Genomic DNA, 115,343 nt, shown 5'->3' with positions numbered 1-115,343 from the left:
GATGCGGGCCTGGAGAAGCAGGAAAACACCGTCTTTCGCAAGCTCAACCGTTTTGATTTTCAAAAGTACGTGGATGCCTATTGGAAAGAAAACCCCGAGGTGTTCATCTGTGGACCAGAAGCACTCATGAATCTTTCGGTAGAGTCCTTAACCATCCTTGGCCTGTCTGCAGACCAGATCAAAATGGAGGCCTTCTCGGGGATGCCAGGCATTGAAAGCCGGGATGACAAACCAGAGGCCTATACGCAGGTGGAGATCAAAGATTTCAATGGTGAGCCGATTACTTTTATGGCTGAGAGCAACCAGTCGGTATTGAAGTCGGCCCTGGATGCCGGGATCCGACTGCCACATTCCTGCAAAGAATCCATGTGTGGAGCTTGTAAGGTGAGGTTGGTATTCGGCCAACTGAATATGAAAACAAACTACGCCCTGCCGGATGATGAGGTGGAGCAGGGGTATGTATTGCTGTGTTCTGGCTTTCCCCAATCCGAAAAGCTAGTGCTACAGTATGGATGAAATGATGCAACCCAAAGCGGTAAAAGTGTAATATAAGCGCGCGCCGATGGCGCGAACTTTGAATCAAGTTTAAAACAATCAAAATAAAAGAACGATGAGTACATTAAAATTCAAAACCACGATCAAGTGCAGTGGCTGCCTTGCGAATGTGACTCCTCATTTGGATGCTGCCGAAGGCATAGCTAAGTGGGAGGTAGATATCTTGAATCCGAACAAAATCCTGACCGTAGAGACAGCCGGTGCTTCTGAATCGGAGGTGATCGCTGTGGTAGAAAAGGCAGGTTACACGGCGGAGAAGGTGAGCTAACCAGGAAAGCGAATCTCTCAATGAACGCATCTGATCGGTGCCAAAAAACCTTCACACGAAATGTGTGGAGGTTTTTTTCGTGAGGGGGCTAAAAACATCATTAGCAAAGATCTCCGAGTTGACCTGAGCGCTGATCATTGAGTTCTGTGAGGCCATAACCATCGATTGGGTAAATCCTAACCACCTTTTTTTATTTCATGGCCATGTTTTTGGAAAACTATAACCATCTTTTGAGAAAAGATGGCCGTCTTTTTTGGAAAGATGGCCGTCTTTTTTGGATTCGTGGATAGGACAAGGTTTTGGAGGGAGACCTAGCCATTGGTGGTTATAGTGATTATGTTAAATTCGGTACTGAAATCCGATTTATTCCAGTTAAATAAAGTTCACGTTTTGTGAACTATTCTAGCGTCATACTCGTAAATTTACATGCAGGTTCATCTGATCAAAGAGAAGACAATACTTGATTTTACAGAAAAGTATGCTGGCAGTAAAGCCACATTTGACCAGTGGCTTCGTAAATTAAGTTGGGCAGATTGGGGCGAACCTGGAGATATTAAAGCCACTTATAACTCAGCAGATCTGTTAGGTCAGGGAACAAACAGAGTGGTGTTTAACATTGGAGGAAACAACTACCGATTAATCGGTCAATATTCGTTTGGTAAGAGAATGGCCCACTTATTTGTTTGTTGGATTGGAACTCATGCCGAGTACGATAAGATCTGTAAGAAAAACGAGCAGTACACAATTAGCATCTTTTGATATGGATACTTTGAAGTATAAAATCATAAAAAACAGAGAGCAATACAATGAGTATTGTGAAGTACTTCAGCAATTGGTTTTCGATCCAAGTGGATCTGAGGAGTCAGAAGATGAAATAGAATTACTCACCCTGCTCATCAGAAAGTATGATGAAGAGACTAGCAGCCTGAAGCATTTAGAGCCCGTGCCGCTTTTGATTTCACTCATGGAGGAGCATAGTTTGAAAGCAAAGAATTTAGCGGATTTGCTGGGTGTGTCAAAAGGACTGATTTCGGATATTTTGAATTACAAGAAAGGCCTATCTAAAGAAGTGATCCGTAAGCTCTCTGAACATTTTAAAATGAAACAAGAGGCATTCAATCGTCCTTATGAACTTAAGATTACCTCATCTCCTAAAATGAGAGATGCTAAAGTGATGAATACCACCAAACAAATGCAAGAGGCTTAGTTGCTTGGCGGAATACTAGAAGCCTGAGTGACTCTTAGAGGTCGCTAATTCACCATCCATCTTTAATGCAATCTCCCCACAGGAATTCTGCTTGATCCTAAAACACAAAAAGCCCACCGTTTCGGTGAGCTTTTTTGAGTGGAGTCGGAGGGATTCGCTATTCCCATTGCTTAAGTAATAATGCTATTGTTTCAAGTTCTTGATTAGAATATTTACCATTTCTCTTACTCAGACCTTGATACTTTTGGATAAACTCTATTCTCTTCAATTTCCGAGGGTGATGAATAACCAACTCACCAACTATGGCCTTAAATTTTGAAAAGTAAGAGTACCTAAGTTCAAACTGATCGGCATATCCTTCTTTCTTCTTGGTAACAATAGTACCGTTTACATTAAGCTCATCATAGATAAACGCTTTGATAAGCTCCAGGATGACTCGTTCATTGTTGTGAAAGGTCATTACCGGGCTTGGGAGCTGATTTCTATGTATCCTATTCAATTGAATAGAACCATCAGCATCAAAAAATCCTGAGATATAACTCCAATTCATTCATCGAAATTAACAGGATTCAAGCAGTTTATCTATCCAGAATTTCTTCTGGGATCGGACTATGTCATCACCTGTTCCAGGTGTTGGGCGCTGTGGGCTCACCTTAGTGTCCCTAGTCTCTGAACCTTCTTCAGTCTTCCCTGAAGCTTGGCTGCAAATTACCATATATGACTTTTCATACGTAGGCTTCTTGCAATTCACCCAATTTTTAATCTACCATCCCTGGCAGATGGGTCCGAATCTTCAAACCCTCGTCCAGCAAAGGAAACAATAGACCCTCTACATGCTTAGTTATTCGTTTGATCTCGCAGGCCAGCCGGTGAATAACAACCTACCGAACCTGCCAGCCACTGGAGTTTCGCATGGGCTTAGTAGCCTCACCCACACTAGTCCTAAAGTTCGACACCCCTTATTCCAGCCTAAAGGACAGAGACTTGGAGGGATGTGGCAGGGGGAGGCTTTGGCCTCAACCCTGGTAAATCATCACATTTAAGTAATGATTAAGCTGCCATGGCGTAATTAGATTCGCCAAATGTGTTTTGGAACTATTGATCAAGGCGCTCATCCCATGCGCCTGCATGCAAGCGTATCATTTACACTCCCTGTCGATTCCGGTCGACCCCAAGTGTAAGCCCATTCTCTAACTGAATGGTCGGCAAAGATAGTAACATATTACTCCCCTCAAATGATTCCATTACAAGGATTTTTAGGAGAGAACCCCTATGGCCAGCACTGCCGATAGTCGGGATCGAGCAATATTTATGTGGGGTATCACTATATCTTTCGCAAAACCGAATTAATCAACTTTGAATTCGGAAAAGTAGGGACGTAAAGGCGGGCGGGGCATCCAAGGCAAGCGTGAATCATTTTGACTCCAAAAAGCTCCCCAAAAAAAGCATTAACCAGATGAGTCAAAATGATTTTTTGCGTTGGTGCCTTTTCTTTTGCTTCGTTTTCTTTGGGCAAGCAAAGAAAATGAAGGGTAAGTAGCCAATCAATTAGATTGAGATATATAAGGTTTTCAGATTGCTACCTCACCATCCATTTTTAATGCAATCTCCCCACAGTAATTCTACAGATCCAGTCGGGCTGTCCGCACCTGCCCTGGCACTGCCCACCATCCCGTCTAGTCAGCCAGCCGATTCATTCCATAGCCAATGGCTAGCTCGGCGCATTGCCCGTATTCAGCTGCATCGCGGAGAGCTTCTCTCCACCTTTGATCCCAAAGTCCAGCGTACGAATAGGGAATGGTATCGTGATGTCATTCTGATCAAACGCGCCTTTAATGGCTTTGATCGCCTTGCTCAGCATGATGAGATACCCCGGCTGATCCGGGTAATGTACCCAAAACTTCACCTCAAAGTTGATGGAGCTATCCCCGAAAGCCGTATAAGAAAAGATGAGGTCCTCCTTTCGTACCACACCTTCCAGGTTGCTGATGGTTTCTTTTACCAGGCGTTCTACCTTTTCCAGGTCATCACCATAGGATACGCCCACTGCCAGGTCTATCCGGCGCTCCCCCAGTATGGTGAAGTTCTCTATAGGACTCTGCAGCACATCTTTGTTGGGGATGTATACTTCCTGACCCTGAAAGGTCCTGATCACCGACACCCGCAGGTTCGTCCGACTGACGGCGCCCATGTAATCACCTATTTTCACGATATCCCCTATGCGGAAGGGTGTCCTGAAGGCGAGGATGATACCGGATACAAAGTTCGCGGCAATGTCCTGAAAGGCAAACCCGAGGGCCAGCCCCACCACCCCCACACCGGCCAGCAGCGAAGTGACGGCCTTGTCCAGCTGGAGTACGCCCAGAATGATGAAAATACCTGTACCCAGCACAATGTAGTAGACGATGGTACCAAAGAGGTTTTCCAGTGCCTGGTTTTCAGAGGACTTTCTGAAGAGCTTCAAAAACACCTTTTGAAAGGCTTTGGCACAGATCAAAAAGATGATGAAGAGCACCAGCGCCACAGCCATGTTGGGGAGCATGGACAGAAAGCCATCCATCCAGCTATCCACCTTCTCGGTGATGTGCTCCACAGGAGCCTTCATTTCAGATGTGATTTCCTGAGCCATCTTTTTGGTGGCTTGGGCGAGTGAGTCGGCTTGCATAGATTGTTTGTTGGTTTACCCTTTCAACAACCCATTTCTCGCAGTAGTGTTTAGAGGTGGTAAGATTACTTAGGCTCCTCCTTACTTCCCCTGTACATCTCGTACTTCTGAAACTTACACTCCAGTGGACCATTGAAGAGCACAATCTTCTTGGATGCCCTCAGTTTGATGTGCTTGAATGCCTCCATGTTGGAGCTCATCAGCCATGCATCAAATCCCGCAAAATTGTTTTTGAGCACATCACCTATGGATTTGTAAAAGTCGTTGGTGTTTTCTCGGCCTATCCGCTCCCCATAGGGCGGGTTGCTGATGATCATGCCATCGGGTGTTTTGGGTCGGTGATCCCGTACATCCTGTCGGGTTACCGTCACCGAGTCGCTGAGCTTAAACTTTCGCAGCGATTTGTTCACCATCAGTACCGCATCACCATCTATGTCTCCCCCCGTGATGTTCAGCTGCGCCTTACGGATGCCGGCTTTGGCTTCTGATACCACCTGGTTCCAAACGGTAGGGTGGAAGTTGCTCCAGTTTTTAAACCCGAAATCATGTCGGTTGATCTGTGGCGGAATGTTTTGGCCCATCATTGCGGCTTCTATCAGGATGGTGCCTGTGCCACACATGGGGTCGATCAGCGGTATAGATTTGTTCCACCCTGCCAGGTGGAGGAGGCCAGCGCCCAGCACCTCATTGAGGGGAGCCTCATGTCCCGGCTCACGGTAACCACGCCGGTTCAGGGTGTCCCCAGAGCTATCAAGTGAGATGGTAAACTGATCTTTGAACCCATACAGGTCAAACTGAATGTCCGGGGTTTTGATGTCCACGGAAGGCCGCTTACCTGTGCGGTTTCTAAACTGATCCACTATAGCATCTTTGGTCTTCAGTGCGGCATACTGAGAGTGTCTGAAGAACTCTGAAAACACGGTGTTGTCGATGGCAAAAGTCTGGTTGATGTTCAGGTATTTGGACCAGTCGTGCCGCATCACCTGGTCGTAGAGCTGCTGCTCTGTGCGGGCCGTGAAGTTATACACCGGTACCAGTACCTTCAGAGCGGTACGCAGGTTCAGGTTGGCACTGTAGAGAAAGTGCATGTCACCCTCGCAGGAGACGGATCGTTTCTGTACTTCCACATTTTGCCCGCCTATTTTCCTGACTTCTTCCGCCAGTATCTCCTCCAGCCCAAAAAGTGTTTTTATGTGTATTTTCATCAATTGCCCCTTTTATACCTAAAAATCCAGCTGCAATGATACGAACTCTTCACTGGAGTAAGCCGGAGTACACCAATGTTTAGTGGTCTTCCCAGGCCTTTACACCAGCTTTGACTTCCAGCGTCAGGTCATTTTCGCGTGGGGGTATCGGGCAGTTGTAGTTCGGGCTGTAGGCACAGCTCGGATTATAGGCTTTGTTAAAATCGATCACAAGGGTATTGCCCTCGGGAATTCTCAGGTCCATGTACCGGCCTCCGCCATAGGTCTCAAATCCATTGGTCTCATCCGTGAAGGGTGCAAACAGATAGTCTTTGTATTCTTCAGACTGCTGCAGTTGCAGGCTCTGGTAGAGCGGAAACTCAAATGGCTGGCCCATGAGCTCAAAGCGAGCAATGGCGTACTTCACAAATACCTTTTGCTGCTGCGAGCTGGTAGGGATGGTAAAGGGCTGCTGATTTTGCAGGATTTCCAGTGTGGCTTCTACGCGGTAGGCCTCATTGATGGGGTAAAACTCCAGCCCTTTGAATTTCTTGATTTCTTTGGCTGTCAATGGAGAGCTGTCAGGATCAGAAAACTCTTCATTGAGCTCTTTTTGCCACTGGCGGATCTCAGCTTCGTGGGTAGATTGGGCCAGGGTGGTGAGCCCATAGCCTAGGAAAAGCGCGCAGATCAGATATTTTACGTTCATGTACATTGCGTGTGAGAGCTATCTTTATTTCACTTATTTTTAGGTTCAAATTACATACTTTCTTATGAGTAAATCATTTTTTTTCTCTGCATTTGTCCTTTTAATTACCCTTTGCGCTGCTGCGCAGGGCGGGGTGAAATTCAGCGATCTGTCATGGGCTGAGGCACTGGATCAATCCAAAAAGTCCGGGAAACTGATCTTTCTGGAGGGGTATGCGGACTGGAGTCAGCCCTGTGCGATTCTCGAGAAGTACACTTTTACGGATAGGGAGGTTGGTGCTTTTTTCAATTTCAACTTCATCAATATCCGCATGGATATGGAGGATATAGCGGGTGCTGTGCTGGCCGAGGAGTATGAAGTGAGCTCGTTTCCGGTGTTGTTGTTTCTGGATGGCAATGGAGAGGTCGTGCATCGTGGATGCGGGGCTGTAGAGACTGATGAGTTGATGACCTTGGGCAGGGCCGCTCTTGGGGCTGGTAGCCTTTCCGAAATGGAGCAGCATTTTGAGGATGGGGAGCGTTCGTTAGATTTTTTGGTGGACTACTCGCTCATGCTGGCCGACGCCTGTCTAGATCGGACGAAACTGGTGGAGACGTTTTTTTCAGAGTTGCCCCATTCCAAATGGATGGAGGAGAGTGCCTGGGCCATGATCAACCTGAATGTGTCGGATCCTTACAGCGAGCCTTTTCAGTACCTGATAGCCTATCACGACATGTATGGGCTTAAGTATGGAAAAGATACCGTAGATCAGAAGATCCATGACGTCATGTTAGATCAGCTTATCGCCATCTATGAGGGTGAGGACCTCACATTGTTTGCCACGCAGGCACTACGGCAGCTGATGTCCGAAGTGGATTTTGATAAGAAAGGTGAGTTGCAATCGCTGGTGAACCTGAAGGCGGCTGACCTCAAAGCCAACTGGCCGGTGTATGCTGAGAATGCAGTAAAAGTAGTACAGGAGCAGCAAGTGGAGGATCCTGATCAGCTGAACGAGTTTGCCTGGAAATTTTATCTGTTTGTGGATGATGAGGCACACCTCAGCCAGGCCAAAAACTGGATGCGAGGTGTGGTGGATCGTTACCCGAGCGCCACCTATTACGATAGCTATGCATCCCTTCTTTTCAAATTAGGTGAGAAAAAGGAAGCTGTGAAATACAGCGAAAAAGCACTGCAAGCAGCGGAAATTGAACTGGAAGACCTTATGTATTACAAAAATCAGCTGAAGTTTTTTACAGAAGGGCAATAAACATTGCCTGCGTATCCTGTTGCTTCTTCTTTCAATAGGGAAGTCGTGAAAGACAATAGTGGATCAAAAAGTATTCTGCAATTGTTTTGAACTACTGAAGTGCTTTCACAAAGGTTATCGAAAATCCGACGCGAGTTATTTGCTGGGTTTAATGAATAGATACATGTTCAGAGCAGTCGATACGAAGTTCTTGATCCGAGAGCTTCTTTTGAAGCAGGTGACAATAATGATCCTCTTGTCGTGGCTCATGGTATTTACATGAAAGACACATCCTGTTGAGAGATATGATGCCAGCAGATTGCAGGTTCGAAATAAGATCCAGCAAACTCCTTAATAAGATGCTTTTTTTTTCTTCTGACAGACGCTCGATGGGTGAATGGAGCGGGTTAGCGAAGAAGGAAACCTTCTCGGCTACTTCTTTTCCATGTGTGGTAAGGTCAATGATGTAGCTACGTGCATCTGTTTCTGTCGTTTTTGAGATTAACTCTTTCTGCTCCAATGCTTTCACAGCGTCGCTGATTGTGGCTTTGGTGACGTTCAATTCGGAGGCGAGTTGTTTTCCCTTTCGCTTGTCTGGAGAATGAAACAAACAAAAAACCAGTATTTGCACCTGAATCGGCGTGAGTCCATGGGTTTTACTATCCTCCCATAGGAGAACTTTGAAAGCTTCTGATATGCGCTCTAATGATACAATGATCTTGCTTTCTACATTCTGCAGCTGATAGGTGGTGTCAAAAACGGAATTGGCCATACGAATGAAGTTAGGAGCCGTATGTAAACATAGGACTCCTAACTATTAAAGACAAAAAAATGATCAGCCTTTTACATCAGCCATGCTTGCGCCAAAGTTGATGTGTAAAACATGGCCATTTGGCGTCACCAATGCAGGGACGGATTTCACACCGATTTTTTCGGCATCACCGATTTTTGTTTTGTCTTCACCCAAATGGATTACTTCAACTTCTTTGGGATTAAGTAGGTTGAGGATGTCATGTTCTGCGCTGACACAAACGGGACATCCCGCATGATAAAAGATGGATTTACTCATTGCTTAAGAGATTTTAGAGTGTAGCGATATTGCTAGTGCTAATATAGTAAGGAATCCTAACTAATAAAAATTGAGACACAAAGTTCGTGGGATGCTTCAGTGTTTGAGAATGCCCAAATGCGATAGTGGTCGATTTTGTGATACAGGGGATTCTGTGAATCCAGTTATGTGCTTTAAGCGCTCTTGTGATTTTTGCTTTCTTCCATTTGAGAGGAGATAAAAGGAGTTTTAGGTGCCAGAAAATATCCTGTCAGGCTGGCAAACAGAATGGGGATGAAATAGGAAAATCCCGTGAGTGAGGCCAGAAGGATGGTCGTGCTCAGTGGTGTACGGGTGACGCACACATTGACGGCCGCCATGCAGCTGATCACTGTCAGGGAAATACTCACTCCGGGCATGAAGTGGTGGATGATGAGGCCAAGGGTGGCCCCCGTGAAGAAAAGCGGAATGATAAAGCCACCTCTCCATCCGGAGGTCACTGTGACTGAAATGGCGAGAATCTTAAATAGTAGGAGGAGTACTAAAAACGATAGTGTAAACTGGCCCTCCAGCAAGTGGTTTGTTTGCTCATGCCCAAAGTATCGGGTCAGAGGAAAATAGAATGCAATGGTCCCAAGAATGATCCCTCCGATGAGTGTTTTTACATAAATAGGGAAGGCTGTTTTTTGAAAGAGTACTTTCAACCCTTTGGTTAAAAAAATAAACCCCCAGCCCACGGCCGTGGCAAACAAGGCAAAGAACACTGCCAACGCAAAATCGAATTTGTCGGCTATTTCGTAGGCAGGGAGATCCCAAATGGGGCCGAGGCCCAGGTGAACCACAAAGGCAAAGATGACGTAGCTGAAACAGCTGGCCACAAAGGCGGGGATGATGGCCTGGTAGTGTTCCACCACATGTTTGTGATGGAGTATCTCCAGAGAAAAGAGACTGCCACCAAGTGGTGCTCCAAAGAGTGCTGTGAATCCTGAGGCCATACCAGCAATGCTGAGTGAGCGCAACTCTTCTCCTTTCAGGCGGAGCATTTTCCCCAGCCAAGATCCCGTGGACCCTGTCACCTGTACGAGGGGAGCCTCAGGCCCCAGACTTCCTCCAGATGCCACACACAGGAGTGACGAAAGAATCATGGAGGGGTTGTTTTTAGGGTCAAGTTTACCCTTATTGAATCGGATGTTATTGACAATCAGCTGGATTTCTCCCGGATCCCCGATGAAGTGGATGATGAGTCCTGCAAGTAGGCCTGCACCAGCCATCAGCGGAATGACCTGCCAACCCTGAAAGATGGATAGTTGATGTGTGAGAAACTCCAGGGTAATCCAGTATACACCGGCGATGAGCCCACCCACCAGGCCTAGAAATGCCCAGAGCAGGAACATCCGACTGAATACGAACGGATTAGTAGAGCTGGCACCTTCCAGTATGCTCGCTTTATTCAATAACTTTCTTTTTCCCTTTACTTCCACTTGGCCAATGATGAGTGAGTAATCTGTACTTCAGTATTTGAAGGCAAAAGTGAGAAAAATGAAGTGATTCAGCGGGTTTTGCGTGGAGAAATCTCGCCAGGCCGACCGAGCCTGATTTTATTCCCAAAAAGGGTCACTCGTGTTTTCTTCATAGGGCAGTTCCTGATGAAGGATTGCCGGGAGTTCAAGCTGGTGTTTGGAGATCTGTAGTTGAATCTCCTGAAAGAGCACCCGCTCCTCAAATCTGATGTGACTTTCGAGTTCTTCTTCTATCCGGCTCAGGTTCTTTTTGAACTCATGCTCATCCGTGAACAATCTTTTGAGTCTGCGATGCTCGGCTAGCGCTTTCTTTACTGAAGGATGATCCATACCCAAAATAGGGAAGAGGTGCTGTTCTTCCAGGGAGAAGTGGGGGCTGATGTGCTGTTGGAAATACCAGTCTGTATAGCGCTTGATCCGCTTCAGTTCTATCTGCTTGCGAAAACCCATTCTTATTTTCCAGCAAAGGAGCAGGCTGTGATGATGTTCGTGGCTGAGTGGCTGAAGAAACTTGTGTCTTTTTAAAGGCTTTGTAGATTGCATTTTGGGGTGTTTTAATTATGAAATTTAGTTGAGGCTGGCCTCCATCGCAATGGATTTCGGAAACAAAATATTGTTTTCCAGATGGATGTGAAGATGCAGGTCATCTTCAAATTCCTTGAGCATAGCGTACGTTACCTTGTAGATATTACAAGCATCAGCCGGAGGAGTGTATCCATTGCTTAGCTCGTGGATGGTTCTAAATCGGTTTCCTTCATTGTCGTGTTCGTGCATCATCATTTTTATTGGGTTTTTCACTGTTCCGAAATGAGGTGGAGTGATTTTTTCGCCGCTGTTTTTGGTCTTCATCATTTTTCGAACAAAAGGAAAAAGGATAAACTCTTCTTTTTTCATATGAACAGTAAGCTCTCCGGCTGAGGCATTGAAATGCCTGGTGATTTCAAAAAGCTCGTGATGATGTGCTCCATGTACCGCGCATAGTTTCTCCAGATATTGTTGTAAGATTGGAATGGTTTCATCCACATAGCGATGGTGTTTTTTTTCGATATAGTCTGCAAGAAGATCAATGGGCCAAGATTGATAATCGATGGCTCTTCCTGTGTGATTTTGTTTCACTTGCTCCAGTTCTTGAATCAAGTCCAGAGGATTGATGTTTTTTGAGGCACAAACATCAGACAATGACCGATGGCCATTGCAGCAAAAATCGATTCCATGTTTTTCGAAATGGCGGCAAAGTGATAATCTTCTGCAACTATTTCACCGATCGTTTTATTTATTGTGTTTTCCATGATTTTATGGGGTACTCTTAAAAAGTTTGATTCCGAAAATGAAGAGACATACAACCTTCACCACTTCCATTCCTACATAATAAAAATGTGTGTTGGATGCGCCAACTTCCTTACCATCGATGAGCATTTGTGCACGGATGTCCAGGGCTGGAAGTAGCCTGAAGGTTTGAGAAATAAGTAAGATCAAGACAATGAAATAAGGAGTGTTGATCTTTTGAAATAATTGGTCTTTTGACCAAAAAATGCTGATGATCACGCTTAAGGCAAAGACCCATTCTATTTTATTCAGTGCATCAAACACCAGCCGGCCTATGCTCAGCCCGATGACCAAAGTGACACCCTCAGCCTGAAATTTGAGCCATGCTTCCATAAAGCTGATAGCACACACAAAGCCGATCCAAAGAAAGACGGAGGCTACCGTGACGGGATGTTTTACGGTTGTACTCATGATGTTATGTTTTTATCGAGATCAGTCTTACGCGGTTCTGCCCAGTCATATATTTCGCTTTTGTCCCAAAGCGATGGAAAAAAGCTCCGCTGCTGATGCCGTGGATGGAGGTATTTTTTCCAATCAGAACCTCCTGTAGCTGGTTTGTTTTCTCCCCGGCTATCCAGGTAATGTTGGGCCGTGTCCAAATGTACAAGTGGCCATTTTACGTTGTACAAGTAGTCGAATGTTTTGAGCTTTTCTTCTATAGCAGGATTAGGGTTAGGGAGGTTTAAAAGTTGATCTTCCAATGTTTTTCCACGAACGTTTGTAGCCAGAGAAATGAGTTCTTTTTCGTATTTCTCTTCGAAATCAAGAAGGGTTGGCGTTTTTTTGCCGGTTTGATGATCGTGACCGGCTTCTTTCCAATATAAGTATTCAAAACATAGGGCTACTGAAGGAGAGGCCCCCAGATCGATGGTGATGTTTTTGCTCAGCAGATTGGTAATACGTGTGCAGTAGATTTCGATATATCTGAACTGAACACTCTGGAAGCCACTGGCAGGAGCCAACTCTTTACGGAAACGGTTGTACTCGTTGTGGTCCATGCCGTGTTTCATAATCGCAAATGACGAGATCAGTAATTCCGTGTACCGATTGATTCGATCAACTTTGATACCCATTGCATCTGTGGAAAATGGGTTTTCTACTAACTGTTGAAGTTCATGTAGGATCATCTTAAACACCAATTCAGTTACCTGATGATACATAATAAAAACCGCTTCATCGGGGAGATTGGTTTTGGGATTTTGAAGGGAAAGCAAGGCTTCCGTTTGAATATAGTCCCAATAGGAGGTAGTTGAATGGTCAGTGTGAGTCATAATAGCTAAGGAGCATGTATTGGATATTTGGCCGGGTTTTTATTTACGATAAGCGATTTTCAGTTGGAACATTTCTGCCATCTTGATTGACCGCCATTTGGCTTCTTCGGCCTTCTCTCCGCTGAAGTGCTCATCAATAGTTTCGTGAAAGAGGCTGAGCCATTGTGTGAAATGGGTTTTGTCTATAGGCAAATTGGCGTGAGGAGCAAACGGGCTACCCAGGTAAGTGTGCTCGCCCAGTAGTACGGTTTGCCAAAAGCGGTACATCTTATCCATGTGATGTGGCCAATTGTTGGCAATGCGCTCGTCGAAAATAGGCGCAAGGAGGGGGTCTGCCTTTACCTTTGCGTAGAAGTTATCCACGAGCAGTTTTATGTCTTCGAGTTGTAGTATTTCAGTTTTCATTAGAAGAACGATTTGTAAAATTCGGGTGTGGAATACATGATAAAGTAGAACAGCGCAAACCCAATGAAGCCAATAAGGAGCGCCCAAACCCATGCTGGTATGCCCTTGGGTGTTTCTGATCCTGCGACTACAAATTCATCTCCATGTTCGCTTCCATAGGCATTTACTGTGATGGCCACCTGATTATCCACCACTTCATTAGGTTTGAGTCCTACAACTACTATTTCAGGCCCGTTGCGCACCTCAAAGGGAATTTCTTTAATGCCTTCCACATTGCTTGATGATTTGGCTACAATTTTCAGGAGATGTGGGCCATCAGGTATTTTGGTAGTGTCGAGGCTGAATTTGACTGGAGGTTGGAATTGGGCAAAAGCCTTAGTTTCATCATCCAGGAATAGCTTGATGATTCGCTTACCTTCTTTTGGGTCGCTATCTTTTGTCTGAATGTGTTTTGTCATACCAGTGTTTCAGTATTAAGAGATGTATTTACCACAATATGTTTGATGTGCTCGGGCCGGTTTTCTTGAGGTTTGACTAGCAGTTTGATGCTGTAGAAAAGTGTCAGTGTCACGATGATGATCCCGATGATAATGATGAGGTAGTCCCAATCACTTTGCGGTCCAGTACCGTGGGTAATATTCTGTAGCGGCTTGGGTTGGTTTTGCTTACAAAGCTCGCAAGCGAATGCCTGACCAAATGACCCTGCAATGAAGAGCAAAAGCAATACGATGTGTTTTGTTTGAAATACAAGTTTCATTGATGTTACTGGTTTAGATTCATAACATACGCTCGAATTTGTTTTACCTGATCCACCGAAATGGCAGGAGCCTTATTGCCCCAGCTGGATCTTTCGTGATTGACAATGGCAGCTATTTCCTCATCACTGAGCATGTTGGCAAATCCGGGCATTTGTGCATACTCAGAACGAGCGTCATACCCCTGAAGAATGATGCGTACGAGTAAATCAGGATCTTTGTCATTTACCACCGGGCTACCAGCAAGAGGCGGAAAAGCACCAGCCAACCCTGTGCCTTCTGCCTGATGACATGCCGCGCAGGTGGCCATATAGAGCTGCTGCCCATCTGGTAATTCACTTTGCTGATCGAACGTTTCTGCGATTTTCTCCTTTTTAGCTGAAGGAATGAATGTGATAGGTTGTTCGCTCATGAGGCTGGCCTGCTTGAGCGATTGCAGATATGCTACCAGGTCGAGTGCTTCTTGTTTAGCGACTATTTCTACTCCTTTTTTTCTGTACTTGGCTGCTACGGGCACTACTTCATCGTTTTCTGAAACTTTGGTTTTTTCCTCGAATAGCCACGGATAAGAGGGCATGATGGAGGCTTGCACTACCAATCGAGGATTGTAGAGATGGAGCAGGTGCCAAGCCGCTCCTGGTTGTCGTTCTCCTATACTGGTGAGATCGGGTCCGGTACGTTCACTGCCCAGCAGAGAGGGCGATTGACGCCAGATATCCATGCGCTGTTTGCTGTAATAATAGTCTGATGGAATGGACGGACGGTTTCCCCAGGTTTTGTCCATGGAGATGTTCCGTACCTGTTGGGTATGGCAGCCGACACAGCCTTCTTTCACAAACACCCTTAATCCGTTTAACTCAGCTTCGGTCATGGGTTTCATGTCAGGAAGTGGCTGGGTATTTTCCTGCATTTGATAAGCGGGCAGTATGGCCACTCCCGTACTCAGAATGAGAAAGCCTAAGAATGAGAGGAGCACAAGGCTTTTATGATCTTTATGAAAATTAAACATGCGCTATGGATTCGGTTTGCTCTGATTTATTGTCTAAAATGCTTGCGTTGGCGCTCCTTTTTTATGTTTCACCATATAATAAAAATTGAAAGCGAAGAGGAGATGCGACAAAAACATAAGTGAGCCGCCAATGGCCCTGGATACCCAGTAAGATTTCATCATAATGATGGATTCTATGAATGGAATACCTTCCACCCAGCTCAGTCCTTTTAATGTGCCACCGGCCATGAGCGAGATCATGTAGGCGAAAAGACCTATGAAAGCCAGCCAAAAATGTGCACCGACCAAAAGCTGAGGGGGTTCATTGCCCGTGATGCGCGGCAAAATGGAGTAAATGCATGCCCACAGGATGAATGTGATAATGCCGTACATGGTCATGTGTGAATGAGCCACATTGAAATCTGTGAAATGCCAGATGTAATTAGTGAATCGAAAGGCTTGAAAACTGCCCTGTGTAGAGCCTACGAAATAGAACACTACACCAACCAAAAAGAAGGGGAGTACATAGCTTTTAGAAATTTGGTGCCAGCTTCCTTTCATTGTCATCAGGAAGTTGGTGGTGCCAGCCACTACCGGGATAAACATGCCAGCACTAAAAACAATGGCCACTGTTTGCAACCACCAGGGCAAAGGGCTGAACACAAAATGATGCGTACCAATCAGGGTGTAAAACAACATCTGAGTCCAAAAAGCAAGCACACCCAGCGAGTAAGAGTAGATGGGTTTGTTGAGTGCCGCCGGGAGGTAATAATAGGTGAGTCCTAGGGTAAATGTCATAAACCACATACCCACGCCCTGATGCATATAATATCCTTGAATGACCGTTTCGCCAAGCCCATTTTGAAAACTTGGAAAGTATCCGATCACAGCCAAAACGGTTGTCCAGATCATTGCTCCAAGTATGTACCAGTTTGAAACGTAGATATCACTGATTTTTCGGGAGGCGATGGTTTTATAAAAATTCCAAAAGTTGATGACCAATCCCAGCGCAAACAGCGACATAATGGGCCAGATATACTCTCTGTATTCACCACCACCATTATTGATGCCAGCCATCAGACTGAGGGAGCCTAGCAATACGGCCAGGTTGATGAGAGTGAATGCATACCAGCCCCACTTGTAGTTGTGGATGCGCACGTTGCTCGTGCGAGCCACGACATAATATCCAAGACCAAACATGGCAGAAGATGCCCAACCCCAGAATACGGCGTTGGTATGTACGGGGCGCAAGCGACCGAAACTCAGCCATGGAATTTGATCCATCTCTGGCCAAATGAATTTCATGCCAAGATATTGACCAACGAGTGTACCGAAGACCAACCAGAAAACCGCGGCTCCTAGATAGAAAACGATCAGTTTTTTGAGTTCTGAGGGAGTGTTTAATGACTCGCTCGCTCTCTTTTTTTCGTCAGCCAATGGACTACCGGGTTCATGAGTCACTTTTCTAATGAGCCCCTTCTCATCGGCGGCATGCGTGTCTCCGGCTAATTCATTGCCTTTGAGTTGGTAGGCAAAACCCTTCTTTCGTTTCTCTAAGAGAAGATCTACCTCATCGCCAGTCATGTTGATAAGTTCCTCATCGAGTGCCGCCTTAAGGCGCTTCTTTTTTACTTCACTAAGGTGGTCGATATAGCCATTTAAACGGAGGAGGACGATGGTGACACCCAAAATAAGGACAATGGCAACCAACACCAGCGTGCCAATGATTCCCGGGCTTGTTATCCAGTTGGTGGTGTTGATGGTGTCTGACTGTGCCATAAGGCATGCCGGACTAAGTGAGATCAATAGGGTTGCAGCTTTTTTCAACGTCATTGTATTCGATAAATAGACCTTTTTATCCTATATATTTTTATTTTTTATTTTTTTTTCGCTACCGTTTCAAAAACGTGCTTCCGGTTTCCAGCTCAGTGGCCAGTCCAAGGAGGTTCGTGCTTTCGAGCATTTCCCGCAGGTCAGCACGCACCTTGGCGAATTTGTCATGAACAGGGCAGGGTTTAGACTCGTCGCATTGTTTCATTCCAAGCCCGCAACCCTTGTAGATGGAGTCTCCATCTATGGCGTCCACTATCTGGCTTAGTTTCATGCTGTCCAGCTTTTGCTGGTCCATTTCAAATCCTCCGGTAGGACCCATCACAGACTGCATCAGTCCCTTACGAACCAGGTCCTGTAGTATTTTAGCGGTAAATGCCACAGGAGATTCTATCTCCGCAGCAATGCTCTTGAGGCTTGCCCGTTTTCCCTCAAGGGACTGTACCGCCACGTAGATCGTGGCCCGGATTCCGTATTCACATGCTTTTGAAAACATAGTCGTTGCAGGAGACAAATATAGATGTTTTTCTATATAGGACAATTTTATCCTAGTTAAATTTAAACTCATTGAATGGGTTGGGTTAGATGTTAGTTGAGGTTATCAAAATAGGAATACTTGGGAGCTGGAGGTCTGGCCGCAAAGATGATGTGCGTCATGAGTCCGAGAATGATCAGCAGGCCCACTTCCAGGCGTGTGGTTACATTGCTGGACGCCGCTATCCGGTGCGACTGATCAATCAATTTTTGACCCTCGTGAAGTTGAAGTATAGCCAATCCTTCCAGATCTTCGAGTATGATTTCGTACTGTGCCCTGAGTTCTGGATTGAGTAAGTTTCGATGTTCGGCGGAGCTGCTGTAAACGAACTGATTTTCAAACAGCTCGGCTTTCCCCAGGCTGCTCTTGAGCTTTTTCAGCTGAAAAGCTTCATCCATGGTGAGCTTCGTCTCTTCATAGTCGGCAATGAGGAGATTGATGGAGTCATTGATGTGAATCCGGCTCATCATGAGTCTGTCTTCATCTACGTTGAGGAGAATTTTTTTCTGGTAAATTTTCTTGGAGAGATTGAAAATGTGATTCTCAGCCATCAGTCGGTCGTCGTAGATGGTGGTCAGGGAATATTCCAGGTCCAATACGTGCCTTTTGTTCATGATGCTGATGACCAGTACCATGATGAATACTGAAACCATAGCCAGTCCTGCACTTTGTTGTTTGTTGAGGATGTTTTTCCACTTCATAATTTTATTGGATTTTGGTGTTTTCCGGTCCTTTTCTTAACCATTCCCTCAGTCGATCCTGATCGGAGGGCTCCAGGTATCTGAAGGTTTTTCGGTATTCTTTTCTAAATAGCCGTGAGTTGAAACTGAGTTTGCGCAAGAGGATTTTGAAATACTCGAGCATAGTCGTTTGATGTCGATTGCCCTTTTTGCGCGCATTGGATTTTACCTTTTGATCACCCATGTTTTACCTTTTATAGATTAAAATGACCCACAGCCTCGGGCTGATAGAGGACTTCAAGAATTTCGAAGTGGGCTTCTCGGCCCTTGATTTTCCATGAAACCCGATCACCTACCAGTTTGCCGAGCAGGGCGGTTCCGATTTCTGAGAATACAGAAACCCTACGTTCCATCGCATTCGAGTCTCTGGGGTAGGTGATGGTCAGATCTATCTGCCTGCCGGTATGCAACTCGCGCAAGAGAATTCTTGAGTTCATGGTGATGGCGTTCTCAGAAATGTAGCCGGGTTTGAGCATGTGGGCATGCATCAGTTCAGTATAGAGCTTTCTCACATTCTCTGAAGTCTCAGTGGTCAGTAGGGCAAGCTCCTTGAGGGCAAGTAACCGTTCGTAATCAATGATGGTTATCAGTCTTCTGTTCATATAGTGAGTATTTAATTACTGCTGGGGTATGCAGGAAGTGTGCCAGAATAAAAGCTCGATTGAAGGGACTGGGAGTGGGTTTTGATTTATAGTTGTGGGTAATTATTACTCTATGGGTAAAAATTACCCACTTGATGTGGAAATTTTACGAAAATGTTCGCAAGGTTTCAGGAGAGGAGTCGTAGCTTTGTTGATCAAGCTATGAAAGAGAACTCCACGGAATTTCAGCTCAGGGAGCGGGTCAAAGAATTGAATTGTCTTTATGAACTTTCCAAAATTGCATGGGAAGAAGAGAACGATTTGAAAGCCATTATCGCCAAATCTTTGGTGATTTTGCCTAAGGCCATGCAATACCCCGACCTGGCCGAAGTGAGCATGACGATTCATAAAAAGCAATACTCCACCCCTCATTTTTCCGATTGCAAATGGGACATCTCCACGCCGCTCACAGTAGGGGAAAGGAAGTATGGGACCATCAAAATTGGCTATCGGGAGTCGGGAGATATAGCGAGCAAGGCCTCTCCTTTCCTGCAGGAAGAAAGGAACCTTATCCGAATCGTCGGCCGGGAACTTTCGCTGTTTATCAGGCGTGCTTCTGTGGAGGAAGACAAGCAAAAGCTCAAAGCCCAGCTGCAACATGCAGAGCGGTTGGCGTTTGTGGGGGAACTTTCGGCGGGTATTGCTCATGAGCTCAACGAACCGCTTGGAAAGATCCTCGGATTTTCCCAACTACTCAAAAAGGGTGGGGAACTCAATTTTCAGCAAGAGGAGGACATAGAGCGCATTATCAAAGCATCCCTATACACACGTGAGATCATTAAAAAGCTCATGATTTTCTCCAGGCAGATGCCCCAGCAAATCGTGCCTGTCAACCTCAATACCATTGTTTCGAGCACACTGTATTTCATTGATGTTCGCTTTCAGAGCCAGGGTATCAATATTGTAGAGCGGCTGGATCCTAATCTTCCACTGATTCAGGCCGATTCGGTGCAGATGAGTCAGGTGCTCGTCAACCTGATTACCAATGCCATCCATGCGTTGCCGGAGGGTGGTCAGGTGACTGTGAGCACCCGACAAAAGGACAATGCCGTGATACTGGCTGTAAAGGATACGGGTACAGGGATGCCTCCATCTGTGCGAAAGAAAATTTTCGAACCCTTTTTTACCACCAAACCAGTAGGTCAGGGTACGGGTTTGGGATTGTCTGTGGTGCAGGGCATCATAGATTCTCATGACGGCAGTATTCAGGTGACCAGTACCAGGGGCAAAGGTTCAAAATTTGAGATCCGGCTGCCAATCAAACATGTCCAATCATGAAAACAAAAGACTCAGTTCCCCATGAAGTGTTGGTAGTTGATGACTCTTTCGAAACGGTGGAGTTAATCAAACGAAACCTTGAATCTGTAGGCTATCAGGTCTATACTGCCAATAACGTTCAGTCAGCGATAAAGCTCCTGGAGACCATCAATATCGACCTATTGATCACAGACCTGAAAATGCCTGGGGAAAATGGGCTGGCGCTGGTGCGGCATGTGTCGGAAAACTTCAAGTGGGTAGCCATTCTGGTGATCACGGGATTTCCGTCCATTCAGGGGGCGGTGGAGTCTATTAAGATCGGTGCTGAGGAGTACCTGGTGAAGTCGTTTACGGACGAAGAACTATTCAGAGCTGTCGAGAGCGCACTCAATAAGACCAATCGCCGGAAAAAGGAAGGGCAGAACCCCTCCATGCAAAACTTTGGCATTATCGGGGCATCCGATGGAATGATCGGGGTGTTTAATACCATAGCGAAAGCCCGAAGCACCAATGCCACGGTGTTGATACAGGGTGAAAGTGGCACAGGTAAGGAATTAGTAGCGCGGGCTTTGCACTATGGAGGTAGCGACTCTGCTACGCCCTTTGTGCCAGTGAACTGCGGAGGGATCCCCGATGCATTACTTGAGAGCGAGTTGTTTGGGTATGTCAAAGGGGCATTTACCGGAGCAAGTGAAACGCGGGCAGGTTTCTTCCAGACTGCTGATAAGGGGACGATCTTCCTGGATGAAATTAGCAATACGAGTTTGGCCATGCAGGCCAAGCTGCTGCGTGTACTTCAGGAAAAGGAGTTTTACATGGTAGGCTCTAAAAAGTCCCAGAAAGTGAATCTGAGGGTGGTGGCGGCTACCAATGTGGACCTGATGCAGTTGGTCAAGAAAGGCCTGTTTCGGGAAGATCTGTATTACAGGCTGAACATCATCTCCATTGATTTGCCTCCTTTGCGCGAGCGGGGCAACGATATCATTCAGCTGGTGGAGTTTTTTCTCGCCAAATACATACAGGAGCTGGATAAATCAGTCATGCGGTTTTCACCAAAAGCCATCAATGCGCTGAAGGAATACGCGTGGCCTGGCAACGTGAGGGAACTCCAAAATCTTGTTCATCGGCTCGTCATCCTGGCGGATGACACCACCATCGACATACCTGATTTGCCGGAGGCTTTCCGATTTTCAGCGTCTCAGTCAAAGGGACTGGACAGGAAACTCGAGGAGGTGATTCAGGAGTACATCGGTGATGTGCTGGCAGCCAATCAGAACAATATATCCCAGGCGGCTAAGGTGTTGGGCATTGACCGAAAAACGCTGCGTGAGCGGATCAAAAAAGCCTGACGGAAAAGCGGAAGGGGTTTATAGTGTGAGCTTCATGATGATGTCGGTTTGGGCATCGTCACCAAGCTGAAATACGTGGGTGCCAATCTCCTCAAAGCCCATTTTCTCATAAAAACTAAGCGCTTCAGGGTTTTTCTCCCATACTCCCAACCACAGATAGTCCAGTCCTTTTGCCTGTGCCTGTGCTTTGGCATGTTGGATCATTTTCCTGCCAACCCCTCTTCCTTTTTGGTCTGTGCTCACATAGATTCGTTCTATTTCTGCACTTTCGGGGTAGTCTGGTTCAGTCTGAGCTTCGGCGTAGTTGATTTTGTAATAACCAATCATCTCTTCATTCAGCTGGCATTTGTAGAATACCGAGTTTTGATTGAGGAGTTCATTTTTGAAGGACCTGGGATCAAAAGCCTCCTTGATGTAGTGCTGAATATTTTCTGTTGTATTTCGGTGGGCGTAGGTAAGAAGAAAATTCTCTTTGGCGAAGGCTAGTAACTCTTGATGATCTTCTTGTCCGGCTTTTACGATCTCCAGATGCATTGATTGAATTTTTTGAAAGCAAAAATAAGGAACATTTACACAGTGCCTGTCCGGTGCGGGAAATGAAAAGGACTAGTTTTGCCCAATGGGGCAATCACTTGCAGATTTTTTAGGGATGGATCAATCAACTTTTCAATGGGTATTATTGCCGCTGTTGATTTTCCTGTCCAGAATTATGGATGTGTCCATCAACACCATTCGGATCATCTTTATGCTTCAAAGCAAAAAGGCCATTTCCACCTTCCTGGGCTTTTTCGAATCGCTGATCTGGATTTTGGCGATCAGTCAGATTTTTCAGAATATCACCAGCTGGCCCACTTACCTGGCTTATGCTTCAGGGTTCGCATCCGGGATTTTTGTGGGGATGATCATTGAAGAAAAACTGGCCATTGGCAGAGTGGTGGTGCGGGTGATCACCAGACAGCCAGCCAAAGAGCTCATTGAGTATTTCCGGGAAAAGTAGTTCCGATTTTCGAGTGTGGATGCTACTTCAGAGGAAGGGGCGGTGAATATCATCTTCACGGTGATCAAAAGAGAAGCACTTCCGAAAACCATCAAAGTCATCAAAACTTATAACCCCAAGGCATTTTACACAGTGGAGGGTGTCAAAAAAGTGAGTGATGATGAAATACTGGATGAGCGCAGTTTCACCACCAGGCGCATATTCAGGCGCTAAAGATCACCACGAAACGGTCTCAAACCTCCCGATCAGAGTCTCTTTTTCATACAGTGCCTTAAACTGTTCGCAGAGCCGGTCATATTCTGCTTTGTTCTCAGCTATGTGGCCTTCGTATGAGGCTCTGGAGATCCATTTATCAGTAAGTATGTAATGCCCCGTTTCTATGTTTTTGGCCAGGTCCTGCCCCAGGAAGTCGTCGCACGGTTCAAAAAATTTGAACCAGGCTCCATTTTGAGCATACTCTTTTTCAAATTCGGCGGCCGTTTCCGGTTTGCATTCATAGCTCCAGATCAACTGATATATCTTCATGGGTAAAGGGTTTGTCTAAAGCTAATTTTTTTTTCAACCAACGTCAATTCCATTTGGATTTTTTGCAGGAGAAATGTTATTAAATCATTAGATCGTTTGCCATGCAATCCTACATTTCCTCCAAACGACCATCCGCATGTTTAGCGAAACGTCCGCGCTCACGCGGATGAACATGATCATTTTTGGGCCATGGCCATCCACCAAATTGCGTGCGCTGATAGTCCTGAAGGGCTTGCCGGATTTCATCCTGAGTATTCATCACAAAAGGGCCGTACTTAGCCACGGGTTCCCCAATGGGCTTACCCTGGAGCATTAGTATTCTGGTTTCTGATGTGCCACTTTTGAGCGAGACGGTCTCTGAAGGGTTTAGTTCAACGCACTGATGGGATTGTAAGACCTCATCGTTAATAGTCAGGGATTCTCCCTGGTAAAAATAGATGGAGCGATTGACTCCTGCACTTGCTTTGGGTAATTCCCATTCGGCATTGGCATCCATTTTTATGGTCCAGATGGCTACTTCGTGGGCGGGATCAGCTGCCCATGAGTCGGGAGCAGGAGCGGGGGCTTTCACCTCGCCAATGTTTCCGGCCACCACGGTGACGGAGGTTTTTCCATCATCCGATTTGTACACCGGAATTTTCTCGTTCCAGAGCATGGCAAAGTGAGGTTCCACAAACTTGCTCTTTGAGGGCAGGTTAAGCCAAATCTGAAAGAGGAGCAGAGGGTTTTCTTCGTCTTGCTTGAGCAAAGGAAACATTTCGCAGTGATTCACACCTTTTCCGGCAGTCATCCACTGCACATCTCCGTTGCCAAACCGGCCTGCTGCACCCAGCGAATCAGAGTGATCTACCAGCCCCTTGGGTACGACAGTCACAGTTTCAAATCCGCGATGTGGGTGCTGTGGAAATCCTGGCACCGTATCGCCGTGGTACATTCTCCACGCATTGGAAGGGTCAAAATCCTGACCGAGATTACGACCTGAAAGCGATGCATCTGGGCCCATCTGAGCGTTCCCTTTTGGGTAATCATCTTTGTGGTATACACAAAAAAGGAAGGGATCCTGAGTTTCCCATGGGAAGCCAAGTGGCTTTATATTTTTGATGGCTTTGTTCATCGTTTTGTAAAATTTAGATTAGAACTGTGAAGAGCGGATTTTGGTTTCAATCAAACAGTCCGGAGCTCAGGTATCTTTCTCCTATGTCGCAGACAATGAAAACAATCAACCCATGATCGATTTCTTCAGCTACCTGCAATGCGGCAGTGAGTGCTCCACCGCTACTCATTCCTGAGAGGATGGCTTCTTCTCTTGCCAGCCTTCTGGCCATGTTTCTGGCGGCCGTTTCGCTCACATCGATCACTCTGTCTACTCGTTTAGGGTCAAAGATTTTAGGAAGAAATTCTGGTGACCATCGCCTGATGCCTGGGATAGAGGAGCCTTCGGTGGGTTGTGTTCCCACGATCTGTATGTCGGGGTTTTGTTCTTTCAAGTATCGGGAAACCCCCATAATGGTGCCCGTGGTGCCCATGGCGGAGACAAAATGGGTCACCTGACCTTCGGTGTCTCTCCAGATTTCCGGGCCTGTGGTTTTGTAATGCATGCCGTAGTTGTCCGGATTGGCAAACTGATTGAGCATGAAATAACCCTCTTTGGTGGCTTTTTCTTCCGCCAGCTCCCTTGAGTATTCTATGGTTCGTTCGGCAGGGGTGAGAATCACCTCCGCACCATAGGCCCTCATAGCCTGAATGCGCTCCACCGTGCTGTTTTCAGGCATCAGCAGGGTCATGTGTAGTCCTGCCGACTGTGCAATCATGGCCAGCGCAATACCGGTATTGCCACTGGTGGCTTCTATCAGTCGGTCGCCCTTTTTGATGTCACCCCGTTTGAGGGCTTCGCTGATCATGCCAAAAGCCGCCCGGTCTTTGACACTGCCGCCCGGATTTTGACCTTCCAGCTTACCGAAGATTTTCACTCCGGGTTTTTGATTGATTTTGGTAATCTCCACCAGGGGAGTATTTCCTATCAGGTCTAGTAAATTCATGGATCAGGCTTGCTTTACGATGATCAGGTCTGGTTTGGATTCATTGTCTTCATGCATCAGGGCCTGATAATACACTCTCGAATTGGCCGGGATGCTCTTGGTGAGCCATACGTTTCCACCGATAATGGAGTGTTTGCCTATGCGCGTTTTTCCTCCCAAAATGGTAGCACCCGCATAGATGACCACATGGTCCTCAATGGTAGGGTGACGTTTTACTTTAGCGTCTTTTTTATCCACACTGAGTGCTCCCAGAGTTACTCCCTGGTAGATTTTTACGTGTTTGCCGATCACGGTCGTTTCCCCGATTACTATCCCGGTGCCATGGTCAATGCAAAAGTGCTCACCAATGATGGCATTGGGGTGTATGTCTATTCCGGTTTTGCTGTGGGCATGCTCCGTGATGATCCTCGGGATGTTTTTTACCCCCAGGAGCGCCAGCTCATGAGCCAGGCGGTAGGAGGCAATGGCATAAAAGCCAGGATAGGAGCGAATGATCTCTGAGTGATCTGACGCGGCAGGGTCGCCTTGAAACATCGCTTCGATATCCAGCGCCAGCCGATCATAGAGTACCGGAAGACTGGTGAAGAAAGCCTCAATGATTTCCTGCTTGTTGTCTCCGGACAATGATATGTTATTGGTGAGAATACTCTTGAGTTTGGTTTGAAGCTGTTCGAGAATCTGTCCTACTTGCTCTTCAGATTTGGCTGGGTGGCTGGAAAAATCAGGAAACAATACACCGAGTAGATCATTGAAAAATCCAATGATGGATGATGTGGCCGGGATTTTGGTGTATTCCTGATGTGAGTGAAAAATCTTATGGATGAAATTTTGGTCCATCATGTGTCTTTGATTACATAATTAAAACTCGAACGTGGGGTGATGGATTAATGTTTATTTCAAAAAGTCGTGCAGCGCACATTTACGGGGTTTTCAGATTTTATCGATTGTTATACAAGGATAAAATTTCCTGATCAATTTCCGGTTCTATTTTCAACCATTCTGTCGATTTTTCCTTGTCCCACCGATAAAGCCAACTGATGCCCCATTTGCCCAAATAGTAATCCTTGCGCTGGTAGGCCTCATCTTGCAATACTTCTTTCAATGAGGTAAACTCATATCCACGCTGCTTTAGTTCCTGATAGAGGATGCCCATATAGTCGGCATTGATGGCATTGGCATGGCACAGGTAAACGTGGGCAATGTTTCTTCCTATCACCTCTTTGGCTACTTCTTCCATGAAGTCAAACATTCGAAGGGTATGGGCTACATAGGCGGCGCCTGTTCTTTGCATGAGGGAGGTGTCTCCGGCCCGGAGTGCATCCACATATACTGTATTGAATATGTAGTCTGAACCATCCACGGTCACCGGAGCTATTTCATAAGCCCTAGCACTTAGAAAAGCTTCGAAGGAGGCCTTGGTGGTACTGTCCGGGCCTGTATGAAGGTATGGGTGCCGGAAGTATCTCAGGGTTAGTCCACGTTCTTCCATGAGCGCCTTTGTGACCTCCTCACCTTTGATCACATCATTTTGATATTCCTCCAGAGGGGTTCTGGAGAGCGAAGGATGACTATAGGTATGATTGCCGAGCTCGAGGCCCGCATCCAGCCAGGACTTCAAAATGTTTATTCTGGCGACTGTTTCACCAGTAACATCAAGTTTCTTTTCATTGACAAAGCCTACTGCCGGGACACCAAACGTTGCGCAATCAGCGATGATTTGCTGATTGACCGCTATGGTATGCTCCAGAGAAATATAGGGCCCATTGAGGACCAGGTCATCATAGGTGATGGCTACCTTTTTTTGAGCTGCCACCTGGAAGAAGCCCAGGGCGGCAAGCAGAAGGGCGAATGCTTGTTTCATAAGTTAAAGCTAGCGACAAAATATAAAGCAGGGCCAGAAAGCGATTCTATACTCCCAGGCCCTGCTTCTGTCACTTAACTTATTCGTATTTCAGGTTCTCTGCAGGATTGCTGCTGGCGGCCCGCAGCGCATGGTATCCGGTGGTGACCACCGTGATGGCTGAGATGATAACGAGCACCAGAATATAGAGCAGATAATTCATCTCTACGTGGTATTCGAAGGTGTCCAGCCATTCACCCATGAAGTAGTAAGCAAACCCAAAGGCCGGTAAGGCTCCCAATGCGACAAGGATGATGAAATCCTTAACCAGCAGGGTCACCAGACCAGAAACATTGGCACCCAGCACTTTTCTGATACTGATTTCCTTGGTGCGCTGCTCCGCGATAAAAGAAGCAAGGCCCAGGAGCCCCAGGCAGGCGATGAAAATCATCATCACCGAAAAACCAAGGAACAGGCGTCCTCTGAGCTGGTCAGTTTCATACTGCTCCATGAAGTCTTCATCCAAAAAGCTGTATTCAAAGGGCATATTGGGAAATACCTCATTCCAGATAGTCTCTATGCTGCGAATGGAAGCGTTTAAGTCACCACCTACTTTTATCAGCACATTGGAGTTGTTCAGGCTCGGAATAAAGAGAAGTGCTTCAATGGGGTCGTACAGAGATCGTTGGTGAAAGTCTTTGACCACTCCCACGACCTTGTGAAATTTGGTGCTGTCCTGGTCAAACTGAAACTTTTTCCCAATAGGGTCTGACCACCCCATACGGGCCACCATAGCTTCGTTGATCATTACCGCTGAAGCAGTGTCTGTGGGGTAATTGGAAGAGATGTTTCTACCGGCAGCTAGATCAATTCCTAATACCGGCAAGTAATCATAATCGATTCCGTAAGAATCGACACCATACTGTTCCATTGTGCCGTCGTTGGTCTCCACGCTCATGACATTTTTACCAAATCCACGTCCGGGGGAAGTGGTGGAGGTAGTGGCTCCCTTGATGTTGGGGTTTTCCAGTAGTTTGTTTTTGAGTACTGGCCATTTCTCACGAGCAGCATCATTGTCCAATACCAATCTCAGTACCTGATCTTTGTCGAATCCCAGGTCTTTGTGTCGGAGATACTGCATCTGATCGTAGATAATGAGTGTGCCCACCAGCATGAAAATGGAAATAGCAAACTGAATGCCCACGAGGATACTTCTGAGTACTTTGTTGCCGGCGCGGCCTCCCTTTCCTTTGAGTACCACAATGGGCTTGAAGGCTGAAAGATAAAATGCCGGGTAGCTACCACTGAGAACACCTGTGATGAGAAACATGATGCCAATGGCTAGAAGTACACCCGGGGCTAGCAAATTGCCAATACTGAGGTTGGTTTGCAGCTGATTGTTCAGCACGGGTACGAGAATTAGTAGGAGCAGCAGGCTCAGAAAAAGTGCGAAGACTGTGAGCAGAATGGACTCTGTCATAAATTGTCGGATGAGCATGCCGCGCTGAGCACCCATTACCTTTCGGATACCGACTTCCAGTGCGCGTTTCATAGACCTGGCGGTAGAAAGGTTCATGTAGTTGATGCTGGCGATGAGGATCAGGAAGATGGCTACTGCCCCGAAAATGTAGATGTATTTGATATTGCCGAGGGGCTCGGGCTCTCCCTGAAAAGTGGAGTAGAGGTGAATGTCGGCAATATTGATCATCTCGTATCGAATTTTGATACCGAACTGATCAAAGATGACGGCCACATACTTTTCAATGATGTCATTGAGTTTGGCCTCTACGTCAGCAGGGTCGGCTCCTTCGTTGAGTAATACATAGGTGTATATCCCAAATCCGCCCCAGTTTTGAGAATTGTTTCGATCTGCGGTGCTTGCCGAAATCATGGCATTAGGCCGAATGTGGGAATTTTTGGGTACATCAGCGAATACCCCGGTAATCTCCAGACTGTTGCGATCTGTTTTGAGCAGTTGTCCTATGGGGTTTTCTCCCTTAAAGATTTTATCGGCCATGCTCTGGCTGATCACTATGGAGTTGGGGCCCTCCAGTGCGGTTTGAGGGTCTCCGGAGGTCAGATTAAAGTCAAAAACATTGAAGACCGTACTGTCCACCATGAAAATGTTTTCTTCATAGTAGCTGATATCGTTTTTCGAAAATCGGGTGCGTCCGTTTCCGATAAACCTCACATATTGTTCCACTTCGGAAAATTCACTTTTCACAGTTCTACCCAATGGAAGTTGGGTCACTGCCCATCTGAAGGCATTATCTGGCTCCTTGATGTCTGAAGAAATCCGGTAGATGCGATCAGCTTTGGTATGTTGCTGATCGAAACTGACCTCATGGTAGAGGTAGAGTACAATGAGAAGGCTGGACACAATACCGATGGTGAGGCCCAGAATGTTAAGAGCGGCGTAGCCCGGTTGCCTCAGTAAATGTCGGAGGGTGATTTTTAGGTAGTTCTTGATCATGACCTTTAGGTTTGGTTGAGTTAACTGAGAGTACCGACCTAAGGATGCGGAAGTTACATGAGTGGCAGTGTCTTTAGCTTTTTTTAACAAAACAGGGCACATTGTGGATAAGACTGTGCAAAAGCCGGGTATAACCAGGGTATAAGCCTATGGAAAACTGGTGGAAAACATTGATAATCAAAACTTTGTGATTGTAAATATTGATGCTACCTTAGAATTACCAAACGAGGGATAGGAAGCTGAAACGTCAGTTTCTTGGCCAGTAGGGCAAAAGTTAGGTGAACGCTAAGGCATCGCTTAGCGTGGCTCGAAGGTCAATTTTGAAGAAAATTTTGGGGTTTCCCTGGAATAAACTTTAGAGGGCATCCGAACAGTAGTTTGGCATTTGATAGGGGCTACGGTGCCTATGAAATGAGAAGGGCAGGTTTCGCAAGAGGCCTGCCCTTTTTGTTTGACTACTCAACTTTCTTCATCCGCCACCGGCGAAAAATGGATTTCCTGTCTTACCTTTCTTCCTGATCATGTGAAAGAGCAAATAGCTCCTTATTTTGGAGTATGTCTGCTCTTGAAACCCTTCAAATTATCAAAGTCATGAGAAAACTTATTTTCACTGTTATAACCTGCCTGAGTGTATTGGTTGTTCAGGGTCAGCAGGATTCCATTTTTCAGGCCATGAAGCTCTTCGGACTGGATTTTACTCAGGAGGAAGTGGATTCACTACGTGGAGGGTTGGAGGATAACCTTTCGGATTTTCAAAAAATTCGCATGCAACCCCTACCCAACGACCTCCCGTATTCGCTGGTGTTCGTGCCTCCTGTAAACCTCGATTATATTTCATCTGAACAGTTGGAGGTGGATTTTCAGCTACCTGGCCAGGTGGAGATGCCCGCCAAAATAGAGGAGTTGGCATTCTACTCGGTGGCCGAACTGTCAGTTCTACTGCAAACAAGAAAAGTAACTTCACTGGAACTGACGAAGATGTATCTGAGCAGATTGAAGCGATTTGGGGATACCCTGCAGTGTGTGGTGTCGTTGACTGAAGAGCTCGCCATGGAGCAGGCCAAACAGGCAGATGAGGAAATAGCAGCAGGAAGGTACAGAGGCCCATTGCACGGCATTCCCTATGGCGTGAAGGATTTATTGGCGGTAGAAGGGTATAAAACCACCTGGGGAGCTATGCCTTTTAAAGATCAGGAAATCAACTATACTGCCACAGTGGTGGAGAAGTTGGAAGCAGCTGGCGCGGTGCTGGTGGCCAAACTTACATTGGGCGCACTGGCCTGGGGTGATGTGTGGTATGGTGGTGTCACCAAAAACCCATGGAATCTGGAGCAGGGCAGCAGTGGCTCATCCGCTGGTCCGGCTTCTGCAGTGGCCGCCGGTCTGGTGCCTTTTGCCATCGGCAGTGAAACGTGGGGATCTATCGTGTCACCATCCAACAGATGTGGGATCATGGGATTGCGACCCACCTTTGGTCGGGTGAGCAAATATGGAGCGATGGCACTGAGCTGGAGCATGGATAAGCTCGGGCCCATGTGCAGGGATGCCACGGATCTGGCTCTGGTCTTTGATGCCATCAGGGGATCAGATGGCAAGGACCTGGAAGTGCTAAAGGACTACCCATTCAATTATGAGTATGAGGCGGACAAGGTAAAAAACCTTAGGGTGGGCTATTTGAAAGGGATTTTTGAAGCTTCCGGTTACAACAAAAGCAATGATAGTACTACATTGGTTTTGCTCAGGAATCAGGGGATAAAAATGATCGAAAAGGAGCTGCCTGCTGAGATCCCCACAAGCGCCCTCGGATTCATCCTCTCCGCAGAGGCTGCCGCGGCTTTCGATGAGCTTACCCGGAGCAATCAGGATGATGAACTTACCCGTCAGATCATCAATGCCTGGCCAAATGTCTTGAGGAGTGCCCGGTTCATCCCTGCCGTAGAGTACATACAGGCTAATAGATTACGCTATTTACTGGTTCAGCAATTCAATGAGATGATGGCTGATATCGATGTGCTGATTGCTCCCAGTTTTGGCGGTGATCAGCTCCTGATGACCAACCTGACGGGGCATCCGTGTGTAGTGCTGCCTAATGGATCTTATGAAGCTGGAAGTTCGGGAACAATTACTTTGATAGGAAATCACTTTGATGAAGCAAGTATCCTTTCTTTTGCCAGATATTTGCAAGCACTTACACCTTTCGAAGACGAACACCCACAAATGTTTACCCCATGAAGGAACAAACTGATGATATGGCCCGATCACTCCGTGTGATCAAGAATATTTTAGTGGTTTTTTTGGCCATTGTAATTCTTTATTTGCTCAAAATGTTGAGTAATCTATTTGTGCCACTGGCATTTGCATTGTTTTTTGCCATTTTGCTGCAGCCGCTGGTGAGTCTTTTCAAGCGAAAGTTTTCACTGAATGTGAGCGTGGTTTTGACCACCATTTTTTCAGTAATTGCTTTTTTACTCATCGGATTTCTGTTTTACAATGCGGTGAGTGCATTTGTCAGCAACAGGGAAGATATCCTGGCAGGTGTGACTGCTGAGCTTAAACCTATGATTGATCGGGTGACCTCTCTCATGGGCAGTGAGCTGAAGGAAGACGAACTAAAAGAATACCTCTCCAGAGTAGTACCTACAGATCAGGTATTGTCACTTTCAGGGTCTTTTCTCAATACCCTGAGTGGGTTTGCCACGGAGCTCCTCATGACCATTCTATATTTCGCCGGACTACTGGGAGCCATTGCCCAATACGAAAAGGTGATCAACTATATCATGGGCAAAAATGGAGCTGGAGAGGAATCTTCAGCATCGGATACCTTTCGGAGAGTCAAAGATTCAATTAGTATTTATATCAAAGTGAAAACCGTGGTGAGCCTGATGACCGGCCTGGGTATAGGGCTTATTAGCTGGGCTTTTGGTATACAGTATGCTTTACTCTGGGGTATTTTAGGTTTTGTGCTCAACTATATTCCCTATGTGGGATCGCTCATAGCCATCGTGCCCCCGTTGATCATTGGGGGACTGACAGCCACCAGTATTTCCGAGGTGTTCTTTCTGTTTTTAGCGTTGGAAGGCGTACAAATCGTTATGGGCAGCATCGTAGAGCCCAAAATGACGGGAGACTCACTCTCCATCAATACTGTGACTATTTTATTTAGCCTGGTTTTTTGGGCCTTTATGTGGGGAACAGCAGGCATGTTGCTGTCTGTTCCACTGACCTTCCTGATCAAAGTGATCCTTGAACATGTATCGGACGCAGGTTTTTTGGTGAGATTAATGGAGAAGAAGACGGGCGAGCAATTTCGTGATTAACTTTTTTTAATAATTTAGGTAACGGTCTGGTATGCTCTTTGCGGGAGTTAGGTTTTTTCACCTCCTAAAAACCCGTATATGAGCCCTTTTCGAGCCAAAAAAAATACTGCTGCGTTTGTTCTTGTTTTTTCATGTGCCCTCACTTATTCTCAAAGCTCCCTTGAAATGGGAAACCGAATTTTGGGAGGGGGAATCTCTATCAACTTTTCAGAAGCGGAAAGTAATGATCCTGAAAACGTGATAGGATCCTTCTTTGGTGATGAATATTCAAATCAATCCAGCAACTTCTTCATTTCACCCTACTATGCCCGCTTTTTCAAGGATTATGTGATGGTGGGTATTGATATGGAGCTTGGATCAGCCAATCATAGTCAGCAAAGCCAATATTATAACCGAAATTATGAAAACAATAGCAGTAGCGTGAGCTTTGGTTTTGGAACCTTCCTGAAATATTATTTTCCTATCCATGGTGATTTTGGTGCCTATGTGCAGCCTGGAATGGGCTATTTGAGGACAATTCAGAAGAACTCTTACCATCATTATGATACCCTGGGAGGAGAATCCTATGCTAGGGGGAGGAATGAAATCCGGACCAATGCCATTCACATGGATATGAAGATGGGGCTGTATTATTTCATTTTTGATCAGCTCTCTATAGAGACCAATCTGGCTCAGGTGGTCATGAGTGCCAGCCAGGGAAAAAGGAGGGAAGAGGATCAGCAAAATGGAGAGATATCAGAGGGGGAAGAGCGAGGTAGTCGACTCAATCTGAGATGGGCCAACAAGATATCTTTTGACCAACTTTTCACTCTCAACTATTATTTTTGAAGGAATTGAGGACATAAAAAAACCGGCCCAGGCCGGTTTTTTGAAGCTTTTCTATAAAGTGGAATTAAGCCAGTTGCTTATCCAGCTTTTCGCTCAGTGCAGTTTTCGGAACCGCTCCGATTTGCTTGTCAACGATCTCACCGTTTTTGAATACCAAAAGGGTAGGGATAGAGCGAATGCCAAACTTTGCAGAAATCTCAGGGTTTGAGTCCACGTCTACTTTGCCAATCACAGCTTTGCCTTCATAGTCAGCAGCCAACTCTTCCACTACAGGGGCGATCATTTTACAAGGTCCGCACCATTCCGCCCAGAAATCCACAAGTACGGGTTTATCGGTATTGATTATTTCTTCGAAATTTTGATCAGTTAATTCTAATGGATGTGCCATTTTTATATCAGTTAATAATTATAATTCAAGTTGATAACGGCAAAGATATGCTTTTTGTTGATCCACTTTTTATTTAAGTATTCATTTGTTGTCTCTCGGACAATAGGGATAAAGATCAGCTGGTCAGCACCCGGTAGCTGATGTCTTCCAGCCTGTCCAGCTCCTTGATGAGGTCGTCATTGATGTCCACAGATATTTTCCTGCTCATCATCTCCAGATTGATCATTCGCTCCTCAAAAGCACCCATGATATTGAGCTTGAATACGTTGTTTCCGGGATATTTCTGGCCATAGCGCTCCAGCTCTCCGATGAGTGCCGGACTCACATCGGATAACCGCATTTGCAGTTCTATCCCTTTGGCCATGCGCTCACGAATATCGCTCAGTGGCTCCATGCTGGTGATTTTAAACTCCAGGTCGGTACCGCTCCATCTGTTTTGCACAATTCCCGTCATGTAGATGAACCAACCCTTCTCCAGGTATGCCTTGAAATCCAGGTAGCTGGGTGAGAAGAGAAAAAACTCATGGCTGTCTGAGTAGCCTGTGATTTTGAAGCGCCCATAAGGCTTCCCTTTTTTGGTGGTGAGATGTGCCACTTCAGTGATCATACCACCCAATTTGATCTCTTTACCCTGAAGCTTCTCCAGGTCCACCAGGTCGCTGAGCTTGGTGTTGGTGAAGTATTTCATCTCAAACTTGTACTGATCCAATGGGTGTCCCGAGATGTACAGGCCCACCATTTCCTGCTCTATGTTGAGCTTTTCTATTTCACCATAGGGCTCTATTTTGCCAATGCGCGGGCGCATCACTACATTGGACTCACTGCCCCCCCCAAACAGGGAAGCCTGCGCACTGTCCTCTTCCTGCTGAAGTTTATTGGCGTAGCGAATGGCCTTTTCGATCAGACTGGCCCCCTCTTCATCAGGCTCCACGTACTGTCGTCTATGAAACTCATCGAAACAGTCGAATCCTCCGGCTTTAGCCAGACTTTCGAATGATTTTTTATTCACAGCTCTGAGGTTTACCCTCGAGGCAAAATCAAACAGATCACTGAATGGGCCATTGGCATCTCGTTCTTCAATTATCGCCAGCACGGCAGATTCACCAGTACCTTTGATGGCCCCCAGTCCAAAGCGGATCTCGCCGGCGGCATTCACTTCAAAGTTGAGGCCTGACTCATTCACGTGAGGTCCCAACACTTTGATGCCCTGATTACGGCATTCTTCCATGAAGAAGCTCACTTTTTCAATGTTGCTTTGGTTATGCGTGAGCACAGAGGCCATGTATTCAGCCGGATAGTTGGCTTTGAGGTAACCGGTCTGATAAGCCACCACAGAGTAGCAGGTACTGTGTGATTTATTGAAGGCATAGGCTGCAAAGGCTTCCCAGTCTTTCCAGATTTTCTCCAGTTTGTCTTCCGGGTGTCCTTTTTCTTTGGCTTGCCCGATGAATTGGGGTTTCATCTTATCGAGCACCTGCTTTTGCTTCTTACCCATCGCCTTACGCAAAACGTCAGCTTCACCTTTGGTGAAGCCGGCCAGCTTTTGCGAGAGCAGCATTACTTGCTCCTGATAGACCGTGATTCCGTAGGTTTCAGCCAGGTATTCCTCCATGTCTGGCACATCATACTGAATCTTGGAGCGGCCATGTTTTCTGTCGATGAATTCCGGGATGTATTCCATAGGTCCCGGACGATACAGGGCGTTCATGGCTATAAGGTCTTCCAGTTTATCGGGTTTGAGCGCCCGCAGGTGCTTCTGCATGCCCGGAGATTCAAACTGGAATGTTCCGTTGGTTTCACCTTTTTGATAGAGTTCGTAGGTTTTAGGGTCATCGAGTGGGATTTCATCTATATCGATGACTATGCCGTGCCGTTTTTTTACATTCTCTATCGCTGTTTTAATGATAGAAAGTGTTTTCAGACCCAAAAAGTCCATTTTCAGCATTCCGGCAGATTCTACCACGCTGTTGTCAAACTGTGTGACAAGAAGGCTTGAGTCCTTGGATTTGGCGAGTGGTACGAAATTGGTCATATCATCTGGTGTGATGATAATCCCGCAGGCATGTACCCCGGTGTTTCTGAGTGAACCTTCCAGAATTACCGCCTGGTTCAGCACCTGAGAGGGGAGGTCTTTGCCTCTCCGCATTCGCTCGAGTTCGGGTACCTCGCCCCAGATTTTGGAGAATTTGGCTCCTGGTTTTTCGGGTACCAGCTTGGCAATGGAGTCTGTTTCCGGCAGTGGTAGCTCCATGACTCGCCCTGCATCCCTTATGGCTGACTTTGGCGCCATGGTACCGTAGGTGATGATCTGAGCCACCTGGGTGAACCCGTATTTTTTCACCACATAGTCTATCACCTTTTCCCGTCCTTCATTGTCAAAGTCAATATCAATATCGGGAAGTGATACCCTGTCTGGATTCAGGAAACGCTCAAACAGGAGATCGTAAGCAATGGGGTCTACATTGGTGATTCCTATACAGTAGGCCACCGCAGATCCTGCGGCAGAGCCCCTTCCGGGACCTACCGCCACGCCCATTTCGCGGGCCTTGCTGGTGAAATCCTGCACAATCAGGAAGTACCCGGGATAGCCCGTGTTTTCGATGGTGGCCAGCTCAAAATCCAGCCTTTCCTTGATCTCTTCGGTGATTTCTTTGTAGCGTTTTTTTGCGCCAATATAGGTGAGGTGCCTCAGGTAAGCATTTTCCCCACGTTTACCTCCATCAACCTCGTCTTCTGGGTTTTTAAATTCCTCCGGGATATCAAAAGCCGGAAGGAGCACATCACGTTCCAGCTTGAACTCCTCTACTTTGCTGATGAGTTCCGCAATGTTTTCAATGGCCTCAGGCAGGTCAGTAAATGCAGCCTTCATTTCCTCCTGGTCCTTGAAGTAGTACTTTGAGTTTTTTAGCCCTGGACGGAAACCCCTTCCACGGCCGATGGGCGTACTCTGCTTTTCATTTTCTTTGATACAAATAAGTACATCGTGGGCCTTAGAGTCCTCTTCGTCAAGGTAGAAGAGTTCATTAGCCGCGATCATCTTTACATTGTACTTTCTGGCAAAACCGATGAGTACATCGTTGAGGTGATTTTCCTCATCCAGTCCGTGTCGGTTGATTTCCAGATAGAAATCATCTCCGAACAGGTCCAGCCACCACTGTAAGGCTTCTTCTGCCTGGTGCTCACCTACGTTCAGGATCAGGTGGGGGATTTCTCCATAGAGCCCGCCACTGGTAGCGATCACCCCTTCGCGGTATTTTTTGATCAGTTCCTTGTCCACCCTTGGGTAGAGTCCATAGAGCCCTTCTATGTAGGCATAGGAGCTAAGCTTAACCAGGTTTTCGTAGCCTTTTTTGTTTTTGGCCATCAGCACCTGCTGAAAGCGCCGATCGGGATTGTCTTTGGTGAACTGAAGCTTCAATCGCTCTTCGGCTACAAAAAACTCACACCCCACAATGGGTTTAATGCCCGCATTGAGTGCCGCTCTCACAAATTTGAAAGCTCCGAACATGTTGCCCAGGTCAGTAATGGCCACCGCCGGCATGTCAAAAGCTTTGGCTTTAGCCACGATAGACTCCACATTGGGGGTGGCCTGAAGCACAGAAAACTGAGAGTGAACATGCAGATGGCAAAAAGGGCCTTTAATGTCTTCTACAGCTACTTCTTCATTGCTGGCCCGTCCGGTACGTTTTTCGCGAGCCCAGGAAAAATTGGCTGCTTCCAGATCGGGAGCTTCATAAGTGATTTTGGAAGGGTCAGTATCATCAAATGTTTTGATGATTTTTCTTCGAAGGCATTCAAAAAATGCCCTGGCTGTGGCGTCCACATCGTAGGCCGCATCGTGTGCATCATCGAATGGCTTTCCGAATAATTTCGTATAAAGTTCTATCAACTTCGGCTGCTTGAGCCTGCCGCCGATACCTCCCTGGAGCTGACAGAACTCCACTGTGTCTGTGGAAGTATCGATATTGGGGTAGGCTTCCAGGAGGTTTTCCTGGTCTGTGCGCAAGTATTCTGCCCCAATGATTTTATTGTCAAACTCAATGTTATGTCCAACCAAAACCTTAGCGCGCTGAACGTCCGCAGAGAATTTGTCCAGTACACCCTTCAGGTCTTCTCCCACCTCAAGTGCGCGCTCGGTGGAGATACCGTGTACTTTTTGGGCATTGAAGGGAATGGTGAACCCTTCAGGTTTTACGACATGATTACCTTGAGAAACTAGATTTCCCTCTGCGTCGTGTAGCTGCCAGGCCAGTTGTACCAGTCTGGGCCAGTTGTCAAAATCGGTAAGAGGTGCCGTTTTGTTCCTGGGAAGACCAGTGGTTTCCGTATCAAAGATTAAGTACATGAAGTGTGGTGGTTTGCTTATTGCAACAAAAAACAAAATAAGAAAATCCCACGGCCAATTGGGTCATGTAGGTCGGGTATTTCTATGCTGTGGAAAACTTGTGGATATGTTCATTAGTTTTCAGTAGCGCGTGGAGCTTCCCTGAATGGGAATGGCCGTGGAGGCACATTAAGTAGGAAACTCAGAGGGGCGCGCTTCAGGGTTGCCCGAATGTCATTTTTACGATTGATTGAGTGGAAAAATCTACAGACTCGTAATCAAAGGTATAGGTTTCGGACCCCTGGAGAATGGTAAGTTGCTCGAAGATCACGGGGCTGTTTTTCTTGTTCCACTTTTCGAAATGTACCTGAATGATCTCTCCTTTTTTGTAGGGATTGACCTGCGAGATCCCCGCCATGAGACGTGACTTTTGATCAAAATATAAGCGAACCGGAAGCCCCAGATGGTCACTTGCGATTAATTGGTGGCACTTTTGGTCAAAAAAAGTAGTATCCTCAAGCAGTCGCATGTTAAAGTATCGACTCTCCGGCTGAAGCATTACCTCGTGAAACTCATGGGCCTTCAAAACAGCAATAATGGGTTTGGAAAGTGGGCCCTGTATGACCATGTTTTCATCCAGGCCATAGCCCTCATCTTTCGTCAAAATAAGGGCATAGAAGGGGTTTGGCTTATAGGTGTAATCCTGCTGGAAAAGGACATAATCGTCTGTGAAAGAGGAGGCGGTATAGGTGGTGTATTGACCCTCCGGCCCCATGCAGTTGGATAGAGTGGTCAGAGACCTGATATTGGAAGTTTCGCCCACAGTTTCCCTGTGACGATCCAGAATCATCTGAGCCGGTTCGGAAGTCTGGCAAGACCACAGAAGAAGCAAGGGGATAAATTTTCTCATTTAAAACTGAATGTCATACGCCAGTTTTTCGCCATTTCTATTCACAATTACTTCCGTGGCGTCTCCAGCTTTGAATGAGGACAAGGCTCGCATGTAGCTCATCATATCAATCACAGTGCTATCACCCAGCTGGATAACCACATCACCTTCCTCCAGGCCAGCTTTTTGAGCTGGTTTGTCCTCACTGATACCATCAATGCGCATCCCTTTTCCATCATATAAATAATCCGGCACCACCCCTAGTGATACAGTGAAACGTGGACCCTGGCTGGATTCATCTTTGGTTTTCTGGAAAGTGAGTTTAGGTTGGGTATCGAGATAAGTGATGATATTGGTGATGTGAGTAGCGATGCGAACTATCCCTTCATAGTTGATGAGCTCGGCATCATCTGTGGGTTTATGATAATCCTCATGCTGACCAGTGAAGAAATGGAGTACAGGTATGTCCTGAAGATAAAACGAAGTATGATCTGAGGGACCTATACCAGATGCCTTTTTGATCACCTTCAAATTAACTGTATTGGTCGTGTCAATGACTTGTGACCATTGAGGGGCTGTGCCTGTGCCGTGTATGGCCATTCCCTTGGCTGAATCAAGTCTGCCCACCATATCCATATTGATCATAAAATCAACTGTGCTAAGGTCAATCGTTGGGTTTTTTACAAAAAAGTTTGAGCCCCATAGTCCTTTTTCTTCTCCTGAAAAAGCAATGAAAAGGACATCAGTTTGGATGTTTTTGCTTTGTAGCATTTCCGCAATGAGAAACATGGCGGTGATCCCACTTGCATTATCGTCAGCACCATTATGTATGGCTGAGTCTCCCCGGTGAAGAGACGAAAAGCCACCATAACCCAGGTGATCAAAGTGAGCTCCTATAATGACTACCTCATCTCCAGGGTTATCCATCAGTCCGATGACATTTTTTCCTGAAGTTCCTGCGGTGGAGTCCTCAGCCGAAAGCATGGGTTTTTCATGAGGATTTTGTGATTCTTTCACAAAAAATGGTTGATTCCATCCCGCAGTACCGGCAGGCTGAAGCCCCAGTGCCTCAAATCGTTTGGAAATGTATGCTGCGGCTAATGCTTCGCCTTCAGTACCCACTTCACGTCCGGCCAGAGAGTCACTAGCAAGAATGGACAGATCACGACGGGCCTGACTGAGGAAGTCTGGAGATGACTGAGTACAGCTGTATAGTACAAGGGAAACGAAAATGAAAAGAGGTGTCCGCATGATCATGAAGATATGTATTAGTTTCGCGTGGACTAAGATAAACCCGATGAAACACTTAATTTATATACTTGGAATTGTTTTCGTAACATCATGCCAAACCACCCCTAATGATACTACTTCTGAAGGTATGGAATCAGATACTTTGAAATATGAGCAAGAGATTCATCTTAAAAATGTGAAGCAGCTCACCTGGGGAGGAAATAATGCCGAAGCCTACTGGTCTTTCGGTGGTGATCAACTGATTTTTCAATCTGATTTTGATGCGTGGGGTGTGGCTTGCGATCAGATCTTCAAACTGGATATATCCAAAGCGGAGGCGGGGTATCAACCCCCTATGATTAGTACGGGTCTGGGAAGGACTACCTGCGCCTATTTTCTTCCGGGAGACACCACCATCGTGTATGGTTCCACCCATTTAGGAGATTCACTTTGCCCTGAAAGTCCAATGCGATCGGCCAGTGGCAAATATGTGTGGCCAATTTATGCGGACTATGATATTTTCACGGCAGATTTGAATGGAAATATCCTGAAACAGCTGACTCATACAGCCGGATACGACGCTGAGGCTACGGTTTCTCCGAAAGGCGATAGAATAGTCTTTACCTCTATGCGCTCTGGAGATTTGGAGCTTTATACCATGGATATGAGTGGTGAAAATGTAGTTCAGATCACAGATGAGCTAGGCTATGATGGAGGGGCCTTTTTCTCACCTGATGGAGAAAAGTTGATTTTCAGAGCCTCCAGACCAAAGACTGAGGAGGAAATAGCCACTTACAAGGGACTTTTGGCAGAAGGACTGGTGCAGCCTACTGAAATGGAGCTTTTTGTTTGCAATGCAGATGGAAGTGATCTTAAGCAAATCACCAAGCTGGGGAATGCCAACTGGGCACCATTTTTTCACCCCTCAGGAGAGAAGGTGATCTTTTCTTCTAACCACGAAGCAGAGCGCGGGTTTCCATTCAACTTGTACATGTTCAATCTGGAAGGTACAGGGTTGGAGCGAGTTACTTTTGATTCGGTTTTTGATTCATTCGCCATGTTTAGCCCTGATGGGAAGTATCTGGTGTGGGCTTCCAATCGATTCAATGGGGGAAACAGAGATACCAACCTCTTTATGGCCGAGTGGGTGGACTGACCATTAACCGAAATCTGACTGTGTGGAGTTTTTAAATAATGCAATAAAAAATCCCAATGGAATGCCCATTGGGATTTTTTATTAGGCCTGGGTAGAACTTACTCCAAAGTGACCGTTCTTTCGACACTATTGAAGGGGCCGGGTATGAGGTTTCCGTCTTTGTCCAGGAGTTCCAGTTTTACATTGACTTTTCCTTTGCCCAATCCCTCTATATAATAAGGAGCCCATTCGGTAATGTAATTTTCTTCTCCGTTGATCGTGGCTCTCACCTTGTTGCCCTCAGGAGAGATCTCCGTATTGAACAGGAAGAAATCCAGCATCAACTTTTCTGTATCAGCTCCGCTATAGGTTCCCTTGGGACGGCTATAGAAAAGGTGCTGTGCCGTCTCATCAAAATCTCCCGTGGTTTCGGGTGTACCCACGGTAATCTCTTTGAGTACATAAGCCATTCCATTTTTCACAGACTCGTGATATGATCTCGAAAGGAAAGCAAGCACAACATGATTCCCTTCAGGGATATTTTTAGTGAAAGCCGACTCGTAGTGGGCAGAGTAGGGGTCATTATTCAGGATGAAATGAATATGTTGTCCTTTTCCGGAGTTCGCAATTCCTCGAGTCTCAGCACCAGGCGTTTGAACGGCCAGCTCATAGTTGGTGACCTCAAATTCGAAAGCCACATCTCCGGTGTCCAGATTGTCGGTGGAGGAAACCAAAGCGAGCCCGGCATCCGGGTAGTCAAATGAAGCAGGAGCCTTAGTAAGTGTATATTTCTTTACCGGAGCAGATACCGTACCTTCAGAGGTTTCTGATTTTTTAGAAGGTCCGCAAGAATAAAATACAATTACGGATAGAAAAATGGTGAACGTTTGTAAACTCAATCTTTTCATAGTTGATTTCTTTTTATTGTTGGTAACATCAAAGGTATCGATAAGTTCGCGGAAACCTCGATGATTAGTCTTCCTCCAGTGCATTGAGCTCACCTTTTTCAGAGAGCATGACTGCTATAAATCTGAGACTCGGGATTTCCTCAAAAACCACTATCATCATCACCGTAATGGGTACACTCAGGATCATACCCATTACACCCCAGATGGCTCCCCAGATGGTGAGGGATAGTATAACAACCAGTGAGCTGATATTCAGTGAATTACCCATTACTTTTGGTTCAATTACGTTACCCACTATAACCTGTATCGCTCCAACAGACAGCAGGATGTAAACAAATGGAGCCAGTTCGCCGAATTGTAGAATGGCGAAGCAAGCCGGGAACAGTGTAGCGATCAGTGAACCAATGGTGGGAATATAATTGAGTACAAAAATCAGCAGAGCCCAGAAAATCGGGGCATTTATGCCAAAAGCAATGAGTGCGAAATAACTAAGGAGTCCGGTAAGCAAACTCACCAGAGTCTTGAGTGTGAGGTATCGACTGATGTTATGATCCATTTTATTAAATAACCTGACGGTCTTGCGCTGTTGCTTCTCCGAAGGATACAGCCGTTTGAGTTTTTCCGGAAATATGCTTTCCTCTATCAATAAGAAAAGTACATACAGTAAGATGAGAAATGCATCACCTAACAAAACAGTGATATAATCAGCCAGGCTGGAGGCCAACTCTGTCAGATCCAGTTTTTCCAGGTAACTATATAGATGAGAGGTCACATCCATGCCGGCGAGGGCATTTACTTCCATCAGGCTCTTGTCCAGGTTGGATTCATACAGCTCCAAAGAGCTCATCAGGTTGGACATACTATACATCAGGAGCTCAATAATGATAAGAATGACGACATTGATCACAATAAAAGCAATCGCACTTTGGAGCCACATCGGACAATTTCTTTTCATCCAGGGTATTTGCTGGATGTTCTCCCGAAGTTCGTGAATAATAAACCACACAATGAGTGCGATGATGAAAGGAACAATGTAATCCTCCGAGTAAATGAGGATGATCACAGTGCTAACAAGGATTAATAAAAAGTAGGCTGTTTTGGAGAGATCGAAGGATTTGTGGTCAGCGGTCATGGATTTAATCGTTAGGTAAGGTTGATTTAGGGGGCAAAGATAAGGGTTGATCGAAAATATGGATTTAACAAAAAGATAACATAGATCAAGCAAAATATATTGAAAATAAGGGGGTTTGACGTTTATTCAGTAGAGCATACATAAATTAATTGTAATAAAGAGGTCACTTTTTTTAATTTTTATTAATCGAAAAATCAGCAATTACCCGAAAGTAGGTATAGACAAGTCGTTTTATTTTTCTTAAGTTTACTCTGGTTTAACTAAAATAACCGCTGAAATTTTTATTCACCTAACCAATATGTTTATGAAAAAACTACTAATGGTTTTAACGGCAATTCTCATTTCCGGGAGTTTCCTCTATGCTCAGGATGATCCAGATGAATCATCGGCAGGGGGCACTTTCGATCCTGGGGATTTGCTCATCGAAATCACGGGAACACCTTTTTCGGGTAGCTCTCTTCTTGATTTTGGATCTTTCCGGGCACGATATGCAGTGACAGATGTCATTGTTCCCCGGTTGGGATTCGGAATGACCGTGAACACAACTCAATCAACCCCCGACGTGGTGACTAACCTCAATGAGTTTGAGGTAAGGCCAGGTTGTGAGTATCATTTGAGAGTGGATGGTTCATTCAGATCCTATGCAGCACTGGATGTGATTCTTGGAGGTCGTGTGGCCAGCCGTGAGTCTACTACCGGTTCATCTGTGAGTGGAAGTACTCAGATTCCTTCAGGCACCAATTATGGCTTTAGTGATACTTATAGAGGTCATTTCAGGTATGGTGTGGCTGTAGGAGCAGGTGCTGAGTATCATTTATCTTCTAAATTCTATATTGGTGCTGAAATTGGCTTCCAATTTTACAACGATAAGAAAAACGAAGTTTCAGTGGATGGCGAGGTATATCAGGGAACTGTTACCAATAGCCATGCGAGTGTGAATACACAAAACACGATCAGAATAGGATTTAAATTATTCTAATTAAAATCACCGTAAACATGAAAAAAACATTAACGAAATTATTTAGGCAGAATCTAAAGGCATTGATGCTGGTCATGATGACGAGCTTTTTTGCATTTAGTGCCACGGGGCAATACATTCAAGATGCCCCTGACCCAGGTGTAACACACTATGTGGGTCAAGATACGACTGTCAACGTGGACGCTTCCGGATATAATGGCGGCGATACCACTCTATGGTTGGTGTACAACTGGGATGGTACCTTGGAGGAAAATTATGTTCTGGGTAGCGTGGTGACCGGATCTACAAAGTCTGACATTGACATTGACTTTGCGTGGCCGGAGACTGGCAACGTGGAGTTAACCGTTGTTATAACTGTAGGTTCAACCTTCGAAGATGACTTGGAAACACTCTATGCTTCAAATTACACTTATACAGGAGGAGCCGTAGATGGAGGTCTTTCATTTTATCGTGCGGGAGCCAGGTCTTATACCAGCACATCTGTGGATCTAGATACAGATGAGCCCGTCTACATGTCAGTTTATTTGGGTGTAGCGAGTGTAGGTGAGGATAATTATGTGAGAGTAAGGTACTCTACCGATGGAGGAACTAATTACTCTACTTTGTTAAACGATTCTGACTCATCGAACTTCTATGGAGGAAATGGCTGGGTTGATTTTACACTCCCTGAAGCAGCCAAATCTCCTGCTACCATCATTAAGATCAGTCAGGTGGGATCAGATACACTGGGGACTAATGAATTGAGTTGGGAGATGTTTTTTGATGATGGAAACGTTGCCGAATTTAACATTGGTGATGCCTATGATGATATAGATGGAGAAACAGGAAGTAACTATTTTATCAATTCATACACCCTTGAAATAGACGACCTGTTGAACGAAAATGTTAGCGTATTGGAAGGTTCTGTTTATCCCGGAGACGAGTTGGTACTGTCAGGCACGCTCTATGGAGGTACTGTTTCTGACTATAACTATGCTTTGGTGGTAGATGGTGTAGTGATCAGTGAAACACCTTCTGATACAGATGATGGTCTTGGATTGGTGGAATTCACCTTCGATGCTCCTGTAGATATGGCGTATAACGAAAATCTTTGGTTTGAGATTGTCCCTTATGCATTGGCTGATGCTTCTTACAATGCTGGTTTTGAATTTGATGCGGATTTCGTAGCTGAATTGAATGAAGAGGAACCCGATGAAGAGGAAACAGTTATTGTAGGTGGCGAAGATGACGGTAGTGATGCCTATTTTTATGAAGCTGGCGAACGATCCGCCACTACACAAGCCTTAAATCTTGCGGGTCTTCTTGATCCTAAAATGGGTTTCCAATTAGCCAGGTTAAATGACGAGCCCAGTCCTGCAGGTACTGATATCGTTTTTGAGTATAGCACAGATGATGGGGCTACGTATACGGAAATTGGCTCATTTGTTCTCAACGATCTACCTTTCAAAGATGACTACAGTGAGACTTTCTATTTTTATGGTACTGATAATGAAGAGGCTGATTTTGATTTTCCTTCGGCTGTATTAGTTGATGGGGTAATCTTCAGATTCAGGCAAGAGTCTAATATTGGGGACAATGAGGATTCCTGGTATCTGAATGCTTTTTATATGGATTCTGGTGACAACAGGGCAGATGAAATTGACTATGATGAGTCCTATTTCAGTCTGAACGAACCCGTAATCAGCTTGAGTCCCTTGAATATTTCTGAAACTGTTCCTTATCCAATGACTGAGCTTACATTGGATTGGACAATTGATGCGGGTGAATTCCCAGCTAATACAGGAGCGAAACTATACTTGGATGGAGACATTGCTGGTGGCTATGACATCTTGGTAGGAGAAGTAGCTGATGTGACACTTGGCACCATGGATTTCACTGTACCACCTCTTGAAGCGGGTGACTATGAAATGTACCTAATGGTGAACGGTGTGGATTACGGAACGGTTTACCTACCTATCTACGACCTTGGAATTTCTATCACAGGTATTAGCTACGATCCTTCAGTATCTATCGGAGGAGAGGAGTATGCCGTCATTGGCTCTGCTATTACAGTTGAGTACGATATATCTGGTGAGCCAGGCGAAGATGCCGAATTGACCATTGCGGTTTGGGATTACGATGAGGAAGAGTATGTTACTATTGGAATGTCATCTGACTTCACAGGATCCATTACAGCAACTCTGCCAACTGATATTAATCTTGATGATGATGGTGAGAGTGATCCTTATGTACAGATCGGTGTGACTGCAGGTATTTTCAGCCTGGGTTTTGACGAGACAGTATATGATCTGTACACTCAGGGTAGTTACCTGAGTAACATATATGACAATGATGGGAATAACGTTTTTGATAGTTGGAGTGGAACGTTATATTGGTACAATCCTGATGATTTTGTTGGCAGTGGTGAGAGATATGCGGTTTCTTCAATACTAGACACTTATCGAGGTGGGGAGTCTGGACTTCAAGGTGGAGAAATTACTGTTACGCTACGATCATTGCCATCATACAATGGGTCATTCACGGTCAGTCTGGAAGTTTCTACGGATGGTGAAGAATGGGAATGGGTAGATGATGTCACTTTTAGTGGAGGCAACCAAAATATGGACTTAGAATACCTGATAGAGGAGGAGTACTTCTCAGAGACATTTCAGTATCGGGTGATTTACGATTATTGTTGTTACGGCTCATATTCATATGGCTCGAAAATATACAATGTAGAATTTGTTCGTCCTGAGTATCTGGAAGTAATTGGTGATGAGTCTGAGTTTAATTTCAGACGACCATTACTCACGGTTGCAGATTTGGAAGACAAGTATATCCAAATAGGAGAAGAAGTGACGATCAATTACAACGCGCAATTCTTCCCTGAGGATGTGGAGTTTGCGTTGAAGTTCCAGGCACAAGGTAATTACATTGTACTTGCTACAAGTGATACGCATGGTGCTGGTAGCTTTACAGTGAATATCCCATACGACCTTGAAGAGACATTAGATCCTCCACATGTGGAGTGGGACAATTATTCCTTCAAGGTAGACGCGTTCATACCGGAAACTCCCGGTGGTGCCTATTCTGACGGAAGCTATATTGAGTTAGAAGATGAGGAAGACTTTATCGCCGTAGAAGGTACAGACGATACTGAGCCTTCCTTTACGTTCAATCAAAGTGGAGAGCGTTCTCTTTTGACACGGGCAATCGACCTAACCGTGGCTTCTAATCCTACTTTGACCTTCTACTGGGATGATGCATTTGACGCGAACTCTACTAAGAGTCTTGTTCCAAGGTTAGAGGCTTCTATAGATGGTGGTGTCACTTTTACGGCAGTACAGGTCTATGAATTAGCAGAAGATGAAGAGCAGATGTTTGACGATGGGCTGATTTATCATTCAGGAACATATGATATTGAGATTCCTGCAGAATTGATCACGGAAGCTACCCATTTCAGATGGAGTCAACCTTTGAACTTGGGATCAGGATCTAATGTATGGAACATTGATGATATCGAAATTGAGTTCGATGATGCTAATAAGTATACTGGGTATGACAAGGACAATAAAATCGAGGATATCGAGATCTATTTCCCTGACTTGGATGGTTACTCATTTGATCAGGCGGATCCTGATGTAGCGATTTTCAATGGGTCTACATTTGAGTTTGCTTTTGGTCCTTACCTGGATAAGACTGAGGAAGAAATCGAGGAAGAAGAACTAACATGGGACGAATTCCCTGAAGGTACTCAGTTTAACTTCTACATTGACGTATTTGATCCCACGACTGATGACGATCTGATGATCGCATCATTTACCGCAGGCACCACATCAGGTGAAGTTGAAATCCCATACTATGTTACCAATGGTAATTACGATGTGTACGTGGATGTATACTATGAGGTAGGTAACGAAGCAGAGACTGTACTTTGGTTTGAAGAGAATACCTGGATAGGAGATTTTGATGTCTTCAACAGAGCTATTCAGCTTCAATCTGATGCCGACCAGGGAACTATTCTGTATGCTGGTAGCACAGTTACTTTCTCTATAGAGGTAGAGAACGAGACTTCCGCACTCAATACCGATAACCTGTATGCAAACCTTATCTATAATGATGACTTGCTACTGATGTCACAGCAGGGGCTGGGGGATATTACCATTGATTTGCCATCATTTATTGGTCAGAGTGAAGCAGCAATAGTGGTGATTGAGGATAAGTTTGAAATTCAGATTACAGAAGGTGGCCCTCTTGGAGAGGACTTGTCTGAGCTTGAAGACAATGAGTTGGGAAGCCTGAACGAGGATGTCAGTAATTTCATCAACACTGCTTATGCTGTGATCGATGATGGCGACTTCTACAGTGATCATGCAGGTGATTATGATGTGATTCAACTGATTGATGCTCCTAATCGCAAGCTTACTACCAGGGATTTTGAGGCCGGCGAGTTGGAGAATACTTCGTTGCTGATTATTAATACTTACTTTGACGTTGATGGCGATGATCTTTTCGAAAGTCAGTACATGATTTTTGAATACTCTATCGATGGAGGTGCTACTTATACTTCATTGGATACGTTGAAGGATTATGTTAATGAAGAGCTCAAGTATAGTGTTACAGATGAGATGAAGTCTAATGACGTGCGATTCAGGTGGAGACAAAGTGAGAATGAGGGATTGTTCGTAATTAATGACATTAGCTTTACTTACGCTAAGGTCCTTCCCTTTGATTATTCAGATCTTACTTTGGATATCAAGCCACAAGCCCTAATTGTTACTTCAGTGGATCAGGAAGAAACTGGCTCATGTTTTGCCTCTGATATCACCATCAATTATGAGATCAGAGGGCGATTTGGAGCTGATAACCTACTAAAGGCCTATTATGATGGTGGTGGTTCTCACGGTTATCTGGAGGGTTATGAATTCCCTGCTACTGAAGGTACAGGAAGTGTGACTGTTCAGGTAGCTGCAGCTTTGATTGATGCCGATCAATTCGATGGAGTTCAAAAGAACAATTCGGATTTCAAATTCAAGTTATATGCCGATGATGATACCTTCGAGGATCTCGGTAAGGATTTTGAAAGTGAGAGTGTTTACTCAGATGAGGTGGAGATAGTTGCACCCATAGAGAAAGGAACTTCTGCTGGTATGTATAGTGGTGGTAATGTTTCTGAGTGTGATCCTGAGGCATTTGTTTATCTATACGACCCTCAAATGTACTTCTTATATGAAGTGTTGAATGCTGATACTGTATTTGCTTCATTGGAGTATGACGATGAGTCGGGCTCAACTATTGAGCTTGGTGATTTAACAGAGGCCGTTGACTTATCGCTCAGAGTGACATCCAGAACTTCCACAGGTAGCGTGTGTAATGTTCATACTTTCAACAGTTCGATTGAGATTAATATTACTCCTAATGATGTCTTGTTGAGAGATCGCTATACCACATCGGGAACGATTGAAGTTACCGAAGGTGAGACCAAAACCATTTGTTCTGGTGATGATGAAACCGTGGTTTTAAGCCTGGCTAACTACGACGCTGATGATAGTGAAGTAGAATGGTTCAGAGATAACTTTGACAATCCCGTAGAGGCTGATGGTGACGATTTCGACAACTTTGAAGTATCCGGCGCTTATTTTGCCAGGATCACAGAAGGTGAATGTTCTTATGTAACTATAGCTATGAATGTGACTGTGCTTGAAAAAGCTGAGACACCAGAGATCACAGTAGTAAGTAACGATATCAGTTGTGGTGATGGTACTGCGGTACTTTCAGCACCTGAAGGTTTTGCACACTATCTATGGAGCAACGGTGAGATCACGCAGTCCATTACGGTAGATGAAGCGGATTCTTACAGTGTAAGAGTATCCAATTATCCTATCGTGTCTACTTCTGATGCTTATGGATGTGCTAGTTCCTCTTCAGAAAGTGTTGTGATTGAGAACAACAATTTCGAGCAGGTTTATTTGAGTACTTTCTATTATAATGAGTACTCGAGTAGTTCCTATGCTGATAATTATATTGAGGACGGTGAAACTCTGACGAATTGTGGAGATGATGTGATCTACGTCTTTGTTGAAGATGATAATAATTATTATGGAGGTCAGATATCTGGAATATTGACCCTTTACAAAGATGGCGCAGTATATGACGTCAAAAATGGAGATGTTGCGGGTACCAATGGTTATACTAACAACAATTTCGAGATTACTGAGAGCGGTGAGTATTATGTGGAGTGGAGTGGAGTTGAAGTAGAGAATGCTTGTACTTCAGTGTCTGAGACCTTCACTATGACGATCAACGAAGCAGTAGAAGAAAGACCGGTAATTACTGCGTCTGGAGACATCAGCTTCTGCGAAGGTGGATCTGTTACATTATCAGCACCTGCTGGTTATCCTTTCTACAGATGGTACAATAGTGGTACTGTAGTAGGTAATGGCGAAACGCTGGAAGTGGCTGATGATGGTTCGTACCGTGTGAGAGTATCCAATGTAGCATTCGGTAACGGATGTGGCAGCGATTACTCTGAGTACACCTATGTGACTGTTTATGAAACAGAAGATGACCTGATGCTTGGTTACTACAACGGTGGTGGAAACTATGAAGACGGTGACGAGATCGAAGTATGTTCTTCTGATAACTTCACACTTTGGGTGAATAATGAGAGCACTTCTGGTGCTACTTATACCTGGTACAGAGATGGCGTAGCTATCCCTAATGCCAATTCTACTTCAAGGGTAGTGAAAGCATCAGGTACATTTCATGCTGAGGTTACTTATGGTGTCGATGACATAGAACTTGCTGCTCCTTGTGTATACACTACACCTTCGGTAGTAGTGAACTTCAATCAGAAGCCCGCTGCTGTGAGAATAGCAGAGCCTACGAATGTTGACTTCTGCGCAGGTGAGATTAACCTTACCCTTACAGCAGATGCTGGTGCAGCTTTCTACAACTGGTATCACAACGGGTCTCCAATGTTTGATGAGCCTAGTACTTCCAATACATTGTTGATCAATGATGGTGGTACTTACTCTGTGACAGTTGAGACTGGTGATATTGGATGTGAAAGTGCTCGTTCGAACATCATCACGATAGATGAGCGTGCCAAGGCCAATCCAAACATCAATGTTTACACTGATGGATCTGATTGTGCGACTGGAGATGTTACTGTTTATCTGAGCAGCACCAACTCATCTACTGTTTATCAACTGATCAACAGAGAGACTGGTGCAGAGATCGGATCTCCGGTTGTAGGTAGCTCTGGTACCAATGTGTACACCACACTTTCAGGATTGACTGAACCTGTAGCTTTGCTGGTTGAGGCGAGTTACACAGATGGTTCCGGTTGTTCAGATGTGTCTTCTTCTGCTCGAGGAACAGCCACTCCTAATGCGGTGATTCTTGAACTTGATGGAACGGAGATTACTGCTGAGGTGTCTAGCACTGGTGGTTACGAGGTGTCTTGGTATCGCAATGGTACTTTGATGAGGAATGCTACTGGCAACACCATTAACGTAGTGGATGCCGCCACATATTCTGTGGAAGTGACATTTGACGATGGTTGTACGATTACTTCCAGTACGGTTGATGTTGGCGCAGGTGCACCTGCTGCAGGACGTTCTGCCAGCAATGGTCGAATTGTAGCGAATACCTTCCCTAACCCTTCTGCTGACTTTGTGAATGTGGAAGTACCAGGCGAGCATTTTGGAGTATATCAGGTTCAGATTATGACCCTTTCTGGTCAGGTAGTGATCTCAGGTGAGTTCACTAAGGATCAGGAGAGTTATGTTGAGCGAATCGATATCTCTGATCTTGAGAATGGTATTTACAACATGATGGTTGTGAAGGGAAAACAAGTTGAAAACATTCGAATCGTTAAAAAATAAGAATCATGAATAGACTATTAAATTATATAATCATAGCAGGAATGGCCATATTGGCCATCTCCTGCGCTGATCCTGAGGATCCCACCCCGACTCAAATGTCGTACGGAACTTGGACGGTTAGCGAAGTTTATGTGAATGATCAGACGAATCCAAGTAATATTATCAGCAGGTTCACTTTAGAGCGTGATGGTAGTTATGTTCTGGAGGATAACAACGGATTTGCTTCTGTTGGTACGTGGGTGGCTACAGATGTAGCACTTACACTGACTGGCTCAGATGGTACTGTAACTGATTTTGCAATTGTTTTTCAGAATTATGTGAAAATGCAATTGTTGCAGACTATTGAAAGCCCTTCGGCTGGTACGATTGAAATCAGGTATCTGATGAACAAGAGTAGTAGCACGATCTATTAGTTCTAGGAATTATTATGTTTTTTTCAAAAAAGGCCGATGGAGAGATCCATTGGCCTTTTTTCTTTTTAACAGAGCAGGTGAGAAGTATCAGATAATCCAAACCGGTAATATAATTAGTGCTCAGCCCTTAGGATTACCCTTTCAGGAAATGACGAAGTACGTAGTTAAGAATGCCGCCGTGTTTATAATACTCGACATCCACACCAGAGTCCAGCCGTAGTTTGGCTTGGAATTTTACCACATCACCTTGCGGGTTTGATGCAGTGATGTCAACAATCTTTCCGGGAGTGAGGTCCGTGGAGATTCCATGGATATCGAAGGTTTCATCTCCCTTCAGGCCCAGCGTGTCCTGTGTTTCCCCCTCCATAAACTGAAGTGGCAGTACCCCCATCCCCACCAGGTTGGATCTGTGGATGCGTTCATAACTTTCGGTGATGACTGCCTTTACCCCGAGAAGAGTAGTTCCTTTAGCGGCCCAGTCTCTGGATGATCCCGAACCATATTCTTTTCCTCCAATCACAATCAGAGGCGTATCAGTTTCCTGGTATTTCATGGCTGCATCGAAGACAGTCATTTCCTCTCCTGTGGGATAATAGATGGTCCAGCCGCCTTCTTTCGTGGCAAGTCTATTTCTAATTCGCACATTGGCAAAGGTGCCTCGCATCATCACTTCGTGATTTCCTCTTCTCGACCCATATGAATTGAAGTCTTTTGGGGAGACCCCATGTTGCGTCAGGTAGAGGCCGGCAGGGTGCTCGGGTAAGAACTTACCTGCCGGAGAAATGTGATCTGTGGTGACCATGTCTCCCAGTTGGAGTAACACCCGTGCCCCTGAAATGTCCTGTGGTGTAGGGACCTCTTCAGAGATGTTCTTGAAAAATGGTGCTTCCTGAATGTAGGTTGATCGTTCGTCCCATTCATAGATGTTGCCTACCGGAGCCTGTAGTTTCGTCCAGGCTTCATCTCCATCGAAGATGGTTTCATAAGTTCGCTTGTAATCCTCAGGGGTTACCACCACATCCATGATTTCATTGATCTCCTGCTGAGATGGCCAGATGTCCCGCAGATAGACTTCTTGTCCATTGGGGTCTGTACCCAAGGGTTCATTGTTCATGTCAAAATCCATCCTGCCGGCAATGGCATAAGCTACGACGAGCATAGGTGAGGCCAAAAAATTCATTTTGACGTTGGGATGAATTCGAGCTTCGAAATTTCTATTTCCTGAGAGTGCAGAACACACCACCAGATCGTTTTCTATGACAGCTTTCTGAACTTCTGGAATCATATCCCCTGAGTTACCTATACAGGTGGTACAGCCATAGCCTACAGTATGAAACTTGAGCCCCTCCAGATAGGGTAGAAGTTGTGCCTTGGTGAGGTAGTCGGTGACTACTCTTGAGCCAGGTGCCAAAGATGTTTTTACCCAGGGTTTCACATTCAGGCCACGTTCAATAGCTTTCTTGGCCACCAAGCCGGCACCGATCATCACACTTGGATTCGATGTGTTGGTACAAGAAGTGATGGCAGCAATTACTACCGCTCCATCTGATAGATTATAGCTGATGTCATCCTTTTTCAAAGGAACACTGCGTATGCCCGATGACACGGTGACCGGCTCGGCGGTAGTGCCTCCTTCATTGGCCCAGTTGCCGGAGCGCTCCATTACAGGGATATAGGTACGACTGTGAGATTCCTTCAGCAGGTCTATGATCTGTGATTTAGCATTCTTTAATAATATCTTGTCCTGAGGTCTTTTCGGGCCAGATATGGTAGGCTCCACAGTGCCAAGATCGAGCTCAATCTGGTCGGTGTATTGAATATCGTCCTGTGGATCTCTCCAAAGCATGTTTTCCTGTGCATAGGCTTTCACCATTTCCACATGAGCTTTGGATCGATTGGTTTTCAGCATGTAGGCCAGGGTCTGATCGTCGATTGGCCAATGGGTATCCGTGCAGCCAAACTCGGGCGACATATTGCTGATGGTAGCCCGGTCAGGTACGGTCAGGTGCTCCAGGCCAGGTCCGAAGATTTCTACGATTTTCCCAACTACTCCGTAATCTCTCAGTAACCGGGTGACGGTGAGCACCAGGTCTGTGGAAGTCGCCCCTTCACGCATTTTACCTGTAAGTCTCAGTCCGATGACTTCCGGTAAAATCATGTAAATAGGCTGACCCAACATGGCAGCTTCAGCTTCGATACCGCCAACACCCCAGCCAAGTACACCAATACCATTGACCATCGGGGTATGTGAGTCAGTTCCTACCAGAGTGTCAGGAAACAGGTACCCATCCCGCTCGATGACACCCTTGGCGAGGTATTCCAGATTTACCTGGTGGCATATGCCCATGCCCGGAGGGACCACACCAAAATTGGTGAATGCTTTTTGCGCCCATTTGAGCAACTTATATCGCTCATCGTTACGTTGGTATTCCAGATCCACATTTTTCCGGTAGGAGCTCTGAGTGCCAAAATACTCCACCATCACTGAGTGATCGATGACCATATCAGCTGGGACCACAGGGTTGGTCTTTTCAGTGTCTTTACCCTTCCTTGCTACCTCAGAGCGTATGGATGCTATATCTACCACTGCAGGGACTCCTGTAAAATCCTGCATCAATACCCTCGCAGGGGAATAAGGGATATCATCTTTACCCGCAGTTTTTTGCCATCTTAGCAGGGACTCCAGATGTGCTTCAGTCACCGAAAAGTTATCATAGTTTCGAATGGCATTTTCCAGTAAGATCCGAATGGCATATGGAAGTGATTTTACCTCACTTCTTTTCTCCGAAAGGGCCTTTAGTGAAAAGTACTTGTGCTCGCCAAGTGGGGAGGAAAGCTTTCTTTGGATTCCGAAAATATCTTGAGTCATGGTTGTTGAATTTTAAATTGGTTTGAGTCTAATCTTTATAGAAAGTAGCGAAGCCCGCAACCTCCTTCATGATATTAACACAGTTCAAATCAATCTGTTACATTAAATGCAAATTATGTATGTAATGGAAGAAATAGATTAAACGAATTGAGCCAAACATTTTAAAAGTTAAATAACTTTGGATGTACAAAAATTAAAGCATTAAAATCATCATCCTATGGCATTTGATATAGAAATGATCAAAAAGGTCTATGCGAGTATAGGCGAACGTGTAAATAAGGCAAAAGAAGTAACCGGAAAGCCACTCACCTTGGCTGAGAAGATTTTGTACAGTCACCTGTACGAAGGCAACCCTTCTGAATCTTTTAAACGAGGAGAATCTTATGTCGATTTTGCACCAGATCGAATTGCTTGCCAGGATGCGACCGCCCAGATGGCCTTGCTGCAGTTTATGCAGGCCGGGAAAAGCAAAGTAGCTGTGCCTACTACGGTACATTGCGATCACCTGATACAGGCGAAGATTGGAGCGGCCTCTGATTTGCAAAGTGCACTCAACAGTAGCAATGAGGTATTCAACTTTTTGGAATCTGTATCAAATAAATACGGAATTGGTTTCTGGAAGCCGGGTGCTGGTATCATTCACCAGGTGGTATTGGAAAATTATGCATTCCCTGGGGGAATGATGATCGGTACTGACTCACACACCGTGAATGCTGGTGGTTTGGGTATGGTGGCCGTAGGGGTCGGTGGAGCCGATGCTGTGGATGTGATGGCTGGAATGGCATGGGAATTGAAATTCCCAAAACTCATCGGTGTGAAACTGACAGGAAAGCTGAACGGATGGGCTTCTCCGAAAGATGTGATTTTGAAAGTGGCAGGTATTCTAACTGTAAAAGGAGGTACTGGTGCCATTGTTGAATATTTTGGCGACGGAGCTAAGAGCATGTCATGTACAGGAAAAGGTACCATCTGTAATATGGGCGCAGAGATCGGAGCTACCACTTCCACTTTTGGATATGACGAGTCTATGGAGCGCTACCTCAGAGCCACAGGCAGAAGTGAGGTAGCTGACCTGGCCAATGGGGTGAAGGAGCATTTGACCGGAGATGATGAGGTTTATGCTAACCCAGAGCAATATTTCGATCAGGTGATTGAAATCAACCTATCAGAGTTGGAGCCGCATGTCAATGGTCCATTTACGCCTGACTTGGCAACTCCTATTTCAGAGATGGCGGCTAAGGCTGCTAAAAACGACTGGCCAACAAAAGTAGAGTGGGGCTTAATCGGATCATGTACCAATTCTTCTTATGAAGACATCTCCAGGGCCGCATCTATTGCGGAGCAGGCTTTGGTCAAAGGGCTGAAACCAGCGGCGGAGTTTGGTATCAACCCGGGTTCTGAGCAGGTAAGGTTTACAGTGGAAAGAGACGGATTCCTCAATACTTTCGAGAAACTAGGTACCAAGATATTTACCAATGCCTGTGGACCTTGTATAGGTCAGTGGGACCGTGCAGGTGCTGACAAAAAGGAGAAAAACACGATTGTTCATTCGTTCAATAGGAATTTTTCTAAGAGGGCAGATGGTAATCCTAATACCCATGCTTTTGTGACTTCACCTGAGATGGTGGCTGCGATCGCCATTTCGGGGAATCTTGGCTTTAACCCAATCACGGATACATTAACGAACGACAAAGGAGAGCAGGTAAAGCTTGATCCTCCTACTGGCTGGGAATTGCCGGAAAAAGGATTCGATGTGGAAGATCCCGGCTACCTGGAACCTGCCGAAGATGGATCTGGTGTTCAAATCAAGGTAAGTCCTGATTCAAAAAGACTTCAACTTCTGGAGCCATTTGCGCCTTGGGATGGGAAGAACATCACCGGAGCGAAGCTTTTGATTAAGGCCAAAGGGAAATGTACTACCGATCACATCTCTATGGCTGGTCCATGGTTGAGGTTCAGAGGTCATTTGGATAATATCGCCAACAATACCCTGACGGGTGCGGTGAATGCATTCAACGACGAAACAGATAAGGTGAAGAGCCAGTTGGATGGTACTTACGCGGGGGTGCCCGACACACAGAGAGCCTATAAGGCGGCAGGAGTGCCAACGATTGTTGTGGGGGATCATAACTATGGAGAAGGTTCATCCAGAGAGCATGCGGCTATGCAGCCAAGACATTTGGGGGTGAAGGCTGTATTGGTGAAGTCTTTTGCACGTATTCATGAGACTAACCTTAAAAAGCAAGGGATGCTGGCTTTGACCTTTGCGAATGAGGCAGACTATGACAAAATTCAGGAAGCGGATACTTTTGATTTTGTGGATCTGACTGAGTTTGCACCGGGAAAACAGTTGACCATCGTAGCAAAGCATGAGGATGGTTCTTCGGATACCATTAAGGTGAATCATACATATAATGCAGGGCAAATCGGCTGGTTCAAGGCTGGATCGGCACTAAACCTGATCAAATTACAAAACAACTCCTGAGGTTAATTCAGGATCAAATATAGGGAAGGGCTGTTTCGAGTAGAGACAGCCTTTTTTGCTTCAATGAGGCTGAGGTCGTTAAATCACCTGATTGGGCTATGGGGTTGGTTGGTGATTGCTCTACTTTTGCCTTAAAACACACTTTCATCACGTGATCGGATCCAATCCAACTAAAGACCACTTCTTTATTACCTTCCCCCGACCCATTGGTGAAGATGAACTACCTGAGCACTTCTCAGATCCTTTTTCCGATGAACCGCACCCACTTTGCATATTAGCCGCTGAAAAACTTCAGAAGTATCTGCGTCAGCAGGATTGGGAACACAATTTTGGTTTGGAAAGTGAGCGGACGGAAAATGTGATAGGGAAGATGTTTGGCGTACTGGTGGTCCGCACCGCGGAAGGTGAAATCGGATACCTTTCAGCTTTTTCGGGAAAAATGGGTGGAAAAAATCATTACCCAGGATTTGTTCCGCCAGTTTATGATGGTCTAAAAGAGGGTAGTTTTTTGAACCTCGGGATGCAGGAGCTCACCCGGATCAATCGGGAGATCGAGCAGTTGATGGAGTCTCAACCGACCGGACATATGGAAAAGATTGACGCGCTGAAAGATCTGCGGCGAAGTAACTCCATGGCCTTGCAGGACAAAGTATTTGATCATTACCATTTCCTCAATAAGGATGGCGAAGAGAAGAGTCTGAGAGATCTTTTCCCGAATAATCCTCCGGGAGGAGCGGGGGAATGTGCCGGGCCAAAGTTGCTCCAGCATGCCTTTATTCATCATATGCAGCCATTGGCCATGGCAGAATTCTGGTGGGGACAATCACCCAAGTCTGGATTTTGGAAGCATCGGCAATTTTATCCGGCTTGCCGTCAGAAGTGCGAGCCCATTTTGGCACACATGCTTTGGGGCACGAAGATCGTTAGTGAAGACTCATTTCTTCCATGAAATCACCATATGATACGATTTTGGTGTTATTTATTGCTCCGATGGATAGAAGATCGTGATCACCTGTAAGCAGGTAGTTGGCATGACCGTCGATGCATAGATTTATGAGGAAATCATCATTTTCATCACGACAAAGGTGTACATCTGACTGAATCTCAATGAGCTCAGAAAATTCTTTCATGAATTGAAGGATTCTATCCAAATCGGATTCATCAAAATATGATTTGAATTTAGGTCTTTTGGCTACCTCAATAAATTCTGTTAGCAACTCAGAGGAAAAGAGCAATTTTATCTTATTGCTATTGATAAGGGTTTCGAGAAAGGAGTATTTCCGAGTAATTAGGAATGAAATCCAGAGGTTTGTATCGACTACAACCCTATTTATCATTTCTTGATTTCCGAACACGTTTCACTTCCAGGGATATCTCTTCCAAAGAAAGCTCAGAGTCAGACTTTGATCGGATCCTCTCTAAAAAAGTTGAAAAGTTGGATTCTTCATTACTCTGAAAGGCAATTAAGTTCAAGTCGGCCAAATCCTGAAGGAGCTTTTTGGCTTTAGGATTTAATATGTCAATTCGGATAGATTCCATAGAATAAAGATAGTAATTTCCGGATCAAGCTAACTCTTGACATCCTAGAGTTATTAAAGATCCTTTAAAAACGCCACCGTATCCACACCGTCTGCATAATCCCAAACCTCAGGGGTTTGTGCTTGCCCAAAAGGCGTATGTCCCTTCCCTACGATGCATTGTAGCTTGTCTGCATTGGCTGCTAGTTTGGTGTTCAGCGTTTCAAGGTTCTCGTATTCCTCTGCATATAGAATGGAAATAGGAGAGACGAGCTCCTCAGAGGGTTGCCACAACAAAAAACCATTGTCCAGGTGCTTCACTCCATTCACCAGCAAGATGGACTTGTGATAGTCGTAATTGTTGCGGTATTTATTGTGATCTCCCAGGTAGTTTAGCGCTTCGTTGGCTTCAAAAAAGCCTCGCGGATCGTAATTTCTGGGTACAAAAACCTTTGAGACATTTCTACACCCAAGTCCGAAATACCAGAAGATGTCTTTCCCCAATGCTTTTAACTCTGTTTCCGTTTCGCTACCATCCAGTATGGCTACAGAGGTTCGGTTTTTGCGAATTACCCGGGGGTGATTGCGAAAATAGTACTCAAAATAGCGTGCGGTATTGTCACTGCCAGTGGCGATCAGCGCATCTATAGCCGTCAGACGTTCTCGTATTTCTAGGTTTTTTTTAAATCTGGGCTCTATTTCCAGGAGCCAGTCAATCAGGAGCTTTACCAGATAGGTGTCCTGACTACTCGTTTTGATGGCCGCGAAATGGCCAGTGACAAGCACAGAAAGCAGGTCGTGAAAACCTACCATAGGGATGTTTCCGGCCATGATGATTCCGGTGATTTTTGGCACCTCGGGAGAAAGTGGTTCATAAGGCTCCAGCCATTGCTGAAGTTTCTCTTTTTTCAGCATAAAAGCAATGCCTTCGAAGGCCCTCGAAACATTTTCTTTGGTGAACCATTGGTTGTGCAACTGAGCTCTTCTGGCATATTCCTCCAGTGAATCGTTGGAAATAGCCCGAATTTTATCCCCTAATATTGAAAATGCTTCAATTCTTTCTGATAACGTCATTTAATTGTCAGTTACTTTTGTGCGCAAACTTATTGTAGATAATTTTGTTCACTGTTGTTGTACAACATAAATAGTAGATAGAATGGCAATTATGATCACAGACGAATGCATCAATTGTGGTGCATGCGAACCAGAATGCCCTAACACGGCCATCTATGAAGGTGGTGTTGAATGGAAATGGTCTGACGGTACTGATCTGAAAGAGGTAGAAATGGAGGATGGATCTGTCATTGACGGATCTGAAACCCAGGAACCTGTTTCAGACGAGTTTTATTACATCGTTTCAGGAAAGTGTACAGAGTGTACGGGCTTTCATGAAGAACCGCAGTGTGCCGCTGTCTGTCCTGTGGATTGTTGTGTTCCCGATCCTGATTACGAAGAAACAGAAGAAGAGCTGACCGCTAAGAAAGAGTGGTTACACGTTTAGATACATTACAAAAGCGGCTCTGATTGAGCCGCTTTTTTTTTGGATTATTCTGGAAGCTGAAGAGGTGGTATAAAAAGGTAAACCTGAAATTTGGTTAGCTTTAGCACCAAATGAGATCAAGTGAGACCCCAAGCTTATGGTTAAGAGGTTTGTTGTGCATTTTGTGCATGCTAGCAGTCTTTACCCTGGTGGCTCAGCGGCAGCCTACCCAGCTGCAATTACTGGATGAAGCGCTAAGTCATAAGGAACAGTTTGTCAAAGAGAAGCAGGATGTGATCTTGAGACTCAAAAAGAGATTGAGGGCCAATCCCAATGCCAGTCTGGAAGTGAAATTTGAGATCAATGATGCACTTTATAATCAATACCGCAGCTTTATCTATGATTCCGCTTTTGGCTACGCCAAGCGTCTGATTAACCTTGGTTATCAAATGAATGACCCGGATCGAATTGGTTATGCCAAGACACAGATGGGTTTCATTACACTCTCTGCTGGTATGTTTAAGGAAACCTTTGATACCCTCAATACCGTCAGGATCAGTGATTTGACCGAGCCAAATAAATTGGAATACTATGCGTTGATGGCTCGTGCGCTTTATGATAATTGTGACTATAACAAAGACGCCAATTACTGCGAGATTTATATAAGAATGGCGGATAAGTACATCGACTTTGCTACCAATCTGTCCGATCCGGAATCATATAATTTTCTTTACCTAAAAGGCCTTCATAACCTTCGTGAGCAGAGATCTGATGAGGCGATTAAGTATTTGAATAAGCTGCTGGATGGTGGCCTCAAACTTACGACTCATCAATTTGCTATTACAGCTTCCACTTTGAGTTATCTCCACCTGAAACTGGGGGATACCACTCAGGCTATTAACCTACTGGTGGATGCCTGTATCTCTGACATCCAGTCGGCTACCAAAGAAACCCTGGCAATGACCCGGTTGGCCGAGCTTTTATATATGTATGGTCAGGTTGAGGAAGCCTATAAGTACATCAACCAAAGTATGGATGACGCTATTTTTTATGGTGCTAAGCAGCGTAAAAGTGAAGTAGGGGCTATCTTGCCTGTTATTGCTGCATCCCGGCTCAATTATATCGACAATCAGCGCAAAACCCTTTTGGGGTATTCTATAGGTCTGACCATCCTCTCTGTTCTTACCATCATTTTTGCATTGAGTACGCTTTTTCAATTCCGAAAGCTGAGGAGGCAGGATCTGGTAATACGACAGACCAATGAAAACCTGACTGCTGCAAATGGCATGCTTTCAGAGGCCAATAAGATCAAAGAGGAATACTTGGGTTATTACTTCAATATCAACTCAGAATACATCGAAAAAATCGAAAAGTTTAAACGCTCAGTGGATCAAAAGTTAATTTCTAAAAAGTATGAAGAGATCAGGTTTGTGATGAGCAGAATTGATCTTAAAAAGGAGCGGGAGGAGTTATATTATAGTTTTGATAAGGTGTTTCTTAAGCTTTTCCCGGACTTTGTAGCCACTTTTAACTCCTACTTCAGTGAAGTAGATCAGGTCAAATTGGAAAATGACCAGCTACTAAACACTGAGCTGCGCATTTTTGCTTTGATCAGGATGGGCATATCTGACAGTGATAAACTGGCCAAAATTTTAGGGTACTCTGTTAATACGATTTACGCTTACAAAAATCGCGTGAAGAGTAAGGCACTGATCCCCAATGATGAGTTTGAGCAGAGGATCATGGAGATAGAAGCTACCTAGCGATTATTGATTGAAACTCATTTCCCGCACCGGTTTGTCCGTCACCCTGTTTTCGGGAAATTCTTGTGCAATAGTCTCCTCAAAATTGCAAATAAAGTCAGTGAAGTGCTTTTTAGAAAGATCTTCATTTCTCATGACCAGGAATAGTGAGCGTTTTAATCCATTTCTACTAATGGGTTTGAATACGAGTTCTTTTTGGTAAATGACGTGTTTGAGGGTCCATTTGGGAATGCAGGTAATCCCCATGTTGGCATTGATCATTTCCAGACTGACTTCTGTTAGTGGGATGGCACTGATCTTCTTTGGCAGCACATCATTGGGCTTGAGATAGGTTTCATATACAGAAACAGTCTCCAGAGGAAAGGAATGGATGAGTAAATGCTGATCAGTGAAGTCCCTGGCTTCAAGATATTCCCTTTGGCTCAAAGGATTTTCCTTGTGCATGACAGCAAATAGCTCGTCCTGCAATACTTCCACACTGGACAAAGACTCCAAACCAGGTTGGCGGGTGACCATCGCTATGTCCACCTCATACGAAAGAAGCTTTGATAAGGGTTGGTGGGTGGCGTCAAAGTTGAGATCAATGGAGATCTGAGGATACAAAGCGGACATTCTTTGGAGAAAGGATGGAAAGAGTAAATAGAACGAGTAGCATTCGCTGCCCGCTTTAATGTTTCCTCCGGTACTTTGGCTGAAATGTTTAATCTGCATGAGTTTTTTATCGACTGAATTCAATACTGAAGTGGCCAAATGATAGAGCTCCTGACCTTCTTCAGTGAGTTCCCATTCTTTTCGGTTTCTGATGAAGATTTTAACACCCAGATTCTCTTCAACCGAACGGAGTTGATGACTTAAGGCAGATTGGGTGAGAAAAAGTCTTTCCGCCGAATTGGCAATGTTACCCTCGTCAGCGATGGCTTTGATGAGTCTGAAGTGCTTGAGTTCCATACTTCAAAAATATGAAATTCGGGGATGTGTTATGATGATTAAATTTCAGGGTCGGGTCAAATATTGTTCAGTTTTAGAGAAACCACTTTGCTGTAAACTCGGATACTTTTGCAGGCTCAAAGACACGGGATGGTGAGCAAAAGGATAAAAAGAAACTTCAGAGTGGTGAAGTATGTGATTTATAAAGAAACCCTTGTAGACTGGCATGAGCATATGTGGTCTTTTGTGGGCTCATTTGTCGGCATAGGTCTGATTGCCTGGGCCCAGGGTGTTCATTTTGCAGGAGAGGATGGTGTTTTTTTGATTGGTTCGTTTGGAGCATCAGGTGTACTGATCTATGGGGCTATCCAGAGTCCGCTGGCTCAGCCAAGAAATCTCATTGGTGGCCATGTGTTGTCGGCTTGTATTGGAGTGGCTATCAGTCAGGTTTTTGGTAGCAATATTTCGCTTGGAGCTCCTTTAGCGGTGGCACTATCGATTATTTGCATGCAAATCACAAAAACGATGCACCCTCCGGGTGGAGCCACAGCCCTTATTGCGGTCATTGGTTCTGAGCGTATTTTGGATCTGGGATGGCTCTATGTGGTATTTCCCGTTTTCAGCGGAACGATGATTCTCTTCGTGGTTGCACTTGTGTTTAATAATGTCACCCCAAAAAGGAGCTACCCGACAAACTCACGTTTCACCAGGGTATTCAAGAAAACGATTTTGATGCAGTTCAAATCCAATTCCCTCTAACAAATCCCATCGAGATAATTATCTCAAGCCTCGTCACTTATATTGGATCGATGATGCACCACGGTTAAGGCTATATGGTATTTATATTTTCAGAATTAGTCTAAGCTGTTATCTGTCTGTTTTTCAGGTTTTTAAAAGATTTAAACCTCGTTTATTTTCTATATCCAACACTTCTTTTTTGAGAATCTCTTGTAAGTAAAACTCTTTTGTCAAGTGTATCACCGGCAGTCAAATCACCCTGGTTCCGGAGCCAGATACATTTTTTGATTAACCCAAAACTGACAAAGAGTGAAGATCATTATTACAGGAATTTGTTTACTATTTCTTTTAGGTGGATGTTCGTCTGACATCATCATCTCTTCTCCAAACGGCAGACTACAGGTTATTTTCAGAATTAATAATGATGTTCCATTTTATGAAGTAAAGCGTGATGGAGAAGCAGTGGTACTTGAATCTCCCTTGGGGTTTGAGTTGCAGGATGAACCATCTCTGACGGGTAATTTCAAAATAGTCAAGATCAACGAATTCACGCTTGACGAAACCTGGTCTCAGCCTTGGGGCGAGGTGAAGAACATTCGAAACCATTACAATGGGATAACCATTACCCTTCAGGAAAAATCAGATCTTCAGCGCTTATTGAAGATCACCTTTAAGGTGTATGATGATGGACTTGGCTTTAGGTATGAGTTTCCAGAGCAACCCCATCTGACGGACTTTGTGATCACTGGCGAGCTTACTGGCTTTATCATGGCCAAGAACATGAGCGCATGGTGGATTCCTGCATACGGAGATGAGATAGATTCTGAATTTTTGTTTTCCAATGACCCTTTGAGCGAGCTCAGTGAAAAGGTACATACTCCGCTCACAATGGAATATGAGGATGACCTGTTTGTAAGTATTCATGAAGCAGCTCTGGTGAATTATCCGGCCATGACTCTGGAGCCATCCGGACAGCTGCTCAGTTGTGACCTGGTGCCCTGGGCTTCCGGTATCAAAGCTGAAGTAAGTGCCCCGTTCAATACACCCTGGAGAACGATTCAGATTGCAGAAAAGGTCGGTGATCTCATTACTTCCTATCTGATTCTAAATCTAAATGAGCCTAACCGGCTGGAGGACTTGTCCTATATAACCCCAGGTAAATACAATGGGATATGGTGGGCGATGCACCTGAATAAGTACACATGGAGTCAGGGGCCAAATCATGGAGCTGCAACAGCTAATGTGAAAAAATACATCGATTTCGCTGCTGAAAATGATCTTTCAGGGGTACTCGTAGAGGGTTGGAATGAAGGCTGGGACTATGACTGGAGTGAGGGTCGATTTGAGTTTATGCGTCCTTATCCTGACTTTGACATTGAAGAGCTTACGGAGTATGCGCGTGAGCGGGGTGTTGGGCTTATTGGTCATCATGAGACTGGTGGTAACATCATCAATTATGAGCGTCAGCTTCCGGATGCATTTGCCTATTATCAAAAATATGGAGTTCATAGCCTCAAAACAGGCTACGTAACAAGAAGACCGAATGGGGAGCACCACCAGGGCCAATTCATGGTACGCCATTATCAACGAGTGCTGGAGATGGCTGCTGCCCACCAGATTGCTTTGGATATCCATGAACCCGTGAAGGCTACCGGGCTGAGAAGAACTTATCCGAACCTGATGACCCGGGAGGGTGCCCGTGGTGCGGAGTATGAAGCGTGGAGCGCGGGAAACCCGCCGGAACATACGGTGATATTGCCTTTCACCAGGTGTCTGGCGGGTCCTATGGACTATACACCCGGAATATTCGATATCCTGATTCCCTCCAATCCGGGACATAGAGTACACACGACATTGGCCAAACAACTGGCCCTTTATGTAACCATCTATAGTCCATGGCAGATGGCTGCAGATTTACCCGAAAACTACATCGGACATCCTGCACTGCAGTTTATCCGCGATGTGCCTACTGACTGGGAAGAAACCCGGGTGTTGAATGCCAAAATAGGAGACTTCATCACTGTGGTAAGGAAAGATCGACACAGTGACGACTGGTATCTGGGGAGCACAACCGATGAAAACCCAAAGTCATTGCCCGTAAAGCTGGATTTTTTACTGCCCGGTCGCAGGTACATAGCAGAAATGTATGCAGATGGTCCATCCGCCAGTATGGAAGATAACCCACTGGAGATTTCCATTGACCGAAAGGAAGTGACTTCTACCCAAAGCATCGACCTCAATCTGGCTCCGGGTGGAGGGCAGGCCATTCGGTTCCACCTGTTGGAATAAGGAAAATAAGACCAGCATTCATGGAAACATGAATTTATACCAACTCAAACGCTAACAAAATGAAACAAAACTTGAAGATGATGAAACATTTACTAATGGTGGTGTTTTTGCTGACTTGCACCCTTGCGAGAGGTCAGGATGAACACATAGTCACTGGGAGGGTGACAGATGCCGATACCGGACAAGGACTGCCGGGAGCCACAGTGGTGGTCAAAGGGACCTCCGTGGGTACCATCACTAATATTGATGGGCAATACAAGCTTGAATTGCCCACGGGCTGGGAGAGCATTACCGTGTCATTTGTGGGTTTTGTATCTCAGGAGATATCTGTACTAGGGAAGTCTATTATAGATGTGTCGATGCCCACGGACATAGCTGCTTTGGAGGAAGTGGTGGTAGTGGGCTATGGTACTGTGAAAAAATCCGATGCTACAGGATCTGTCGCTGTGGTTTCTTCTGAAGACTTCAACAAAGGTGCTGTGAACTCGGTGCAGGAACTTATGATAGGGAAAACCGCCGGAGTATCCATTACACCCATTAGTGGTGCACCGGGCAATACCTCCACCATCAGGATTAGAGGTGGGTCCTCCATGTCTGCGAGCAATGATCCCTTAATAGTGATAGATGGTGTACCATTGGATAATACCCCTATAGGTGGTTCACCCAATATATTGTCCACCCTTAATCCCAATGATATTGAGAGTTTCACGATTCTCAAGGATGCGTCAGCCACCGCCATTTATGGTTCACGTGCTGCAAATGGCGTCATTATTATTACCACTAAGCGGGGTGATAGGGACTTAAAACTGACCTACAATGTCACCACGTCTCTCTATACCACACCCAAAAAGGTGGAGGTATATTCTGGGGATGAATTCAGGACACTGATCAATGAAGTGTATGCCGGAAATGCCGCCGTGACTTCTTTATTGGGTGATGCGGATACCGACTGGCAGGGAGAGATCTACAAAAATGCTATCGGACAGGATCACAACCTGAGCTTGTCAGGTACCTTGAAGTCTACGCCTTATCGCATTTCCCTGGGATACAACAACACAGAAGGAGTGTTGAAAACCTACAACTTTGAGCGGACTACACTCTCATTGGGTCTGGATCCAACTTTCCTTAATGATCAGTTGAAAGTGAAGATCAACCTGAAAGGAATGGATAATAACAACAACTTTTCAGACCAGAGTGCAATCAGAAATGCGGTAGTTTATGATCCTACAAAGGAAGTGTTTAATGGCAATACCAGATGGAGGGGCTATACCACCTGGACGACGGGCGGAATAGATGGTAGCCCCATTAACCTGGCACCAGCCAACCCAGTGGCTCAGCTAGCCCTGACAGACAACACCTCCAATGTCAAAAGAAGTATTGGAAACATACAGTTTGATTATCAGTTGCCTTTTCTGGATGGTTTGAAAGCCAATCTAAATCTTGGTTATGACATTTCTCAAACCAAAGGCCACAACAACGTAAAGGACAGTACGCAGTGGGTGTATATTCCTACAGTAGCTGGTGGCAGGACAAGTCCGTATTTCAATGAGCGCCAGAATCAATTACTTGATTTTTACCTGAATTACCATAAAGTCATCGGAGACAACAGCCTGGATGTGCTAGCAGGTTACTCATGGTCTCACTTCTGGCGTGCCAGTGAAGATTCTACGTCCAATGCTTCGGGAACAGAATCCACCCAGCGTAATGATTTTCAATCGGAGTACTATCTGCTTTCATTTTTTGGTAGAGTTAACTATTCTATCGCTCAGAAGTATCTGTTCACACTCACGCTGAGGAACGATGCTACTTCCCGCTTTTCGCCGGAAACCCGATGGGGACTTTTTCCAGCGGCTGCCTTTGCCTGGAACGTGGGGCACGAATCCTTCTCGCGTCAAAGCCATATTGTTTCTGATCTGAAGCTAAGATTGGGCTATGGGATCACTGGTCAGCAGGATTTGAACAATGGCAATGACTATCCCTATGTAGCGAAGTATACAATCAGTGATGATGCTGCACGGTACGCATTTGGCAACCAGTACTATAACACCCTTCGGCCGGATGGCTATGATGCAGATATACGCTGGGAGACCACCACTACAGCCAATGTAGGGGTTGACTTTGGTTTAGCAGGCAATCGAATCACGGGCTCGCTGGATTTTTATCTCAAAGAGACTAAGGATCTCCTGAGTATCGTAGATGTACCCGTCGGTACCAACTTCTCAGCCACTGTACTCACCAACGTCGGCAGTATGGAAAACCGTGGAGTGGAGATGAACCTGAACGCCAAAGTAATCACCACCGATAAGGTGAATTGGGAGGTGGGTTACAATGTTTACTATAATAAGAATGAAATCACCAAACTCAACCTGAATGATGATCCTGACTATACCGTGCCTACAGGAAGTGTAGGTGGTACGACTTCTGGTACCATTCAGGCGCAGAGGGTTGGGTATCCGGTCAACTCATTTTATACCTATCAGCAACTTTACGATCAGGATTTAAATCCCGTTGAAGACGCTTTTGTAGATAGAAATGATGATGGAATTATCAATAGCAGTGACTTGTACATCTACCAAAATCCTGCAGCGGATGTTCTCATGGGGATGAACTCATGGCTAAATGTGGGCAACTGGGACTTCACCTTTGTAGGGCGTCTGAGTCTGGGCAACTATGTCTATAATAATGTGGCTTCCAATAGTACCTATCAGTCGCTGTATTCCTCTATGCAATACCTCAGCAATGCCTCCATGCTTGCCGATAAAACCCAATTTATGAATGCTCTGAATACCCGTTTCTCGGATTATTACATAGAAAATGCCTCCTTTTTCCGGATGGATAACATCAATCTGGCTTATAATCTGAGAGACCTCCTTGGCAATAAGCTAAATATGAAGATCAGTGGTGGGGTTCAGAATGCCTTTGTGATCACTAAATACTCCGGACTCGACCCGGAAATCAGTGGTGGTCTGGATAATAATTTCTTTCCACGTACCCGGGTATTCCTGCTGGGTTTTAACTGTGAATTCTAAAAAGAGCTATCATGAAAAACTATAGAATATTCCAAATAATGAGTTTGATTCTGATGGGCTCAGTGTTGAACGCCTGCTTCGGCGATCTGGATACTGAACCACTGGACAATGAAAGCATCACCTCTGCGTCCATTTTTGATGATGAGGCAGCTTATAAGCAGTTTCTGGCCAAACTCTATGGTGGCCTGACGCTTACGGGTCAGCGTGGTGAGTATGGGCAGCCGGAAATCTCAGCAACAGACGAAGGCACTACCTCTTTTATGCGAACCTATTGGAGTGCACAGGAGGTGACTACTGATGAGGCTATCAATGCATGGGGAGATCCCGGATTAGTGGAGTTTCATTCTCAGACCTGGTCAGATAACAACCTCTACATCAAACTGATGTATCAACGAATTTTCATCAACATCGCGTACTGCAATGAGTATATCAGGGAAGTAGGTCAGCGTGTGGATGGTCTTTCGAACCCTTTGAGAACTGAAGTGACCACCTATCTGGCTGAAGCCCGCTACCTGCGAGCCTTGTATTACTATTTTGCCATGGATCTATGGGGAAATGTACCTTTCGTGACAGAAAACGATGATACCGGAGCCTACCTGCCTAAGCAAATCGCTCGTGGAGATCTTTTTCTCTATATAGAGTCTGAGCTGGAGGCCATTCTTCCTGCTTTGGTGGATGTCAGACAGAACGAGTATGCCCGTGCTGATAAGGCCGCGGCGTGGATGCTACTAGCCAAAATGTACCTCAATGCAGAGGTGTATTTGGGTGAGGGAAATGACCGGTTTTCCGATTGTATTGTTCAGTGTAATAATATTATCTCTTCTGGAGCTTACACACTTCATAGCCAGTATTCACACTTATTCCTGGCAGATAATGACAGACTTAGAAACGAAATCATATTTCCAATAGCCGAGGATGGTGATAACACAAGAAACTATGGTGGTGTCACCTATATTATTCACGCTGCTGTGGGAGGTACTCAGGATCCGGACAAGGACTTTGGGATAGGCTCTGGAGGATGGTTTGGAAACAGGCCCACCACCACTTTTGTGGAAACATTTGAAGACCCCACAGGAGACACTGATCACAGGGCAATGTTCTACACCGACGGACAGACGTTGGAAATAGAGAATCCCACGGTGTTCACGGAAGGTTATCTGTGTGAGAAGTTTAAAAACATCACCTCAGCAGGCATAAAGGGTAAGAATGACATTTTCGTTGATACCGATTTTCCACTCTTCAGACTGGCTGATGTGTACCTGATGTACGCTGAGGCAGTCAAAAGAGGAGGCGTAGGCGGCAATGAAGCTACTGCGCTGGATTACATCAATGCCTTGAGAACACGGGCCTATGGCAATACCTCTGGCAATATTTCAATGGCCGATTTCACCCTGGACTTTATCCTTGATGAGCGTGGTAGAGAACTCTACTGGGAAGGACACAGACGTACTGATCTGATTCGCTTCGGTCGGTACTCTGACGGAGATTATCTGTGGGATTGGAAGGGGAATGTAAAAGACGGAAAGACGATGCCCTCGCATCTGGACATTTTCCCTATCCCCTCTGCTGATCTGGGGTTGAATACCAACCTGAAACAGAACAAAGACTACTAGTCACCTGAAAATATTCTATCACAACTAAAACAAGAAAAGATGAAAAAGTTACTAATGTGCGGTGCCATGATTGGCGGATTGGCTCTTTTTTCCTGTGAGGAAGAAGGAGAAAAAATCATTATTGAAGAGAAAGATCCGATCGCCGCTGAGATATCCACCCCCACGGCTGGTTTTGCGGACGTTGCAACTGCTGATAATCTGGAAGAAGTGTTGACTTTTACGTGGAGCGAAGCTCAGTTTAATTTCCCAAGTGAGATTAGCTATAAAGTACAGATTGATCTGGCTGCTGGTGATTTTTCACTACCAGCTACCTTAGGTACTACGTCAGAGACTACTTTTTCTATCACTTATGGAGATTTGAATAGTATTATTCTCAGTACACTGGAAAGCCCAGCCAATGACCCCATAGCACTCCAGACACGAGTTATTGCGAGCGCTGCGAGTAAAGAAGACCTGGTTTCGGCGGTAGTGTCTTTTACATTTACGGCTTATGAGGAGGAAGAGCAACCACAGGAGTATGCCAAACTTTGGATTGCTGGTGACTTTCAGGGCTGGAACATTGACGCTGCAGCCACCATTGCTTCAGTCAAGGACGATGGGGTTTATGAGGGTTATATTTTCATTCCTGCAGGGGGTACGAATGAGTTCAAACTGTATGCACAGCCAGCATGGGAGCCACAGTCGTATGGTACTCTAAATGATGGGGTGATTTTTGAGGCTAACTATGCGGGGGACAACTTCATAGCGCCTTCCGATGGGTATTACTTCTTTTCGGTAGATTTAAACAACCTTACTTACCTGCTCATCAAAACTGATTGGGGAATCATAGGTGCCGCCACTCCGGGTGGGTGGGACTTTGATACCGAACTCACCTTTGATGTGGACACTGAAGTGTGGTCTGTGACTGCAGATATGATTGCCGAAGGCTCATTCAAGTTTCGAGCAAACAAAGAGTGGGTGCTTGATTTTGGTATAGATACTGATGGAAACCTGGCCTACGCCAACCACCCTTGGTTAGACTATGTGGAGCAGCCCCAGCTTACTGTACCAGAGGATGGGAATTATACCATTACTCTTGATCTCCACGAGGCAGGCAATTACACCTATGATATTCAAAAAAACTAGCCCGATAAGGGATAGATGAATTTGTAAATTACAACCAAAGTGACCGTTGGTCGCTTTGGTTATTTTGAATAAAAAACAACCTTAAGATGCTTAGAATACTGTTTTTATTGATCACTATTTCGTGTTTCCCGGCTTGCAAGGATGATGGTCTGGACAAACCTCCCACTACCAATCCAGAGGATACAGTTGAGCTTTCTGATACCTTGATCATTCCACCACTTCAAGAGATGGTGGTTTATGAGGTCAATATGCGGGCTTTTAGCGATGCGGGTACGTTTAGCGGTATTCAGAGTCGTCTGGATAATATACAAGATATGGGAGCCAACGTGATCTGGTTGATGCCCATTTATCCGATAGGAGAGGTGAAGACAGTTAATTCACCCTATTGCATTAGGGATTATCGGGCCGTCAACGCTGAATATGGCTCATTGAATACCCTCAAGGCCTTAGTAAGTGCCGCTCATGATCGCGGTATGGCCGTAATTATAGATTGGGTGGCTAATCATACTGCATGGGATCATCCATGGATCTCGGCACATAAGGATTGGTACAGCCAGGATGGCAATGGTAACATCATTGAGCCACCAGGAACCGGCTGGACTGATGTAGCCGAGTTGAACTATGAGAGTGGCTCCATGAGACAGGAGATGATTGAATCCATGCTTTTCTGGATTGATGAGGCGGGTATTGATGGTTTTCGTTGTGATGCAATTGATTTCGTGCCGGATAGCTTTTGGAACGAGGCACTGGCTTCATTGAAAGCTCATACGGACAAGGACCTGATTTTGCTGGGAGAAGGGGGAGTACTGGCTAATTTTGAAGTTGGCTTTGAGATGAATTATGCCTGGGATTTTAAGACCGCCATAGCCAGGGTCTTCAGCGAAGGCATGTCTGCCGAGACCATTATCAGTACCCACAAATCTGAATATACTAAAGTACTGGCTGGTGGAGAGAAACTGCGATATATTACCAATCATGATTTGTATGCATGGGAGACCACTCCCATTGAGGATTTTGGGCTCAAAGGTTCCGTATCGGCTTTTGTGATCACCTCTTATCTTGGTGGGATCCCTTTGATCTATGACGGTCAGGAAATAGGTCACCCCACGAATATTAGTTTTTTTGATAAAAATCCGATCAACTGGTCTCTGAATCCCGATGTTTATGATGCCTACAAGGATATTATGACGGCCCGGGCTGAGTTATCAGCGGTGCATTATGGGGAGATGAAATCCTATACAAGTAAGGATGTGGTGGCTTTCAAGCGATTCACAGCTAAACAGGAGGTATTGGTGATTGTAAATGTTAGAAATAGTCTGAAAGTATTTGATGTACCTGATGAACTCGCCAATACTCAATGGAAAGATGTATTGGCTGATACAGACAAAACTATATCTTCGTCAGTGTCATTGGAAGGTCTTCAATACCTGATTTTGGTGAGAGATTTATGAGGATAGGAGCTGATCAGATGGGAAACGGATCATCGCATTCGTTTTCTTTTGATCAGGTAAGCGCCTAGTATCTTTTCGAAGGGTTCGGAGATATCCGCCTCTACCAGGTCTATTTTGTAGCTACCACATCTGATTTTCAGGTCCTGATAGAGCTGACTCATGTGCTGCTTATAGTGATCCTTAATTTCCCGTGGGTTGAGTTTAATCGTTTCGTTGGTTTCCAGGTCAATAAACCGGTGTGGACGGTCCTCAAATTCAAATTCCAACTCAGTCTTATGATCTGAAACATGGAAGATCAACACTTCGTGTTTATTGTGCTTGAGGTGTTGGAGGGCTCCGAAAATTTCGTCCAGATCATTCGATTTCTGGAACATGTCACTGAAGAGAATCACCAGAGATCTCTTGTGGATTTTATCAGCAATTTGATGGAGCACATTAGCGACATTGGTAGCTGCTTTTCCAGGAGTGCTTAGGAGGTCACTTAGCTGGGTTAATAGCTGATTCAGGTGAGTCTTGGTGGATTTAAGGGCTGACTGATAAAGGATTTCATCTGAAAACGTGGTGAGGCCTACAGCATCACGCTGCGAGGTGAGCAGATGTGCCAGCGATGCAGCACAAAGTACTGAGAACCTGATTTTATCCAACCCTGGTTTGGGATAGTACATGGAATTAGACACATCCAGCAGAATCTGAGCTCGCAGGTTGGTTTCCTCTTCAAATTGTTTAGTGTACAACCTGTCCGTACGTGCGTAGACTTTCCAATCTACATGGCGAGTGCTTTCTCCGAAGTTGTACAGTTTGTGCTCGGCGAATTCAACAGAGAACCCGTGATAGGGTGATTTATGCAGTCCGGTGATAAATCCTTCTACAAGTTGCCGGGCCAGAAGGTCCAGGCTTTCGAACTGTTTGATGTCTGCCAGGCGTATACTCATTAATTGATTATTAACGGACTTTGATTGTTTTTCTCGCATCAAAGAAAGCTTCTTTTTTATTCAAAGAGTAAAATATGCCGTTTGCATTTGTCATTTTTTAAATGCTATATTTAAATGCTATTTCGAGATACTTTGTAGCTAGAACTTAAAAAAACAACAAACTTTAAGAATTGTGGAAGAGAATAAGGAAAAAGGGAGAGACGAAATTTATTCTGAGAGAGTAAGAGCAGGTAAGAGGACTTACTTTTTTGACGTAAAGTCTACTCGATCAAATGACTACTACCTGACCATCACAGAGAGCAAAAGGAGGTTTAAGGACGATGGTTTTTTTTATGAAAAGCACAAAATTTTCCTTTATAAGGAGGATTTCAACAAATTCGTTGCTGCATTGAACGAAACTGTAGATCATGTGAAAAATGAGCTGCTTCCGGACGTGGATTTCAGCGAGTTTGACAAAGTACATGAAGAAGACGAGGAGACTATAGATGTGTCTTCTGAGGATGATTCTGAACTGAAGTGGGACTGATCCCTCAAGATCTTAATGATATAAGCTCTCACTCTATGGGGGCTTTTTTTATGCTTTTGCGATGAAACGTACATTAGTTGCTATTGGTGTATTTGTGGTGTTACTGGGTGTGGCCATCTGGTATTTTTCCAATATTTTCATTTATCTCACCATCTCTCTGGTGCTGGCTACCGTCTTGCGACCTATGACCAGCCAGATCATCCGGTTTGAGGTATTTGGCGGTAAGGTGCCCCGTTACATTGCTATTTTCGGATCCTATGCTGTGGTGATAGGAGTGCTTGCTTTGTTCCTGGTGTTGTTTATCCCACTTATTTCCAATCAGCTGGAGGTGTTGGCTTCATTGGATTTCAGTGCAGTATTTGACTCACTGGTGCAGCCTGTACGCTGGGTGGAGACTTTCCTGATCAATAACAGACTTTCTGATGGCCCATCAGGGTTCATGGTAGACTCGGTACGCAAAGGAGTTGTCGATTTTATACACACCATGGATTTCACAGAGATTTTGAATCAGCTCATTTCCTTTACCGGAAACTTTTTCATTGGCGTATTGGCGGTGGGGTTTATTACTTTTTTTCTCCTTTATGAAAATGGCATTCTCCGGCGGCAGGTCATTGCGGTGATTCCTAATAAATATTTTGAAGTTTTTATCTCCGCTCTCTATAAGATAGAGCGTCTGCTTTCCAACTTCCTGTTGGGTATTCTGTTTCAGATGATTTCCATCTTCTCTATTGCTGCTGTAGGCCTTTCCATCGTGGGGGTCAATTATGCCCTCACCATTGCCGTTTTTGCGGCTATCGCCAATCTGATTCCCTATTTGGGCCCTTTACTTGGTGGCATCTTCGGAATTGCGGTGGCAGTGAGTACTTCCGGTGATTTTACATTCAACAATGATACACTCATCCTCGTCGCCAAGGTTTTTACAGTATTTGCGGTGGTCCAAGCTACGGATAACTTACTCCTGCAGCCACTTATTTTCTCTAAAAGTGTAAAAGCGCACCCATTAGAAATTTTTGTCATTATTTTTGTGGGCGCAACCATCGCAGGGATTCCGGGCATGATTGGGGCGATACCGGTTTATACCGTTTTAAGGGTCTCATCTACAGAGATTTACGCCGGTTTTAATCAATATAGAGTATTTAAAATCAAGAGTTAGATTATGGGGTTAAGGTGTGGAATTGTTGGGCTTCCGAATGTTGGAAAATCCACTTTATTTAATGCGCTTTCGAATGCAAAGGCCGAAGCGGCCAATTTCCCTTTTTGTACCATTGAGCCCAATGTGGGGGTGATCACCGTGCCTGATGAGCGATTGGAAATACTGAAAGGGCTAGTGAGCCCCGAACGTGTGGTGCCTACAGTCATTGAGTTTGTAGATATAGCTGGGCTGGTGAAAGGAGCCAGCAAGGGTGAAGGATTAGGAAACCAGTTCCTGGCCAATATCCGCGAAGTGGACGCCATCATTCATGTGGTGCGCTGCTTTGAAAATGACAACATCATTCACGTGGAGGGCCGTGTGGACCCTGTGGACGACAAAGAAGTAATAGATACAGAGCTGCAGCTCCGGGACCTGGACTCTGTGGATAAGCGCATCGCCAGAGTGGAGAAGATTGCCAAAGGAGGTGATGCTAAGGCAAAGAAGGAGTATGAAGTGCTGATTCAGTTCAAAAAGCACCTGGAATCTGGTCGAAACGCTCGCTCTCTGGAGATGGAGAAGGAAGACCGAGTATTGGTGAAAGAACTTCAGCTGCTGACAGATAAGCCCATTATCTATGTGGCTAATGTGGAGGAAGAAAACGTGAATTCCGGGAATCAGTATAGCCAAAAACTGGAGGAAAACGTGGCCAGTGAAAATGCGGAGGTGGTAAGGGTGTCGGCGGCATTAGAAGCCCAGATCGCTGAGTTTGAGGATGAGGACGACAAGCTGATGTTTTTGGAGGAATACGGTCTAAAGGAATCTGGGCTCAATCGGCTGATCAAGGCTGCTTATTCACTTTTGGACCTGATTACTTACTTTACTGCTGGTGTACAGGAGGTGCGGGCCTGGACAATCAAGAGAGGGTGGAAGGCTCCTCAGGCTGCCGGAGTAATTCACACCGATTTTGAGCGTGGGTTTATCAAAGCTGAAGTGATCAAGCTGGAGAATTATCAGCAATATGGCTCTGAGCAAGCTTGTAAGGAAGCGGGCAAACTTTCCATTGAAGGTAAAGAATATGTAGTGCTGGACGGGGATGTGATGCACTTCCGTTTCAATGTTTGATTTTTTTACATCACTTCTAAACAAAAACTACTTTAAGCCTGTTTTCTGATCAGTTAATCTAATTTTTTTAATTGCGATCAGATGCGGGTCAGAGTTACGTTCAGGGTCAACAACCGTGGAGGGTTGGTGCCTTTTCACCACCAATATTTAATATCAGAGGTTTTTAGGGATATTCTACAGCGAGAATCTAAAGATGATTTGAAGGATTATCCCTTTTTTAGTTTTTCGGGAATCAAAGGTCAGACCCGACTGAGCAAGGCAGGCCTTCATTATAATTCACGGAGGGTGACCATTGTCATTTCCTCACCCAATGCTGATTTTGTCGAACACCTCGTGGGAGCGATTTTCAGGAATAAAGAAATCCAACTTGGTGCACTCAACCTCACGCCTGAAATGGCCGAAGAGGAGCTTCCTGTTACCCTCCATCGGGAAACGAAGTTCATTTGCATTTCACCTATTGTGACCTCTGATGATTTCCATAATCCGGAGCACAAGTTGTTTATTGAGCCCTCCTCCAACGACTTTTCGGATCAGATTTATGACGCTACCATCACACGGATGACTGAGTTTGGGATAGATACAGATGCCATACCTGAGGTCCATAAGTTTCAGTTGATACCAGACGAAGACTACCTGGATAAGCTTCGGGCTTCCAATAAAAAATTCTCAAGAATCTATCCGGTGTATTATCAGGGCGAACAGCTGGAAGCCAGGGGATATACCTTTCCTTTCACACTTTTCGCTGCCCCTGAAATTCAGGATTTCATCTTCACCTGTGGGTTGGGAACCTGCTGCTCCATGGGATTTGGTATGTTGGATTTGGTGAATTCTGATCCAACTGAGCGTACCGTTCCTTACAAATCTGCCGAATCATTAGTTTCCACTTGATACCCTGCGGTATCCAATGAGTTCGTCATAGTTGTTAAAAGGATCCCTGTAGTAAAACAGAATTTCATAGTCGTTGGATGTCTGGTAATGGCTCCCTTCCAGTTCATAAAAGGGCATTTTGTCTGATTTCAGCCAGTAGAAGTAATCATAATAGCCCTGCTTTAACCATAGCCATCCTCTGTAGCTCCCGGTGCTCTCATCGTAGCTCATCATGTTTTCGGGTGTAAGGTTCCAATTGTTGAATCCCCCAGCTATGTATATTTCGCCCTCCAGTTTTTCAGATTGTAATTCAAAGTAGACCTGGGCATATTCACTTTGCAATGGCCCATCATTAGGGTCTTTGTTTTCCAGGAAGAAGCTACCATTGAGGTCGTTGATGAGCTGTGAATAAGCCAGCCCATGTCTGCTTTTATCCAATCCCAGAAAGGCCTGTATCTGATCGGTTTCTTTCCTCACATTCACCACATTCATTCCTCGGTAATCGATCGATCGGAGGTCAAAATATCTGAATTCATTCAGCGCAGGAAAGTTATTTTCACCGTTGAAATGCCTGTATTCAAGGTAATTTTGATCAGGCCGCATCAGTGTGGGCTGTAGACCTGTGATGGGAGTGTGCCAATTATGATTTTGTAATAGTACTACCTTGAATTCCCGTAGTGGATTGGGATTTTCAATCTGCTGATACCTTATCCCGAATGATAATTGGTGGTTGGTGTTCCTCTGGGAGACCGTGGCGCTGGGTGTAAATTCCACATCAATCTGCGCACGTTGGTCAAAAACAAGAAACCTTCTCGTAAATAGCACGTTTTTCCGATCATTCTCACGGTATACCACCAGAAGGTAATTCCCCGATTTGTCAGGGGTTGGTAGATCAGCCTGGTAATTGACATACGGTATTCGGGTGTTGGAGGAGTAGTTGTATTGGTTGATTGGAAACTCATTGTAGGAGCTCAGAAATTGTAGGTCCGTCAGTCGAGACGGTGTCCAGTCAGCGTTGCAATGAACATATCTGGCATTGAGGTAGGACGTATTTTGTTCCAGAAGATCAAACACCAAACTGAGCCCGGCAGAGTTGAGGGCTATCACGGGATAATCCAGGCTCGCTTGCTGGTCAGTAGAGAGAGGATAGAGCTGTACCATGCCAATGTTGTCTTCATATTGGGCATTGTCATAGAGAATGGTTTTCTGGCTTGCCGTATCTGTGTAAGAAACTGGCACACAATTGGCTAGCAGGAGACTAATCGCAAGTAGTGGTAGATATTTCATAAATTTGTTAACTGCGGTTACAACGTTTTGTAAGTTATCAGAGTCTATAATCAAAAGTTAACCTGAATGGCATTCAGTGATGAAGAGTTAATTAAGGCCTGTTGCAAGGGAGAACGGACTGCTCAGCAGAATCTGTATAAAAAGTACAGCGGACAGATGTATGCTGTCGCTTTGCGCTATTCCAAAATGCAGCAAGAGGCGGAAGATATTCTTCAGGAGGCTTTTCTGAAAGTTTTTCAGAATATAAATAACTTCAGACAAGACTCTTCTCTGGTATATTGGATTAAGCGAATAGTGGTGAATACGGCACTCAATCATCAGCGGAGCAAACTGTATCTCTATCCCATGGTGGATGTTGGCGATCTCAAGAATCGTTTTACCGAAAATCTTACCATTACCGGAATCAATCACAAGGAATTATTAGAAATGATCAGAAAATTACCCTCTGGGTGTCAGGTGATATTTAACCTGTATGCGATTGAGGGGTATAAGCATCATGAGATTGCAGACCTCCTGGGGATCAGCGAGGGAACCAGCAAGTCTCAGTATGCAAGAGCCAAGAGCTTATTGAAGGAGTGGATATTGAAGAGTGACGTCATATATTATGATAGGGCAGGAGAACTCTGACAGTCAATTTGAGAATGAATGGAAGGAGGTTTTTGGTGGAGCAAGCCAGACACCCCCTGATGCAGTGTGGAATGAAATCGACCGAAAACTGGCCTATGCGGAACTTTCGGTGTACAAAACAAAAGCCACCTATTACAGGTGGGCAGTGGCGGCTATCCTGCTGCTGGCAGCCTCACTTGGTACTCTGCAATATTTGTACTTTCAGCAAGGGCCGGATTACCGGCTGGCCATTAATGTAGACAAGCCCGCTCCAATGGAGGAGGCTGTTTCCATACGCATTCCTGACTCAGCCGATGAAAGGATGACTGCTTTGGCTTTTGGTGATCAGGGAAGGGATAAACAGGACATCCAGGCTGCCATGTTTGTGGCCAGCGAGCAAGAACAAGAGGAAGAAGTCAATGATCGGGGGCATTCCCGTGAGATTTTTGAGGAATTGTCTTTGACGAAGTTGATGCCGGAAATATCAATTGCGGCTAATTATGTGGGGAGGCGATTGTATTTACTACCCGTATACCATTTCGAGCAAAGACGAAAAGCGGGTGTGGATAATAAGTACTGGGCGGGACTTAGCCTGGGTTCTGGTGGTTTCGATCCTAATTTCCAGTCTACAGGGGGAAGTCTGCTGGCCAGTAATCTGGATATGTCCAGCGCCGGATTTAGTCTTTCAAGCGAAGAGGCCATCGATAGTCAATCACCATCAGTTCGTGAGGGCATGTTGCCAGGGGAAACTGTTTCACTTGGTGTCAATTTTGGATTGAAATTGAGCAGCAGATGGACATTGGAGAGTGGGGTACAGTATGCCCGGGCAGATGCTACCACTCAGACCAATGTGGTGATTCAAACCTCTACTTTTCAGGAGGTGATTCCGGCCACTAGTCAGGTGAGAAGTGTTCAGCAATTTGAGCAAGCCATCGACCGCCAGGAAGTGGTAGAATATGATTATAGGGATGTTAATTTGAAGAATGAATTTCAGTTTACCTCAGTACCAGTGAAAGCCGGTTATCTGGTTGTGAATAGTAAATTCAAGATGGAATTGAATGCGGGTGTGATAACTAATTTTTACATGGGTAATAAGCTCTCCGGTTCGGATGCGGAAATCGCAGGGTTAACCATTGGTCCGGGATCCGAGTCACCTTATCGTGAGGTGAGCTTTAGCGGCTTGGCAGGTGTAGAGTTTGGATATCAGTTGTTGAAGAATTTTGATCTGGTGATAGAACCGAATTACAGAAGATCGATCAACTCGCTGACCAAAGAGAACACCTCATTTACCACCAACCCTTCCGGATTTGGGCTTCTCACAGGAGTTCGATACAATTTTAACTAAGTATAATACAACCTTTTGTATATTTGCAGTGTCCTAAAAGTCAAAACGTCCTAGTCCGTCATGAAAACTACACAAGTTCAAACTCCAAAAGGAGAGGAAACAGCAAAACAAGATTTGTTTAAACTCTCCACACTTACGCTTATCATCATGATCATTTTGTCCCTGCTCTACATGGGCTGATCATTGCGAATTTCATCGGCATATCCAGATGGATGTGCCGTAAATCCCTGAAATTAACCGAATACTCATTTTAATGTAACCTCAGGGTTGGGGATAAGTATTTCATAAAGTCATCGTTCTTAATGAAGACCCAACTCAACCCAAGATGAAATCAGTTTGCCTGGTCTGTATTCTGGCATTGCTATGCTTTGAATCGTATGCTCAACCTAAAACTTACGAAACCACCATGGTACAGGCTCCGCCTGTTATTGATGGAAAGTTGGATGACCCGGCATGGGATTTGGTAGATTGGGGTGGGGACTTTATACAGCGACAGCCCGAAGATGGAGCGGCACCCTCTCAGGACACCAAGTTTAAGATTTTGTATGATGCAAAATACTTGTATATCGGGATTCGAGCATTTGATTTGGAGCCAGACAAAGTAGCTCGGCGAATGTCACGAAGAGACGGTTTTGAAGGAGATTTGGTAGAGGTGAATATAGACAGCTACAATGACAAGCGAACAGCCTTTAGCTTTACAGCCTCCGCCTCCGGTGTTAAGGGTGAAGAATATGTTTCCAATAATGGAGATGACTGGGATTCTACCTGGGATCCCATTTGGTATCTAAAGACCAGTCTGGATGATCAGGGCTGGATCGCCGAATTTAAAATCCCACTGTCTCAATTGCGCTTTGCAGATAAGGAAGAGCACGTATGGGGGATACAGGTCATGAGGATGGTCTTTAGGAAGCAAGAAAGATCTTATTGGCAGCCCATTGCTCAGGATTCTCCCGGTTGGGTTCATCTTTTTGGTGAACTGCGTGGTATTACAGGCATTAGGCCTCAAAAACAACTCGAAATACAGCCGTATATCCTCGGTAAGACAGAGAAATCACCATCCGTAGAGGGCAACCCTTACGCCACAGGTTCTGAGTCTGATCTGGATGTGGGTGTAGATGCCAAAATAGGCCTCACCAGTGATATTACACTAGACCTTACTATCAATCCGGATTTTGGTCAGGTAGAGGCCGATCCATCTCGGGTGAATCTTTCTGCATTCCAGTTATTTTTCCAGGAACGAAGGCCATTTTTCCTGGAGGGGAAGAACACGCTAAACTTTGGCCTCACTGAATCTGTAGCGGGTGGTCAGTTCAATAATGACAACCTTTTCTATTCCAGAAGGATCGGAGGATCTCCTTCATACTTTCCATCGGATGATGACATTCAATACGTGGATCGGATGAAGAAAACCAGAATATTAGGTGCAGCCAAGGTCACAGGTAAGAACAAAAATGGCTTTTCGTGGGGACTGCTGGAATCGGTCACCAATAAAGAAATGGTGGAGGTGCAGGACACCCTGGGAGGCAGAAGAAAGGTAGCTGTAGAGCCCATGACCAACTATGTAGTGGGCCGTGTGCAGCAGGACATCAATCAGGGGAATGCCTTGATCGGCGCCATGTTTACCGCCACCAATAGGAGGTTGGATGAAGATCATTTCAATTACCTGCATAAAAGTGCATACACAGGTGGGGTAGACTTTACCCAGAACTTTAACGAACGAAACTATTACCTCTCTTTGAATGCTGTGGTGAGCAATGTGAATGGTGATGAAGAAGCCATTTACAATACACAAACTTCCTCTGAGCGCTACTTTCAGCGGCCGGACAATAGGAGAAAAGGAGTGGATTCCACACGAACCTCACTTTCTGGTACGTCCGGGACTGCTGCATTTGGCAAGCGGAACGGAAATCTGATTTTCCAGACAGGAGCTACTATGCGCTCACCTGGTGTGGAGCTTAACGATGTGGGTTTTTTGGTGCAGTCAGATTATGTCTCCCAATGGACATGGGCGCAGTATCGTATACTGAAACCTTTCAGCATCTTCCGGTGGGTCAGGTTCAATGCCAACCAGTACCTCACCTGGGATTTTGGCGGAATAAACCTTCTAAAAGCAATGAATTTTAATACCCATGCACAGTTTAAAAATATGTGGTACATGGGTGGGGGCACTACTTTATCTGGCGAGAGTAGATCAAACGCCGACTTGAGGGGAGGACCTGCACTGCGTTATCCGGGTACCACGGAATATTGGGTTTACATGGGAACCAACGACCAGAAGAAGCTTTACTTCGAGATGAATCCGTGGATATCTTCTGGACAAGAAAATTACTATAAAGGAGGAGGTATTTTCACAAGCCTTAGGTATCAGCCGACTGATGCGCTGAGACTGTCGGTTTCTCCGTCAGTGGACTGGAATGACAATGCCCTTCAATATGTAAGCAGCTACGAGACCAATACCGAAAACTACATTCTGGCAAGAATCCAGCAGGTAACCTATAGCGCCTCCGTGCGGGCCAACTACATCATCACACCCAATCTGTCTGTGGAATACTGGGGGCAGCCGTTTATTTCCAGAGGAGAGTACAGTGATTTCAAAAAGGTACTTAGCCCCAACTCTGACCACTTTGAGGAACGACATGTTTCTCTTGGCCCTGATCAGATCAATTATGCTGATGAGTCGGGGAGTTATTTTATTGATGAAAATAGGGATGGAATTACTGAAGCAGAGTTGGATGACCCCAACTTTAACTTCATGCAGTTCCGATCCAATTTTGTGATAAGATGGGAGTATATACCCGGCTCCACTCTTTTTGTGGTATGGACATCCAGTTCTTCTGATTCACACAATTCACGAGAAAATAGATTTAGCCATTTGGCCACCGACCTGAAACAGGCCGATGGTACCAATATTTTCCTCATTAAGTACACCTATCGATTTGTCTTATAGGCTAAAGACCGTATTCTAGCCGCATAAGGGCCTCCATGAAATAATAATCGGCATAGGTAAGCGGCACATCTACCTCACTGTTTGCCGGTAAATGCCCCACGCAGTGAGTGATAATGAACTGACCATTGGTGCCAGGCTCTGCTGTATAGTCGGAAGTGAGGTTGGTCAGGATTTCCTCTGCCACTTTAAGATACCCTTTATCGGGTGCATAGGTATCCAATTCAATCAAAGCGGAGGCCATAATGGCTGCGGCCGATGCGTCCCTTAGAGCATCTTTCTCTGCATCGAAATCCCAAAGCGGAATTTTGTCTTCTGGCAGGTTTGGATGTGATAATATGAAGCCTGCTATTTTCACAGCTTGCTCAAGGTACTTTTCATCTTTGGTTTCCCTGTAGGTGGCTGTATATCCATATAGCCCCCAGGCCTGACCTCTGGCCCATGCAGACTCATCGTGGAGCCCTTGGGCGGTTTTCTTTTGTTTCACCGCTCCAGTCGAGTCATAATTGAGCACGTGATACGAACTATTGTCTGACCTAAAGTGATTTTCAAGTGTGGTGTTGGCATGGGTGACAGCAATGTTATAGAAGGAGCTATCGCCCGTTGCCTTAGTGGCCCAGAAGAGCAGTTCCAGATTCATCATGTTGTCAATGATGACGATGAAATCCTCAGGTTTGGAATCCCACGAACGAATGCATCCGGTCACTGGAGAAAATCGGGTCGCTAAAGACCTGGCACTGTTGATTAGTATGTTGGTATAAGCAGCCTGAGGATTCAGTCTATTGGCATTTCCAAAGCTACAGTACATCATAAATCCCAGATCATGTGTGCTGGTATTATACTGCTCCTTTTCCAGCAATGTGAGCATTCGATGAGCTTCTTGCAGCAGTGAGGAGTCCTCTGTCTCTTCATAAAGATAAAGGAGTGTGCCAGGATAGAAGCCACTACACCACCATTCGGAGCTGCTGGTGGTGAAGCTGCCATTCTCATAAGATCTGGGGAATTCACCTTCCCCAAGTTGCTTTTGCATTCCTTTATATTGAGTCACTGCCAACTCAATATTTTGATCCAAAAGAGAACCTTCTTGTGGGGTAGGCGAGATGCATTGAGTGGCCAGAGAAGCCAGAAGTATTAAAGTCAATAAGTGTTTCATTAGCTGGATGTGTAGTTTAAAATGGTTGGGTACTGATTACTGAGAGGTGAGTGCAAATTAGTGAACTCTCCACCCAATAGGATTTCCGAAATGAAAAGATGAGCGATTTCATTCATATTCCCAAAGGGTTGGGTGTCAGAATGGTGATTTCCTCACCACATTTCTATGGAAGATTGTTTGATTAGAGGGTATTGAATGTATGTGCTATACAATATAAAGACATTTAGTGCCGTCATAGGTACATTTTGTATCCCTTCGCCTATGGGGTAACGATCTATTTTTGTTTGAAATAATAGATCGTTGAAATGAGAAATTTTTTACTGGCCTCACTAATGGGACTAATGCTTTCATGTACATCAGCACAGACCGATGAAAATTCGGACAAGTCGAACATAGATGAATTAATCAGTCAAATGACTCTGGAGGAAAAGGTTCATATGCTCCATGGTAAAGGTAAGTTTACTTCAGCGGGAGTAGCGCGGTTGGGTATACCTCATTTGAAATCTGCCGACGGGCCGCTGGGGGTACGCGAGGAGATTCAGAATGATAGCTGGGCTCCCGCGGGGTGGGATAATGACTTTGCTACTTTTTTCCCCGCAGGAGGAGGCCTGTCATCTACCTGGAATCTGGATCTCGTCAGGCGCTACAGCATTGCCATGGGAGAAGAAGCCCGGGCCAGAGAGAAGCATGTGCTTTTGGCACCCGCGGTTAACCTTATTCGTTCACCTTTAGGTGGAAGAAACTTTGAATACTTCACAGAAGATCCATTTCTCAATAAAAAATTGGTAGTGCCATTTGTGCAGGGGCTTCAGGCCAACGATGTGGCTTCATGTGTGAAGCACTATGCCATTAACAATCAGGAGACCCTGAGAGGCAGTATCGATGTGCAGGCTGATGAGCGGACGATCAGGGAGATGTATTTGCCTGTATTTGAGGCGGCAGTGAAAGAGGGCAATGCCTACTCCGTGATGAGTGCCTACAATCGATTTAGAGGGGCCTATTTATCTGAGAATGATTATATGCTGAACACCATTCTTCGAGACGAATGGGGCTTCAAAGGGTTTGTAATGTCTGACTGGGGTGCTGTTCATTCTACCAAAGAATCTGCGCTGTATGGATTGGATATAGAGATGGGTACAGAGATTGATAACTATGATGATTGGTTTTTCTCAGAAGCCCTGATAGCCGCCGTTCGCAATGGCGAAGTGTCAGAATCTGTGATCGATCAAAAAGTAAAAAACATCCTTTATGTGATGGAGAAAATTCATGCGATTGGCTCGGAACCTCAGGCAAAGGGTACCCTGAATACTCCTGAGCATCTTCAGGTGGCCTATGACGTGGCAGCAGAGTCGGTGGTGATGTTGAAGAATGATAACAATGCCCTGCCATTGAAGTCATCAAAGATCAGGAGTATTGCTGTCATTGGTGATAATGCGAAAAGAAAACATGCCAATCAGGGCTTTGGAGCTGGCGTAAAAACCAGGACAGAAGTGACCCCATACGATGCTTTGGTGGCTCATTATCCTGATATGAAAGTCAATTATGCCCTCGGTTACAAAGAACAATACCTAAAGAATGACCTGAATCGCTCATGGGGACTTCCTGTAGACTATGTTCCCAATGAGCAGTTGGTCGCTGAGGCTGTAGCTGCGGCTAAAGCTTCGGATGTGGCTGTTGTTTTTGCGGGTTCCAACCGTCTGGTAGAGACGGAGGCAGAGGATAGAAAAGGGCTGAGGTTGCCCTTTGGTCAGGAAGCTTTGATCAAAGCGGTGAAGGCGGCCAATCCTAACACCATCGTCGTGATCATAGCGGGTTCTCCGCATGACTTGTCGGAGATTGATGCTACAGTGGATGGATTGTTATGGTCATGGTTTAATGGATCCAGGGCTGGAGATGCCATTGTAGATGTGCTTTTTGGAGAAGTTAATCCAAGTGGAAAACTGCCTGTGACCTTTCCTAAAAGGCTGGAGGATTCACCGGCACATGCCACCAATAGCTTTCCCGGAGGACCGGATGTGGTAACTTATGAGGAAGGAATCCTGGTGGGCTATCGCTGGTTTGACACCCAAAATATTGAGCCTTTTTATCCATTCGGGTACGGGTTGTCCTATACCAGCTTTGAGTATTCGGATTTGAGCACTGATAAATCCTCTTACAATGCTGGTGATGTCATTAAGGTGTCTCTGAAGGTGAAAAATGCAGGGGCGGTGGATGGAAAGGAAATTATTCAGCTATATACCAGTAAGCCAGAGTCCGACATCCAGCGTGCTGCGAGGGAGCTCAAAGGCTTCGGAAAAGTGGCACTGAAAGCAGGTGAAGAAAAGTTGGTCACCCTCGAAATTCCTGTCAAGGAGCTGGCTTACTATGATGTAGAGGCTAAAGGTTGGTCAGTAGAGCCTGGTACCTATGACCTGGCGTCAGGAGCCTCGTCAAGAGACTTGAGAGGGAAAGTATCTTTCTCCGTAAAGTAAATTTTTGGTTTAGTAGTTTTTAGGTTGGAATAAATCCGGGGTGGTTCCCGGATTTTTCATTTCATTTCAGTGTTAATTTCAACACCACAGCAGGGTCGTTCATGGATTGTGAGGGAGTAGTAAACAGGAAACCTTTTTCCGTCAACTCCCAGAGCACCTTCTCGTTACTTCCTAGTAAAACCACCTCCTGAATAGTCTTACCTTTTAGATTTTCCCTATTGATGGAGCTGATTTTTACTTGCTCATCTTCACCTGGCCAGCCCATCAAGATGGCATAAAGTTGATTTTCTTTGGTGGTGAAACGGACATCTTCAGCAGTGTAGGTTTTCCACTCCAGGAAATGTCCTGAGGTCCCCAGAACAGTAGGTCCTTCCCCGTAGACCGTCCATGTACGGGTGTCATAGATGGCTTCTCCATACTTTTTCAGCCATTCCCCAATATCCCTCAGTACCATCTGCTGGTCTGCGGGAATCACTCCATTGGCTTTGGGAGAAATATTGAGCATGAGCACACCATTTTTACTTACTATGTCTATAAGAACATGGATGATCTCTGCGGCAGGTTTTACCTCAAGTGTTTCTGTATAGCTCCAACTCCCATGAGCAATGGTCTCATCTGTAAGCCAGAAATGGTCCGTTTTATCATCCATTCGGCCTTTTTCCAAATCCATCAGACTCACTCCTGACGGTAGTTCACCATTTTTGTGAGTGATTACTACTCCTTTGTCTTTCATACTCGCATGGTTCAGGTAGTAGGTAACAAACTTGAGTTTGACTGAATCGGGTATTTTGGACAACTCGCCATCGAAATAGATGAGATCGGGGCTATATTGATCAATGACCTCCTGAAGTTTCCCGAGCCAATTTTCATAAAACTGATCCTTGGGTATATTACCATACATCATTCGTATGATAGAGTCTGTGGAGGAGGTGTACAAATTTGGGTGATAAGGGAAATAGGATCTATCATTCAGCCAGTTGGCGGTATCCTGCTGATAGATTTGGAGGTTTCTGGCCATGTGAAAAGTAGTCACAAATTTCAGGCCTTTGCCATGAATGGCACGCTCCAACTCTCCAACCAAGTCTCGTTTTGGCCCCATTTTCTTGGCATTCCAGGGATTAATGCGACTATCCCAGTTGGACCAACCGTCATGATGTTCCGCCACAACTCCTGAAAACCGGGCTCCTGATTGTACGAAGAGGTCGGCCCAGTTTTCTGCATTGAAGCTATCCGCGCGAAACATTGGCACGAAATCATGATAGCCAAATGCCGAAGGGTGACCGTATGTGGCCACATGCTGTGCATAGTCATCCGTACCTTCTACGTGAAGATTCCTTGGGTGCCAGTCGTTGGCATAAGCCGGTACTGAGAGGAGGCCCCAATGATAGTAGATTCCAAACTTGGCATTTCTGAACCATTCCGGAGCTTCTTCATAGCTGGCTAATGAATCCCAGTTTTCTGCATATTTCTTCATAGTCGCCTGCTCGGGGTGTGAGCAGGCGGTAAAGAACAATGCGAGCAAAAGAGTGTGACAGATTGGTTTCATAAGTGTTTGAGATGGTTTTATGAATGCAAGATATTGAGGTGTTTGTTTTTCCAGGTGGAACATTGAAATGTCCTGGGGTAAAGAATGTCATTTTTAAAAACCTTTCATATGAAATCAATCAGATGTTGTTTAATATGTAAATTATAATGGATCTGTATCGCAATTGATAATGAATAGGTTGATGACAAAGTGGGTTGTTTTGATGACTTGCCTGGCTGTTTCTGGTTATGTAGCCAGTCAGCCCTCTGCGGATATTAAATTTGAGCGAATTACTACCTCCAATGGCCTCTCGAATAACCAGATTAACGATGTTTTTCAAGACAAACAGGGCTATATATGGGTAGGTACTTTATCGGGCCTCAATCGATACGATGGCTACAATGTCAAGTCATTCTATCATGAAGAGGGTAAGTCAGGAACACTTCAAAACAATACAATCCTTTGGATGGCGCGAGGCCCTGAAGGAAAGATGTGGGTCAGGAATAGTCTCGGGATTTCGGTATACAATTCGAGTAAAGAAACATTTGAGGTACCTGTAGGATACCTCACATTGTTACAGACCGAACCAGTTTTCATTGCTCAGATGGAGGACGATCCATATGGTAATTTTTGGTTTGTAGTGGAAAATAGAGGCCTAGTCAAAATATCCAAAGACGGATCCACTCAGCAGTTTAACAGCAATCAGGATGGAATCAAAATTGCTTCAAACACCATCACCGACATTGTGACTGATCACCTGGGTAATATCTGGGTGGTCCATTCTATTGGAGCCATAGAGATGATTGATCCTCGGGAGAATAAGGTGATTCGCCGATACGGTATTCCTGAGATTTCCTCGAAAAAGGAAAACTACTGGCGTTTGTTTGTGGACATGGATCAGGATGTTTGGCTTTTTTCTACAGACGACCCTTTTGGGCTTTTTTACCTCAATACCCGTACGGGTGAAACAAGACTTCTGGACGAAAAAATATTGACAAGTGAGTTGATCAGGGATGTCATTCAGTATGAAGATAATCAGATGTGGATAGGCACAGATCATGGAGGGATTTCAGTACTTGTTAAGGATACATGGAGTGTCAGGTCAGTTCTGAATGACCCGGATGCACCTAAAAGTCTCAATAATAATAATGTCAATACTTTGTTTAGAGACAGGGATGGAGGAGTGTGGGTAGGTACCACAAAAAGTGGAATCAACTATCATCACAGAGGAGCAAACAATTTCGCACATTATAAAGTCCACAAGAAAGATCCCGCTTATAATGACATGAGTAGTATGGTGGAGGATCGAAGCGGAAACCTATGGATTGGGACTAATGGTAAAGGATTACTTTATTTCAATCGTGCAAATCATACCTTCCAAAGTGTGCTCGATGATATGAGCATACCTGGCCCTACTCCTGCAGTGGTGGTGAGTTTACTTTATGCCAAAAATGAAACTTTGTGGGTAGGTTCTTATCTGGAGGGGCTATTTCTGTATGATGGCAAAAGATTCTCCAGATTTAATTTTGGAAATGATGATCCTGAATCGGGTAGTAGTGTATGGGAGCTTTATGAAGATTCTCAGGGCAATATATGGATTGGCACCCTGAACAGAGGAGCTTACCGGTTTAACCCTAAGACCAATGAACTGACCAACTTTAGTATACAAAATGAGCTAAAGGCCAATTATGTAACCTGTATTACAGAGGATTCACAGGGTCGGATCTGGTTGGGAACCGGTCGTGGGTTGTCTGTATTTGATCCGCGTGATGAGAGCGTAAGAAGTTTTCTTAGCGAGGACACCATTCAGTATCCAATCAGTAATAATAGTATCATTTCACTGCATTCAGATAGGGATGGTCAGCTTTGGGTAGGCACGCTTGATGGACTCAATAGGTATGATGAGGATAAAAATGGGTTTAAAGTCTTTCGTGATAGTGATGGGCTTTCTTCCAATATTGTCATGTCCATTGAGGAAAGCAACAATGGCGACTTATGGATGAGCACCTCCAGAGGGATTACCAGAATGAGTACGGGTTTGAAGCCTTACGATTTTCAAACTTTCGACCTGTCTGACGGTCTTCAGGGTGATAGTTTTACAGAAGATGCTTCACTCAAGACCAGAGATGGTGATCTTATTTTCTCAGGACAGAATGGTTTCAATGTTTTCAGGCCATCAGAAATTGAGGTCAGCGACAAAGCTGCGAAAACGCTCTTTACTAAGTTTTTTATTTCCAGCACTGAAATCACCACTGGAGCAGCGTTTCACGATCGAGTGATCCTCACTAACCCGCTGGATGATACCCGTGATATCTACCTCAATCATGATGAAAATACCATATCTATAGAGTTTGTGGCTCTTTCATTCTTTCAGTCTAGCAAGCTCCGGTATCAATACAAACTGGAAGGATTTGATGATGATTGGCTAAATGCTCCTCCTGAAGTGAGGAGTGCGAAATACACCAATTTGGATTTTGGTAATTACACTTTCAGGGTGAGATCGTCGAATAACCCCAATACATGGGCTGGTGAGGATATTTTTATCAATATTCACATTAGACCACCATTTTGGCAGACGCCATGGGCGTTTGGACTCTATTTCAGCATGATCATCCTGGCACTGTACCTCACTCGTACCTATATTGTTCATCGGGAGCGACAAAAGGCCCAGGTGGAAAATGAGCGCAAAGAGATAGAACGACAGCATCAGCTGGACATGATGAAAATCAAGTTTTTCACGAATATCAGTCATGAGTTTCGCACCCCCCTTTCGCTTGTTCTGACTCCCATTGATAGGATGATCAAGAATCCGGAGAAGATTAAAGTAGGCGATCTGACCATTGTTCAGCGGAATGCCAAGCGATTGATGACCCTGGTTAATCAGCTACTGGATTTCAGAAAAATGGAGGCCAATCAGCATGTTCTGAGTCAGTCCAGTGGTAATATTGTTGCATTTTTGCAGGATGTAATCGACTCATTCTCAGATCTCTCTCGTGAAAAGGAAATAACCCTCAATTTTGAGTCCGAGGTTAGAAGTTTCTACACCTTTTTTGATAAGGATAAAATGGAAAAGGTAATGTTCAACCTTTTGTCCAATGCCTTCAAATTCACCCTGCCAGGTGGGGTGATTACGCTTGATTTTGAACTCCAGAAAAAGGCGGAAGGATCAAGCAATGCGGTGATCATGGTGTCAGATACCGGTATAGGGATACCTGAGGATAAGCAGCAACTGATTTTTAATCGGTTCTTTCAAAATGAAATCACCGGTGATATTATCAACAATGGTACAGGTATAGGGTTGTCCATCACCAAGGAGTTTGTGGAGCTCCATGGAGGAAGGGTCTATGTGGAGAGTAAACTCAACATGGGCAGCACTTTTGTGGTGGAGATGCCTTTAAGGGAGCTCAGTACCGACGAAGATATAGCGGATGAACTGGTGAGAGAGTTGGCCGGGTCGGTGCATAAAAGGGAAGAAACAATAGAACCAGGGAATGAACTGAAACCTTCCGTGCTCTTGGTGGAGGATAATTTTGATTTTCGGTTTTATCTCAAGGACAACCTCAAGCAACATTATAACATCACCGTAGCGAGCAATGGTAAGGAAGCATGGAAAATGATGATGCATCAGCTGCCCGATATTGTGATAAGCGATGTGATGATGCCGGTGATGGATGGCCATCAATTGTGTGAAAAAATAAAATCTGATCCCAGAACCTTACAAATTCCGGTCATTCTTTTGACGGCCCAGTCGTCTGACCAGCATCGCATCCAGGGGCTTGATGCCGGGGCTATTGAGTATATATCCAAACCTTTCAACTTTGAAATACTCGTGAGTAGTATCAATAGTGCGCTTAAGTTTCAGCGTAGGGTACAGGAATCCGGCTCCAGGATAAAAGCCACTCCTGCTGAGGTAGATATTGTCTCGATGGACGAAAAGCTGATAGCCAAGGCTGTCAATCTGGTGGAAGAGAATATGTCAAACTCCGATTTTTCTGTGGAGGATTTGAGTCACGAGCTAGGATATAGCAGAGGACATTTTTATCAGAAGATCCTCAAAATCACAGGCCAGACACCCATTGATTTTATCCGGAATATCAGAATGAAAAGAGCTGCTGATCTTCTGGGAAGAAGTCAGTTGAATGTGTCTGAAGTAGCTTATAAGGTGGGTTACAATAATCCTAAGCTCTTTAGTCGATATTTTAAATCCCAATATAAGATTTACCCATCTGAGTATCGTTCCAAAGCAGTGGATCCAGAGTCCCCCGTTGGTTAGTTCGGCGGTTCGAGGATTAATTCTTGATTCATTGACATAAAAAACCCCTTCAGGAAGGCCTGAAGGGTTTTTTTTATGCGCATGACATTTTTGTACCCATTTCTGGCGAAACCTTGACCGCCTTCAGGATTTATTCGATTTAAAATTGGGAATAGTTTAATCAACGCGCTCTGGAGGATGGTCAAATTAAAGACTCTTCAACAGAATCCACCTAATTATAAAATTAACGCAATAAGTATGAAGAACAATTACATGAAGCGTGAGAAATGGAGAGACGGTCTTTCAGTAATGATTTTCCAGTCTCTGCTATGTCTAAGCCTTGTGCTTTTTGGTAGCTCAGCCATAGCACAGGATCGCACAGTGAGCGGTGTAGTTAGAGACACAGAAACGGGTGAATCATTGCCTGGTGCCACGGTGTTAGAAAAAGGGACCAGTAATGGTACAGTCACCGATGTTGAGGGTAGGTATAATCTCAATGTCGGTAAAGATGCTGTTTTGGTAATTTCATTTGTGGGGTATCAAAACCTGGAATTTACAGTGGGCGCCCAAGCTGTAATAGATGCCAATTTAACACTAGATGTGTCGAGTTTGCAGGAAGTTGTGGTAGTAGGGTATGGTACTCAGAAAAAGGCTCTAAATACTGGAGCGAATCTGAGGGTGGATGGAGAGAACATTCAAAAGCTAAGTACTACCAACGCACTTCAGGGTCTTCAGGGACAGGCACCAGGTGTTCAACTGTCATCTTCATCTGGTCAGCCAGGTTCCGGGATGAGAGTGGTTATCAGAGGGGCTGGATCACTTAGTGGAACTGGCCCTTTATACGTGGTAGATGGGGTTTTGACCGGGGATATATCATACCTGAATCCTGCGGATATTGCCTCGGTGGATATATTGAAGGATGCTGCATCAGCTGCTATCTATGGTTCACAAGCTTCAAACGGTGTGGTACTGATCACCACCAAGAAGGGCAAAGCCGGACAGTCCAGAGTCACATTTGACTCATACTATGGAGTACAGAATGTGGCTAGAAAAGCAGATATGCTGAATGCAAGAGAGTATGCCACTATCATGAACGAAGCAGCTATCAACTCAGGTAAACTACCTTATTTCAACGGAGGAGAAATTGATTCATTGGCAGCTAATGCCAATAGTGATTGGATGGATGAGATGTTTGTGAACAATGCCCTTACTCAAAATTATGTGCTTGGTTTTAGTGGGGGTACTGATGTATCCAACTTTTCATCTTCGGTTTCTTACACAAGTCAGGAAGGCATAGTAGGGGGAGGAGAGGTTTCCAATTATGAACGCTACGGATTCAGGATCAATTCAGAAAGAAGACTTTTTGACGGAATCCTCACGATAGGTGAAAACTTGTCTATGGCTTATACCAATACCAGAGGTATTGGGGTTGGCAACCAATACAACAACACCTTGCGATCAGCATTTAATACGAGTCCATTTGTGCCAATGTATGATTCACTTGGAAACTACTGGGACAATAGCAATGCTACCTGGTACAATGGGGAGGCCAATCCATACGCCAATATGATGATTAACAATCAAAGTGAAGGAAATGGACAAAAGCTCCTGGGGAATATCTATGCTGAATTGAAGCCTATCAAAGGGCTGAGTTTTAAAACCCGATTTGGTTTGGATTACTACGCTAATGAGGGTCATTCGTATGCACCGGAGTATCAGTTGTCTATATACGCTTTCAGAAATTATACAGAGGTAGGGCAGAGCCTTTCCAAAGGAAGGTCAATCCTTTGGGACAACTGGGCGAGTTATGATCTGAATTTGGCCGATCATGGGATTTCCTTCATGGTAGGGTCATCTGTTTACCAGTTTCAGGGTTCGAGTATGTACACCTCCAATAGAGATGCTGTTTTTGTAGGGCTAAAGAATGCCTATATCAACAATACCACAAATACCGATGGGGCCAATATCAACATCAATGGTGGCGGAAACGACCCGGATCACAGGTTGTCATACTTCGGTCGTCTGAATTACAACTTCCGTGAGAAATACCTCCTAAATGCGACCTTCCGTGCAGACGGCTCTTCACGTTTTGCCCATGGCAATCAGTGGGGATATTTTCCTTCAGTAAGTGCCGGGTGGATACTCAGTGAGGAGGGTTTCCTTAGCTCTAGCAGCCTGGTTCGCTATTTGAAACTCAGAGGTAGCTGGGGGCAGGTGGGAAACCAAAACGCCGGAGCCTATCAATACCTGGCTCCCATAAGTACCCAAAATGTTAACTATATCTTCGGAAATACGGAAGGCACACTCACCTCAGGAGCATATCCGAGTAGACTGGCCAACCCTGCTTTGCAGTGGGAAACTGCCGAACAAATCAATATTGGTTTCGATTCCCGATTGATCAATGGGGGGTTAAACCTGAGTGTGGACTGGTATAAGAAGACCAACAAAGACTGGCTGATTGTAGCCCCTGTGCTGGCCACAGCCGGTGCGGATGCCCCTTACATTAATGGTGGCGATGTGATCAACACAGGTATTGAGGTGGCGCTTACCTACAACTCCAGCTTTGGCGATTTGAATTATACGGTTGGTGTCAATGGATCCTATAATCAAAACAAGGTGGGCGAAATCCCCACCAGCGATGGTATCGTGCACGGAGCAACTAATCAATTATTTGCCAATTCTCTGGAGTTTTACAGAGCACAAAGTGGCTATCCTATTGGATTCTTTTGGGGGCTAGAAACTGACGGGATATTCCAAAATGAAGCTGAGGTAAAGGCGCATAAAAGCCAGGAGGGAAAGCTGGTGCAGCCTGCAGCAAAGCCCGGTGATGTACGATATGTCGATCAGAATGGAGATGGCGTAATCGATGATGGGGATCGAAAGGAAATAGGTAATCCAAACCCTGATTTCATTTTTGGGCTCAATGTGGCACTGGAGTATCATGGGTTTGATTTGTCAGTGCTTGGATCTGGAGTAGCCGGTAGCCAAATTGTTCAGTCATACCGCGATCATTCAAATCCATACGCCAACTATACATCTGACATTCTTAACAGATGGCATGGTGAAGGAACGTCCAACAGCGTACCTCGCGTAACGGAAAACGCTTCTAACTGGGTTGAATTCTCAGATCTGTATGTGAAAAACGGAGACTACCTGAGAATTAATAACATAACCATCGGCTATGACTTTGGGAAACTGATACCCAGTGAGAGCTTTGGTAAGCTGAGGTTATATGCTTCAGTTCTGAACCTCTACACATTCACTAGTTACAATGGTATGGATCCTGAGGTAGGCTTTGGGCTGGATAATGGATCAACAGACCGGTTTTCATCAGGTGTCGATCTGGGATACTACCCAAGACCCAGAACATACATGGTAGGTCTAAATGTGTCATTCTAAAAGGAATTCGAAAATGAAAACGATAAAACTAATAATCATTTCAATCGTCACTTTGGGGATGGTCAGTTGTGAGGACTTCTTGTCTACAGAACCACTCACCACTGTGACAGATGCAAACTATTATAAAACACCATCAGATGCTTACACAGCATTGGTAGGTTGCTATGACGGCCTCCAGACCGTTTGGGCTGGAGGAGTGGCACTTCCACTTGCAGCAGAGGTCATGTCAGATAATTGCTTTGGCGGTACTGGGGCGAGTGACGCCTACAACTTCCAGGCAATTGATCATTTTGATGTTTCATTAGCACCTTCTTATCAAAACCTGTACGGAGATAACTGGACAGCCTATTACAGAGCTGTTTACAGATGCAACGTGCTGTTGTCCAAAATGGACCAAATCGAATGGGGCACTGAGGAAAACCTTCAGACGATATACGAAGCTGAAGTACGTTTCATCAGAGCGTACCTCTATTTTGACATGGTCAGAATGTGGGGTAACATTCCCTTGATCACAGAACCTACTACAGAAAACCTGCCCCAGGCTGATCCGGCGGATGTATACGAAATGATAGCTGGGGATTTGATTTTTGCAATTGAGAACCTAAGCAGTCTGCCATACACCTCCCAGGATCCAGCGACTTATGGAAGAGTAACTAAGTGGGCAGCAGAGGCTCTTTTGGGTAGAGTATATCTTTTCTATACGGGATATTATGATCAGACTGATCTGGTTGGGGTTGTAAACCAGTCTCAGGCACTTTCTTATGTGGAAGATGTGATCACGAATGGAGGTTTCGGTTTGGTCGAAGACTTTGCCAACCTATGGCCTGCAGCTTCTGTGGAAAACTATGCTGGTGAGGATAATAAGGAAACAGTTTTTGCAATTAAGTACACATTCACCAGCGATTACAATGGAAATACGGATGGCAATCATTGGCTCGTGATGTACGGTTTAAGAGAGCAGTCTTTCTACCCTTACGGCAATGGCTGGGGAGGAGGTACCGTAAACCCGAAGCTATGGAATGCTTACGCTGATACCGATACTCGAAAGATAGCTTCCATCATTTCTGTAGAAGATGAGGGACTCGACTTTGATTTGGATCGTCAAAGGGAATACACAGGGTACGCCAATAAGAAGTACACCCCAATGTCTGATATGGATGGAAATAGTGTTGCCGTGGAAATGGGAGGCACCAACTTCATGATTGGACAATTTCAGGACTATGTATCCATTCGCTATGCCGATGTACTGCTGATGGCTGCCGAGCTTGGAAGTGGCAATGCTCAGACCTACTTGGATATGGTGCGTCAACGGGCTTATGGAGACAATTTCACACCATTGGCCGTAACTCCGGTAAGTATCATGAAGGAGAGATATTTGGAGTTTGCCCTCGAAGGGATCAGGTATTACGATTTGCTACGGCAAGGATTAGATACAGCTGCAGAGGCCATAGAAGAATCAACCACGGTTACTAATGCCGGGGTAGTGGAGCCCAAAACAATCACTACAGCCAAATTTATAGAAACCAAAGGACTGATGCAGATACCAAACTCTCAGATTACGCTTTCGAGTGGAGTGCTGAAGCAAAATACGGGATGGTAATTAAGGAATCTAAATGATAATCGACATGAAAAATTTAACCAACATATTTTCATTAGCATTGGCTGTCATGCTCTCTATCGTGGGCTGTCAGATGGATGAGCCTGAATTGGACTCTTTGATTTCATCTTCAGCGCTCAAATATGAAGTGACACAAAATCCTGATGATCCTAATATGGTGATTTTGGAAAGTTTAACTCCCGGAGCCATCCCAATGTGGGTGACTCCTATGGGAAGATCTACCAAAGTAAAGGATACGGTGAGGCTACCATTCTCTGGTTCTTATCAATTCATCTATAACATTTCTGCATCTGGAGGCTTTGTGGCTGGTGACACCACCACCCTCGAGATCACCACTATGAACCTTTCCTATGTGGATGACCCACTTTGGAACACACTGACTGGTGGGGTGGGAGAGTCAAAAACCTGGGTTCTGGACCTAAATGAAGATGGTCTTTCTAAGTACTTCCTCGGCCCTATGTACTTCTATGGAGCGGATAATGGATGGCAAGGGGAATGCCTCGTGGAAGGTGGCGACTGTTGGAACTGGAATCCTGATTGGCCCGGAAACCAATGGGTAGCTGATGTGGGGAACTATGGTGAGATGACTTTTAGTCTCGACGGAGGAGCATTCCTTACGGCCAATCATCCAATGATTCCAGCCAGGGGTAACGAAAGTGGTACGTTTTTTCTGGATGTCAACAATTACACGCTGAACTCCACGGATGCAACTGCTCTACATACCCCCAACAATGAGGCTTGTGTGGAAGATTGGGGCAAAGCCCGGGTCTTTTCGCTGACTGACGACTACATGCAACTAGGGTTCTTAAGAAAAACCTCTTGTGATGGAGCAGCCATGCTGGTGTTTAACTATTTATCTAAAGAGTACAGTGATAACTGGGTGCCTGTAGAAGAGGGTGATCCAGAGCCTCCATACGATGGTGATGCCAATGGAGACTTGACAACTAACACGTCGACCTCTAAAACATGGATCATCGATCTGGCTTACCCATACAACTGGCACGACCTTGGTGGAGCCGCGTTGAACGAAGTAGCTACATTAGGTACTGATCCAGAGGGATTTGCCTTTACCACCTGGTCTCCACCATATGATGCGGACATATTCTCAGGAGTTTCCATGCAGCTGACTAAAACAGCTGATGCTGAAGGCGAATATATAATTGAAACCGGAGCAGGATCTTTCGAAGGTAATTATACCGTGAATGAGAAGAATGAGATTGATTTTGGTCAGGCTATTACCTTTTTCTCTGGTGTAGGGGGGTGGCTCACATTTGGCACCACGGCCGATAATAAATTGAGAATCCTGATGGCTGAATCTACTGCGGGCGCTGTGAACGGGATATGGTTGGGTCAAAAAGCTGCTGACAAGGATGAGTATCTCTCTATCCATTTGAAAGCCTCAGGAGGGGGAGGAGCCACTGACCCTGAAGATGCCATCAAAAGCATTTTGACTAGTACTTCTTGGAAAATAGACAGTGACAGAACCTATGATGTAACCACCACCTGGGGTGCAGAACAAGGGCCAATTATCTTTTCTGATTTTGCCACCTGGTCATGGAACCCGCTACCTGGTGAACATTACGCTGCTGGTGAAGCAGATGTGGATTACGGGCAGATGACTTTCATGGAAAATGGTACGGTAGAGATACTTCAGCGGAGGCGTATTTACACGTATGAGGAAGATGGAGAAACGATGGTCCGAAATGGGATGCCACAGGATGGTGATATGCTCTCTACAGACGAACAAGTGACTCTGATGGGTATATGGGTTCTTGATCTGGAAGCGAATAAGTTACGGATTTCTGTACCGGTACTCCACCCATGGACTGGAGATTATGCTGTGGTAAAATGGGGTGATTTAACTATCCAGAGAGTGGAGGAAAATGTAATGATTCTCAAGGTGTTGCGTGATGCTGAACTGTCCGGAGAAGATGAATTTTTGATGGCGTACGTGTACGTACCTGATAACGGATAATTGATGATCGGTTATCATCAACAGAGTCGGGATTATACCCCGACTCTGTTCTTATGTTTTAGAGAGATGAGTTAGAGAAACGAGTATATGATAGATGTTTTTAGATACTTATTATTAACTGTAAAGGTGCTGCTGCTGCTGCAGTTCTCCGCATGTGCCGAAAAAGGTGATCCAAAACCTGACGAAGGAGAGGTGCACCTTAGTGTAGATAAATCCAGTCTGGCTTTTGGGTCGGATGGAGGAGTAGAGGAAATCAACATTTCGAGTAATGCCATTTGGAAGCTTGAGTATCCTTCAGGCACTTGGGTGCGGGCTTCATTACAATCGACCAAAGGTGATGCCACAGTGAAAATAACAGTCGATAAAAATGAGACTACAGAACAGCGTCAGTTGGATTTCAAACTGTCGGCACAGGAGGCAGAATCTATTACCATCTCCGTCACACAACAGGCAGGTGAAGAAACCACAACCTCTGAAGAACCAGAACTAGCGGACTTTGTTGATCCTGACAACAGCGGTATGAGAAATATGACTTCTCTTGAGCTTTCTCAAGAAATGGGGCTCGGATGGAACCTCGGGAACTCGATGGAGGCGATTTCAGCGAACAACGGAGAACTATCCGGTGGAGAAACGTCCTGGGGCAACCCAGTGGTGACCAAAGCACTGATTGATGCTGTGAAAGCAGCTGGATTCAATACCATCAGGATACCTGTCTCCTGGTCCCACAAAATGGAAGATGCGGAGACATATCACATAAGCTATGAGTGGAAGTTGAGAGTGGAAGAAGTGGTCAACTACGCTTTGGATAATGAGATGTATGTGCTCATCAATATTCATTGGGATGGTGGCTGGATGGATTCGCCTACTTATGATGATCAGGATTACATTAATGACCGCATCGCGATAATGTGGAAGCAGATAGCCAAGTTTTTCAGAAATTATGATGATCACCTGCTATTTGCCGGTACCAACGAAGTTCATATGTCTGGAGAATATGGAGAACCGTCGACCGAGTATGCTGAAGTTCAAAACTCCTTCAATCAGACATTCGTGAACGCCGTGAGAGCGACTGGTGGGCGTAATTCGTATCGCCACCTGGTAGTTCAGACATACAATACCAACATCGGTTACGGGGTACGGCATTTTTCATTTCCGGCAGATGAGATTGGTGATCGACTGATGGTAGAGGTGCATTTCTATGATCCTTACCAGTTTGCCCTGGAGGAGAATGGGAGTACTTACCTATGGGGTGCTGAAAATGCAGGCAACGCCGCTCATAGTGGTTGGGGGGATCAGGACTGGATTGATGAAGCCTTCGGAGATGTAAAAACCTACTTTGTTGATATGGGTTACCCTGTGATACTTGGTGAGTACGGAGCGATTTTGCGCACTGAGCTTCCGAACTCAGCATATGAGCTACATATAGAATCCCGAAATGCTTATCTCACCTACGTTACTCGCGCTGCAGTGTCCAATGGAATGATTCCAGTCTACTGGGACAATGGGTATACGGGGAATAATGGATTCGGACTTTTCAATAGAAATAGTGGAGAAGTGGTTTATGAAGATGCCTTGCAGGCAATAATATCAGCGAATTGATAATTGAGCGAATGAAGAGTATAAAAATAATATGCGGGCTGGCATTACTGGTCACGTTGGTTATGTCATGCCAAACGGAAAAAGGAGGTCGCAAGGTCGAAGATTTTAATCATGACTGGCAATTTCTCCTTTCTGAAACAGATTCTTCCTCTAACCAGCCGTGGAGGAATCTCGACCTACCACACGACTGGAGTATTGAGGGGAGTTTTGACCCTAGCCATCCTGCAGGTGTAGGAGGAGGAGCCCTTCCTGGTGGTATTGGTTGGTATAAGAAGTCTTTCGAAATAGGTGAAGAATCTCGTGACAAAAAAGTGTTTATTCAGTTTGATGGTGTCTATCAGATGAGTCAGGTATGGCTCAACGGTAAGTTGTTGGGCTTTCGTCCCAATGGATACATCTCCTTTGAGTATGACCTCACCCCATACCTGCGATTTGATAAGGAAAATGAAATTCTCGTGAAGGTTGATAATGGTCAGCAGCCTAATTCCAGATGGTATTCGGGCTCTGGGATTTACAGAAATGTACGGCTGGTGACTACCAACCCAGTACATGTGCCGCAGTATGGTACCTATGTGGTCACTCCCGAGGTAAGTGCTCATCAAGCCAAAGTAGTGGTAACCACAAGCATAGTCAACCAGTCCGCAGTAGATCAAGATTTTCAGCTCAGTACCTCGTTGGTTGATGATAATGGTTACGAAGTAGGATCTTCCAAAAGGATTTTGAGGTTGCCGAGGGATGCATCGACCGAGGAAAATCAAGAAATGGTCATAGAGAACCCTCAGTTGTGGTCTTTGGAGTCACCGGAATTGTATAGAGCTATTACCACCATCATCTCGGATGGTGAGGTATTGGATGTTTACGAGACATCCTTTGGGATCAGATTTTTTGATTTTGATTCTCAAAAGGGCTTTTCGCTTAATGGAGTACCCACTAAAATCAAAGGTGTCTGTCTACATCATGACTTGGGTGCACTCGGCGCGGCATTTAATAAGCGGGCCATGGAGCGTCAGTTGGAAATCATGCAGGGAATGGGAGTCAACGCTATCAGAACGTCGCACAATCCCCCTGCACCGGAGGTTCTACAACTTTGTGATGAGATGGGACTACTCGTGATGGATGAGATGTTTGATATGTGGTCAATCAAGAAAACTGAATACGACTATAGCCAGTACTGGGCAGACTGGCACGAGCGTGACTTGCGCGATTTCATCCGCAGGGATCGCAATCATCCGAGTATCATCGCCTGGAGTATTGGCAATGAGATCATGGAGCAATATGATCACTCTGATAGCACCGGGGGGGTGATTGCCCGGGAGTTGGCTGCTATCGTTCGCTCCCTTGATTCCAGACCCATTACCACAGCAAATAATGACACCAGCCCGGATAATCCGTTGATCAGGTTTGGAGGCCTGGATATGGTGGGTTTTAATTACCACCATGAGCAGTTTGAGGCTTTTCCTGAGAATTTCCCCGATCAGGTTTTCATTGCTACAGAAACCAACTCATCACTCGCCACAAGGGGGTATTACGACATGCCTTCTGATAGTGTGCGCATTTGGCCGTTGGCCTGGGATCAGAAATTCGAATCAGGAAATCCTGGCAATACAGTTTCGGCCTACGACCATGTGCGTACACCCTGGGGCTCAACACAGGAGGACACCTGGCGGATTATTAAAAAGAATGACTTCATGTCTGGGATGTTTATCTGGACAGGTTTTGACTACCTGGGTGAGCCCACACCTTACGAGTGGCCCTCCAGAAGTTCCTACTTCGGATTAGTGGATTTGGCGGGGTTTCCCAAAGACAGTTATTATATGTATCAAAGCGAATGGACAGATGAGCCCATGCTGCATGTATTTCCGGCCTGGACCATACCTGCGAGTGAGAGTGATCGGGTGGTAGATGTTTGGGCTTACTACAATCAAGCTGATGAGGTGGAGCTTTTCCTGAACGGTAAGTCGCTGGGAGCGAAAACCAAAAAGAACGAGGAGTTTCATGTGATGTGGCGAGTACCCTTTGAACCGGGAGAACTGAGGGCTGTCTCCAGAAAAGACGGTCGTGAAGTATTGACTGTAATTAATCAAACTGCGGATGAACCTTATCAGATAGCCTTGAAAGTAGATCGAAGTTCGATCACTGCGGATGGTCAGGACTTATCTTTTGTGACGGTAACTGTCAGCGATAAGCAGGGCCAATTGGTGCCATATGCCGATAACTTGATTTCTTTTGACCTGAAAGGTCCCGGTAAGATCATAGGGGTGGACAATGGAAACCCCGTGAGTCATGAATCATTTAAGGCGAGCTATCGCAAAGCGTTTCACGGGCTTTGCCTGGCAATAGTTCAAAGTACTGAATCTCCAGGTGAGATAGTACTGCAGGCCTCGGGAGAAGGACTGAAAGGGGCAACTATCAAAATCCTCACCGCCAAATGAAGGATGTGCCATCCCTGAGGGCATACTCAAGAATTTAAACATTAATAAAGCTTAAAGAATGAACACACTAAAGTATCTACTCCTGTTTTTGACCTTTTCAGGATATGCTCAACTCCAGAATACAGGTATTTTGAACGAGCCACCAGATATCAGCAAGGACTTTTCCGACCTGAGAAATACTTATTTTCTAGCTGAAGACCTCACTTCTTTCGATCCGGCTACCGGCAAAGGAACCGTGAGGTATATTCGGAATAATTTCGCCACAAGGCAGGCGTTTGATAATATGCTAATGCGCCTGGTACCCGTATCAGCCAATGAATTCCCCACCACCGAGTATGCAGTAGCTCCGGAGCATCCTTTTTCCATTGAATTTACTTCAGCTCGTACAGTGCGAATCAGGATGACGTCCGGACCTCAGTATAGAAAGCCTGAAGAGTCTCTGATGCTGGTAGAGGGTGTTGCTCCTGTCGACACGAAATCATGGAAGTATAGCAAAACGACTTCTGGCCACGAGTATAAAAGTGAGTTTGGGCGCATTCTGATTACAGAAAAACCCTGGCATGTTTATATCTATGATGAAAAGGGGAAGCTTCTTACTCAGACCATCCATACGGATGATTTGAAGAATACCTACACACCTGTCACCCCATTTTCGTATGTGCGACGAGCCTCAGACTACTCCAGAAGTATGGATGCGGTGTTTGGGCTGTCACCGGGAGAGAAAATTTTTGGATGTGGAGAGTCGTTCCAGGAATTTAATAAACGAGGCCAGAAGGTGATTCTATGGACCGATGATGCCAATGGTGTGCAGAATGAAACCATGTATAAACCTGTGCCTTTTTACATGAGCAGTAGGGGATATGGAGTATTCATGCATCATTCCACACCGATCACCTGTGATTTTGGAAAGTATTTTAGTTCTGTCAATAGCATGATGATTGGCGATGACGAATTGGATTTGTTTGTCTTTATCGGTGAGCCGAAGGACATTCTGGATGAATATACGGATCTCACAGGGAAAGCGCCCATGCCTCCGCTTTGGTCGTTTGGTTTTTGGATGAGCCGGATCACTTATTTCTCAGAAGCGGATGGTAAAAAAGTAGCTTCCAGTCTCAGGAAAAATAAAATCCCGGCAGACGTTATTCATTTTGATACAGGCTGGTTTGGTGTAGATTGGCGCTGTGATTATCAGTTCCCCACCGATCGCTTTCCTGATGCACCTCGGATGATCACCGATTTTAAGAAACAGGGGTTTGAGATTTGCCTTTGGCAGTTGCCCTATTTCACTCCTCAAAACACCCTCTTTGATGAACTGGTGAGCAAAGGTTTGGCGGTGAAGGATGGCAAGGGCAACATTCCTTATGAAGATGCAGTCATGGATCTATCTAATCCCCAGACTGTGAGTTGGTACCAGGATAAAATAGCAAGTCTCCTCCGCGAGGGAGTAGGAGCCATCAAAGTGGATTTTGGTGAAGCCGCTCCGGCAAATGGAATTTATCATTCTGGTAGAACAGGCTTCTATGAACACAATCTTTATCCACTTAGGTACAACAAAGCTGTGGCAGACATCACCAAAGAGGTCACAGGTTATCCATTCATATGGGCGCGTAGTGCTTGGGCCGGGAGTCAGAGATACCCTGTGCATTGGGGTGGAGATGCAGCCACTTCCAATGGAGCCATGGCAGCCACTTTGCGTGGTGGTTTGTCTTTTGGGTTGTCAGGATTTTCCTTTTGGTCACACGACATTGGCGGATTTGTTACTACTACACCAGAAGACCTTTATCGTCGATGGACGCCTTTTGGTATGCTCACCTCACATGTGAGAAGTCATGGCGAGCCACCTACGGAGCCTTGGGAATATGGGGAGGATTTTATGAATGCCTTCAGACTTGCTGATAACATGAGATACGAGTTGATGCCTTATATCTATACTCAGGCAAAGTATTCTAGTGAAAACGGACTGCCAATGGTGCGGGCCCTTTTCGTGGAGTATCCAGATGATCCGGGCTCATGGCTTGTAGACGACCAGTATTTGTTTGGGGCAGATATTTTGGTGGCCCCATTGCTGGAGAATGGCACCTCTCGTGAGGTGTACCTTCCTCCCGGTTTGTGGATCGACTATCAGACGGAAAAGGAATACCCTGGTGGGTGGCATACTATGGAAGTGGGAGAGATTCCCATAGTGATGTTGGTTCGAGATGGCACCATCCTTCCTCATGCCAAGCTGGCTCAAACGACCAAAGAGATTGACTGGAAAACTTTAGAGTTGCGCGTATTTTCGACCAATGGTAAAGCGGCAGGGCTCCTGTATACGCCAGAGGCTGATGCTATCGGAGAGATCGTCCTGACCAAGGTTGGTGAAGATTATAAGCTTACTACCGATCCTTTTAAGGATAAAATTAAGTACATCATCAAAAAGTCTGCGTTGTAGTTTTTTGGTTCAATGGGATAGTAGTTTTCTCTGGGAGTCGGTTGGTTGCTGACTCCCTTTTTTTATTTTGATCCTACGAGGCAAAAATCGAGATAAAATTTATCGTTTGGGCTGCCCGCACTATTTTTGCACCGAATCAAAAAAGAACCCAAGTATGTCTGATAAACCAATTACCTCATTTATTGAAAAGCACTTTCTTCATTTTAATTCTGCGGCTCTCCATGATGCAGCCAAAGGCTATAAGCACCACCTGGAAAGTGGAAAGAAAATGCTGATCTCACTGGCAGGGGCAATGAGTACTGGTGAACTGGGGATTTCCCTTTCGGAAATGATCAGGCAGGACAAGGTTCAAATCATCTCGTGTACTGGTGCCAACCTGGAGGAGGATGTGATGAACCTTGTAGCTCACAGTCATTACAAAAGAATTCCTCATTATCGTGACCTTACCCCCGAGCAGGAGCGAGAGCTTCTGGATCAGGGCCTCAATAGGGTGACAGATACCTGCATTCCCGAGGAGGAGGCATTCAGACGAATCCAGGAGCACATTGTGAAGATTTGGAAAGATGCAGAAGCCAAAGGGGAAAGATACTTTCCGCATGAGTTTATGTATAAGTTGCTGGACTCGGGCATGCTGGATGAGTACCACGAAATAGACCCTAAGAATAGCTGGATGATCGCAGCCAAGGATAAAAACCTTCCTATGGTCGTTCCAGGCTGGGAAGACTCTACGATGGGGAATATTTTCGCATCATACTGTGTCAAAGGGGAGTTGAATCCGCGTACCATGAAGTCGGGGATTGAGTACATGACCTATCTCGCAGATTGGTACCTGGAGAACGCCGGCACAGAAGGTATTGGGTTCTTTCAGATTGGTGGTGGTATTGCCGGAGATTTCCCGATCTGCGTGGTGCCAATGCTCTATCAGGACCTGGAGAAAACTGATGTGCCTTTCTGGAGCTATTTCTGCCAGATTTCAGATTCCACTACCAGTTACGGTTCGTATAGCGGGGCTGTTCCCAATGAGAAAATTACCTGGGGAAAACTGGATATTGATACCCCAAAATTCATTGTTGAATCAGATGCTACCATTGTGGCTCCACTGATTTTTGGCTATGTACTAGGTTGGTAATTAATTACTATCCTTTGGTTCCAGCTGACCCTTCATGAAAAGATTATACTCCTCGCAGGTGAGATATGGCTCACCTGCCGAGTAGGGGCAGGTTTTATAGATCAGGTCAAAAGGCCCTTGCTTGATTACCACACCCTGACCCCTGCAAACCGGACAGATCATCTTTTCCAGCCCTCCACAGTCATAGTCTTCGCCACTTAGGTCTGATTTTAGATCGGCCGTATTTTGCTGGGCTATTTTCAGGTATTCTTCTTCTGAGTACTGGAGATATTTCACCGCTTCATCATAAAACCGACCCTGTGTGCCTTTTAGCTGGATATATTTATTCAGCCAGTTGATACTTTGCTTGTATTTATCCAGGTGGTAGCTGTTTTTTCCAAAATAAAAAGCCAGGTCAGAGGGCAGAGCAGTCATATGCTTCAGTACATATAAATAAACCTCATTAGCTTCTTCATATTTCCCCTGCTCCATCAATTCGGCGGCCTGATCCATCTTGGCGTACATCTGGCTCTCTACAGGAGATTGAGCGAGCAAAGGTGCGGAAATGGCTAGTAAAATGAGAATTAAGAATAGCTTCATCGGTAGTCTTTCTGAAACGTAAATATGCCCAATTTAATTGCCCTTTTGAAGTTTTGATGTCACAAAACCTAATCTCTATTCACTTGAATTAGCGCGGTAATCCGGCTAACTTCGTAACAAAAAGACGCAATGTGATGGAAAGAACATTAACCCAAAACAAAATGACCCCAAACGAAACAGATTTTTTACCAATCAACGGCACAGACTACCTGGAAATCTATGTCGGTAATTGCAAGCAGGCGGCACATTACTATAAGACGGCCTTCGGCTTTCAGGACCTGGCATATGCAGGCCTGCAGACTGGTCTGAAGGACCGGGAATCTTATGTGCTTGTACAGGATAAAATCCGATTGGTGCTTACCTCACCCCTGAAATCAGGCACTGATATCGGCAGGCATATTGATCAGCATGGTGATGGTGTGAAAATAGTAGCACTATGGGTAGATGATGCCCGCAAATCTTATGAAGAGACGACTGCCAGAGGTGCCAAATCTTATATGGAGCCCGTGGTGGAAAAGGATGAACACGGTGAAGTGGTAAAAGCAGGAATATACACCTATGGCGAAACGGTGCATATGTTTGTGGAGCGAAAAAATTACCACGGGGTGTTTCTTCCCGGGTATGTAGAGTGGAAAACGGACTATCAGCCTGCTCCTATAGGTCTGAAATACGTAGATCATATGGTGGGCAATGTAGGCTGGGGAGAGATGAACACCTGGGTAAAATTTTACGCAGAGGTAATGGGATTTTCTCAGCTGGTATCGTTTGACGATAAGGACATTTCCACAGAGTATACGGCCCTCATGAGTAAAGTGATGAGCAATGGAAATGGCCGGATTAAGTTTCCAATCAACGAACCTGCTGAGGGTAAGAAGAAGTCCCAAATTGAGGAATACCTGGATTTTTACGAAGGATCGGGTATTCAGCACATCGCAGTGGCTACGGACAATATCATCGAGACGGTCACGGCCCTGAGAGACCGTGGGGTTGAGTTCTTGAGAGTTCCGGCAGTGTATTATGAAGATTTGCTGGACAGAGTAGGAGAAATAGATGAGGAGTTGAGCCCTTTGCGTGACCTGGGAATATTGGTGGATCGTGATGATGAGGGTTACCTGCTTCAGATTTTTACCAAGCCGATAGAGCCAAGGCCGACCATGTTTTTTGAAATCATTCAGAGAAAAGGGGCTAAGTCTTTTGGTAAGGGCAACTTCAAGGCGCTTTTCGAGGCGATAGAGAGAGAGCAGGAAATTAGAGGAACATTATAATAATATAGTGGGGTTTTTTCGTTTTGAGCGGAGAGACCCCAATTGGTGTATGATTTATAAGGTAGTCATTTTTTCGTTTTTCATTTTTGGATTGGTGGTATGCGGCTTTAGCCAGTCTACCCGGGATGTGAATGCTCCCAAGCCTCCATCTGCCAGGTACCAGTCGTCCAAGAAGGCCAAAAAGCAGTTTTTTCTTTTTAGGGTTTTTAAAAAGAAGGATCGTCAGTTGACGGGAGCGGAGGAGGTGGCCGAATTCAGAAAGCGGATCGCCAACACTACCCGAAAAAAGGCGAAGATGGAGAAGAAGGCTGCCAAGCCGCAATACTCTGATCCGCTCTATTTTGGACACAAAAAGCCTCCGAAAAAGCGCCCAAATGGCAAAAAGAAATTCTGTAAAGAGTGCGGATTGACACACTAAGCTAACCTACGAAATGAACCAACTGGCCCGATTCATAGAATCCACCAATCTCAATCCACAGATAACCGGTAGGGAGGTGGATTTTTTAGTAAGCGAAGCTAAGGATTTGCAGGTTTTGGGCGTATGTGTTCCTCCTTTCTGGGTGAAGCGGGCTTCCCGCGAAATTGCAAGCGCAGATCTGCAGCTGGTGACCGTTATAGGATTTCCTCTGGGTTATCAGATGACCGAAACTAAAATAGAAGAGGCTCGTTTGGCTCTGCGAGATGGTGCCAATGAACTTGATCTGGTCATGAATGTTTCGGCGTTCAAAGATGGGATGCCCTGGCCGAAAGTGGAGTTTGCGAAGATGTCCAAACTGGCGCATGAACATGAGGCCTTACTCAAGGTGATTATAGAAGTAGCCTACTTGAGCGATGAAGAAATCTGTAGAGCAGCAAGACTTTGTGCGGATGCTGGGGTGGATTTCGTGAAGACCTCCACTGGGTTTGCCAAAGGCGGAGAGGCTACAGTAGAGCACATTACGCTTTTGAGGGGTACGCTTCCCTCCAGTGTGGGGATTAAGGCCTCTGCGGGCATCAAAACAAGGACTCAGGTGGAGAAACTTTTGGCTGCCGGAGCAGACAGGATTGGTACTTCGAGTGCCAGAGATATTTTAATGAACTAACCTATGGCTTTAGAAATCAGGTGTTTTGGAAAGGTACAAGGAGTCTTTTTCAGGGCTTCTACCAAGAATCTGGCTGATGATCTGAAACTAAAAGGCTGGGTTCAGAATGAGGTGGAAGGCTCTGTGCTAATACATGCCGAAGGGGATTACAAAAAGCTGGCGGAATTACTGGAATGGAGCAAAGAGGGCCCCCAATTTGCGGTGGTCAATCGGGTGGAGTCATGGGAAGCTCCCGATGAGGATTATCCTACATTCGAGATCAGACAACGCTAAACTCAGGCAGTTTTTAGGGTCTTATTTCTGGTAATGCGCAGGTTGAAGTGCCCCAGAATGGTTTTACGCATTCCGTAATAGAGAAACTTGGTGTTGGTGCCTTGCTGCAGAATACAGGCTTTCAGAATGGCTCGATAGATTTCCGGCTGTGTACAGAAATACTGAACCCATTTTTCAAAGCTTTCGGACCAGTTTTCGGCGTACACTTCGTAGTGGCTACGACCGTCCCATATGATTTCCAGCTGATTATTCCCTTTTTCGTATCGATAAATGGCAGCCAGAATTTCATAAAGCTCTTCGAGCAGGGAGGTATCGTATTTTTCTATGCTTTTGAGTCGAAGAATGAAATCATCTACCAGACCCATTGGATTTTCCAGCGCCATATAACTATCAAAAGCAATTTCAACCCAACGCTGCAAGAGCTGCGGTTCCACGAACCCCTGGGCCGCCCTGAGTATCGAATTCTTGTCCTGATCGAAGTATTTGTCCTGGTAAAGCATAAAAAAAGGGAATGGTCAAAAACCACTCCCCAAAGATATTGAATATGTTTTTAATTAGTTTGCCGCTAGGGTAAAGATCCACGCACCGTTAAAGCCTGCCGCTCTTGCGCTGGCGTCAGTAATGGTGAATGAGAGCGTTAACGTAGTAGGCGCGTCCGGATTGTCAAGAGTAGCTTGCACTGTAACTCCATCACTTCTCAGGATAGTTCCAGTGTCAGCAGACTCGTCTTCTCCATCAAATGTCCAACTCAAACCAGAACCCCAAACATCGCTGGCACCTTCGTTAGAAGGAACTCCGCTTACAGAGTAGCCGCCAATGTCAGTTTCTGAATTGTAGGTGAATCCAATGGTGAAACCATCCCACTCGGTGCGATTTTCGGTATCCTTGGTCACAGAAGTAGGCGACCATGTTTTAGATAATGCCATTCCCACAGCATCTCTTGGATCGTCCTTTTCAGACTTCTTCTTCTTTTTGCAAGAAACGAAAACAATTAAAGAACAAAATACTAAGGCAGTTAGTAGTTGAGTGATTCTTTTCATAGAGTGATTTTTGTCAAATTTAGTTAAGACAGTTGCAAATTATTGAAAAATAAGAATTTTATATCACTTTACCCAGAAGAATATTGGAGAATTATCTTACCCGGTAGGTTGGATACTGAGAGTCAAACGCCTCAGGGTATCCTTTATTGTCCTTGCTTGAAATTTTCTATGGAAATGATATGATTGGCGCCAGCATATTCCTGTGGTTGATTGGAAGCGATGATCATGGTTTGTTCATCGGAAACTTTCTGAAGCATGGAGAGGTACCAGTCCGTACCATCCTGATCGAGGTTGGAAGTGGGTTCGTCCAGGAGCAGAAGGGAGGATTCGTAAAAAAAGGCCAGCACCAGTCTCAAGCGTTGCTTCATGCCTGAGGAGAAATCTTTGACCAACTTGTCCTCAGCACCAGCAAGATTACTAAGTGCGAGCATTTCTTCATGTGAGCACAGGGCTTTTTTGAATTTATTATGAAAAGCCAGGTGCTCCTTCAGTGTGAATTCTTCCAGAAGGTTGAGGTAAGGAGCAGCAAAACTAAATTGTGTCTGAATATGCTCCTTGCTGTCTCCGTAGGTCACCTTGCCTTGAGAAGGCGTAAGATAGCCACCCAATACTTTTAGAAGCGTGGATTTCCCAGATCCATTGTGCCCCGTGATGGCGATGGTATCTCCGGGACTGATCTCAAAGTTGAGGTGCCGGAAAACCCATTCGCGGTTATATTTTTTACCAAGGTCAGTGAGCGTGATCTTCATCTGCTAATCTTTATTTCCCCGCATCATACCACGGTTGGAGTCTTCAATGAATTTGATGATGTCATCCCGCTCCACGGAAGGATTCAACTCCATTTTGATTTTGTCAAGTGCCTCAGTATTGTTGAGGCCGCTAAGGTAAAAGATTCGATAGATATCCTGTATTTCTCTGATTTTATCGTTGGAGAAAGCCCGCCTTCTGAGCCCAGTGGAATTCACTCCGGCATATGAGAGGGGATCGCGGGCGGCAGTTACATAGGGTGGTACATCTTTTCTCACCAGCGAGCCACCGGATATCATGGTATGGGCACCGATTTTCACAAACTGGTGGATGGCTGTGGTGCCCCCAACAAAAGCATACTCACCGATGTGTACATGCCCGGCCATTTGCACGGCATTGGCTAGAATAACGTGATCTCTAATGATACAGTCATGGGCCACATGTGTGTAAGCCATCAGCACGCAGTTTCTGCCAATTTTGGTGTCATTTCTATCAAGCCTGGTTCCCTTATTGATGGTCACGCACTCTCTGATGATGGTATCGTCACCAATGGTGGCAGTTGATCGCTCACCTTTATACTTAAGGTCCTGGGGTTCGGCGGAGATCACGGCACCGGGAAATATGCGACAGTTTTTCCCAATTCGGGCGCCATCCATGATGGTAGAGTTGGGACCAATCCAGGTACCTTCTCCAATCACCACATCTGCAGCGATAGAGCAAAAGGCTTCAATGGTTACATTTTCAGCTATTTGAGCCTGAGGATGAATGTATGAAAGCGTACTCGTCATACATCTTTTCTTACAATGCTGGCAGTCATTATTCCTTCACACACCAGGTTGTTACCCACATATGCCACACCTTTCATTTTCGCAAATCCCCTTCTGATGGGCTGCATGAGTTCGAGCTTCATCACCAGTGTATCTCCGGGCACCACCATTTTCCTGAATTTGAAGTTTTCGATCCCCAAAAAGTAGGTCCAATAGTTTTCAGGGTCTGGTACCGTATTGAGTACCAGGATACCACCAATCTGGGCCATGGCCTCCACCTGGAGTACACCTGGCATTACCGGGTTTCCCGGAAAGTGACCTGCAAAGAAAGGCTCGTTCATGGTCACATTTTTGATGCCAGCCACCTGCTCATCGTCCAGGTGAAAAATCTTATCTATCAACAGGAAAGGATATCGGTGGGGCAGTATTTTGGATATCTTATTGATGTCCAGAACAGCCGGTACCTTCGGATCGTACTGGGGAATGTGAATATGACTGGCCTCACTCATGATTTTTTTGAGCTTTCTGGCAAAGGCCACGTTGGTGGTGTGACCTGGTCTGGCTGCCAGTATCTGCGCTTTGATGGGCCTGCCCACCAGTGCCAGATCTCCCAGTACATCCAGTAGTTTGTGCCTGGCTGGTTCGTTGGGGTAGAGGAGTTTCTCGTCATTGAGAATGCCCTCGCCATAAAAATCAATCTTTGGTTTGTTCAGTAGTTTGCTGAGCTTAGCGACTTCTTCTGGTCTCACCTTTCTATCCACTACCACCACAGCATTACTGAGGTCGCCCCCTTTGA

The 115,343-nt window shown here is 45.3% G+C and carries 94 protein-coding genes and 1 other RNA gene (2 of these 95 running past the window's edge); 46 read left to right on the top strand and 49 right to left on the bottom strand.

What is annotated here, in order from left to right; translation table 11 throughout:
• From ACHKAR_RS19205 to ACHKAR_RS19190, 4 genes are all read left to right on the top strand, one after another.
• Window positions 1-516, top strand: the 3' portion of a protein-coding gene (locus ACHKAR_RS19205; protein WP_395419008.1) for a 2Fe-2S iron-sulfur cluster-binding protein. The gene continues 525 nt to the left of window position 1, outside the view; 516 of the gene's 1,041 nt are visible here — the last part of the coding sequence; its start codon lies off the left edge, out of view; the stop codon is at window positions 514-516.
• A gap of 94 nt (window positions 517-610) precedes the next feature.
• A complete protein-coding gene (locus ACHKAR_RS19200) occupies window positions 611-823 on the top strand; it encodes a heavy-metal-associated domain-containing protein (RefSeq protein ID WP_395419007.1) in 213 nt (70 codons plus the stop codon).
• Window positions 824-1,249: 426 nt separating this feature from the next.
• On the top strand, window positions 1,250-1,582 hold the full coding sequence (locus ACHKAR_RS19195) for a type II toxin-antitoxin system HigB family toxin (protein ID WP_395419006.1): 333 nt from the start codon (window positions 1,250-1,252) through the stop codon (window positions 1,580-1,582).
• Window position 1,583: 1 nt separating this feature from the next.
• Window positions 1,584-2,030: a helix-turn-helix domain-containing protein gene (locus tag ACHKAR_RS19190; protein ID WP_395419005.1), complete on the top strand. Its 447-nt coding sequence runs from the start codon at window positions 1,584-1,586 to the stop codon at window positions 2,028-2,030.
• A 157-nt stretch (window positions 2,031-2,187) separates the two neighbouring features.
• Here the strand turns inward: ACHKAR_RS19190 and ACHKAR_RS19185 are convergent, their stop codons facing one another.
• The 5 genes from ACHKAR_RS19185 to ACHKAR_RS19165 form a co-directional block, all read right to left on the bottom strand.
• Window positions 2,188-2,580, bottom strand: coding sequence for an LAGLIDADG family homing endonuclease (locus ACHKAR_RS19185; RefSeq protein WP_395419004.1), 393 nt, complete (start codon window positions 2,578-2,580; stop codon window positions 2,188-2,190).
• 249 nt (window positions 2,581-2,829) lie between these two features.
• Window positions 2,830-3,196, bottom strand: a transfer-messenger RNA (tmRNA) gene (gene ssrA / locus ACHKAR_RS19180).
• Between the two features lie 545 nt (window positions 3,197-3,741).
• Window positions 3,742-4,695 (bottom strand): mechanosensitive ion channel family protein, encoded by a 954-nt coding sequence (locus ACHKAR_RS19175; RefSeq protein WP_395419003.1) that lies wholly within the window; start codon window positions 4,693-4,695, stop codon window positions 3,742-3,744.
• Window positions 4,696-4,760: 65 nt separating this feature from the next.
• Window positions 4,761-5,900 carry a THUMP domain-containing class I SAM-dependent RNA methyltransferase gene (locus ACHKAR_RS19170; protein WP_395419002.1) on the bottom strand — a complete coding sequence of 380 codons (1,140 nt, stop codon included), beginning with the start codon at window positions 5,898-5,900 and terminating at the stop codon, window positions 4,761-4,763.
• Between the two features lie 79 nt (window positions 5,901-5,979).
• Window positions 5,980-6,588 carry a DUF1684 domain-containing protein gene (locus ACHKAR_RS19165; RefSeq protein ID WP_395419001.1) on the bottom strand — a complete coding sequence of 203 codons (609 nt, stop codon included), beginning with the start codon at window positions 6,586-6,588 and terminating at the stop codon, window positions 5,980-5,982.
• Between the two features lie 64 nt (window positions 6,589-6,652).
• Here ACHKAR_RS19165 and ACHKAR_RS19160 point away from each other — a divergent pair, with 64 nt between their 5' ends.
• Window positions 6,653-7,834, top strand: a complete 1,182-nt coding sequence (locus ACHKAR_RS19160) for a thioredoxin family protein (RefSeq protein WP_395419000.1) — start codon at window positions 6,653-6,655, stop codon at window positions 7,832-7,834.
• A 148-nt stretch (window positions 7,835-7,982) separates the two neighbouring features.
• Here ACHKAR_RS19160 and ACHKAR_RS19155 read toward each other — a convergent pair whose 3' ends face one another.
• The 17 genes from ACHKAR_RS19155 to ACHKAR_RS19075 all read right to left on the bottom strand — a co-directional run bounded on the left by ACHKAR_RS19155 (window position 7,983) and on the right by ACHKAR_RS19075 (window position 18,833).
• Window positions 7,983-8,585 (bottom strand): MarR family winged helix-turn-helix transcriptional regulator, encoded by a 603-nt coding sequence (locus ACHKAR_RS19155; protein WP_395418999.1) that lies wholly within the window; start codon window positions 8,583-8,585, stop codon window positions 7,983-7,985.
• A gap of 63 nt (window positions 8,586-8,648) precedes the next feature.
• Window positions 8,649-8,882 (bottom strand): thioredoxin family protein, encoded by a 234-nt coding sequence (locus ACHKAR_RS19150; RefSeq protein WP_159581365.1) that lies wholly within the window; start codon window positions 8,880-8,882, stop codon window positions 8,649-8,651.
• Between the two features lie 173 nt (window positions 8,883-9,055).
• On the bottom strand, window positions 9,056-10,315 hold the full coding sequence (locus ACHKAR_RS19145; protein WP_395418998.1) for a chloride channel protein: 1,260 nt from the start codon (window positions 10,313-10,315) through the stop codon (window positions 9,056-9,058).
• Between the two features lie 144 nt (window positions 10,316-10,459).
• Complete coding sequence (locus ACHKAR_RS19140) at window positions 10,460-10,924, bottom strand: hemerythrin domain-containing protein (protein ID WP_395418997.1); 465 nt, start codon at window positions 10,922-10,924, stop codon at window positions 10,460-10,462.
• A gap of 24 nt (window positions 10,925-10,948) precedes the next feature.
• Window positions 10,949-11,560: a hemerythrin domain-containing protein gene (locus tag ACHKAR_RS19135; protein ID WP_395418996.1), complete on the bottom strand. Its 612-nt coding sequence runs from the start codon at window positions 11,558-11,560 to the stop codon at window positions 10,949-10,951.
• Complete coding sequence (locus ACHKAR_RS19130) at window positions 11,515-11,670, bottom strand: hypothetical protein (protein ID WP_395419620.1); 156 nt, start codon at window positions 11,668-11,670, stop codon at window positions 11,515-11,517. The genes ACHKAR_RS19135 and ACHKAR_RS19130 overlap by 46 nt, the downstream gene beginning before the upstream one ends.
• Window positions 11,671-11,674: 4 nt before the next feature.
• Window positions 11,675-12,118 (bottom strand): hypothetical protein, encoded by a 444-nt coding sequence (locus ACHKAR_RS19125; protein ID WP_395418995.1) that lies wholly within the window; start codon window positions 12,116-12,118, stop codon window positions 11,675-11,677.
• Complete coding sequence (locus ACHKAR_RS19120; protein ID WP_395418994.1) at window positions 12,115-12,978, bottom strand: tryptophan 2,3-dioxygenase family protein; 864 nt, start codon at window positions 12,976-12,978, stop codon at window positions 12,115-12,117. The genes ACHKAR_RS19125 and ACHKAR_RS19120 overlap by 4 nt, the downstream gene beginning before the upstream one ends.
• 39 nt (window positions 12,979-13,017) lie before the next feature.
• Window positions 13,018-13,383: a group III truncated hemoglobin gene (locus ACHKAR_RS19115; RefSeq protein ID WP_395418993.1), complete on the bottom strand. Its 366-nt coding sequence runs from the start codon at window positions 13,381-13,383 to the stop codon at window positions 13,018-13,020.
• Window positions 13,383-13,841, bottom strand: coding sequence for a cytochrome C (locus tag ACHKAR_RS19110; protein WP_395418992.1), 459 nt, complete (start codon window positions 13,839-13,841; stop codon window positions 13,383-13,385). The genes ACHKAR_RS19115 and ACHKAR_RS19110 overlap by 1 nt, the downstream gene beginning before the upstream one ends.
• Window positions 13,838-14,140, bottom strand: a complete 303-nt coding sequence (locus ACHKAR_RS19105; protein ID WP_395418991.1) for a hypothetical protein — start codon at window positions 14,138-14,140, stop codon at window positions 13,838-13,840. The genes ACHKAR_RS19110 and ACHKAR_RS19105 overlap by 4 nt, the downstream gene beginning before the upstream one ends.
• Before the next feature lie 5 nt (window positions 14,141-14,145).
• Complete coding sequence (locus ACHKAR_RS19100) at window positions 14,146-15,147, bottom strand: cbb3-type cytochrome c oxidase subunit II (protein ID WP_395418989.1); 1,002 nt, start codon at window positions 15,145-15,147, stop codon at window positions 14,146-14,148.
• Window positions 15,148-15,180: 33 nt separating this feature from the next.
• On the bottom strand, window positions 15,181-16,959 hold the full coding sequence (locus ACHKAR_RS19095) for a cbb3-type cytochrome c oxidase subunit I (RefSeq protein ID WP_395418988.1): 1,779 nt from the start codon (window positions 16,957-16,959) through the stop codon (window positions 15,181-15,183).
• A 58-nt stretch (window positions 16,960-17,017) separates the two neighbouring features.
• Window positions 17,018-17,497 (bottom strand): RrF2 family transcriptional regulator, encoded by a 480-nt coding sequence (locus tag ACHKAR_RS19090; protein ID WP_370519061.1) that lies wholly within the window; start codon window positions 17,495-17,497, stop codon window positions 17,018-17,020.
• A gap of 47 nt (window positions 17,498-17,544) precedes the next feature.
• Window positions 17,545-18,192, bottom strand: a complete 648-nt coding sequence (locus ACHKAR_RS19085) for an MCP four helix bundle domain-containing protein (protein ID WP_395418987.1) — start codon at window positions 18,190-18,192, stop codon at window positions 17,545-17,547.
• Between the two features lie 4 nt (window positions 18,193-18,196).
• Entirely contained in the window at window positions 18,197-18,415 is a 219-nt protein-coding gene (locus ACHKAR_RS19080; RefSeq protein ID WP_395418986.1) for a hypothetical protein, read from the bottom strand.
• Between the two features lie 10 nt (window positions 18,416-18,425).
• On the bottom strand, window positions 18,426-18,833 hold the full coding sequence (locus tag ACHKAR_RS19075; protein WP_395418985.1) for a GreA/GreB family elongation factor: 408 nt from the start codon (window positions 18,831-18,833) through the stop codon (window positions 18,426-18,428).
• Window positions 18,834-19,034: 201 nt separating this feature from the next.
• Between ACHKAR_RS19075 and ACHKAR_RS19070 the strand changes: the two genes are divergently transcribed.
• Both ACHKAR_RS19070 and ACHKAR_RS19065 read left to right on the top strand, forming a co-directional pair.
• Window positions 19,035-20,150: a sensor histidine kinase gene (locus ACHKAR_RS19070; RefSeq protein WP_159581353.1), complete on the top strand. Its 1,116-nt coding sequence runs from the start codon at window positions 19,035-19,037 to the stop codon at window positions 20,148-20,150.
• A complete protein-coding gene (locus tag ACHKAR_RS19065; protein ID WP_159581351.1) occupies window positions 20,147-21,478 on the top strand; it encodes a sigma-54-dependent transcriptional regulator in 1,332 nt (443 codons plus the stop codon). The genes ACHKAR_RS19070 and ACHKAR_RS19065 overlap by 4 nt, the downstream gene beginning before the upstream one ends.
• An 18-nt stretch (window positions 21,479-21,496) precedes the next feature.
• On the opposite strand, the gene ACHKAR_RS19060 is transcribed toward ACHKAR_RS19065, so the two are convergent.
• Entirely contained in the window at window positions 21,497-22,012 is a 516-nt protein-coding gene (locus tag ACHKAR_RS19060; protein WP_395418984.1) for a GNAT family N-acetyltransferase, read from the bottom strand.
• A gap of 115 nt (window positions 22,013-22,127) precedes the next feature.
• On the opposite strand from ACHKAR_RS19060, the gene ACHKAR_RS19055 reads away from it, so the two are divergent.
• Window positions 22,128-22,475, top strand: coding sequence for a DUF2179 domain-containing protein (locus ACHKAR_RS19055; RefSeq protein WP_395418983.1), 348 nt, complete (start codon window positions 22,128-22,130; stop codon window positions 22,473-22,475).
• Window positions 22,476-22,490: 15 nt separating this feature from the next.
• A complete protein-coding gene (locus ACHKAR_RS19050; protein ID WP_395418982.1) occupies window positions 22,491-22,688 on the top strand; it encodes a DUF2179 domain-containing protein in 198 nt (65 codons plus the stop codon).
• A gap of 3 nt (window positions 22,689-22,691) precedes the next feature.
• On the opposite strand, the gene ACHKAR_RS19045 is transcribed toward ACHKAR_RS19050, so the two are convergent.
• The 6 genes from ACHKAR_RS19045 to ACHKAR_RS19020 all read right to left on the bottom strand — a co-directional run bounded on the left by ACHKAR_RS19045 (window position 22,692) and on the right by ACHKAR_RS19020 (window position 29,352).
• On the bottom strand, window positions 22,692-23,000 hold the full coding sequence (locus tag ACHKAR_RS19045; protein WP_159581345.1) for a hypothetical protein: 309 nt from the start codon (window positions 22,998-23,000) through the stop codon (window positions 22,692-22,694).
• A gap of 109 nt (window positions 23,001-23,109) precedes the next feature.
• The gene (locus ACHKAR_RS19040; RefSeq protein WP_395418981.1) at window positions 23,110-24,114 is read right to left on the bottom strand and encodes a pirin family protein; all 1,005 of its coding nucleotides are present in this window, start codon (window positions 24,112-24,114) and stop codon (window positions 23,110-23,112) included.
• 46 nt (window positions 24,115-24,160) lie between these two features.
• Window positions 24,161-25,039, bottom strand: coding sequence for a cysteine synthase CysM (gene cysM / locus ACHKAR_RS19035; RefSeq protein WP_159581341.1), 879 nt, complete (start codon window positions 25,037-25,039; stop codon window positions 24,161-24,163).
• A 3-nt stretch (window positions 25,040-25,042) separates the two neighbouring features.
• A complete protein-coding gene (locus ACHKAR_RS19030; RefSeq protein WP_370519060.1) occupies window positions 25,043-25,879 on the bottom strand; it encodes a serine O-acetyltransferase in 837 nt (278 codons plus the stop codon).
• A gap of 97 nt (window positions 25,880-25,976) precedes the next feature.
• Window positions 25,977-26,900, bottom strand: a complete 924-nt coding sequence (locus tag ACHKAR_RS19025) for a polysaccharide deacetylase family protein (protein WP_395418980.1) — start codon at window positions 26,898-26,900, stop codon at window positions 25,977-25,979.
• Window positions 26,901-26,979: 79 nt separating this feature from the next.
• Entirely contained in the window at window positions 26,980-29,352 is a 2,373-nt protein-coding gene (locus ACHKAR_RS19020; RefSeq protein WP_395418979.1) for an ABC transporter permease, read from the bottom strand.
• A gap of 591 nt (window positions 29,353-29,943) precedes the next feature.
• Here ACHKAR_RS19020 and ACHKAR_RS19015 point away from each other — a divergent pair.
• The 3 genes from ACHKAR_RS19015 (at window position 29,944) to ACHKAR_RS19005 (ending at window position 33,497) form a co-directional block, all read left to right on the top strand.
• The gene (locus ACHKAR_RS19015; protein WP_395418978.1) at window positions 29,944-31,584 is read left to right on the top strand and encodes an amidase; all 1,641 of its coding nucleotides are present in this window, start codon (window positions 29,944-29,946) and stop codon (window positions 31,582-31,584) included.
• On the top strand, window positions 31,581-32,669 hold the full coding sequence (locus tag ACHKAR_RS19010; RefSeq protein WP_395418977.1) for an AI-2E family transporter: 1,089 nt from the start codon (window positions 31,581-31,583) through the stop codon (window positions 32,667-32,669). The genes ACHKAR_RS19015 and ACHKAR_RS19010 overlap by 4 nt, the downstream gene beginning before the upstream one ends.
• A 165-nt stretch (window positions 32,670-32,834) precedes the next feature.
• Window positions 32,835-33,497, top strand: coding sequence for a hypothetical protein (locus ACHKAR_RS19005; RefSeq protein WP_395418976.1), 663 nt, complete (start codon window positions 32,835-32,837; stop codon window positions 33,495-33,497).
• A 64-nt stretch (window positions 33,498-33,561) separates the two neighbouring features.
• Here ACHKAR_RS19005 and trxA read toward each other — a convergent pair whose 3' ends face one another.
• From trxA to ACHKAR_RS18985, 4 genes are all read right to left on the bottom strand, one after another.
• Window positions 33,562-33,885, bottom strand: coding sequence for a thioredoxin (gene trxA, locus ACHKAR_RS19000; RefSeq protein ID WP_159581329.1), 324 nt, complete (start codon window positions 33,883-33,885; stop codon window positions 33,562-33,564).
• A gap of 115 nt (window positions 33,886-34,000) precedes the next feature.
• Window positions 34,001-38,230: a DNA polymerase III subunit alpha gene (gene dnaE / locus ACHKAR_RS18995; protein WP_395418975.1), complete on the bottom strand. Its 4,230-nt coding sequence runs from the start codon at window positions 38,228-38,230 to the stop codon at window positions 34,001-34,003.
• 196 nt (window positions 38,231-38,426) lie between these two features.
• Window positions 38,427-39,119: a hypothetical protein gene (locus ACHKAR_RS18990; RefSeq protein WP_395418974.1), complete on the bottom strand. Its 693-nt coding sequence runs from the start codon at window positions 39,117-39,119 to the stop codon at window positions 38,427-38,429.
• On the bottom strand, window positions 39,120-40,349 hold the full coding sequence (locus ACHKAR_RS18985; RefSeq protein ID WP_395418973.1) for a M28 family peptidase: 1,230 nt from the start codon (window positions 40,347-40,349) through the stop codon (window positions 39,120-39,122).
• A gap of 127 nt (window positions 40,350-40,476) precedes the next feature.
• Here ACHKAR_RS18985 and ACHKAR_RS18980 point away from each other — a divergent pair, with 127 nt between their 5' ends.
• Complete coding sequence (locus tag ACHKAR_RS18980) at window positions 40,477-41,484, top strand: TolB family protein (RefSeq protein ID WP_395418972.1); 1,008 nt, start codon at window positions 40,477-40,479, stop codon at window positions 41,482-41,484.
• Between the two features lie 98 nt (window positions 41,485-41,582).
• Here the strand turns inward: ACHKAR_RS18980 and ACHKAR_RS18975 are convergent, their stop codons facing one another.
• Window positions 41,583-42,371 (bottom strand): phosphopeptide-binding protein, encoded by a 789-nt coding sequence (locus ACHKAR_RS18975; protein ID WP_395418971.1) that lies wholly within the window; start codon window positions 42,369-42,371, stop codon window positions 41,583-41,585.
• A gap of 64 nt (window positions 42,372-42,435) precedes the next feature.
• The gene (locus ACHKAR_RS18970) at window positions 42,436-43,503 is read right to left on the bottom strand and encodes an AI-2E family transporter (RefSeq protein WP_395418970.1); all 1,068 of its coding nucleotides are present in this window, start codon (window positions 43,501-43,503) and stop codon (window positions 42,436-42,438) included.
• A 304-nt stretch (window positions 43,504-43,807) separates the two neighbouring features.
• On the opposite strand from ACHKAR_RS18970, the gene ACHKAR_RS18965 reads away from it, so the two are divergent.
• The 3 genes from ACHKAR_RS18965 to ACHKAR_RS18955 are packed head-to-tail and all read left to right on the top strand — an operon-like array spanning window position 43,808 to window position 52,763.
• Window positions 43,808-44,482, top strand: coding sequence for a hypothetical protein (locus ACHKAR_RS18965; protein WP_159581315.1), 675 nt, complete (start codon window positions 43,808-43,810; stop codon window positions 44,480-44,482).
• Between the two features lie 17 nt (window positions 44,483-44,499).
• Window positions 44,500-52,350 (top strand): T9SS type A sorting domain-containing protein, encoded by a 7,851-nt coding sequence (locus ACHKAR_RS18960; protein WP_395418969.1) that lies wholly within the window; start codon window positions 44,500-44,502, stop codon window positions 52,348-52,350.
• A 5-nt stretch (window positions 52,351-52,355) separates the two neighbouring features.
• Window positions 52,356-52,763: a hypothetical protein gene (locus ACHKAR_RS18955; RefSeq protein ID WP_395418968.1), complete on the top strand. Its 408-nt coding sequence runs from the start codon at window positions 52,356-52,358 to the stop codon at window positions 52,761-52,763.
• Between the two features lie 133 nt (window positions 52,764-52,896).
• On the opposite strand, the gene acnA is transcribed toward ACHKAR_RS18955, so the two are convergent.
• On the bottom strand, window positions 52,897-55,632 hold the full coding sequence (gene acnA, locus ACHKAR_RS18950) for an aconitate hydratase AcnA (RefSeq protein ID WP_395418967.1): 2,736 nt from the start codon (window positions 55,630-55,632) through the stop codon (window positions 52,897-52,899).
• Between the two features lie 217 nt (window positions 55,633-55,849).
• Between acnA and ACHKAR_RS18945 the strand changes: the two genes are divergently transcribed.
• On the top strand, window positions 55,850-58,117 hold the full coding sequence (locus tag ACHKAR_RS18945; protein WP_395418966.1) for an aconitate hydratase: 2,268 nt from the start codon (window positions 55,850-55,852) through the stop codon (window positions 58,115-58,117).
• Window positions 58,118-58,268: 151 nt separating this feature from the next.
• On the top strand, window positions 58,269-59,066 hold the full coding sequence (locus ACHKAR_RS18940; protein ID WP_395418965.1) for a pseudouridylate synthase: 798 nt from the start codon (window positions 58,269-58,271) through the stop codon (window positions 59,064-59,066).
• Here the strand turns inward: ACHKAR_RS18940 and ACHKAR_RS18935 are convergent.
• Both ACHKAR_RS18935 and ACHKAR_RS18930 read right to left on the bottom strand, forming a co-directional pair.
• Window positions 59,041-59,454 carry a putative toxin-antitoxin system toxin component, PIN family gene (locus ACHKAR_RS18935; RefSeq protein WP_395418964.1) on the bottom strand — a complete coding sequence of 138 codons (414 nt, stop codon included), beginning with the start codon at window positions 59,452-59,454 and terminating at the stop codon, window positions 59,041-59,043. The genes ACHKAR_RS18940 and ACHKAR_RS18935 overlap by 26 nt on opposite strands.
• A gap of 255 nt (window positions 59,455-59,709) precedes the next feature.
• Window positions 59,710-60,708 carry an acyl-CoA reductase gene (locus tag ACHKAR_RS18930; RefSeq protein WP_395418963.1) on the bottom strand — a complete coding sequence of 333 codons (999 nt, stop codon included), beginning with the start codon at window positions 60,706-60,708 and terminating at the stop codon, window positions 59,710-59,712.
• Between the two features lie 82 nt (window positions 60,709-60,790).
• On the opposite strand from ACHKAR_RS18930, the gene ACHKAR_RS18925 reads away from it, so the two are divergent.
• A complete protein-coding gene (locus tag ACHKAR_RS18925) occupies window positions 60,791-61,135 on the top strand; it encodes a 4Fe-4S dicluster domain-containing protein (protein WP_159581301.1) in 345 nt (114 codons plus the stop codon).
• 167 nt (window positions 61,136-61,302) lie between these two features.
• Window positions 61,303-62,877 carry a DUF6377 domain-containing protein gene (locus ACHKAR_RS18920; protein WP_159581299.1) on the top strand — a complete coding sequence of 525 codons (1,575 nt, stop codon included), beginning with the start codon at window positions 61,303-61,305 and terminating at the stop codon, window positions 62,875-62,877.
• Between the two features lie 3 nt (window positions 62,878-62,880).
• On the opposite strand, the gene ACHKAR_RS18915 is transcribed toward ACHKAR_RS18920, so the two are convergent.
• Window positions 62,881-63,825: a LysR family transcriptional regulator gene (locus ACHKAR_RS18915; protein ID WP_395418962.1), complete on the bottom strand. Its 945-nt coding sequence runs from the start codon at window positions 63,823-63,825 to the stop codon at window positions 62,881-62,883.
• Between the two features lie 108 nt (window positions 63,826-63,933).
• On the opposite strand from ACHKAR_RS18915, the gene ACHKAR_RS18910 reads away from it, so the two are divergent.
• The 6 genes from ACHKAR_RS18910 to ACHKAR_RS18885 all read left to right on the top strand — a co-directional run bounded on the left by ACHKAR_RS18910 (window position 63,934) and on the right by ACHKAR_RS18885 (window position 74,049).
• Entirely contained in the window at window positions 63,934-64,563 is a 630-nt protein-coding gene (locus ACHKAR_RS18910; RefSeq protein ID WP_370519058.1) for an HPP family protein, read from the top strand.
• A gap of 288 nt (window positions 64,564-64,851) precedes the next feature.
• The gene (locus ACHKAR_RS18905) at window positions 64,852-66,831 is read left to right on the top strand and encodes a glycoside hydrolase family 97 protein (protein WP_395418961.1); all 1,980 of its coding nucleotides are present in this window, start codon (window positions 64,852-64,854) and stop codon (window positions 66,829-66,831) included.
• Window positions 66,832-66,911: 80 nt separating this feature from the next.
• Complete coding sequence (locus ACHKAR_RS18900; protein WP_395418960.1) at window positions 66,912-69,860, top strand: SusC/RagA family TonB-linked outer membrane protein; 2,949 nt, start codon at window positions 66,912-66,914, stop codon at window positions 69,858-69,860.
• 11 nt (window positions 69,861-69,871) lie between these two features.
• Window positions 69,872-71,473, top strand: a complete 1,602-nt coding sequence (locus tag ACHKAR_RS18895; RefSeq protein ID WP_395418959.1) for a RagB/SusD family nutrient uptake outer membrane protein — start codon at window positions 69,872-69,874, stop codon at window positions 71,471-71,473.
• A 39-nt stretch (window positions 71,474-71,512) separates the two neighbouring features.
• The gene (locus ACHKAR_RS18890) at window positions 71,513-72,598 is read left to right on the top strand and encodes a SusE domain-containing protein (protein WP_395418958.1); all 1,086 of its coding nucleotides are present in this window, start codon (window positions 71,513-71,515) and stop codon (window positions 72,596-72,598) included.
• 86 nt (window positions 72,599-72,684) lie between these two features.
• Entirely contained in the window at window positions 72,685-74,049 is a 1,365-nt protein-coding gene (locus ACHKAR_RS18885; RefSeq protein WP_395418957.1) for an alpha-amylase family glycosyl hydrolase, read from the top strand.
• Window positions 74,050-74,078: 29 nt separating this feature from the next.
• On the opposite strand, the gene ACHKAR_RS18880 is transcribed toward ACHKAR_RS18885, so the two are convergent.
• On the bottom strand, window positions 74,079-74,981 hold the full coding sequence (locus ACHKAR_RS18880; RefSeq protein ID WP_159581285.1) for a DUF58 domain-containing protein: 903 nt from the start codon (window positions 74,979-74,981) through the stop codon (window positions 74,079-74,081).
• Between the two features lie 172 nt (window positions 74,982-75,153).
• On the opposite strand from ACHKAR_RS18880, the gene ACHKAR_RS18875 reads away from it, so the two are divergent.
• The 4 genes from ACHKAR_RS18875 to cas6 all read left to right on the top strand — a co-directional run bounded on the left by ACHKAR_RS18875 (window position 75,154) and on the right by cas6 (window position 78,649).
• The gene (locus ACHKAR_RS18875) at window positions 75,154-75,507 is read left to right on the top strand and encodes a DUF3276 family protein (protein WP_159581283.1); all 354 of its coding nucleotides are present in this window, start codon (window positions 75,154-75,156) and stop codon (window positions 75,505-75,507) included.
• 61 nt (window positions 75,508-75,568) lie between these two features.
• The gene (locus ACHKAR_RS18870) at window positions 75,569-76,660 is read left to right on the top strand and encodes an AI-2E family transporter (protein WP_395418956.1); all 1,092 of its coding nucleotides are present in this window, start codon (window positions 75,569-75,571) and stop codon (window positions 76,658-76,660) included.
• Window positions 76,661-76,663: 3 nt separating this feature from the next.
• Window positions 76,664-77,761, top strand: a complete 1,098-nt coding sequence (gene ychF, locus ACHKAR_RS18865) for a redox-regulated ATPase YchF (protein ID WP_159581279.1) — start codon at window positions 76,664-76,666, stop codon at window positions 77,759-77,761.
• Window positions 77,762-77,842: 81 nt separating this feature from the next.
• Window positions 77,843-78,649 carry a CRISPR-associated endoribonuclease Cas6 gene (gene cas6 / locus ACHKAR_RS18860; RefSeq protein ID WP_395418955.1) on the top strand — a complete coding sequence of 269 codons (807 nt, stop codon included), beginning with the start codon at window positions 77,843-77,845 and terminating at the stop codon, window positions 78,647-78,649.
• On the opposite strand, the gene ACHKAR_RS18855 is transcribed toward cas6, so the two are convergent.
• Window positions 78,635-79,915, bottom strand: a complete 1,281-nt coding sequence (locus ACHKAR_RS18855) for a type IX secretion system plug protein (RefSeq protein WP_395418954.1) — start codon at window positions 79,913-79,915, stop codon at window positions 78,635-78,637. The genes cas6 and ACHKAR_RS18855 overlap by 15 nt on opposite strands.
• Before the next feature lie 66 nt (window positions 79,916-79,981).
• Between ACHKAR_RS18855 and ACHKAR_RS18850 the strand changes: the two genes are divergently transcribed.
• The 3 genes from ACHKAR_RS18850 (at window position 79,982) to ACHKAR_RS18840 (ending at window position 84,813) form a co-directional block, all read left to right on the top strand.
• Window positions 79,982-80,542, top strand: coding sequence for an RNA polymerase sigma factor (locus tag ACHKAR_RS18850; protein WP_159581273.1), 561 nt, complete (start codon window positions 79,982-79,984; stop codon window positions 80,540-80,542).
• Window positions 80,520-81,866: a hypothetical protein gene (locus ACHKAR_RS18845; RefSeq protein ID WP_395418953.1), complete on the top strand. Its 1,347-nt coding sequence runs from the start codon at window positions 80,520-80,522 to the stop codon at window positions 81,864-81,866. The genes ACHKAR_RS18850 and ACHKAR_RS18845 overlap by 23 nt, the downstream gene beginning before the upstream one ends.
• Window positions 81,867-82,191: 325 nt before the next feature.
• On the top strand, window positions 82,192-84,813 hold the full coding sequence (locus tag ACHKAR_RS18840) for a DUF5916 domain-containing protein (protein WP_395418952.1): 2,622 nt from the start codon (window positions 82,192-82,194) through the stop codon (window positions 84,811-84,813).
• A 1-nt stretch (window position 84,814) separates the two neighbouring features.
• Here the strand turns inward: ACHKAR_RS18840 and ACHKAR_RS18835 are convergent, their stop codons facing one another.
• On the bottom strand, window positions 84,815-85,963 hold the full coding sequence (locus ACHKAR_RS18835; protein ID WP_395418951.1) for a glycoside hydrolase family 88 protein: 1,149 nt from the start codon (window positions 85,961-85,963) through the stop codon (window positions 84,815-84,817).
• Window positions 85,964-86,268: 305 nt separating this feature from the next.
• Between ACHKAR_RS18835 and ACHKAR_RS18830 the strand changes: the two genes are divergently transcribed.
• The gene (locus ACHKAR_RS18830; protein ID WP_395418950.1) at window positions 86,269-88,434 is read left to right on the top strand and encodes a glycoside hydrolase family 3 C-terminal domain-containing protein; all 2,166 of its coding nucleotides are present in this window, start codon (window positions 86,269-86,271) and stop codon (window positions 88,432-88,434) included.
• Between the two features lie 61 nt (window positions 88,435-88,495).
• Here ACHKAR_RS18830 and ACHKAR_RS18825 read toward each other — a convergent pair whose 3' ends face one another.
• The gene (locus ACHKAR_RS18825; protein ID WP_395418949.1) at window positions 88,496-89,980 is read right to left on the bottom strand and encodes an alpha-L-fucosidase; all 1,485 of its coding nucleotides are present in this window, start codon (window positions 89,978-89,980) and stop codon (window positions 88,496-88,498) included.
• A gap of 181 nt (window positions 89,981-90,161) precedes the next feature.
• On the opposite strand from ACHKAR_RS18825, the gene ACHKAR_RS18820 reads away from it, so the two are divergent.
• The 8 genes from ACHKAR_RS18820 to ACHKAR_RS18785 all read left to right on the top strand — a co-directional run bounded on the left by ACHKAR_RS18820 (window position 90,162) and on the right by ACHKAR_RS18785 (window position 108,794).
• Entirely contained in the window at window positions 90,162-94,232 is a 4,071-nt protein-coding gene (locus ACHKAR_RS18820) for a hybrid sensor histidine kinase/response regulator transcription factor (protein WP_395418948.1), read from the top strand.
• 237 nt (window positions 94,233-94,469) lie between these two features.
• Window positions 94,470-97,610, top strand: coding sequence for a SusC/RagA family TonB-linked outer membrane protein (locus ACHKAR_RS18815; protein WP_395418947.1), 3,141 nt, complete (start codon window positions 94,470-94,472; stop codon window positions 97,608-97,610).
• Between the two features lie 13 nt (window positions 97,611-97,623).
• The gene (locus ACHKAR_RS18810; RefSeq protein WP_395418946.1) at window positions 97,624-99,210 is read left to right on the top strand and encodes a RagB/SusD family nutrient uptake outer membrane protein; all 1,587 of its coding nucleotides are present in this window, start codon (window positions 97,624-97,626) and stop codon (window positions 99,208-99,210) included.
• 25 nt (window positions 99,211-99,235) lie between these two features.
• Complete coding sequence (locus tag ACHKAR_RS18805) at window positions 99,236-101,203, top strand: hypothetical protein (protein WP_395418945.1); 1,968 nt, start codon at window positions 99,236-99,238, stop codon at window positions 101,201-101,203.
• An 87-nt stretch (window positions 101,204-101,290) separates the two neighbouring features.
• The gene (locus ACHKAR_RS18800) at window positions 101,291-102,802 is read left to right on the top strand and encodes a cellulase family glycosylhydrolase (RefSeq protein WP_395418944.1); all 1,512 of its coding nucleotides are present in this window, start codon (window positions 101,291-101,293) and stop codon (window positions 102,800-102,802) included.
• 11 nt (window positions 102,803-102,813) lie between these two features.
• Window positions 102,814-105,234 (top strand): beta-galactosidase GalB, encoded by a 2,421-nt coding sequence (galB, locus tag ACHKAR_RS18795; RefSeq protein WP_395418943.1) that lies wholly within the window; start codon window positions 102,814-102,816, stop codon window positions 105,232-105,234.
• 58 nt (window positions 105,235-105,292) lie between these two features.
• On the top strand, window positions 105,293-107,665 hold the full coding sequence (locus ACHKAR_RS18790) for a glycoside hydrolase family 31 protein (protein ID WP_395418942.1): 2,373 nt from the start codon (window positions 105,293-105,295) through the stop codon (window positions 107,663-107,665).
• 154 nt (window positions 107,666-107,819) lie between these two features.
• Window positions 107,820-108,794: a deoxyhypusine synthase family protein gene (locus tag ACHKAR_RS18785; RefSeq protein WP_159581249.1), complete on the top strand. Its 975-nt coding sequence runs from the start codon at window positions 107,820-107,822 to the stop codon at window positions 108,792-108,794.
• Here ACHKAR_RS18785 and ACHKAR_RS18780 read toward each other — a convergent pair whose 3' ends face one another.
• On the bottom strand, window positions 108,795-109,373 hold the full coding sequence (locus ACHKAR_RS18780) for a hypothetical protein (protein ID WP_159581247.1): 579 nt from the start codon (window positions 109,371-109,373) through the stop codon (window positions 108,795-108,797).
• Between the two features lie 134 nt (window positions 109,374-109,507).
• Between ACHKAR_RS18780 and hppD the strand changes: the two genes are divergently transcribed.
• The 4 genes from hppD to ACHKAR_RS18760 are packed head-to-tail and all read left to right on the top strand — an operon-like array spanning window position 109,508 to window position 111,993.
• A complete protein-coding gene (gene hppD, locus ACHKAR_RS18775; protein ID WP_395418941.1) occupies window positions 109,508-110,638 on the top strand; it encodes a 4-hydroxyphenylpyruvate dioxygenase in 1,131 nt (376 codons plus the stop codon).
• A 49-nt stretch (window positions 110,639-110,687) separates the two neighbouring features.
• Window positions 110,688-111,056 (top strand): hypothetical protein, encoded by a 369-nt coding sequence (locus ACHKAR_RS18770; protein ID WP_159581243.1) that lies wholly within the window; start codon window positions 110,688-110,690, stop codon window positions 111,054-111,056.
• A gap of 13 nt (window positions 111,057-111,069) precedes the next feature.
• A complete protein-coding gene (gene deoC / locus ACHKAR_RS18765) occupies window positions 111,070-111,720 on the top strand; it encodes a deoxyribose-phosphate aldolase (protein ID WP_395418940.1) in 651 nt (216 codons plus the stop codon).
• 3 nt (window positions 111,721-111,723) lie between these two features.
• Window positions 111,724-111,993 carry an acylphosphatase gene (locus tag ACHKAR_RS18760; RefSeq protein WP_159581239.1) on the top strand — a complete coding sequence of 90 codons (270 nt, stop codon included), beginning with the start codon at window positions 111,724-111,726 and terminating at the stop codon, window positions 111,991-111,993.
• Between the two features lie 2 nt (window positions 111,994-111,995).
• Here the strand turns inward: ACHKAR_RS18760 and ACHKAR_RS18755 are convergent, their stop codons facing one another.
• The 5 genes from ACHKAR_RS18755 to ACHKAR_RS18735 all read right to left on the bottom strand — a co-directional run.
• A complete protein-coding gene (locus ACHKAR_RS18755; protein WP_159581237.1) occupies window positions 111,996-112,493 on the bottom strand; it encodes a hypothetical protein in 498 nt (165 codons plus the stop codon).
• A gap of 54 nt (window positions 112,494-112,547) precedes the next feature.
• Window positions 112,548-112,919: a hypothetical protein gene (locus ACHKAR_RS18750; protein WP_159581235.1), complete on the bottom strand. Its 372-nt coding sequence runs from the start codon at window positions 112,917-112,919 to the stop codon at window positions 112,548-112,550.
• 257 nt (window positions 112,920-113,176) lie between these two features.
• Window positions 113,177-113,782, bottom strand: a complete 606-nt coding sequence (locus tag ACHKAR_RS18745) for an ABC transporter ATP-binding protein (RefSeq protein WP_395418939.1) — start codon at window positions 113,780-113,782, stop codon at window positions 113,177-113,179.
• 3 nt (window positions 113,783-113,785) lie between these two features.
• Complete coding sequence (gene lpxA, locus ACHKAR_RS18740) at window positions 113,786-114,568, bottom strand: acyl-ACP--UDP-N-acetylglucosamine O-acyltransferase (RefSeq protein WP_159581231.1); 783 nt, start codon at window positions 114,566-114,568, stop codon at window positions 113,786-113,788.
• Window positions 114,565-115,343, bottom strand: partial view of a bifunctional UDP-3-O-[3-hydroxymyristoyl] N-acetylglucosamine deacetylase/3-hydroxyacyl-ACP dehydratase gene (locus ACHKAR_RS18735; RefSeq protein WP_395418938.1) — the 3' portion only. 616 nt of this gene lie beyond the right edge of the window; the window shows 779 of its 1,395 coding nt (coding positions 617-1,395); the start codon falls outside the window, past its right edge; its stop codon occupies window positions 114,565-114,567. The genes lpxA and ACHKAR_RS18735 overlap by 4 nt, the downstream gene beginning before the upstream one ends.

Origin of the sequence: Marinoscillum luteum, assembly GCF_044005705.1 — a bacterium.
Classification (GTDB): domain Bacteria; phylum Bacteroidota; class Bacteroidia; order Cytophagales; family Cyclobacteriaceae; genus Marinoscillum; species Marinoscillum luteum.
Note: the sequence above shows the minus strand (reverse complement) of the source record. Positions and strands in the feature narration are given on the sequence as shown.

Coding starts and splice junctions, on each gene's coding strand:
- ACHKAR_RS19200 (WP_395419007.1), top strand. CDS start 611: ATGAGTACATTAAAATTCAAAACCACGATCAAGTGCAGTGGCTGCCTT.
- ACHKAR_RS19195 (WP_395419006.1), top strand. CDS start 1,250: ATGCAGGTTCATCTGATCAAAGAGAAGACAATACTTGATTTTACAGAA.
- ACHKAR_RS19190 (WP_395419005.1), top strand. CDS start 1,584: ATGGATACTTTGAAGTATAAAATCATAAAAAACAGAGAGCAATACAAT.
- ACHKAR_RS19185 (WP_395419004.1), bottom strand. CDS start 2,580: ATGAATTGGAGTTATATCTCAGGATTTTTTGATGCTGATGGTTCTATT.
- ACHKAR_RS19175 (WP_395419003.1), bottom strand. CDS start 4,695: ATGCAAGCCGACTCACTCGCCCAAGCCACCAAAAAGATGGCTCAGGAA.
- ACHKAR_RS19170 (WP_395419002.1), bottom strand. CDS start 5,900: ATGAAAATACACATAAAAACACTTTTTGGGCTGGAGGAGATACTGGCG.
- ACHKAR_RS19165 (WP_395419001.1), bottom strand. CDS start 6,588: ATGAACGTAAAATATCTGATCTGCGCGCTTTTCCTAGGCTATGGGCTC.
- ACHKAR_RS19160 (WP_395419000.1), top strand. CDS start 6,653: ATGAGTAAATCATTTTTTTTCTCTGCATTTGTCCTTTTAATTACCCTT.
- ACHKAR_RS19155 (WP_395418999.1), bottom strand. CDS start 8,585: ATGGCCAATTCCGTTTTTGACACCACCTATCAGCTGCAGAATGTAGAA.
- ACHKAR_RS19150 (WP_159581365.1), bottom strand. CDS start 8,882: ATGAGTAAATCCATCTTTTATCATGCGGGATGTCCCGTTTGTGTCAGC.
- ACHKAR_RS19140 (WP_395418997.1), bottom strand. CDS start 10,924: ATGCAATCTACAAAGCCTTTAAAAAGACACAAGTTTCTTCAGCCACTC.
- ACHKAR_RS19130 (WP_395419620.1), bottom strand. CDS start 11,670: ATGGAAAACACAATAAATAAAACGATCGGTGAAATAGTTGCAGAAGAT.
- ACHKAR_RS19125 (WP_395418995.1), bottom strand. CDS start 12,118: ATGAGTACAACCGTAAAACATCCCGTCACGGTAGCCTCCGTCTTTCTT.
- ACHKAR_RS19120 (WP_395418994.1), bottom strand. CDS start 12,978: ATGACTCACACTGACCATTCAACTACCTCCTATTGGGACTATATTCAA.
- ACHKAR_RS19115 (WP_395418993.1), bottom strand. CDS start 13,383: ATGAAAACTGAAATACTACAACTCGAAGACATAAAACTGCTCGTGGAT.
- ACHKAR_RS19110 (WP_395418992.1), bottom strand. CDS start 13,841: ATGACAAAACACATTCAGACAAAAGATAGCGACCCAAAAGAAGGTAAG.
- ACHKAR_RS19105 (WP_395418991.1), bottom strand. CDS start 14,140: ATGAAACTTGTATTTCAAACAAAACACATCGTATTGCTTTTGCTCTTC.
- ACHKAR_RS19100 (WP_395418989.1), bottom strand. CDS start 15,147: ATGTTTAATTTTCATAAAGATCATAAAAGCCTTGTGCTCCTCTCATTC.
- ACHKAR_RS19095 (WP_395418988.1), bottom strand. CDS start 16,959: ATGACGTTGAAAAAAGCTGCAACCCTATTGATCTCACTTAGTCCGGCA.
- ACHKAR_RS19085 (WP_395418987.1), bottom strand. CDS start 18,192: ATGAAGTGGAAAAACATCCTCAACAAACAACAAAGTGCAGGACTGGCT.
- ACHKAR_RS19080 (WP_395418986.1), bottom strand. CDS start 18,415: ATGGGTGATCAAAAGGTAAAATCCAATGCGCGCAAAAAGGGCAATCGA.
- ACHKAR_RS19075 (WP_395418985.1), bottom strand. CDS start 18,833: ATGAACAGAAGACTGATAACCATCATTGATTACGAACGGTTACTTGCC.
- ACHKAR_RS19070 (WP_159581353.1), top strand. CDS start 19,035: ATGAAAGAGAACTCCACGGAATTTCAGCTCAGGGAGCGGGTCAAAGAA.
- ACHKAR_RS19065 (WP_159581351.1), top strand. CDS start 20,147: ATGAAAACAAAAGACTCAGTTCCCCATGAAGTGTTGGTAGTTGATGAC.
- ACHKAR_RS19060 (WP_395418984.1), bottom strand. CDS start 22,012: ATGCATCTGGAGATCGTAAAAGCCGGACAAGAAGATCATCAAGAGTTA.
- ACHKAR_RS19055 (WP_395418983.1), top strand. CDS start 22,128: ATGGATCAATCAACTTTTCAATGGGTATTATTGCCGCTGTTGATTTTC.
- ACHKAR_RS19045 (WP_159581345.1), bottom strand. CDS start 23,000: ATGAAGATATATCAGTTGATCTGGAGCTATGAATGCAAACCGGAAACG.
- ACHKAR_RS19040 (WP_395418981.1), bottom strand. CDS start 24,114: ATGAACAAAGCCATCAAAAATATAAAGCCACTTGGCTTCCCATGGGAA.
- cysM (WP_159581341.1), bottom strand. CDS start 25,039: ATGAATTTACTAGACCTGATAGGAAATACTCCCCTGGTGGAGATTACC.
- ACHKAR_RS19030 (WP_370519060.1), bottom strand. CDS start 25,879: ATGATGGACCAAAATTTCATCCATAAGATTTTTCACTCACATCAGGAA.
- ACHKAR_RS19025 (WP_395418980.1), bottom strand. CDS start 26,900: ATGAAACAAGCATTCGCCCTTCTGCTTGCCGCCCTGGGCTTCTTCCAG.
- ACHKAR_RS19020 (WP_395418979.1), bottom strand. CDS start 29,352: ATGATCAAGAACTACCTAAAAATCACCCTCCGACATTTACTGAGGCAA.
- ACHKAR_RS19015 (WP_395418978.1), top strand. CDS start 29,944: ATGAGAAAACTTATTTTCACTGTTATAACCTGCCTGAGTGTATTGGTT.
- ACHKAR_RS19010 (WP_395418977.1), top strand. CDS start 31,581: ATGAAGGAACAAACTGATGATATGGCCCGATCACTCCGTGTGATCAAG.
- ACHKAR_RS19005 (WP_395418976.1), top strand. CDS start 32,835: ATGGGAAACCGAATTTTGGGAGGGGGAATCTCTATCAACTTTTCAGAA.
- trxA (WP_159581329.1), bottom strand. CDS start 33,885: ATGGCACATCCATTAGAATTAACTGATCAAAATTTCGAAGAAATAATC.
- dnaE (WP_395418975.1), bottom strand. CDS start 38,230: ATGTACTTAATCTTTGATACGGAAACCACTGGTCTTCCCAGGAACAAA.
- ACHKAR_RS18990 (WP_395418974.1), bottom strand. CDS start 39,119: ATGAGAAAATTTATCCCCTTGCTTCTTCTGTGGTCTTGCCAGACTTCC.
- ACHKAR_RS18985 (WP_395418973.1), bottom strand. CDS start 40,349: ATGCGGACACCTCTTTTCATTTTCGTTTCCCTTGTACTATACAGCTGT.
- ACHKAR_RS18980 (WP_395418972.1), top strand. CDS start 40,477: ATGGAATCAGATACTTTGAAATATGAGCAAGAGATTCATCTTAAAAAT.
- ACHKAR_RS18975 (WP_395418971.1), bottom strand. CDS start 42,371: ATGAAAAGATTGAGTTTACAAACGTTCACCATTTTTCTATCCGTAATT.
- ACHKAR_RS18970 (WP_395418970.1), bottom strand. CDS start 43,503: ATGACCGCTGACCACAAATCCTTCGATCTCTCCAAAACAGCCTACTTT.
- ACHKAR_RS18965 (WP_159581315.1), top strand. CDS start 43,808: ATGAAAAAACTACTAATGGTTTTAACGGCAATTCTCATTTCCGGGAGT.
- ACHKAR_RS18960 (WP_395418969.1), top strand. CDS start 44,500: ATGAAAAAAACATTAACGAAATTATTTAGGCAGAATCTAAAGGCATTG.
- ACHKAR_RS18955 (WP_395418968.1), top strand. CDS start 52,356: ATGAATAGACTATTAAATTATATAATCATAGCAGGAATGGCCATATTG.
- acnA (WP_395418967.1), bottom strand. CDS start 55,632: ATGACTCAAGATATTTTCGGAATCCAAAGAAAGCTTTCCTCCCCACTT.
- ACHKAR_RS18945 (WP_395418966.1), top strand. CDS start 55,850: ATGGCATTTGATATAGAAATGATCAAAAAGGTCTATGCGAGTATAGGC.
- ACHKAR_RS18935 (WP_395418964.1), bottom strand. CDS start 59,454: ATGATAAATAGGGTTGTAGTCGATACAAACCTCTGGATTTCATTCCTA.
- ACHKAR_RS18930 (WP_395418963.1), bottom strand. CDS start 60,708: ATGACGTTATCAGAAAGAATTGAAGCATTTTCAATATTAGGGGATAAA.
- ACHKAR_RS18925 (WP_159581301.1), top strand. CDS start 60,791: ATGGCAATTATGATCACAGACGAATGCATCAATTGTGGTGCATGCGAA.
- ACHKAR_RS18920 (WP_159581299.1), top strand. CDS start 61,303: ATGCTAGCAGTCTTTACCCTGGTGGCTCAGCGGCAGCCTACCCAGCTG.
- ACHKAR_RS18915 (WP_395418962.1), bottom strand. CDS start 63,825: ATGGAACTCAAGCACTTCAGACTCATCAAAGCCATCGCTGACGAGGGT.
- ACHKAR_RS18900 (WP_395418960.1), top strand. CDS start 66,912: ATGAAACATTTACTAATGGTGGTGTTTTTGCTGACTTGCACCCTTGCG.
- ACHKAR_RS18895 (WP_395418959.1), top strand. CDS start 69,872: ATGAAAAACTATAGAATATTCCAAATAATGAGTTTGATTCTGATGGGC.
- ACHKAR_RS18890 (WP_395418958.1), top strand. CDS start 71,513: ATGAAAAAGTTACTAATGTGCGGTGCCATGATTGGCGGATTGGCTCTT.
- ACHKAR_RS18885 (WP_395418957.1), top strand. CDS start 72,685: ATGCTTAGAATACTGTTTTTATTGATCACTATTTCGTGTTTCCCGGCT.
- ACHKAR_RS18880 (WP_159581285.1), bottom strand. CDS start 74,981: ATGAGTATACGCCTGGCAGACATCAAACAGTTCGAAAGCCTGGACCTT.
- ACHKAR_RS18870 (WP_395418956.1), top strand. CDS start 75,569: ATGAAACGTACATTAGTTGCTATTGGTGTATTTGTGGTGTTACTGGGT.
- ychF (WP_159581279.1), top strand. CDS start 76,664: ATGGGGTTAAGGTGTGGAATTGTTGGGCTTCCGAATGTTGGAAAATCC.
- cas6 (WP_395418955.1), top strand. CDS start 77,843: ATGCGGGTCAGAGTTACGTTCAGGGTCAACAACCGTGGAGGGTTGGTG.
- ACHKAR_RS18855 (WP_395418954.1), bottom strand. CDS start 79,915: ATGAAATATCTACCACTACTTGCGATTAGTCTCCTGCTAGCCAATTGT.
- ACHKAR_RS18850 (WP_159581273.1), top strand. CDS start 79,982: ATGGCATTCAGTGATGAAGAGTTAATTAAGGCCTGTTGCAAGGGAGAA.
- ACHKAR_RS18845 (WP_395418953.1), top strand. CDS start 80,520: ATGATAGGGCAGGAGAACTCTGACAGTCAATTTGAGAATGAATGGAAG.
- ACHKAR_RS18840 (WP_395418952.1), top strand. CDS start 82,192: ATGAAATCAGTTTGCCTGGTCTGTATTCTGGCATTGCTATGCTTTGAA.
- ACHKAR_RS18835 (WP_395418951.1), bottom strand. CDS start 85,963: ATGAAACACTTATTGACTTTAATACTTCTGGCTTCTCTGGCCACTCAA.
- ACHKAR_RS18830 (WP_395418950.1), top strand. CDS start 86,269: ATGAGAAATTTTTTACTGGCCTCACTAATGGGACTAATGCTTTCATGT.
- ACHKAR_RS18825 (WP_395418949.1), bottom strand. CDS start 89,980: ATGAAACCAATCTGTCACACTCTTTTGCTCGCATTGTTCTTTACCGCC.
- ACHKAR_RS18820 (WP_395418948.1), top strand. CDS start 90,162: ATGACAAAGTGGGTTGTTTTGATGACTTGCCTGGCTGTTTCTGGTTAT.
- ACHKAR_RS18815 (WP_395418947.1), top strand. CDS start 94,470: ATGAAGAACAATTACATGAAGCGTGAGAAATGGAGAGACGGTCTTTCA.
- ACHKAR_RS18810 (WP_395418946.1), top strand. CDS start 97,624: ATGAAAACGATAAAACTAATAATCATTTCAATCGTCACTTTGGGGATG.
- ACHKAR_RS18805 (WP_395418945.1), top strand. CDS start 99,236: ATGAAAAATTTAACCAACATATTTTCATTAGCATTGGCTGTCATGCTC.
- ACHKAR_RS18800 (WP_395418944.1), top strand. CDS start 101,291: ATGATAGATGTTTTTAGATACTTATTATTAACTGTAAAGGTGCTGCTG.
- galB (WP_395418943.1), top strand. CDS start 102,814: ATGAAGAGTATAAAAATAATATGCGGGCTGGCATTACTGGTCACGTTG.
- ACHKAR_RS18790 (WP_395418942.1), top strand. CDS start 105,293: ATGAACACACTAAAGTATCTACTCCTGTTTTTGACCTTTTCAGGATAT.
- ACHKAR_RS18785 (WP_159581249.1), top strand. CDS start 107,820: ATGTCTGATAAACCAATTACCTCATTTATTGAAAAGCACTTTCTTCAT.
- ACHKAR_RS18780 (WP_159581247.1), bottom strand. CDS start 109,373: ATGAAGCTATTCTTAATTCTCATTTTACTAGCCATTTCCGCACCTTTG.
- hppD (WP_395418941.1), top strand. CDS start 109,508: ATGGAAAGAACATTAACCCAAAACAAAATGACCCCAAACGAAACAGAT.
- ACHKAR_RS18770 (WP_159581243.1), top strand. CDS start 110,688: ATGATTTATAAGGTAGTCATTTTTTCGTTTTTCATTTTTGGATTGGTG.
- deoC (WP_395418940.1), top strand. CDS start 111,070: ATGAACCAACTGGCCCGATTCATAGAATCCACCAATCTCAATCCACAG.
- ACHKAR_RS18760 (WP_159581239.1), top strand. CDS start 111,724: ATGGCTTTAGAAATCAGGTGTTTTGGAAAGGTACAAGGAGTCTTTTTC.
- ACHKAR_RS18755 (WP_159581237.1), bottom strand. CDS start 112,493: ATGCTTTACCAGGACAAATACTTCGATCAGGACAAGAATTCGATACTC.
- ACHKAR_RS18750 (WP_159581235.1), bottom strand. CDS start 112,919: ATGGCATTATCTAAAACATGGTCGCCTACTTCTGTGACCAAGGATACC.
- ACHKAR_RS18745 (WP_395418939.1), bottom strand. CDS start 113,782: ATGAAGATCACGCTCACTGACCTTGGTAAAAAATATAACCGCGAATGG.
- lpxA (WP_159581231.1), bottom strand. CDS start 114,568: ATGACGAGTACGCTTTCATACATTCATCCTCAGGCTCAAATAGCTGAA.